This window comes from Corynebacterium lowii (genome assembly GCF_001412085.1).
Taxonomy (GTDB): domain Bacteria; phylum Actinomycetota; class Actinomycetes; order Mycobacteriales; family Mycobacteriaceae; genus Corynebacterium; species Corynebacterium lowii.
On sequence record NZ_LKEV01000002.1, the window covers coordinates 1 to 115343 of the forward strand.

Here is a 115343-nt window from a genome sequence, read left to right on the forward strand (position 1 = left end):
AAATAATCACCAGAGGGATGACCCCAATGGGAATTAAGTGTCCCATTACATAATTTTCCTCATGCCACCCAATGATAATCGCATAGATAGGAAGAACAAAAAGAACAAGGAACATAAAAACTCTATACGCAGAATAGAAGATCCTCAATATTATATTCATACCATTCACCCAAATCCCGCCAGAACCATTCCTACCCACTATCCCTTCTTGCAACTACAAAATATCACACTAAAGATCGGTAAATATAAAACAAATCAATCGACACTACCCCCTACATTCAAGCATTGCAAAGAACTATTTGCAATGTATCGTACACCTGATATGTTACTTCTCAAGAGGGCCTTAACTTGATCCAGGTCAGCGCTACCCAAAAAGCAGAGTTCATGTAAATATCCCCACTTTTTCTATAGAAATTTACTTCTAGACAACATTCTCCCCTCCTCTATATTCCACTCTCCCTTAATAAGAAAACCGGGTACTGTAGTGCGACTTTCATCATAAATAGTCTCCATGATCTCTGGCACTATAGAAAACTTTTTTCGAAGATCAACGATAATACAGTTATTCCATATATACACACGGCCAGCACATCGATCAGGACATAAGATGGCAACCTTAATAAATAAACAAGATCAGACTACCAGCTGAGCCTATTAAGGCCCTACTTCCACCACCAGGAAAACCGAATCCGAATAAAATTGCTAATCCAGACACGAACGATAGAAAAGTGAGAATAATTCCAATACGCACTTGATAAGTCCTGACTGTAAAAACATCATCAGGGATAACCCTTGCTATCAATCCACCAAACCTCCTATTCCAGTAAAGAGCAAGAATCATATAGAACCCCAGTATGCACATTAGGAAAAAACTAGTAGACATAGTAAATATATACCACTCTCCGTTTGCATAGGAGTAGATCATCGTATAGAGAACCAAGCCAGAGAAGCTACAAACAGCAAAATCTAACCAGGTAAAACTTTAATTATTATCCTTTTCAACATTATATCTTTCTAGACTGTTGAACGATTTTAGTCATGCCAAACACGGAATAGACATTGTCAGTTCCTACCTTTCTCATCCAACAAGCTACTGTTCTCTAAAATCTTAATAATCTCTTTCCGGCCAACAGTTCCATAAATTGCCGGATCAATATTTATATAAGTTTGCTTACGGGAAAAGCTACGCGAACCCTGGAAATCAACCTTCTCAATATTCCATTCTCCGCGAACGGTAATGTACCGGATAAAAATAGATCGACGCCGCTCGGTAAACGTAGCAGTTCCCGGAATTAAACTACTCCTGCCCCTGCCCGTTGCCTGCAAGAAATTCTTTTCAATGACAATGCCAGTGACGCCAAGATTACCGCCCCAGAGAAGCAACCAGGTAATACAAGCAAGAAAAATACAGTCCATAATAGAATACCAGACGAGCCCACCAATCTCATCTTCGATAAATAATCCATACAATGTCGAAATATCACTTAGCACTAAAAGATACAACGCGGCAACAAAATACCGCACGAAATAGCTTTTTGCCTCGAATCTCTCTCCAGGTTTAAAATCAATAATCCGTCCATTAATCCATCCCAATACTCTAGGAAAAGCTAATGAGGCTAAGGATACTAGAATAATAGAAAACCCCACAGGCATCAACCCTAAGAGGTAAATAGGGTCATCAAGTATAGCGCTGGCATATATAACGGCAGCCGTAATGGCAATGCATAATAGTATTATCACAACATAATCAATAACAACATCTTTGCTATTATTTTTACGATACGCAGCCACAGGCTCACTCCAAAGGATCATTCCCCATTAGGATAAACTAATAAAAAGCTACCCTACTCCCCCAGAAACACCCACGCACCATTTTCGCCCAATTAATTTCACAGTCCGAGCCCCACGCCCCAATACCACCTACACCACCCCCACCTTCCACAAAAAGAGGCAGCGCCCACCCCAGGCGCTGCCTTTTCCCCTTCCGCCTTTATCGGCGGCCCCCTTACTTCTCCCCCGTCACCTCCGCCACCACGGCGTCGAGAGCCACCTCACGCTGGCTATGCTCGGCAAGGTTCTTCACCGCCACGGTTCCGGCCTCTAATTCCTGGTCACCCAGTACCAAAGCAATGCGCGCACCGGCGCGGTCGGCCCCCTTCATCGCGCCTTTGAGTCCGCGGTCCCCATAGGCCATATCGGCGGGCACCCCGGCGGCGCGCAGGTCGTTGATGAGCCGCGCCATCACGCGCTTGGCCTCACCTCCCAGGGCCACGCCATACACCTCCACGCGCGGTGCACTCAGGTCGATGCCCTCGGCTTCCAAGGCCAGCACGGTGCGGTCCACGCCCAAACCGTAGCCGATGCCGGAGAGGTCTTGGCCGCCGAGCTGGGCCAGGAGGCCGTCGTAACGCCCTCCGCCGCCGATGCCGGATTGCGCGCCGAGGCCGTCGTGCACGAACTCAAAGCAGGTCTTGGTGTAGTAGTCCAGGCCGCGCACCAGGCGCGGGTTTATCTGGTACTGCACGCCCATGTCGTCGAGCAGCCCGGTCACGGTCTCAAAGTGCTCGCGGCTCTCGGCGGAAAGGTGGTCGAGCATCAGCGGGGCCTCGGCTACCATCTCGCGCACCTCGGGGCGCTTGTCGTCGAGCACGCGCAGGGGGTTGATCTCCGCGCGGCGGCGGGTTTCCTCGTCGAGAGGCAGGTTGAAGAGGAAGTTTTGCAGCTTCTCGCGGTATTGCGGGCGACAGGTGCTATCGCCCAGGCTGGTCAATTCCAGGCGGAAGCCGCTGAGCCCCAGGGCGCGGTAGCTGCGATCGGCTAGGGCGATCACCTCGGCGTCGAGGTCCGGGTCATCCACGCCGATGGCCTCCACGCCCACCTGCTGCAATTGGCGGTAGCGCCCGGCTTGGGGGCGCTCGTAGCGGAAGAAAGGACCGGAGTAGTAGAGCTTGGCCGGCAGTTGTCCGCGATCAAGGTGGTGTTCGATCACCGCGCGCATCACGCCCGCGGTGCCCTCGGGGCGCAGGCTTACCGAGCGGCCACCGCGATCCTCAAAGGTGTACATCTCTTTGGTCACCACGTCGGTGGATTCGCCTACACCACGGGCAAAAAGTTCCGTCTCCTCAAAGACGGGCAGTTCAATGTGCTCAAAGCCGGCGTTGCGGGCCTGCTGTACAAAGGTATCGCGCACCCGCACGAATCCCGCCGAGGCCGGGGGCACATAATCGGGAACTCCCTTGGGCGCTTTATGGGCCTGATACTTCTTCTTTTCGCTCACCCCCCATACTTTAGCCTCCGGCCGCGCGCAGAAAGGGGTTGGTGGCCTTCTCCTGTTCCACGGTGGTTTCCGGGCCGTGCCCCGGCAGCACCCGCAGCCCTGCATCCAGGCTCGCCACTGGCCCGCGCAGCGTGGCCAGCATCGCCTCGGGGTCGGAGCCGGGCAGGTCGGTGCGCCCTATTCCGCCGCGAAAGAGCACGTCACCGCTCCAACACACCTCCTGGCCCACCAGCAGCACGCTGCCGGGCGAATGCCCCGGTGCAGGCAGCACTCGGTAATCCTCTCCGGCAATGCGCACCTTATCTTCTAGCTTTTCGACGTCCCGTGCGCGCACCATCGACGGGACGTCGAAAAGCTCCCGCAGCAGCGGCCCGCCGTCGAGCATGTGTTCATCGGCGGGGTGGATATGCACCGGCACGCCGAAGTCTCGCGAGAGTTCCCCGGCGTCGCGGATGTGGTCGATGTGGCCGTGGGTGAGCACGATGGAACTCACCGTGAGCCCTGCCTTTTCTATCTCTTGGCGCACCAGCGGCGCGGCTCCCATGCCGGGGTCGATGATGGTGGCCTCGGTGGTGCCCAAGGCCACATAGCAGTTTGTGCCCAGCGGGCCGCAGGTGAGCGTGAGGATCTTCATGCCCCAACGCTACAATATGACCGTTAACCCCGTACCGCCGATTAATGAAGCTGAGGTAACTCACCGGGATGAATAACGAACAGCGAGGCCAGGAGGCCCTTCAAGAACTCGATCGCGCCCTGCGCGGCCGCGATCGCGCCGAGAAAACCAAGCCACTGCTCGTGGTGTTTATGGCTGCGGCCGCCATTCTCATCCTCGTGGGCGGCATCGTTTATGCCGCCACCCGCGATGGTGCCGATACCGTCGCTGAGGATAGCAATGAGCTGCCCACCCCCGAGGTACTCGCCATGTCCCGCGAAACCCCGCTGGATAACACCGTCACCTGCGAATACCCCGATAATGGCGAGGCCGCCAAGGCCGTGAGCAAGCCGCAGACCAAGGACGTGCCCGCCACCGGCACCACCACCGTGACGCTCAACACCAACCAGGGCGCCATCGGCATGGAGCTGGACCGCTCCGTCTCCCCCTGCACCGTCAATGCCATTGCGCACCTGGCCAAGGAAAAGTTCTATGACGATACGGTCTGCCACCGCATGACCGGCGGCGGTGCCCTCAACGTGCTCCAGTGCGGCGATCCCTCCGGCAACGGCTCCGGTGGTCCCGGCTTCACCCTGCCCGATGAGTACCCCACCGATTCTCCCGAGGGGGAGGATACCCAGGTGATCTACCCGCGTGGCTCCATCGCAATGGGTAATACGGGTACCCCCAACACCGGCGGTTCCCAGTTCTTCCTGAACTACCAGGATTCCACCCTTGCTCCCACGTACACCTACTTCGGTCAGATCAATGAGCAGGGCCTAGAGACCCTGGATAAGATCGCGGAGAAGGGCATCGAGGGCGGCGCTCTCGACGGCGCCCCAGCCGAGGAAGTGCGGATTCAAACCGCCACCGTCTCCTAAATAAATAAAAATAACCGCCCTGGGGATTCAGGGCGGTTATTTTTATGCCTAATTAGTCACCCGATAAACGTCAAAGACGCCCTCTGTATTGCGCAGGGTGGTCACCAATGCCCCTAGTTGCTTGGTATCTGAAACGGCAAAGGTAAAGCGAATGGTGGCGATGTGATCGTCCGAGGCGTGCGAGTTCATGGCCACCACGGAGAGCTTTTGCTCCGTAATAGAGCGGGTGAGGTCCATCAACAGGCCTTCGCGGTCCAGGGCCTCCACCTGAAGGGTGGCGCTAAATACCGAACCCTTCTGCTCCCCCGCCCAGGCCACCGTGATGAGCCTTTGGGTTTCCGCCCGCAGCTTCTCCGCATTGGTGCAATCGGTGCGGTGCACCGATACCCCGCCGCCGCGGGTGACAAAACCAAAGATCTCATCGCCGGGCACCGGCTGGCAGCACTTGGCCAACTTTGCCATCACGTCCGGGCTGCCCTCCACCAGGATTCCCGAGTTATCCGCCGTGGTGGTGGCCTTGGAATTGATGATCTCGGTAAACGGGGTGCGGCTGACCAGCTCGTCCTCGGCGGCCTCCTGATCCCCAAAGACCGCCATGAGGCGGTGGGCCACCTGCTGCGCCGAGATATTTCCCGCGCCAATCGCGGTATAAAGGGCGTCCACGTCTGGGTAGTGCAGCTCCGCGGCCACCGTTTTCATCGACTGCGCGGTAAAGAGCCGGTGCAGAGGCAGCCCCCCGCGCTGTACCTCGGCGGCCAGGGCATCGCGCCCGGCCTCTAGGTGCTCCTCGCGGCGCTCCTTGCTAAACCACTGGCGGATCTTGGCCTTGGCCCGGCCAGAGACCACAAAGTCCTGCCAATCCCGCGAGGGTCCGGCATTTTCATCCTTGGAGGTAAAAATCTCCACGCGATCGCCGGAATTGAGTTTGGTTTCCAGCGCCACCAACTTGCCATTGATCTTGGCTCCGATGCAGCGGTGCCCCACCTCCGTGTGCACGGCATAGGCGAAGTCAATGGGAGTGGAATCCACCGGCAGATTCACCACATCGCCCTTGGGGGTAAAGGCAAAGATCTGCTTGGCGGTGAGGTCATAGCGCAGCGAGTCCAAGAACTCGTTGGGGTCCGCCGCCTCCTTCTGCCAATCCAGCAATTGACGCATCCAGGCCATCTGATCCACCTCGGCCTGGTCGCCCTTGTGGGAGCCCTTGGTCTCCTTATAGCGCCAGTGCGCAGCAATACCGAACTCCGCGTTGTAGTGCATCTCATGGGTGCGCACCTGTACTTCCAGGGGGCGCCCGGAGTTCGTCATCACCGTGGTGTGCAGGGATTGATACACCCCAAAGCGCGGGGCGGAAATATAATCCTTAAACCGCCCCGGCATGGCGGAAAAGAGCGCGTGTACCACGCCGATGGAGGCGTAACAGTTATGCACGTTATCCACCAGCACGCGCACCCCCACCAGATCGAAGATCTCATCAAAGCTATGGCCGCGCACGATCATCTTCTGGTAAATGGACCAGTAATGCTTTGGCCGCCCCATGACCTCGGCCTCGATGTTATTCTCCCGCAGCGCGCTCTCTAGCTGCTCCTTGATCTCCGCCAGGGCGCGGTCGCGCTGCGGGGCGCGGTCCGCCACCAGGCGCACGATCTCGTCGTACTTCTTGGGGTACAAAATGGCGAAGGAAAGATCTTCCAGCTCCCACTTCACGCTCGCCATTCCCAGGCGGTGCGCCAAGGGGGCGATCACGTCGAGGGTTTGCCGGGCCTTCTTGGCCTGCTTCTCCGGGGGCAAAAAGCGCATGGTGCGCATGTTGTGCAGGCGGTCGGCCACCTTAATCACCAACACGCGGGGGTCCTGGGCCATCGCCACGATCATCTTGCGGATGGTCTCGGCCTCCGCCGCAGCGCCCAGGGCCACCTTATCCAGTTTGGTCACCCCATCTACCAGGCGGGCAACCTCCTCACCGAAGTCTCCGGTGAGATCCTCCAGGCTGTATTCGGTATCCTCCACCGTATCGTGGAGCAGGGCCGCCACCAGCGTGGTGGTATCCATGCCAATCTCCGCGGCGATGGTGGCCACGGCCAGCGGGTGCGTGATGTACGGCTCCCCGGATTTCCGATACACCCCCTCGTGCAGGCGCTCCGCCGTGGCATAGGCGCGATCTAGCAATTCCCCATCGGCTTTGGGGTGGAATTGCCGGTGGATACTCAGCAGCGGGTCCAGCACCGGATTGACCTTGGTGCGGTTACCAGTGAGGCTGCGTGCCAGACGCGCGGACATACCGCGCACTCCCACCGTGGTACGGGGTTTATCGGGGCGATCCTGGGTCATAAAAGCCGCCTTATTCGCTAGGGATGGACAACAACGAGGGGGCTTGTACCCAGCTTCTCCCGGCCGCCGAGGCCGGGCACCTCTAATACCACGGCGTGCCCGACGACCTCGGCACCCGAGCGACGCAGGAGGGAACCCGCCGCCACGAGGGTGCCTCCGGTGGCCAGGACGTCGTCGATAAGCACGATCTTGCGCCCGGCAAGGTCCATTCCCTCGGCGGGAATCTCCAGGCAAGCCGTGCCGTATTCCAAGGAATACTCCTCGCGGATCACTGGAGGGGGCAGCTTTCCTTTCTTTCGGATCGCCACCACGCCCAGGCCCAGCTCATAGGCCACGGCCGAGCCCAGCAGAAAGCCACGCGCGTCCAGGCCTCCGATGAGTTCCGCGCCGCAATCTCGGGCAGCCTGGGCCAGGGCCTTGATGATCTCCCTAAACGCCTCCGCATCGGCCAACGCCGGGGTGAGGTCTTGGAAGATCACTCCGAGCTCGGGAAAATCCTTGACGTAGCGGATGGTGCGCTCTAGCGCCGCCGTGGCCTGCGGAAATTGCGTTGTTCCCACCGTGTTTTATTCCTCGTTTATCTGCCAGCGATCCAGGTTCCAGCCAATGCCGGTGAGTCCTGTGTACACGTTCACATTATCCACCGCGGGATCGACCGCAAAAGTGCGGGGCTGCGCCGCCAGCGGAATGGCCGGAATCTCCTCCCACAATTGCCGCTCCGCATTGCGCAGGGCCGGTATTTCCGTGTTTTCCAATTCCATTTCCCCGTACTCCGCCACCGGGTCCACGGCGCGTAGCACCGCATCCATCTTCTCCGTTCCCGGTGCCGCCGTGCCCACCAAGGAATCCATGTCTCCGCCCTCGGCGGAAACGTCCACCACCGTGATTCCTGCGGGCTCGCAGGATCGTCGAATGGCCTCCACCATGTCCGCCTTGCGCTGATCCGGCCCCATGTATCCGATGCGCACCGTGCTACCGCGCAAAGCCTCCGCGATAGTCACGTCCACGCCCAGGTGGGGATCGGCAATATCGGCCAACTGATTGCGCAGCGGGTCGGTGGCTCCCACCATGTACGTGGCCGTGGGAGGAACCTCCACCCCGCTGGCCGCAGAAGAAGCCTGCGCCACGGCAGCCTGGTCCACGCAGGCCGCAAATTGCCCGCGTGCCTCCTGGGAAGCAAAAACCCCATCATCACCCAGCGCCAGCGTATCCGTGAGCGCCCCCGGCTGGGAATACACGTCGTAGGGGTGATTCTGCTCCTGCTCCTCCACCCACTGCTTATTGCCATTGCTCACATCCGCTACCCGAATGTGTGCGCTCTCGTTGATCTTCTGGGCGTCGGCAGTGCTCGGCCACACCGTGAGATGTTCAATGCCCGCGGCATCGCCGTAATAGGACTCGTTGCGCGCCAGCACCACCTCGCCCTGCTCGCCCACCTTCTCGATGCGGTACGGGCCCGCCGATACCTGAAGCTCGGAATCAAAGGAATCCAGGTTATAGCCCTCGTGCCATACCCGCGCCAGGTCTACCAGGGCCGGGCGATCGTTATTCACCAGGGCATTGGTGAGCTGCTGCTGAGACATGCCCGCCTTGCGCGCGATGGAGTGAGCGGGCAGCACCTCGCCGGGGCCAAAGAGATTGCGCCAGCGCCCACCCATATTCTTCTCAAAGACCACCGTGAAGGTCTTAGCCCCTGGGGTACATTCCAGGTTTTGCACCTGCTTCATCAACGGAAGGTGCGAGCCAAAGAGCCCGGACATCTGCCCGGCCTTGTAGGTGAGCAGAAAGTCCGTGCAGGTAATTTCCACGCCATCAGAGAACTTCGCCTCCTCAGAAATCGTGTACACCACCTGGCGATTCTCCCCCGGAAGCACCTGGGCGGTGGCCAGATCCGTATTCGGGATCATCTGCCCCGCGGGTCCCGGCGTGTACACCCCCGGATAGACCCTGCCCGATAGCACCTGGGCGTTCGTTGAGGCCCCCAGGGTGCTGCCCGCATTCGAGGTGGCCAGCGGGGAGGAGACCAAATACGCCGGATAATCCGTGGTAGCGGCCTGCGGGGCGGCATCCTGAGTCTCCGCGCCGCAGGCAGCGATCGTCCAGGTCATCATCGCCGCCGCGATACCACCTAGTATCTGAGTCGCCGCTCGCTTGGATGTACGCATCTCTCCGTCCTCCGCTTCCTCCGACGATCTTTTTCTTGACTCCCCGCGCGCTTTCCCAGCCCTAACCCTGCGCTACAGGGCGGAGCTCATCGCCGGACAGGATGCGCCGGCCGCTCAGAGAAAGCGACCGGCGCGGTAATCATCTCAAGGGGAGATTATAGTAGGGCCCCTCCGCAAAACAGAGTTAGACCTGCGGGCGCCAGGTTACTCCCCCGCTATCCCCTTCACCGGAGGGATTCGGGGAGCGCACCGTGCGGGTACCGTGTTCCTCGCGCTGATCGCTTTCCGACGCCCCTGCGACCCCCGACGCCCCCGCAGCAGAAGCGGCCGAAGCACCCGGAACCCCGGCCTTGCCAGCCCGGTAGGCCGCCACCTCCTCGTTATGGCGGCGCACCTCCTTGGTGCGGTTAGCGATACTCACCAGGATCGGGGTGGCCAGGAAAATCGAGGAGAATACGCCCTCGATCACGCCGATGAGCTGAATAAGCGCAAGATCCTTCAGATCACCCACGCCCAGCATGCCCACGGCCACCACCAGGAGGGCCACGATGGGCAGGGCGGAGATCACGGAGGTGGAGATGGAACGCATCACCGTCTGGTTCACCGCTGCGTTGGCGGCCTCACCATAGGTTTGGGTGCGCGATCCCATGATTCCGGCGGTATTCTCCCGCACCTTATCGAACACAATCACCGTGTCATAGATGGAGAAGGAAAGCACGGTGAGCAAACCGATGATCGCAGCCGGGGAAACCTCAAATCCAAAGAGCGCGTAGATTCCGGCGATCACCACGGCGTCGATCAGCAGGGCGATCATGGCCGCCGCAGCCATCTCTCGCTTAAGCCGCACGGCGATATAGAAGAAGGCCAGCACCAGGAATACGATCATGGACATCACCATGCGCTTGGTGATGGTAGAACCCCAGGATTCCGAGACGGTGGAATCCCCCACCGCATCCGGGGTGGCCTTACCGGCGGCGTCCTTGGGCTGGTAGGCCTCAAAGAGAGCCATGCGGGCCTGCTGAATCTGGTCCTCGCTCAGACGCTCGGAGTTGATCTCTAGCGTGGCGGTCGAACCGGAACCCACCACCTGCGTGAGCTCCGGGGTTACTCCCGTGGATTCTTCAAAGGTCTGCGCCACCTCCTCAGAGTTGAGTTCCGCTGCGGGCATGCTCATCTTGGTGCCGCCCTCGAAGTCAATGCTCATGTCGAAGCCGCGCACGCCCACCGCCGCGATGCTCAGCACCACCAGGGCGGCCGTAATCCAGTACCACAGGCGGGAACGACTGATGAAGTCAATGCCGCCCTCGCCGGTGTAGAGGCGATCAAAAAAGTTCATCTTGGGGCTCGTAGCTTGGTTGGCAGTCTCAGTGGTGCTCATCGTTTCTCCTCCTCAGAAACCGCCGAGGCAGCAGCGCGACGCCCCTGCGCCAGGGCAAAAACCTTGCCCATGCCGTTAACGGCGGGCTTGGACCAGAACGGCTTGCGGGCGGCTAGTTGCATCAGCGGGGCGGTGATAAGGAAGGTCACCACCAGGTCGAACACCGTGGTCATACCCAGAGTAAAGGCAAAGCCCTTGACCTCGCCCACGGCGAGGAAGTAAATAACCACCGAGCCGATGAGCGTGACCATGTTACCGGTAATCACCGTGCGCTTAGCGCGGTCCCAGCCGCGGTGCGTGGCCGAACGGAAGGTATGCCCCTCACGCACCTCATCCTTAATCCTCTCGTAGATCACCACGAAGGAGTCCGCCGTGGCACCCAGGCCGATAATGAGGCCCGCGATGCCGGAGAGGTCCAGGGAGTAATCCACCCAGCGACCCAGCAGCACCAGGGAACCGTACACGATGATGCCCGAGCACAGAAGGGTGAACAGGGAAATGAGGCCGTACAGGCGGTAATACGCGAACACGAAGATCACGATGGCCGCCATGCCCACCGCACCCGCGATGAGGCCGGCCTTGAGGGAGGCCTCACCCAGGGAGGCCGGAATCGTCTCCGTGGTGCCGCCCGATTCGCCGTTTTCTCCGGCGAAGGAGAGCGGCAGGGCGCCGTAGCGCAGGTTATTGGCCAGCGTCTGGGCCTCTTCCTGGGTGAAGTTACCCGTGATGGAGGTGGCGCTGCCCACGGGGGTGGCTTCCTGGATATTCGGTGCGGAGATCACCTGGGAATCCAGGGTAATAGCCACTTGTTGTCCCGTGTACTGATCCGTGAGCTTGGCCCAGGTTTCCGAGCCACCGCCGGTGGCAAAGGCAAAGCTGATCTGCATTTGCCCCTGTTGGGAGTCATAGCCACCAAAGATTTGCTTGCTCGTATCAATCTGCGCACCGGAAAGGCGCGTGCCGTCCTCGCCCGCCTGGCCTTCGAGCACCGGGGCGGGATCGAGCAGCATCACGCCATTGGCTCCGGGCACGCCGGTTTGCATGCTGGGATCGCAGGTCACCAGGGGCTTAGCGGGGTCATCGGTGCCCTGAAGAGGGTCGATGGAACCATCGCAGGTGAGCAGGGTGCTGGCGGCCAATTGCGCCGTGGGGTCCTCAGACTGACGATCGGAGCGCAGCACCTCCGTGAGTTCCTGGCGGCGCTCGGTGGCCTCGATGGAGTTCTCGGGCTCCGGCAGCGCCGTGGCCGTGATCTCCGGGGCCGTCAGCTTCTCCTGTCCCTCGCCCACGGTGGTGTTGATATTCTCCACCATCGTCTCTATCGCGGAGGTGGCATCTTCCTTGCTGATAACGCCATACTCCACCCAGCGGTTAGCCATCTCCCCCACGGTCTTGGGGTAGGACGCAAGATCGGGGGCGCCTCCCTGTGCCACGGGGCGGAAGAGCAGCTTGGAGGTCTGCCCCAGGGCGCGCGCCTGGGCGGTGTCCTCTCCGGGCACGGTGATAACCAGGGTGTTGCCGTCGGTGATAACGGAGGCACCGCTCACGCCCATGCCGTTCACGCGGTTTTCCATGATCGTGCGAGCCTGCGCCAATTGCTCCTGCGTGGGGTCATCGCCCTGGGGCACCAGGGTCACCCGAGTACCACCCTGCAAATCAATCCCCAGCTTGGGAGTGGCGTGGCGATCACCGCTAAAGAAGATCAAGGCGTACACGATCATCACGAGGAGGAGGAATCCCCCCATCGCTTTCTGCGGCCACGTGCGGCTCGCCTTTTTTGAAGCCCGTGCTCTGGGTGCTGACACTACGTATTCTCCTCATTGGCTCGCGCCCTATGAATCCAAACCAACATGGTACGTTATAGGCGGGCCACCGAGCACGCGGGCTACTGGTTTTCCGGGTGCTCCCGCTGCTCTAGCTTTGCGACGTCCTCCCCTGCCGCCGCGGGCTGCTCGGCATTGAGGTTGCGCACCACCGCCAAGAGTTCCCAGGTGGTGACCATTCCGGGGGCTATTTCTAGCTCCACCTGATCCCCCTGTACCGCCACCACAGTACCGTGCACGCCGGAGGCGGTGACCACCCTATCCCCCGTTGCCAAAGATTTCTGCGTGGCCAAGATCTCTTGCTGGCGCCCGCGCTGCTTGCGCACCAGGAGGATCTGCGGGATGAGAAACACCAAAAGTAAGCCAAGGATAAAGAGCATTTCCATGCTCTTCACTATAACTAACCCCCGATGGTGCCCTCCGGGGGTTCCAGACCCAAGTGCCGCCACGCCCGCGCCGTCGCCACGCGCCCCCGGCCCGTGCGGGCGATCAAACCCGCGCGCACCAGATAGGGCTCGCACACCTCTTCCACCGTGGCGGATTCCTCCCCCACCGCAATGGCCAGGGTATTAACCCCCACTGGGCCACCGCCGTGGCCGCGCACCAGGGCACCAAGCACCGCCCGATCGAGGCGATCAAGGCCGAGCTCATCCACATCAAAGATCTCCAAGGCCCCCTGCGCTGCCGCCAGGTTCACGTGGCCATCGGAGCTCACTTCTGCGAAATCCCGCACGCGGCGCAACAACCTATTGGCAATGCGCGGCGTGCCCCGAGAGCGCGAGGCAATCTCCGTGGCTGCCTCGGCATCCACCGGAACGTCTAGAATCTGGGCGGCACGGGTGACCACCTTGGTCAGATCCTCCACATCGTAGAACTCCATCTGCGCGGTAAAGCCAAAGCGATCCCGCAGCGGGCCGGTGAGCATTCCCGAGCGCGTGGTGGCTCCCACCAGAGTAAAGGGGGGTAGGTCCAGAGGAATCGAGGTGGCCCCCGGCCCCTTGCCCACGATCACGTCAATGCGGAAATCCTCCATCGCCATGTACAGCATTTCCTCCGCAGGCCGGGCAATGCGGTGAATCTCGTCGATGAAGAGCACGTCACCCTCCATGAGATTGGAAAGCATGGCCGCGAGGTCCCCCGCGCGCTCCAAGGCCGGGCCGGAGGTCATGCGCAAGGAGGTGCCCAACTCCTGAGCCACGATCATCGCCATCGTGGTTTTACCCAGGCCGGGCGGCCCGGAGAGCAGCACATGATCGGGCACCACGCCGCGATTCTTTGCCCCTTGCAGCACCAGGGAGAGCTGATCGCGCACCTTTTGCTGGCCGATGAACTCCCCCAGGGACTTCGGGCGCAGGTTCTTCTCAATATCCTGTTCACCCGCATTCAACCGGGGGCTCACCTCCTGCGAGGGGCCTGGGGATTGCACCTTGAACTCGGTGCGCTCAATATCGGACATTTAGCCTTTCCTCCCCAATCCGGCCAGGGCCGCGCGCAGAGCCTGCGCCGTATCCAGATCCGGCTGCTCGGCCAGTACCTGTTCCACGGCGGATTGCGCCTGCTTCTCGGGAAAACCCAGCCCCATGAGCGCCTCTACCACCTGCGGGTGCGCGGTGGTGGGGGCGTCGATAGCCGTACTTGATTCCACCACAGGAGCCTCACCTGCAAAGTGACTCACCTTATCCTTGAGTTCCAGCACCATGCGCTCGGCCATGCGCTTACCCACGCCGGGAATCCGCTGCAATTGCTTGGTATCCCCTGCCGTAATGGCTTGGGAAAGCTCCACGGGATTCAGCACGGATTCCGCGGCCAGGGCCAGCCGCGGCCCCAAACCGGATACGCCTTGGAGCACTCCGAACATCTCCTTGCTGGCGGCGTCGGCAAAGCCATAGAGCACCATCGAATCATCCTTGACCGACAAGGTGGTCATCACCGTGGCCTCCTCGCCCCGGCGCAGCAGCCCCAGGGTGGCCGGGGTGGCGTGGAAGAAATACCCCACCCCCGCGCATTCGATCACGGCCCCACCGAGTTCCACACTCAGCACGGTGCCTCGCAAAGAAGCAATCAACGTTATCCTCCTTGATATATGCGGGTGCGCTCTAGTAGGGGTGCTCGCCAGCAGTGGCACACCGCGAGCGCCAGGGCATCGGCGGCGTCGGCGGGCTTGGGGGGCTCGCTGAGCCCCAGGATTCGGGTAATCATAATGGTCATCTGGCGCTTATCGGCACGTCCGTTGCCGGATATTGCCTTTTTTACCTCGCTGGGGGTGTACATGTGCACCGGGATATTGCGCTCGGCGGCGGCGAGCACGAGCACCCCCACCGCATGCGCGGTGTGCATGACCGTGGAGACGTTACCGCGCTCAAACAAGCGCTCGATGGCCACCACGTCCGGGTGGTATTCATCCATCCATTCCGTCACGGCGTGAGAAAGGCGCAGTAGGCGCTCGGAGAGTTCCGCCCCCGTGGGAGTGCGCACCACCCCCACGGCAACGGGGAGCACGGCGCGCCCGCGGCCGGCCTGCACCAGGGAGAGGCCGCAACGGGTCAATCCGGGATCAATCCCCATCACCCGCAATCCCTCTAAGTTCACGCCGCTCCTTTCCTTCGCACAGTAGCCCTTCGGCCCTTCATTTTTAGCACATAATTACGAAAATCCCGGTTCCGCCGGATTACTCCGACCGAACCGGGCTGCACCGGGCTGAGCCTGACTATGCCGCAGCTGCGCCGTTTAGGCTTCCAGCGCCGCCAATACCTCGGGGGAAAGGCTCATATTCGTGTACACGTTCTGCACATCATCGGATTCCTCCAAGGCGTCCACCAGGCGGAAGATCTTTTTGGCGTCATCCGCTTCCAGCGGCACCTCCAGATCGGCGCGGAAATCCTGTTCCGCGTCCTCCACCTCAATATCGGCCTCTTCCAGGGCCTTCTTTACCGCCGTGGCGTCCTCGGGGGCACTGACCACCTCAAAGAGATCGCCCACGGTATTGACCTCCTCGGCACCCGCATCGAGCACCGCCATGAGCACGTCGTCCTCGCTGAGTTCTCCCTTGACCACCTGAACCACGCCCTTGCGGTTGAACATGTAGGAGACCGCGCCGGAATCAGCCATGTTGCCGCCGTTCTTGGTCATGGCAGTGCGCACCTCGGTGGCCGCGCGGTTGCGGTTATCCGTGAGACATTCAATGAGGATGGCTACGCCGTTGGGGCCATAGCCCTCGTACATGATGGTCTGCCAATCGGCGCCACCGGCCTCTTCGCCGGAACCGCGCTTGCGGGCGCGCTCAATGTTGTCATTGGGCACGGAGGCCTTCTTGGCCTTCTTAATCATGTCATCCAACGTGGGATTGGCCGCCGGATCGCCACCGCCCGTGCGGGCCGCTACCTCAATATTCTTGATGAGCTTGGCAAACTCCTTGCCGCGCTTAGCATCATTAGCGGCCTTCTTGTGCTTGGTGGTTGCCCATTTAGAGTGTCCTGACATCTCGTGGGTCCTTTCTCGCCGCAGTACCGCGGGCCTACCACTCGCCTGGAAAGCAGGCGAGGAGGCATCACGGCAGAGATAACGGCATCTCCGGGTATGGTTTTCCAGCTCGCCCAATTATACGCAGCCGCAGCACCTCCGGCGCGCCCCACCCCGCATTAGGGTTTCTTGAGCGTGCGGGTAAGGCCCTCTTGAGCCACGGAGGCCACCAGACGCCCCTCCTGGGTATAAATGCGCCCCGTACACAGCGCACGCCCCTCGCTGGCACTGGGGGAAATCTGATCGTAGAGCAACCACTGATCCACCCGCACCGGCTCGTGGAACCACAGCGCGTGATCCAGGCTCGCCATTTGCACCGGGTGATCGCGGTGCGGGGCCATCGCCCCATACAGAAGGGTCATATCCGACATATACGCCAGCGCGGCGGCGTGCAGAGCCGGATCGTCCGGCAATCTCCTACTGGCGCGGAACCATAGGCGCTGGTGCCCATAGCCCTGCTCCCCGTGGTTTTCCACCATGCGGAAATTCCAGTCATCCCAATCGTCAAAGGCCAAAAGATCGCTTTGGGGAGGCAGATATTCGCGCCCGGTGCTCAATCCCTCCGGGGAGGGCACCTCCGGCATGGAGACGCTGTGCTGCGGGCCGGGATCACCGGGACGTCGAAAGTTCACGTTCCCCACGAACAGGGTGCGTTCCCCCTGCGCGGCGCGCACGGCAAGGTTGCTATAACTACGCCCCCGACGCACCGGGATGACCTCCACCGTCATCCCCTCGGCGGCATCGCCACCCGATACGAAGTATCCGTGCAGGGAATCCACCACCTTATCCTCACCCAGCGCTGCAATAGCAGCGGCGAGACTTTGCCCCACGACCTGCCCGCCAAAGGTGCGCTTTTGCTGCGTTCCCGAGGCAATACCCTTCCAGGTATTAGCGCCGTGGGGGGCAAGGTCAAGGATCTTTTCCACGCTCTCCATATGGTGCTCCTCACATCTTTTACTTCAGCTGCTTCACACCGTAGCGCTTTTATCACCGCCACGAGAGCATTTCGGAGACATTGCGGGCTGCTTTATTGTGCTTATCGACGCCGCTATGCCTCTGGTGCATGGGGAAGTTCAAAGTACACCGGTAGCGGTGCGGTTCCCCCCAGCCTCAGCGCCCGCACGACGGGGCGAGTACGCAGGGCACGAGTATCCGTTACCGCGTCATTATAAAAACGCCAGGCCAAGCCCACCCGCGCCGAGGCATCCACCACCTGTGGGGGCAACGAACGCGAGGGTGATGAGGCGACCTTAGCCAAGGATTCTTCTAAGCGCGCCTCTAATAAAGCGCGGCGATCCAGCGAATACATGGAGTAATCCACGCTCAGAAGCTCCCGGGCTGGCGCGGCGGCCTCCGGTATCAGGGCCTCCACCAAGCTAGCGCGGCGATCCAGGCTGGCCTGCAAGTTCTGCAAAGCGGAATCCGTGCGGATATGCAGCCGATTAAGCCGCTGGGCCGTGAAATAAGCCCAGGCCACAGCCATCGTGAGCACCACGGCCAGTACTATCCACCACCCCATCAGCGCACCTCCACCACGCTTCCATCCGCCACCGTTTCATACACGGCGAAAACATCGTCAGCCACCGTGGACCAGTCATAGCGATGAGCGCGCTTCAATCCCGCGTTTACCAATCCCGCGCGCCGCTCAGAATCGCGCAATAAGAGCTCTAACTTTTCCCGCAGATCCTCGGCCGAACCATTCTTAAACAGCACGCCAGCGGGATTATCGCCCTCTGCGTCGCACACCGCAGAAAAGGCCTCCAAATCACTCGCCACCACGGCGCACCCTGCCGCCATTGCCTCTACCAAAACAATGCCAAAACTTTCTCCCCCGGTGTTAGGAGCCACATAAATATCCGCGCGCCCCAAAATCTCCGCCTTTTCTGCATCGCTCACGCGGCCCACAAAATCCACTCCCGGCACCGTGCGCGGTTTTCCGCCCCCGATCACCGTGACCTTGACCGGCTGAGATAAGCCGTGGAGAGCGTGCAGCAAAATATCTAGCCCCTTACGGGGTTCATCAATGCGGCCCAAAAAGACAATCTCTGGCACTGTGCCCGGCGTGCGATCATCCTTCCGGGCCTGGTGATACACCTTCGTATCCACGCCATTGGGAATAAGCACAGGGTCTCCCCCCAATTGCTCCACCTGCCAGCGCCGAGCCATTTCCGATACCGCAATACCGCCGCGTATCTTTTCCAAATACGGGCGCAATACCGGCAGCGCACACTTTAATAACCGCGATCCCGAGGCCGAGGCGTGGTACGTGGCCACCAACGGGCCGGAGGCACACATCATCGCGGCCATAGAATAACTGGGCGAATTAGGCTCATGGATATGCAGCACATCGAAGTTGCCCCGCTGTACAAAGGCACGCACGTTGCGGAATACCTGCGGCCCAAAAGCCAGGCGGGCCACCGAGCCGTTATAGGGAATGGGAATGGAGCCGCCGCCGCGCATCACATACTCCGGCAGTTCCGCCTCCTGAGTCGCAGGCCCCAACACCGCCACGTGATGACCACGCTTTCTCAGTATCCGCGCGAGATCCAGGATATGTGCTTGCACACCACCCGGTTCGTCAAAGGAGTAAGGGCATACGATGCCAATTCGCATGTGCTTAGGTTTTCCCCTCTGCTCGGCGCTGCTTACGCAAAAGAACATCGCGGGGCCACAGTGGTTGCAGCATATGCCAATCCTGCGGGTGCGCGCTGATATTGCGCTCGAAGATCGACGCCACCTCTTGCACGGTGGGCTGCACCTCCCCCACCGTCACCTCTTCTGAGATGGAAAAACCCCATTCGGTTTTCCCCTCAAACCAGCAATGCACCACATGCAGGGCCGCCCCCGTTTGGCGGCATAGTTCCACCGCGCCCACCGGCATGGACGTGGTTTCTCCAAAAAACTCTACTTCCACGCCCTTGCTCTTAATGTCTCTTTCCCCCAGCAGGCACACCACCTTGCCATTATTCAGAGCCTCCTTGAGGTGCGGGAAGGGCGGAGTATCACCGGACAGCGCAAAAATATCGAACCCCAGCTCAGAGCGATAATCCACAAAGGCATCAAAAAGGGCCTCCGGGCGCAGCCTTTCGGCCACTGTCACCACCGAGCCAAAAATATCCGTGCAATATACCCCGGCCATATCCCAGTTGCCCGAATGGGGCAATACCAAAACGGCTCCCTTGCCCTTGTTCATCGAGGAGACCAGGTATTCCTCCCCCTCCACGACGCTACGCAGATGGGGGACCAGGGCGGGATCGGCCACCTGCGAGGGAAGCCTAAAGGCCTCCATCCAATAACGGGCATAAGAGTGCATGGAGGCCCGCACGAGGTCCTTGGTAACGTTCTCCTGCCCCACCACGCGGGCTAAGTTACGGCGCAGCTGCTCCATGCCCCGGCCGTTATCGCACGCAATATCCGCACCGCGTTCAAAAAGCCACCGCGCCCATTTTTCGGGGAGGTAGCGCACCACGCGCCACCCCGCGAGATAGCCCACCGTGCCGAGATCCATGTGCCGCCCTTTCTTCGGGTTAGTTCTGCGCGGTTATTTTTGAGTGTCCTGTGCGCTCGCTTCCTGCGAGCCCGCCGGCGGAGCGGAAAGCTGACCCGCCAGCGGAGAACGAGAGGCCATGTACAGGCGTTGGACCACGGTAAATATCGAGCCCACCGCCAGAATCCACACGGCCACATCCACGGCATAAGGAACTCCCATGCCGTGCAGGCCAATGCCCACCAAGCCAATGATAAGCCGCTCCGGGCGTTCGATGAGCCCGCCCACCATCGTGAAACCGCTGGCCTCTCCCCTGGCCTTCACATAGGAGATCACCTGGGAGCACACCAGCACCACCAAGGACGCCGCCACCAAGGGCTGCGAGGCCTCGTAGGAATACACTAGCCACCAGGTGATAGCGGAGAAAAGGGCGCCGTCGGTGATCCGGTCACAGGTGGCGTCGAGAGTGGCACCGTACTTGGTGCCCCCGCCGCGCAGGCGTGCCATCGTGCCATCGATCATGTCCGTGGCGGCGAAGAAACCCGAAAGCACCGCCGCCCACACCAAGTGGCCGCTGGGGATCAGGATGACGGCCACGGCGATGGTGAGCACCGTCCCCGCCACCGTGATCGCATTGGGGGAAAGCCCCACTTTGAGCAGAGCGGAGGCCACCGGCTCAACGACGACCGCCGCCGGGCGCCTGCCATAAACGCTAAGCATGAGCATCCTCCTCCGCGATCTGTGCCCACCCTTCGGCCAGAAGCGCGCGGGTATCTCGCAACGTCTGCGGAAGAACCTTGGTTCCGGCCAGGACGGTCATAAAGTTCGCGTCTCCCGACCACCGCGGCACCACGTGCATGTGGAGGTGATCGCGCACAGAGCCACCCGAGCCCTGCCCCAAGTTGAACCCCACGTTCACGCCCTGCGGGCGCGCAACCCGCTTGAGGGTACGCACCGCTCGCTGCGCAAAGGCCATGAGTTCCGCGCTCTCCTCGCCGTTAAGCTCTTCAAGCTCGGCTACCTTGCGATAGGGAACCACCAGCATATGGCCCGTGTTATAGGGAAAGAGATTGAGCAGGCAATACACGCTCTGGCCCCGGGCCACGATGAGGGATTCCTCATCGCTGCGCCGGGGGGCCTCCACGAAGGGGTCCTCTAGGGGCGAGGCCACATAGTTCATGCGGTAGGGAGCCCACAGCCTTTGCAGGGCATCGGGCTCTCCCGCCCCGCTATCCTGCCAAGTTTCCGTAGCGGAGGTGTCCGCAGCGGCGTTATCCGTGGCAGCGTTGCCAGTGGCGGCGTCGTCGGTAGCGGTGGTTTCCGTAGCGGTATTTCCCTTAGCGGCGCTGTGCAAGGCGGGCCTCATTTGGCTGTTCGTTGATCCGATCGCTCACCCAGGAGGCAATGAGGTTCACGGCCTCGTCCACGGGTACGCCATTGATCTGGGAACCGTCCAGGAAGCGGAAGCTCACCGCTCCGGCCTCCACGTCGCGCCCACCGGCCAGCAGCATGAAGGGAATCTTGCCGGTGGTGTGGTTGCGGATCTTCTTTTGCATGCGATCATCGGAGGAATCCACCTCGGCGCGGATACCCCTGGCGCGCAGGGCCTGCACCACGGTGTTGAGGTGGGGTACGAACTCATCGGCCACCGGAATACCCATCACCTGACGGGGAGCCAGCCAGGCCGGGAAGGCACCGGCGTAGTGCTCTAGCAGCACACCAAAGAATCGCTCAATGGAGCCAAAGAGCGCGCGGTGAATCATAATCGGGCGCTTCTTGCTCCCATCCGGGGCGGTGTATTCCAGCTCAAAGCGCTCCGGCAGGTTGAAGTCCAGCTGCACGGTGGACATCTGCCAGGTGCGTCCGATGGCGTCGCGCGCCTGCACGGAGATCTTCGGGCCGTAGAAGGCCGCACCGGCGGGGTCCGGCACCAGTTCCAGGCCGGACTTGGTGGCCACGTCCTGCAAAATCGTGGTGGCGCGCTCCCATACCTCATCATCGCCCACGTACTTATTCGGGTCCTTGGTGGAGAGTTCCAGGTAGAAATCGTCCAGGCCGTAATCGCGCAGCAGGGAGATGATGAACTCCAATACATCGGTGAGTTCCTGCTCCAATTGGTCCTCGGTGCAGTAGATGTGCGCATCGTCCTGGGTAAAACCACGGGCGCGGGTGAGGCCATGCACCACACCGGACTTTTCGTAGCGATACACCGTGCCAAACTCAAAGAGCCGCAGGGGCAGTTCGCGGTAGGAGCGCCCACGGGAATCAAAGATGAGGTTGTGCATAGGGCAGTTCATGGGCTTGACGTAGTAGTCCTGCCCCGGCTTGATTTCCTTGCCCTCAGCGTCATGCTCGGCGTCGAGCTGCATGGGCGGGAACATACCATCGGCGTACCAGTCCAGGTGCCCGGACTTCTTGAACAAATCGCCCTTGGTCACGTGCGGGGTGTTCACAAAGGAATAACCCGCGGCCAGGTGGCGCTGGCGGGAGTGCTCCTCCATCGCAAAGCGCACGATGCCGCCGTCCGGGTGGAATACCGGGAAGCCGGAGCCAATCTCATCGGGGAAGCTGAACAGGTCCAGCTCGGAGCCCAGGCGGCGGTGGTCGCGTTTTTCCGCCTCCTCCAGCATGGTGAGGTATTCCTCCAGGGCCTCCTTGGACTCCCAGGCCGTGCCGTAGATGCGCTGCAAACCGGCGTTGGCTTGGTCGCCACGCCAGTAGGCGGCGGAGGTGCGCATGAGGGCAAAGGCCGGGATGTACTTGGTGGTGGGAATGTGCGGGCCGCGGCAGAGGTCAAACCACTCCACTTCCCCGCTGCGGGGGTTCACGTTGTCGTAGGCCGTGAGTTCCCCGGCGCCGATCTCGGCGGCCTCATCGGAATCGGGGTCCACGTTGCCCTTGTCCTCGATGAGTTCCAGCTTGTAGGGCTCGTGGGCCAGGGCCTCGCGGGCCTCTTCCTGGGATTCCCACACGCGGCGCTCAAAGCGCTGGCCGGACTTAATGATCTTCTTCATCCGCTTTTCCAGCGTGCGCAGGTCCTCCGGGGTGAAGGGCTCGGCGGCGTCGAAGTCATAGTAAAAGCCGTTCTCAATGGCCGGACCGATGCCAAGCTTGGTGCCGGGGAACTCTATCTGCACGGCCTGGGCCAGCACGTGGGCTGCGGAGTGGCGGATCACGGAGCGTCCCTCCGGGGAGGCAGCGGGCACGAGCAGGAACTCGGTATCCACCTCCGGGGCGTGGGAGAGATCCCGGAGGTTGCCCTCGGGATCCTGAGCGCACACAATCGCCTCCGGGCCCTTGGTGGGAAGTTCCAGTTCCCTCATCGCCTTGCCCACCGGGGTACCAGCGGGAACCAGCAGGGCCTGCTTATTGGCGGGGTGTTCAGCGGGGTTCACCATATTGTTGCGCTCCTCCTTGCGCTCATGCGGGAGACGGCATACCGGGCCGCCCCCGCTACTGTCATGCCTCCGCCCAGGCTTTCCCGCTCGGTGTTTGCTTTTCGACGCCGCGCCCAACGGAGCACCGGCGCAGCGCAATCAGGTAGCAGAGAAGCCAGGACAGTAACCGCTGAACAGCTTACCCCGAGCGGGGTCAGGCGAGCAGTTCGGCTCCCCAAAAATCTCCCCGGCCTGCATCTGTTCCCGGCGGAATAAAGTACACAGCCGAGCCAATATGCGTGATCCACTGGTTGAGGCGATCGGCCTCATCCAAGCGCTGCTGAATCGGCGTGAATTGCACCATCGGGTTCTTCTGGAAGCAAATAAATATCTGCCCGGAATTGGAGCGATCTTCCGCGCCCGGTTCCGGGGCGATGTCCCAGTTATAGGGGCGGCGCAGAATCTTTTGCTCCGGATGATCCGCCGGGGCCGTAGCGCGCGCCATGTGACTATTCGGGTCAATGGCGGGGAGGCCATAGCCATCGCGGGCCTCAAAGTCTGCGGGCGTGTGTTCCTCTCCCCCGGATAGCGGGGCCCCGCTATCAAGAGTGCGGCCCACCACCACCTCGCGCGAGGAGCGGTCTAATTTCTCCCACTCGTCCATGTGCATCTGGATGCGCCGCACCACCATCGCGGTTCCGCCACGCTGCCACGGTTCCCCCTCGTCAATCCACACCTGATCGGCTAATTCTTCCTCACCGCGTGGGTTGATCGTGCCGTCTTTTTGCCCAAAGAGGTTGCGCTTGGTCTCACCGCGGTTGTTCCCCTGGCCCGCCGAGGGCCCATTGGCGGAAACGAACCCCTGCTGCAACCAGGCCACGTCCGCATAATCGGAACCGGAGCGCACCATATTGCGCATCGCGTGAGCCACGGTGAAGGGATCATCGCCGCAGATTTGCAGCACCAGATCGCTCTGCCCCCAGCGCTCATCCAGGCGATCCTGCGAGAAGGACGGAAGAGGGGCCAGCCACTCGGGGCGTCGATAAGCAATGCCCGCAAGATCAAAGAACCTCGGACCAAAGCCACAGGTGATGGTCAGATTTGCCGGGCGGGAGGTCAGTTCCGGTTCCAGGCTGCCGCGCGGGGTGCGCCCGGCACACAGCTCGCGGGCGTCCTCCGTCCACAGCCGGAGCAGCCGCTTCAACGCCTGCTTATCTGTTCCCTCCTGCACAGAGAAAGCCACCAGGTTAAGGTGCGCCTGCTCCGGGGTGGCAATCCCCGCCTGGTGCGGACCATCAAAATCCACCGTGCTGGTGGCGGGGTCTACTATCGACGCCCCGGCTTCCTCAGCCCCCTGCGCGCAGCCCGCCAAGGCGAAACCGCCCGCAGAAAGGGACAGGCCGGAGAGGAATCCCCTGCGACTCAGCGAGGTCATCTGGCCTCATCCTTCCTAGTGGTGGTGCTCTCCGTGGCCTTGCTCGCCCTGGTCTCCTTGATCCAGGTCACCGTAGTTCTCATCGCCGGCGCCGATGGTGCGAACCGGAATCGGATCGAGCTCCACCGAAGAGCCATCCGATAGTTCGAGGGTCACGGTAATCTCATCCCCGGCGGCCACGGGATTGGCATAGCCCATCACCATCATGTGATCCCCACCGGGCTTGAGCTCGTGAGAGCCGTGCGCCGGGATGGTATAGCCACCCGATTTCTCCCGCATCACCCCATCTACCACCTCATGCAGCTGATACTGGGCCTCGCCCAGGGAGGTGGTAAAGGACTCCACCGTGACATCCTCATCGGTGTCATTGACCAGCGTTCCAAAGATACTGGTCATATCGTTATCCTCCCCCTTGGCACGCACCACGGCGTCGTCAAGGCGCAGGGAGGCTTTCGACGCCTCTGCAGAGGTCGTTGCCGCCGCGCTCGACGCCCCGGAGTCGCCCTCGTCATTCGAGCAGGCGGCCAACGTCAATCCCAGGGCCAGGGTCACAATGCCAGCACCGATTTTCACGCTTTTCATGTTCTTTACTCCTTAGTAAAACGACGCTGCCGCGCTATAGCCAGCACCACAACCGCCGCTAGGACCAGTACCCCCGCGCCGCCGATGATCCATGCCAGCGGCCCGGAGAGGGACGGTTCCTCATCCTGGTTTTGTTCCTCGGCGGAGGCGGTTTCCTTTGCCTCCCCGGCCACGCTAAAGGTGGTCTTTCCCCTGGTAGCGTGACCATCCGAGGAGGTGATCTGGAAGCCCACCGTGTAATCGCCGGCACCGGGGTGAACGTCCTCGGGCACCGCAATGCTTACCTCCTGACCGTCCAGCTCCGGTTCCTGAGAAAAAAGAACCTCGTTGGTGGCGGAATCGCTCACGGCCACGGTATTAAAGGTGTCCTTGGGGATACCGGAGAAGGTCAGCACGATCTCCCGTGGAAACTCCTCCACGGTGCCACCATCCTCCGGGGTGGCGGCAATCACGCTATCGTGAGCGCTCACGGCGCTGGGGGCCATCGCCCCGAGTGCGAGCATCACCGCAACGGAAGCGCCTATGCGGGTGCGAACGATCTTTGCCACCAAGATTCACCTCGATTAATTCCAGATTGATACGGATGAGAACAGGATACTCGGGCCGATTTTCCAGCACGGAATCCTATGAGAGGAGTCGCGGTGGGGCGCAGAATAGTTCCGGTGCTGCTCGTCACTCATATTGCCGGGGCGTTAAACATGCGAAAAACCGCAAGATAGCTTTTACTATCCTGCGGTTCTTGATTGGTGGTCCCAGCTGGGATCGAACCAGCGACCTTTCCGGTGTGAACGGAACGCTCTTCCACTGAGCCATGGGACCGTAGCTTGCCGTGTGGCTTGCGAGAAATAAGTTAACACGCGGCGGCTTTCCTCTCCTAATTCGCTGGTCAAGATGGCTATTGCGGCTTGAAGGTGCACAGCACAGAGGTAAACGCACACTCGTGTAGTTACAAGCACGGAACCTTCCCCGCGCCAAGGCATTGGCCCGTGACGCCGGTCAATGGGGCACGGAACAGGCGATTTGTTTTCCGCGCCCCACTCAGGCTAGAGTTTGTCAACGCACAACGACGGCACAATAAAGCCATCGAAAGTGCAGTGCGGATGTAGCGCAGTTGGTAGCGCATCACCTTGCCAAGGTGAGGGTCGCGAGTTCGAGTCTCGTCATCCGCTCCGGGTAAATCCCCTGTTTCGCGCGTTTAGCTCAGCGGGAGAGCGCTTCCCTGACACGGAAGAGGTCACTGGTTCGATCCCAGTATCGCGCACAGAGGAGAAATCCTCGATGCGGATGTAGCGCAGTTGGTAGCGCATCACCTTGCCAAGGTGAGGGTCGCGAGTTCGAGTCTCGTCATCCGCTCCAGTACGTCATGTACTATGAGGCGGTTACGCCACGGTGGAATGGCCGAGTGGTGAGGCAACGGTCTGCAAAACCGTGCACACGGGTTCGATTCCCGTTTCCACCTCCATTGTTTCGCGCGTTTAGCTCAGCGGGAGAGCGCTTCCCTGACACGGAAGAGGTCACTGGTTCGATCCCAGTATCGCGCACAGAGGAGAAATCCTCGATGCGGATGTAGCGCAGTTGGTAGCGCATCACCTTGCCAAGGTGAGGGTCGCGAGTTCGAGTCTCGTCATCCGCTCTCTTTTAAGGCCGCACCCGTGAAAATACCGGGTGTGGCTTTCTCGTTTTCCCACCCTTCACCGTAGTAGCCTGTGCCCCATGACTGGCCTCAACCATCTGCTCGGCACCGATCAGGATGACGAACTTACAGTCCGCGGAATCATGGTTTCCACGCTCACCGGTTCCGCAACGATCAAGCATCGCTCCCAAGACCTCGGCAATGACACGGACCATGCACTGCTCATGGCCGTGCGGGATTGGGCCGACGTGGTTCTCGTGGGCGCAGGAACAGTACGCGCGGAGGATTACGGAGGGGTACAGCCCACCCCATCGCGCCCCCGCCCCGCCCCCATCGCCGTGCTCTCACGCGGCCTCGATTTCGATTTCCACGCGCAATTCTTCCATAACTTCACCACCCCACCGATCTTCCTCACCCCTCGCACCACCCTTGAATCCCCCGCCCTCGCCCCCCAGCGCCAGCTCATTGAGGAGATAGGAGGCCGTATCCTCCCCTGCGATTCCCCCGCCGAGGCCGTCTCCGTTCTGCGCGCCCAGGGTTTTAACAAGATCGCCTGTGAGGGCGGCCCCAGCGTCCTAGGAGCCCTCATCGAGGCCGACCTCATCGACGTCATGCACCTCACCTTTTCCCCCATCCTGAGCTCACGGGTGGAACTCCCCCTGGTGCCATTGGCGCAAGAAAAAGAAGAAGCCGCCGTGGTATCCCACCTCAGCCTGGAACACACCGCAGTGGACGAGGATTCTACGCTGTTCCTGCGCTATCGGCGTATAAGGTAATGAGGGTGCCTGTAGCCCTACGATCCCTGCAACACCGCCTGGACAACACCTTCGTAGCCCAGCGCCCCATCTCCGCTGCGCCCCCGCGGCTACCGGGTGGTCCGAGGTGGCTCAGCGCCACGTTGTGGCTCTTTGCGCTCTTTTCCTGGCTTCGGCTGCTGATCTTCGACGCCCCCGCGCACAAGGGCACCGATGATTTCTCCACCGTTTTCCAAGCCCTGCGCCGCTTTCTCGACGGTTCGGTGGTGTACAACGAGTCCTATCAGCACGTGGACCCGCACTACCTCTACAATCCCGGCGCCACGCTGCTGCTCAGCCCCTTCGCCTTTGGCAATGCTGCCGACGCCGCCCGCACCTGGTTCATGGTGGCCAATGCCGTAGCGATCATCGTCGCTCTCCTGTGGCTGGCCCGCCTGTTTCATATCCCATCCGGCCATTGGTTCACCCCCTTGGCGCTCATGCTGGCCAGTCTCACCGAGGCCGCCCGCAGCACCGTCTTGTTCAATAACATCAACGGTATTCTCCTGCTGCTCCTGGTGGCCTTCATCTCTTTGACGCTGCGCGATCGCCAGGTTGCCGCGGGCATCATGCTGGGGCTCGGGATCGTCGTTAAGCCCTTGTTTGCCCCGCTCCTTGTTCTCGCCTTGGTGAAGTTCCAGTGGCGCACCATCGCCAGCGCCCTCGCCGTAGTCTTGGCCCTCAACGCCGTGGCCTGGCCACTGATGAATCAGCCGGAAAGATATTTCACGGTGGTTACCCCCTATCTGGGCGAGGTTCGCGATTATGCCAACTCTTCCCTACCGGGCCTGGCGATGTATTTTGGCATGCCCACGGCTCTGTACACCGCGCTCTTTTGCGTGGTGGCCGCCTGCGTGGCCCTAAGCGCCGTGGTGTTGCTGCGCTGGCGTCATACTGACCCGCTGCTGTGGTTGGTCACCTCTTCTTCCCTGATATTCACGGGGGTATTCCTTCTTTCTTCCCTGGGGCAGAAGTACTATTCCCTGCTGCTCCTACCCCTGCTTTTCACCGTCACCCAGGCCCGCAGCGTGCTCCACCACTGGCTGCCGTGGGTGGGAATATATCTCTTCCTCGGCCCCCAGGGTTTTCCCTCCGATTCCTGGTATACGCAGTACATACTCGTTATCCTCACCGCTCCCGTGGGCTGGGCGATTCTTCTGCTAAGCGCCACGGGTACCATCCTGGGCTGGTGGCGCAGTGAGTCCACACCGCCACCACAACCACCTCAGCAAGCACCACGACGAGCGCGCCACGGCGCCCCACAACGCAATAATCTCCCCGCTCGCCGCGTTACTCAACACAGAAGGACCCCACGAAGGAGGCATAACCATGACTGATTTCAAACTCATCACCGATGCCCAATGGCGCGAACGCCTCAGCGCAGAGGAATATCGCGTGCTGCGCCAGGCCGGTACGGAGGCCCCGCACGTGGGCGAATACACGGATACCACCACCGAGGGCGTGTATTCCTGTAAGGCCTGTGGCACTGAACTATTCCGTTCCACGGAGAAGTTCGAGTCCCACTGCGGCTGGCCTTCCTTCTTTTCCCCCAAGGACACCGATACCGTCATCGAGCGCGATGATTACTCCCTGGGCATGAAGAGGACCGAGGTGCTTTGCGCCTCCTGCGGCTCGCACCTCGGCCATGTTTTTGCCGGTGAGGGTTATAACACCCCCACCGATCTGCGTTACTGCATCAACTCCATCAGCCTTTCCCTAGAGGAAAAGCCGGTGGAATAGTAGGCCCCGCTCAACCTCGCTCTACGCCAGGCCATCGAGCAGTTCTGCGGCATTATCCACGCGCCGCCCGCTGTAGAAGGGCACTTCCTCGCGCACGTGCAGGCGGGCCTCGGTGTAGCGCATCTTGTGCATGAGATCCACGATGCGATCCATGCTCCCGGCCTCAAAGGCCAGCATCCACTCGTAGTCTCCCAGGGCAAAGGCGGTGGTGGTATTGGCGCGCACATCCTTGAAGCTGGCGGCGGCGCGCCCGTGCTCGGCCAGGATTCGGCGGCGGTCGGCGGGGTCGAGAATGTACCAGTCGTAGGAGCGCACGAAGGGGTACACCGTCATCCAGCGCTCCGCTTCCTCCCCCATGATGAAGGAGGGCAGGTGAGACTTGTTGAACTCCGAGGGGCGGTGAAGGCCATTGCCGCACCAGACCAGCTCGGAAACCTGACCCAGGGTGGTCTCACGGCGGAAGGTGTTGAGGGCTGCTTGCAGGTCGGAGAACTCCTCGGCGTGCCACCAGATCACAAAGTCCGCCTCGGCCTTGAAGCCGGAAGCCAGGTAGACGCCGCGGACGGTGACCTTCCCGGCGTCGGCAAGCTCATCGAGGAAGCGCTGCACCTGCGCGGCGGCCTCGGTGCGCTCGCTGCCCAGGGCGCCGGGGGCGGTGCTAAAGACCGCCCACTGGGTGTAGCGCTGTAGTTTGTTGAGTTTTTCCAGGTCAAGTTCAGCCATGATCTGGCGACCTTCCTTCCACTATGAGACTCATAGGAACGTACTACCCCATCATAAGTTGTAGATACCGCCGATGCTTCCACCCGCCCCTCGGCGCGCCTTCACAGGAAGTAGCGCCGCAGTGTCTACCTTGGTGGGCGTGATACGTTCCGATTCCTCAACGACGCCCCAGCCGCTCCCCCAGCGGGCACCGCAGGATTCCCAAGCATGGCCCGCCGCCTTCTCAGCCGCGGTGGAATCCATGCACGCGGCCCGGCTGCGTCCTGAGTTATCCCTGGGCACCATTCGCCCGCCGCAACGCCTGGCCCCCTATAGCCACGCCATCGGCCTGGAAGTACACCACGGTGAGGTGGATCTGGTGCCCCAGGACACCGAAGGCGATGCCTTTGGCCGCCTCATCCTGCTCCACGACCCCAAGGCGGAGGACGCCTGGGAAGGGGCCATGCGCCTGGTGGCCTATATCCAGGCCGACATGGACGATGAGGTAGCCGCCGACCCCCTCCTGCCCGAGGTGGCATGGCAGTGGCTCACCGAGGGCTTAGAATCCCAGGGCGCGGAACTGAGCAACCTGGGTGGCACCGTGACCTCCACCTCCTCCGTACGCTATGGAGAAATCGGTGGCCCGCCGCGCGCATACCAACTAGAACTGCGCGCCTCCTGGACGGCTAAGTCGGAACAGCTATCCCCCCACGTTCAGGCTTTTGCCGAGGTACTAGCACACGTGGCGGGACTTCCCCCCGAGGGCGTGACGGAGCTTTCGCGCCCGCGCTCATGAACCCTATTCCCCTGCTCACCCCACGCGAGGGAATACCGGAACTCGCCCGCAGCGGCGAGGACTTCCGCCGCGCCGCCCACCTGTTGAGCCAGGGGCGTGGCCCCTTTGCCATCGACACCGAACGCGCCTCTGCCTACCGCTACGACGACCGCGTATTTCTTCTCCAGGTGCGCCGCCGGGGTGCGGGCACCTTTCTCTTTGCCCCCGAGGGGCACCGCGCGGAACTCAGCGCGGCCCTGCGCCCGGTGCTGGGCGCAAAACCCTGGGTGCTCCACGCCGCCCCCTTCCGATCTGCCCAGCCTCTATGAACTGGGATTGCGGCCCAGCCGCCTCTTCGATACAGAACTCGCGGCGCGCCTGGCCGGATACGAGCGGGTCAACCTCGCCGCCATGACGGAAGAACTCTGCGGATACAGCCTCGCCAAGGGCCACGGTGCCGAGGACTGGTCCACCACACCCCTGCCCCAGGAATGGCTGGCCTACGCAGCTCTAGACGTGGAACTCCTCCTTGAGCTCGCAGAAGCATTGGCAGAAATCCTCGATCAACAGGGCAAACTGACCTGGCTAGAGCAGGATTGCGCCGCACTCATCGCGGATACCACCCCGCCGCGCCACCACTGGACCGCGCTCAAAGGCCTGGGCCGCCTGCGTTCCGGGGAACAGCGCGCCCGCGCCCGCAGCCTCTGGCAGGCACGCGATGACCTAGCCAAGCGTATCGACGTCGCCCCCGGCACCCTTCTCTCCGATAAGGTACTGCTCGCCATCGCCGCCGAACCTCCGGCGCGGCCCGGGCACCTGTGGACGATACCTGGTTATTCCCGCCGCTTCGACGAGCACAGCCGCACCTGGTTTGAGGCTGTCAAGCAGGCCCGCGCGCTCGATCCCGCCGAGGACACGGCACCGGCCCCCTCCCCGGTACCGCCTCATTCCCGCTGGCCCCACCTGGCCCCGCGCGCGGCCGCCCTCCTCAGCGAGGCCAAGGAGGCATACCGCCTCTGTGCCGAGAACCTGGGAACCCCCGCCGAAAATATCTTGCGGCCCAAGATCATGCGCGCGGCCATCTGGGAGTTCGCGGAGGAAGAAAACATCCACGATTCCGCCGACCTACGCGCCTTTCTCTCCCGCCGCGGGGCCCGGCCCTGGCAGGTAGAAATCAGCGCCGCCGTGCTCGGGCCACTGCTATGGGGCTTTCCCCGAGTCTAGGATTCCTCGGGGTAAAGAGCGCCGAGCCAGCCCTCAATGCTGGCCGTCATGGAGGGAGCATCGAGGCCCACCTCGCTCAGCAACTCACCCCGGGAGGCATGGGCCGGGAATACATCGGGGAAGGCCAGGTGACGCACCGGGGTATCCACCTCGGCGGCAGCCAAGACCTCGCTGATCTGGGCACCGATTCCGCCGCGCACCACGCCATCCTCGATGGTAACCACCAGGTCATGATCGGCCGCCAACGCAATGAGCGATCCCGGAATGGGAGATACCCAGCGGGGATCAACTACCGTGACTCCCACCCCGGCCTCCGCGAGGTTCTGTGCGGTCGTCAGGGCCTCCCCGGCCAGGGCACCGATGCTCACGATGAGCACATCCACCGCGTCCTCCGGGCCGTCGCTGTAGCGCAGCACCTCCACGCCGTCATCAAGCTGCCCCACGGCCGGTATCGGCTCCGGCACCTCCCCCTTGGGGAAGCGCACCACCGTGGGGCCCTCCTCCACGGCCACGGCCTCGCGGAAAAGCTCGGCCAGGCGCTGCCCATCGCGGGGGGCGGCAATCGCCAAGCCTGGAACCAGGGAGGCAATCGCCAAATCCCACACGCCGTTGTGGCTGGGGCCGTCCGAGCCGGTGACCCCGGAACGATCGAGTACCAAGGTGACCGGCTGCTTAAGCAGGGCCACATCCATGAGGAGTTGGTCGAAGGCTCGGTTGAGGAAGGTGGAATACAGCGCCACCACTGGGCGCAGACCTCCCAGGGCCAGGCCCGCCGCCGAGGTCAGCGCGTGCTGCTCCGCGATACCGACGTCAAAGAAGCGCTCCGGGTATTTTTCACCGAAGGGGGCCAAACCCGTGGGACCCGCCATCGCGGCGGTAATCGCCACCACGTCCTCGCGCTGCGCGCCCAGGCGCAGCATCTCCTTGGAAAAAATGGAGGTCCAGCTGGGGCCCTTAGCCGCACCCACCGCCCGGCCGGTCTGCGGATCAATCACCCCGGTGGAGTGCATGAGATCGGCTGATTCCGTGGCGGCGGGGCCATAGCCCCGGCCCTTTTCCGTGACCACATGCACGATAATCGGCTCATCATAGTCCCTGGCGTATTCCAGGGCGGTATCTAGCGCTTTGAGGTTATGCCCATTAACCGGCCCCACGTACTTCATGCCCAGCTCGGGGAACATCTCGGTGGGAATGACCGAGGATTTCACTCCCTCCTTGAAAGCGTGCAGGGCGGCAAAGGCGTGTTCTCCCACCCAGCCCAGAGATTTGAGGGTGCTCTTGCCCTGTTCCATCACTCGGTCATAGGTGCGCATCATGCGCAATTCCGCGAGGTTTGCGGCAAAACCACCGATGGTGGGCGAATAACTGCGGCCATTGTCATTGACCACAATGACCACCTTGCGGCTCTTATCCGCCGCGATATTATTCAGCGCCTCCCAGCACATGCCCCCCGTCATCGCGCCATCGCCCACCACGGCCACCACGCTGCGATCTCCCTCCCCACGCAATTGGAAGGCCTTGGAAAGGCCATCGGCATAGGAAAGGGCCGCAGAGGCGTGGGAGGATTCCGTCCAGTCGTGCTCGCTTTCTCCGCGATCGGTATAGCCGGAGAGCCCGTCCTTCTTGCGCAGGGTATCAAAGCGATCACTGCGCCCGGTGAGGATCTTGTGCACGTAGGACTGATGAGAGGTGTCAAAGATCATGGGATCACGTGGGGAATCAAACACCCTGTGCAGGGCCACTGTGAGTTCCACCACCCCCAAATTGGGGCCAAGGTGACCGCCGGTGGCGGAAACCTTGGCCACCAGGAAATCCCGTATCTCCTGGCATAACCGCTCCAATTGCTCAGCATCCAGCGCCTTTAGGTCTGCGGGCGACGATATTGCACGGAGAATCTCCATCAGTCTGCTCGGCTCCTTCTGCCTCACACAGGCGATTAGCGTTTGCTCTACTTTACCCCCGGCGCTCCCCTGGAATAAGTAGGGCCATCACTTCACTGTGGTGCGTACCGGGGAAGGCGTTAATCAGCTCCATCTTCGCCACGCCATACCCATTTTCCCCCCACGCACGCAGATCGCGGGCAAAGGTGGCGGGATCGCAACCGATGTGCACCACCGCTCGCGGGCCCGCCTGAGCAATCCCATGCACGACGTCGGCCCCCGCACCGGTGCGCGGGGGATCGAGTACCACGGCCTGCGGAGCGGGCAGGGTACCCAGGCAACGCTCCACGCGGGAGCCGCGCACCACCACGTCATAGGGCTCTAAGCAGGGCTGCGGCGTATCCGTAGCCGCGTGCGAGGCATCCACGGAATAGATCTTGGCCCGCTCTCCCAGGGCCGTTGCCAGCGGAGGCACAAAGAGTCCCACACCGCCGTAGAGATCCCAGCCCACCTGGGGCTTATCGCCTTCTCTGTTTCCCAACGCCTCGCTCAGCCAGCGTTCGATGCGCTCGCTATAGGCCTCCGGGGCGCGGCGGTGTGCCTGCCAAAAGGCCGTCACCGGAAAGGTGAAGGTATGCCCCGCCACCGTGTGACTCACCTCGGAGGGCCCCTCCAAGGCCTTATCAATGCGCTCCGTGCGACGCCCCCGCGAGGCCTTGCGCGTTTCTACCACGTGGCGCTGCCCATCATCGCCCATCACAGCCACGACCTCCGCGCCGGGGCGGAACGTGCGGGAATCAGAGCCCACGATTCCCTCCAGCAGGCCTTCTACCGGCTGCGAGCAGGCCACCTCGCTCACGATCTCGTGGGAGCCTAAGCGACGCACCCCCGCGCGGCCCTGGGCGTCCACCCCCAGGCGGGTACGGGTGCGCCACTGGGAATCGGGTTCCAGGGCCGTCACGGTGAGGTTATCCACCGTGAGTCCGCCGATGCGCGCGAGCTGATCGCGCAGCACCTCTTCTTTGAGTTGAAGCTCCGCCTGCGGGGTCAACGCCGCATAATCGCAGCAGCCAGCCCCGTGCCGGGCGGCCTCGCAGCGCCAGGGTCCGCGCATGTCCGAGGGCTCGATAATCTTTTCCACCTGGCCGCGCAGGAAACTGCGCTTGGCCTTGGTTACGCGGACCTCCGCGGTATCGCCGGGAAAAGCCCCGGCCACAAAGATCACGCGGCCATCGACCGTGCCGATCCCTTCCCCGCCGTGGGCCATGCGCTCAATGCGCACGCGCACCGTCGTGCCCAATTCCACTGCGCCTAAGTCCCCGCCGGTTTCAGTGTTCGTCATCGAAGCTCTCTTTCTCGGTTTCCCCTACCGCTGCCTTCTCTACCGCCTCAACGGCCGCGTCCGCGCGGCGCACCATGAAAATAGTAAATACCGTGACCACTCCCGTGAGCGGCCAGCCCATGAGGATGCGCACCACGGCCAAGATCGTGGTGGAGGAATCATCGTAGAGGTACTTCTGCACGAAGAAGCGCGCGAAGAACACTATTGCCCAGCCCAACGTGGCCCAGGCATAGGCGCGACGAGCAGAGCCGACGGTACGCCAGGCCATTTCCTCGCCGTTGAGGCCCTTCCAAATCACGCCCACCAAGGGCCATCTCAGCGCAATGGAGATCAACGCCGCCGCGCCAAAAACGAGGGAAACCCAAATGCCGTAGAGGAAGTACCCTTTGGCGTCGCCCACTTTCCAGGCGATCACGGCGCAGATAGCCACGCCGAGCACCCCGGAGAAAGCCGGTTGCAGAGATTCCTTGCGCAGCAAGCGCCATACGAAAATCAATATGGCGGTGCCAAAGGCCGCGATCAGCGCCGGAGTAAGCCCCCAGAGCGTATTGACCGGGACGAGCACCAACACCGGGAGGGTGGAGGAGACGAGGCCGGTAAACCCACCCATCTGCTCTAGCAAGGTGGGTTCTGCGGTCTCTACGTGTTTATTTTCTTCCACGGAGGTCTTAGGCCTTCTGCTGGTCTTGCTGCTGTTGCTCGCGCTGTTGCATGGCCTGGTTCACCTGATCCACCAGTTGCTTGGGCAGCGCCACCGGGAGGGAATTGCCCGCCAAGATAGGCTGCTCACCGCGGTACACGAAGGTACGGGCGGCCAGTTCGCGCCCCAGTTTTGCCAGGTCATCGGCCATATCCACGGGGCCAGCGAGGGTGAAGCGCAGCATCCAACGCGGACCATCCACACCAATAAGGCGAATCACACCGGCAGAGCCGCGGGTGACTACCTCGCGACCCCAGGGACCATCCTCCACCTCGGGATCAAGGCCATCGCCTCGCATTTGATCCACGATCTCCGTCACGGCCTGACGCCACTGACTGCCAGAACGCGGCGCGGCAAAGGCCACCGGGGTGATGCGTCCGTAGCGCGTCACCACGTGCAGCATGCGAGGACCCTGCTCCCCCATCTCCACCTGCACCTGAGACTCGGTGGGCAAGGGCAGCTTCAAAGAACCGAGGTTAAGAATACCGCCAGCAAAATCGGAGAAGTCAAAGTCCTCAATGTCCACGGAATCACCGTCAAAGGGGCCAGTCTCCCCATTGATGGCGTCATGGGTGGGAGCGGTATATCCCCCGGTCTCTCCCGCGTTGGGCACCTGTTCCACCTCGGGGCTCACCTGAGCCGCTGGGGAGCCCTGAGTCTCCGCGCTGCTCACGGCCTCCGCAGCGCCCACCTGCTCTTCTTCTTTAGCCTTGTCCTTCTTGCCAAATGGCCACAGAGCCATGCGGAAATCACGTCCTTTTTGGTTTTCTTCGGAAAGATTGCTTTTTACTTCAACGCCCTAGGATAGCGCCAAGAAAGCAGCGCGCACCTTAGCCAAGGCCGGTAGAACCGTATCCACCGGTACCTCGATCCGTCTCATCGAGATCTTCGACCTCGCAGAAATCCGGAAGTTCCACCCGCTGCACCACGAGCTGAGCTATGCGGGTGCCGCGCTCGATGTGAATGGGCTCCCGCGGATCGAGGTTAATCAAGCACACCTTAATCTCTCCGCGATAAGCGGCGTCGATCGTGCCGGGGGTATTGACAATGCTGAGTCCCTGGCGAGCCGCTAGGCCGGAACGCGGATGCACCAGCCCCACGGTGCCCGGTGGCAGGGCAATAGCGATGCCGGTACCCACCAGTGCCCTTTCTCCGGGGGCGAGATCAAGGGTGTGCGCGGCATAGAGATCCGCCCCGGCGTCAGTGGAAAAGGCTCGCTTAGGCAGGGGAATATCGGGGTCAAGGCGCTTGACCTTAATGGCGTCGATCGGATTCATGCGCTCCACCCTACGACCCTGACGAGTCCGCCACATAAACAAGCGTATTTCCTCACGTGAAGTCGCGGCCACCGGTGTCGTAGGATTGATAGCCGTGATTGATTCCGCTTCTCCCGCGCGCACTGTTCTTTATCGGGAACGCCAATGGGTACCCGCATACTGGTGGATTCTCGCGTTCGGCTTAGTGGCCCTTCTCACCGCCCAGATCGCCCACAATCGCTCTACCGTGTGGCTGATCGCCCCGGCTATTGTCTTTTCCCTCTTAGCCGTGTGGTTACTCACCTGGCTTTCTTCTACCGTCATCCAGGTGGAACGCGATGAACACGGCGTTCGGTGGTTGCTGGCGGGAGGCGCGATTCTGCCGGATAACGTCGTGGATCGCAGCCTGGCGGTGCCCGCCACCGCCAAGCGCAATGCGATGGGGCTCCAACTTGATCCCGCGGCCTTTGTGGTTTCTCACGGATGGGTACCGGAGATGGTGATGATCGTGCTGGACGATCCCGAGGACCCCACTCCGTATTGGCTCATCGGCTCTAAGAATCCCGAGGCCCTTCTTGCGGCCTTCCTCCCCGAAAAACAGGGTTCTGAGAAACACAGCGAAGAACGGGGCTAAACCTCCTCACCACTTTCACCCAGAGTTTTCTGCGCAACATTGATATTCTGCGCGATATGGGCCTCGCAGCATATCTCTCTCCCCTTCTCGGAACTCTTCTTCTCAGCGCCATCATTCATGTCATGATCGCTTCTATTCAGAGCGGAGACTTCCCCCGGCAATCCGTCCTTGGGCTGCGGACTAAGGCCACGTTGAGCTCCGATCAGGCGTGGATTACCGGGCATCGCGCCGCCTTGCCCATGCTCAAAACAGTAGCGTGGGCGGGCTATATTGGCGCGGCCTTATTGGTTATTCTCTTTGTGTTCTTCCCCCAACCGCGCCCTTACTCCCTCATTACGGGGCCGGTGATCCTGCTCATCTGCCAGGCAATAGCGCTGGTCTATGCGGCGCGGCAGGCAAATCGCGCCGCCCGCAGTGCAAATTAAAACCGGCGCTCCACAACTTATCCGCGAACTATCCGCAAGGCCGGTGCCACAGCCTCTTTGGGGCCTTTAACTGCACTAAGCGCAGTCCTGGCAAATCACCGAGCCGTCATCCTCCACGTGAGAGATGCGGTTTTTGCGCTGCACCAGGAAGCAAATGGAGCACGTGAACTCATCGGATTGCCGCGGAACTACGGTGACGTTGAGTTCTTCGCCGCTGAGGTCCATCGTGGGCGGTTCAAAGGAATCGACAATCTCCCCGTCCTCATCCATCGAGGAGTTTTCCGCCTCGGCGGCCTTGATTCCCTCTAGGGAATCCGTTTCGAGCTCGTCCTCGGCCCTACGGCGCGGGGCATCATAATCGGTAGCCATGCGGTTCACCTCTGGCGTCGTCGTTGTACCACGCCGCTCCCTCCTGCTCCCGTAGGCCTGAGCGAGCTGGCATTGTGTTCTTGGACGCGCATATTAAACCACTCTCACGGCCCTGTCATATCCCCTGGACAAAAGCAATTTTTGCCACCCAAGACTCTGCCCAAGGCAGAGCCCTTGCTACGCGCCTAATTGTGGGCCCGCCCCGGCGGCGTCGAGAAGCTCCGCCAATGGCTCCGCGATCCCCGGTGCCGCCACCAGGACCCGGTGAAACTCTCCGCCCGGCACGGAAAGCGCCGGGGTATGCACCACGGCACCAGCTTCCTGGGCGATGAGTGCGCCGGCGGCGTAATCCCAGCAGTGAATCCCGTGCTCGTAGAAGGCATCCACACGTCCCTCTGCCACCGCGCAGAGGTCAAGGGCCGCCGAACCCTGGCGGCGAATATCGCGCACCTCGGGCAGTATCTTCGTGAGTGCTGTGGCCTGCTGCTTGCGGCGGGCCGCCTGATAGGAAAACCCGGTGGCCACGAGTGCCTGAGCGAGGTTTTCCTCGCGCGAGGCTCGCATATCCTGCACCGCGCCGCCGCGGACCACCTGCGCCCCGTATCCGCGCGCGGCCCGGTACACCGAACCGCCAGCGCCCTCAGTACCCCCAGCCGCATTAATCACGGCCCCGGCGATCACGTGGCCGTCTACCGCCGCAGCCAGCGAGACCGCATAGTTCGGTATCCCGTAGAGGAAGTTCACCGTGCCATCAATGGGGTCAATGATCCACGAGACCCCCGTGGTGGAGCGTTCCTCAGTGCCTTCCTCCGCGATGATCCCATCGCCGGGACGCTGCCGCGTGATCGCCTCCACCAGCAATTCTTCCGCCATCGTGTCCACCACGGTCACGGGATCGACGGAGGAGCTTTTCGTGAGGGTATACGGGCGCAGGTCTCCGAGTTCCCGGCGGCGTCGCTCGATGGCATAAGCTGCCTCACGCACCCAATTTTCAGCGAGATCGCGCAGCATTATCGGTTGGTGGTGATCCATCATGCCCCCTATTGTGCCGATTTTTGTACACTCTGAGGCTATGAGCAGCATCGGATTTGGCATTGATGTAGGCGGATCTGGCGTCAAGGGAGCCCGCGTGGATCTTGAAAGCGGAGAGTTCGCCTCCGAGCGCATCAAGATCCTCACTCCCCAACCCGCCACACCGGAAGCCGTCGCGGAGGTCGTCGCGCAGATCGTGGAGCAGGCGCAGTGGGAAGGCCCGGTGGGCATCACCGTTCCCGGCATCGTGCGAGATCAGGTGGTGGAAAGCGCCGCCAATATTGATTCTTCCTGGATCGGCACCAATGCCCAGGAACTATTCTCGCGCCACCTCGACGGCCGCGAAGTCACCGTGCTCAACGACGCCGACGCTGCCGGCCTCGCTGAGATCACCTACGGTATTCCCGAAGCCTCCCGCGGCCCCGTCATCTTTCTCACCCTGGGCACGGGCATCGGTTCCGCCATTCTTATCGACGGCCACCTGTACCCCAACAGTGAGCTCGGCCACCTGGAAGTCGATGGGAAGGAAGCGGAACGCCGCGCCTCCTCCGCCGTCAAGGAGCGCAAGGATCTGAGCTATAAGCAATGGGCTCAGCGCGTGGATAAGGTGCTGCATACTTACGAAGAACTTTTCTCCCCCTCCCTATTTATCGTGGGCGGAGGCATTTCCCGAAAGTCGGAGAAGTGGATTCCGCTGCTCACCTGCCGCACAAAGGTGGTTCCGGCTCGCCTGCTCAATACAGCGGGTATTGTGGGTGCCGCTATGATCTCGCAACAAGATTCTGCCTCTTAGCAGATTGCCTGCTACACTGGGCGTTCGTTTATTGTGGCCTGTTTCCTAGAGGTCACGCACCCTAAACGATTATCGCGCCCGGAATCTTTCCGGGCCGCTGTTGGTTGTAAACGGGTATCATCCTTGGATGTTTGAGGAAGCATAAGCAAGTCGAAAGGGCGTACGTGGTAGCCACCACTACTTCAGAAAACTCCGGTGCGGAGGATAACGGGACCCAGCGTTCCGCGACTACCGCCACCGTGAAAAAGACTGCGAAGAAAACCGCACGGAAGGCTGCTCGCAAGGCCGCCCCACGCAAGGCTGCCGTGGCAACCACGGATACCGCAGCGACCTCTGCCACTCCGCCAGATTCTTCCGGTGCCGAGGAAACCGCTCCTGCAAAGAAGGCCACCAAGAAAACGGCGAAGAAGGCCGCCAAAAAGACGGCCCGCAAGGCTACTAAAACCACCAAGGCCACCAAGACCGCGGCGAAAAAGACGACGCGCAAGACGGCGGCTAAGAAGAGCACTTCCCGTGCAAAGACCAAGAAAGATGAAGCCCCCGCTCCCGTGGAGGAGGATGAGACCCTCACCGAGGAAGAACTCTCCCCCCAGGACGAGGATCAGGACTTTGATCCCACCCTCGATGAGGGCGACGAGGACTTCGTTGACGCGGACGTAGAGGATCAAGAGGACTCCACCGAGGACGAGGAAAACGAAGAGGACGAGGGTTCCTCCGTCTGGGACGAGGACGAATCCGCCGCCCTGCGCCAGGCCCGCAAGGACGCGGAACTCACCGCTTCTGCCGACTCCGTGCGCGCCTACCTCAAACAGATCGGCAAGGTCGCCCTGCTCAATGCGGAGCAAGAGGTCTCCCTGGCCAAGCGGATCGAGGCAGGCCTGTATGCCACCTATCGCATGGAGCAGATGGATGAGGCCTTTGCCGCCGGGGATAAAGACGCCAAGCTCACCCCGGCCGTCAAGCGCGACCTGCGCGCCATTGCCCGCGATGGCCGCAAGGCCAAGAACCACCTGCTAGAGGCCAACCTGCGCCTGGTGGTCTCCCTGGCTAAGCGCTACACCGGGCGCGGCATGGCCTTCCTTGATCTCATCCAGGAGGGCAACCTCGGACTTATCCGCGCGGTGGAGAAGTTCGATTACACCAAGGGATACAAGTTCTCCACATATGCAACCTGGTGGATTCGCCAGGCGATCACCCGCGCTATGGCCGATCAGGCCCGCACCATCCGTATCCCGGTACACATGGTGGAGGTCATTAACAAGCTCGGCCGCATCCAGCGCGAGCTCCTGCAAGACCTGGGCCGCGAGCCCACCCCGCAGGAGCTGGCAAAGGAAATGGACATCACCGAGGAAAAGGTGCTGGAAATCCAGCAGTACGCCCGCGAGCCCATTTCCCTGGATCAGACCATCGGTGATGAGGGCGATAGCCAGCTGGGTGACTTCATCGAGGATTCCGAGGCCGTGGTGGCCGTGGATGCCGTCTCCTTCACGCTGCTCCAGGATCAGCTTCAGGACGTGCTGCATACCCTCTCCGACCGCGAGGCCGGGGTGGTTAAGCTCCGTTTTGGCCTCACCGATGGTATGCCGCGCACTTTAGACGAGATCGGCCAGGTCTACGGAGTCACGCGAGAGCGTATTCGCCAGATCGAATCCAAGACCATGTCCAAGCTACGCCACCCCTCGCGCTCGCAGGTCTTGCGCGACTATCTGGATTAATCAGTACGCCTGAATATCTACCAGGCGTACTGATATAGGAAGGTGGCCCGTTTCCCATGTGGGAGACGGGCCACCTTCTTTATTTCTTAAGAGAAGAACGGAACCGAGATATTATCCGCGATGCACTGTTCCTGCTCCGCGGAACCCTCCGGGTAGGTATTCACGCAGGCCTGAATCTCATCGGCGCTCTGCGCCACCCCGACCACAAAAACAAGGCTGATGAGGAAGGAGATCACGGAAAGCACCAGCCCCACCACGGACATGCCCATGCGGCGCCCCTCCGTGGGGTTCTTCTTGGCCTTAACCACCGCGATGATGCCCACCACGATGCCCACCAGACCCACGATGATGGGCAGCACGAGGGTAAGCAGCAAGGCCGCGGAGGCAATGCCAATGCCGAGCGCCCACGGGGCCACCTTATTGCGCTCCTGGGCGTCCACCGTCCAGGCTTCCTCTGGGTTAACGGGCGCCTGTGGTGTCGGCTCCGCGAAGGCGGCGGACTGATCCACCTCCATCGGTACGGCTACCAAGGGAGGATCGTGTTCCTCCGTCTGCTTGTTCTCATAGGGGTTCTGAGAACCACTCATCGTGCCATCCTTTCCACAGACGCTCGCATTTTTATGGAAGCCACCTTAACACTTTAAGGTCTCTACGACAGGATTAGTTTTTCTGCGGCGCCCATTGCTTTTGCAGGCCCTGCTTGCCGTAGCTCAACCGTCGATGCAGTTTCTCTAGCGGCCCCGATACGCCGAATCGCTCTAACAGAACCGCCAGCGCCACGGTTACGGCCCAGACTCCCACAGCGATCAGCGATTTACCGGTAGCACCCATGCCCTCCGCGATATTGAGGGTAAAGGGCAGGATCACCACGAAAAAGACCACGGATTGCGCCACGTAGCCGGACATCGACCTCTTCCCCAGCGCCACCAGGGAATAGATCGCCGGGTTCATGGAACCCTCGCGGTCCCAGCGCCGCTGAGCGGGCTGTACCGCGAGGGCGATGGCCGCCACCAATCCTGGGCCGGTGATAAAGCCCGCTGCCTGGTTGAGGGCGTATAGCGGCGTGGTCCAGGAGGCAGGCAGTACCCCTATCTCGGCCAAACCCCACGGCAGGCCCACGAGGAGGATGAAGGCAAAGGCGATAGCCGCCCAGATTTTTAGGCCCCGGCGATGCGCGGGAACCTCGTGCAGCATAAGGGTGCGCGCCATGAGGAGGCCCACGATCATGGGAGGGAGCAAGGCGCTGTACATGAGCGGGGCGGCCAGCGTGGCGCCAAAGACCATAGAAAGCCCATTGAGCACGTATTCTCCGTAGGAGGAAGCCAGCACAAAGGGCTCGCCACGGAATAGCCCCATACCAAAGTTCAGTGCCGCCGCTACTGCCCAGATCACCCCGGCTATCCACATGAGGGTTTTATTACTCAGCCCAATGAACAGGGTCAGAACCAAGCCACACAGACCATAGCCGAGCATAATATCCCCGAAGAAAAGAAATGTCATGTGGATCAAGCCAAAGAGGTACAGCCACGCATATCTCTTAGCCAAAACGGCCTGGGCCTTTCCACGGGGATAACCGCGCCGCAAAAGGCTCAGGGAGATCATTCCCACGCCAAAGCCCAGCAGGGTAGAAAACATGGGCAGGCCGCGCACGTGAACGAACATCGTGCCCAGCACCACCGTGATCTTATCGGCCACGGAGCCGTCCCTGATTCCGCCTAGCCCCGCGGCAGCCATCGCCTCCCCCGCCGGTGCCCAGGCCATCACCACATTCGCCAGGGCAATGGAAAGCAGCATGAGGCCCCTGGCTACGTCGGGGGCCAGAAAGCGCTTTTTCACCGCGTGGTTATTATTCCGTTCCTCCGGGGGTGCCATTCATGCCTTTCTTTAAGAGATGTGCTTTAAAAAGCCGTGGAAGTTTCCCCTCAATATAACTTCCCCACCCCGGCCATGCCACCGCAAAAAGCACTACCACTTGCGCAAATAGGCAATGCGATCGCGCAATTGCTCCGCCGAACACATGGCTGTGGGCGGTCCCCCGCATACCCGGCGCGCCTCGTTATGGATGGAGCCGTGGGGCCTGCCGGTGCGCGCGGCGGTGATGGAGACAATCGCGTTGAGTTCCTTGCGCAGGGTGGGCAGCTCCTCGCTAGCCACCCTGTCGCGGGCGGCCTTGGCCCCCTCGGAGGCCTGGGCCTTGGCCTGGCGTTCCTTTTCGCGTTCGGCCTCGGCGCTGCGGGCGTCGAGCTGTTCTTTTTCTCGCTTGCGCAGCAGGGCGCGCATTTGCTCGGCGTCGAGCAGGCCTGGCAGGCCCAGGTAATCGGCTTCCTCGGCGGAACCGCTCAGCGCCCCAGTGCCGTAGGTGGAGCCATCGTAGATGAGGGAATCGAGTTCGGCCTCCGCGCCCAGGGATTGATAGCTGCGGTCTAGTTCCGGCTCGTTCTTTTCCTTATTGGCCTCGGCCAGCAGGTCATCGTCGAGCCCATCAGAGGGGCGATCGGGCTTGCCCAGCACGTGATCGCGCGACTTTTCCAGCTTGGAGGCCAGGTCGAGGAGCACGGGCACGGAGGGCAGGAATACCGAGGCGGTCTCCCCTGGGATGCGCGAGCGCACGAAGCGCCCAATCGCCTGGGCAAAAAAGAGCGGTGTGGAGGCGGAGGTGGCGTACACCCCCACCGCCAGGCGGGGCACGTCTACGCCCTCGGAGACCATGCGCACCGCCACCATCCATTCATCGGTGGAGGCGGAAAACTCCGCGATGCGCTCGGAGGCCCCGGCCTCATCGGAGAGCACCACCGTGACCGGGGTGGAGGAAATCTTGGCGAGGATCGCCGCGTAGGCGCGGGCGGTCTTGGTATCGGAGGCGATCACCAGCCCTCCCGCATCCGGCATGTTCTGGCGCAATTGGGTCAGGCGGGTGTGCGCGGCGGAAAGCACGGCGGGTATCCACTCGCCGCGCGGATCGAGGGCGGTGCGCCAGGCGCGGGCCGTCTGCTCGGCGTTGAGGGGTTCACCCAGGCGGGCAGCGTATTCCTCGCCCGCGCTGTCGCGCCAGCGAGCCTCGCCAGAGTAAGCCAAAAAGACCACGGGGCGCACCACGCCGTCGGCCAGGGCGTCGGAGTAGCCGTAGGTGTGATCGGCCTGGCTCACCAGGTGCCCCTCGCCGTCCTCGATGTAACGCACAAAGGGGATAGCGGAGTCATCGGAGCGGAAGGGCGTTCCAGTCAGCGCCAGGCGGTGTTCGGCATCGGCGTAGGCCTGGCGGATACCGTCGCCCCAGCTCTTGGCGTCGCCACCGTGGTGAATCTCGTCGAGGATCACCAGGCTGCGCCGCGCGGTGGATACCGAATAGTGCTTGAAGGGGTGCAGGGCCACCTGGGCATAGGTGACCACGATGCCGTCATGGGAGGCGTTGACGGCATCGGTATTGCGGAAGTTCGGGTCCAGCGAGATTCCCACCCGCGCGGCAGCCTGGGCCCACTGCACCTTGAGGTGTTCGGTGGGTACCACCACGATGATGCGGTCTACGGTGCGGTTATCGAGGAGTTCGGTGGCTACCCTCAGCGCAAAGGTGGTCTTGCCCGCGCCGGGGGTGGCCACCGCAAGGAAGTCCTTGGGTTTGCGCACCAGGTAGGCGGTCAGTGCCTTACGCTGCCACTCGCGCAGTTGCCCTTTTACGCGGCCCGTCACTTTTTGCGCAGGCCCTTATATACGCGCTCGCAGTCGGGGCACACCGGGGAGCCCGGCTTGGCTTGTTTGGTCACGGGGAAGGTTTCTCCGCAGAGTGCCACCACCATGTTTCCGCTCACGGCGGATTCCACGATCTGGTTCTTCTTTACGTAGTGGAAGAACTTAGGGGTGTCGTTATCGGTGGTGGTTTCTTCCCTGATCTCGGGGCGATCAATCGTCGTCGTGCTCGTACTCACCCCACCCATCATGCCCCACACCTACGGGCGGAAGCCACATGTGGGTCTACCCTGGGTGCATGGCTTCTCAAGGTGATGCTTCCGATAGCGCCCCCGAGCCCGCCGAGACTATCGACGCCCCCGTCGAAAACGTCCCGGCGCGCCGTCGCGGGTTTTCGGCGCCCCGGCTGCGGCGGCGTCGAGTAGCTCTCATCACCGATGCCCAGCGCACTCCCGAGCAGAATCTGCGCCACCGCGAGCGCCTGTACGGGGTGGTGCAGGGCGTGCGCTTGCCGCTGTTGGGCCTGGCCATGCTGACGCTGGTGGCCTGGGATAACTGGATTATCGCGGGTGCGTTATTCTGCGTATCTATTCCCCTGCCGTGGATTGCGGTGGTGCTTGCCAATGGGCGCGGTGAGCCGCGCGATCCGCGCTCTCCCAAGGTGTATAAGCCCGCATTGGCGCGCGAGCAGGCCATCGCGCAGCTTCAGGCCGCTGAGCGAACCCCCGAGTTGCCCCCGCACGAACGCCCTACCCCAAAGGATGAATAATTTATGCCTCTTTCCGCTCTGGCGGGTGTTGCCCGTGAGCTTTCTGTTTTCCTTCAGGACGTCGATTGCACCGTCGAGGGCGTGCGCGCACACTTAGGCGAATCCGCCTATGCCGCCCTGTATCGGGGTGAGCCGGCGGCCGTGCGCCGCGCCGTGCCCGATGATTCCCCTCTTTCCCTCGCTATCCGTCTCTTCCTGCTGCGCGATGAGGTTCCTGTGGCTCAATGCCGCGCGGTGCTGGGGGAATCGCTGTGCCAGGGTCTCGTGGAGGCTCAGGCCCTTGAGGTACGTGCGGAACTCGCTCGCATGCTTATCGACGTCCGCCCGCACGTGCTATCAGGCCAGAACCACTGGGTCTTTTCCGATGCCGATGCCTCGGTAACCCAGCACGTCCCCGGCCCGGATCACGTTCTGGGTGTGGGGGCCGCCAGCATCTCTCTGCTGCACTCGGTGCCCACCTCTCCGGTGGAGAGCCTGCTCGATCTCGGGGCTGGCTCCGGGATTCAGGCTTTGGGCCAGTGGGATTGCGCCCGCCGCCTCACCTTGACCGACGTGCATCCCCGGGCCCTGGATTTTGCCCGCGCCACGCTGGCGGGGGCGGCGGCCACCTCTGCGCGTCCGGAGGCTCAGCGCTCCGAGGCCCAGAACCCCGAGGTGGAGGTGTTGGAGGGCTCCTGGTTCGAGCCGGTGGCCGGGCGCCGCTTTGACCGCATCGTGAGTAACCCGCCCTTCGTGGTGGGTCCTCCCTCCGTGGGCCACGTCTACCGGGATTCCGGCCTGGCGCTTGACGGCGCCTCTCGCCTATTGCTCTCCCAGGTGCACGAGTATTTGAATCCGGGTGGCACCGCGCACCTGGTGGCGGCCTGGGTGCATCGGGAGGGGGAATCCTGGCAGTCCCGCGTGGCCTCCTGGCTGCCCGCCCAGGGGGTGCGCGCGTGGGTCTTGCAGCGCGACGTGGCCGATCCCGCTCTCTACGTGGGCACCTGGCTGCGTGATGAGTCCCTTGATCCCCGCTCCCCCGAGGCCGCCCGCCGCAGCGAGGAGTGGTTGGATTTCTTTGAGCGCGAGGGCGTTACCGGGGTGGGCTTTGGTTTTGTGGCCTTAGAGCGCCTTGAGGAGGGCCAGCCCAGCGAGGTCGTGGCCGAGGAGATTCACCAGGAGTTCAGCGATCCCTTGGGCCCCGAGGTGGAGGAGTATTTTCTGCGCACGGGCTGGCTGCGCCAGGTGCGCGGTTCCGGGGAGATTCTTTCCTGCCGCTTTAAGCTGCGCCCCAGCGTGGCCCGCGAGCGCGTGGAGGTGGCCGATGCCGCCACGGGGATGGGTTTTCGCCCCGCCACGCAGCGCCTGGTGCGCATGGATGGGCCGCGTTTTAGCCACGAGGTCGATGAGCACATCGCGGCCATCGTCTCCGGGCTGCACCCGGAGGGGTTGTGCCTGGGTGAGGTCATGCAGCTCTACTGCGCCGCGCGCGATATTGATGCCGAGGCGGTAGCGCCCGAGGTCAGCGCGGCGGTGGTCGATTTGGTGCGCCACGGGCTGCTCCTGCCCGCCGACGTGCTGGCGGATACTTCGCACGGCGAGCCCGAGCACGGCGACGTCGAGGAGGCGCGATGAAGGCGGTTCTCAGCCGGGTGAGCCGGGCGAGCGTGACCGTAGCCGGGGCCGTCGTGGGTGCCATTGAGGGGCCGGGAGTGCTGGCCCTGGTCGGTGTGCACCGCTTGGATAGCGATGATGACGTGGCCACGATGGTGCGCAAAATCGCGGAGTTGCGGCTCCTCGACGGCGAGGTAAGCGCTCAGGATAGCGGAGCGCCGGTGTTGGTGGTGAGCCAATTTACCTTGCAGGGGCGCACCGCCAAGGGGCGGCGTCCCTCGTGGAGCGAGGCGGCGTCGGCCGCCCAAGCTGAGCCGCTTATCGACGCCGTGATAGCCGGGTTGCGCGAGCGCGGACTCGCGGTGGAGCAGGGGCGGTTCGGGGCCGATATGCAGGTGGAATCGGTCAACGATGGCCCCTTTACCCTCCTCGTGGATACCCGCGGGAACTAATCCGATCACCTGTGCGTTATACCGGACAGCATCGGTGAGAACGAGGAGGCTTTTATGACACAGGCGTCGGTAACCGAGTTTAGCTCTCAGGAACAGGATCGCGGCAGCCGCCGAAATCAGACCAACGATAATCCCTCAGCCGACCTTGTTCGCGTTTATCTCAACGGCATTGGTAAAACCGCTTTGCTCACCGCCGAGGATGAGGTGGAGTTAGCCCAGCAGATCGAGGTGGGCTTGTATGCCGAGCATCTTCTCGCTCACTCCGAGGAACCCCTGACCCGCGCCAAGAAGCGCGACCTCAAGGTCTTGGCCCGCGAGGGTAAGAAGGCCCGCAGCCACCTGCTAGAGGCCAACCTGCGCTTGGTGGTCTCCCTGGCTAAGCGCTACACCGGACGCGGCATGCCCCTGCTGGACCTCATTCAGGAGGGCAACCTCGGGCTTATCCGCGCGATGGAGAAGTTCGATTACGCCAAGGGTTTTAAGTTCTCCACGTATGCAACCTGGTGGATTCGCCAGGCCATTACCCGCGGCATGGCCGATCAATCCCGCACCATCCGCCTGCCCGTCCACCTCGTAGAGCAGGTCAATAAGCTCTCCCGGATTAAGCGCGAGCTCTATCAACACCTGGGCCGCGAGGCCACCAACGAGGAACTGGCCGAGGAATCCGGCATTGACGAGTCCAAGATTGAAATGCTGCTGCGCCAGTCCCGCGACCCGGTGAGCCTGGATATGCCCGTGGGCGCCGATGAGGAGGCCCCGCTGGGCGACTTCATCGAGGACGCCGAGGCCGCCGACGCCGAGAGCGCCGTGGTGGCTTCCCTGCGCCACTCCGATATTCGCTCCGTGCTCTCCACCCTGGAGGATCGGGAGCAGGACGTCATTCGCCTGCGTTACGGCCTTGACGACGGCGTGCCGCGCACCCTCGATCAGATCGGGCGCCGCTTTGGGCTTTCCCGCGAACGGGTGCGCCAGATTGAGCGCGAGGTAATGAGCAAATTGCGCGACGGGGAACGCGCCGACCGCCTCCGCGATTACGCCCAGTAATTGCCCTCCCCACCCGCTCCTGCCCACCATATAGCGGCGAGGGGCGGGTTTTGCGGGTATTGTGATGGACATTCCTTAGCGCGAAAGAACACAACAAAGAGGTAACAGTGAAGGATCTCGTCGATACCACCGAGATGTATCTGCGCACCATCTACGAGCTGGAAGAGGAAGGCATCGTTCCCCTACGTGCTCGCATTGTGGAGCGCTTAGAGCAATCCGGCCCCACGGTGAGTCAGACCGTGGCTCGCATGGAGCGCGATGGACTCTTGCACGTGCGCTCGGATCGCAGCCTGCAACTCACCGAGGAGGGCCTCGCCCGGGCCACCGCCGTGATGCGCAAGCATCGCCTAGCCGAGCGTTTGCTTACCGACGTTCTCCACCTCAATCTCGATCAGGTGCACGACGAGGCCTGCCGTTGGGAGCACGTGATGAGCGACGAGGTGGAGCGCCGCGTGATCGACGTGCTTGACGACGCCTCCTACTCCCCCTTTGGCAATCCCATTCCGGGCTTGAAGGAACTGGGCATTGATAGGGAGTCCGCCCGTGAGCGCGGGGTGCGCCCCGTGGAACTTCCCGAGGGTGAGGATATTCCCGCCCTGCTCCTCCAGGTCAATGAGATCGTGCAGATGGAGCCGCGCCACCTACGCGCCCTGGCCGATGCCGGCATTGAGATGGGTTCCGAGGTCGTGGTGCGCAATGAAAACGGCCTGGTGACCCTGAGCAAGGGCGACAAGACCATCGAGCTTGCCGACGATCTCGGCCACGCCGTGCGCGTGGAACCGGTGGAGGGCTAAAGCACCATGAAACTCTTGGTGACCGGCGGGGCCGGCTACGTGGGCAGCGTGTGTTCCCAGGTTCTTATCGAGGCGGGCCACGAGGTCACCATCGTGGATAACTTCTCCACGGGCAACCGTGACGCCATAGCCCAGGGGGCGCGCCTGGTGGAGGGCTCGGTCTCCGAGGTGATCGACGAGGTGCTTGCCGAGGGCGGCTTCGAGGGGGTGCTGCACTTTGCGGCCCGCTCCCTGGTGGGTGAGTCGATGGAAAAGCCCGATGAATACTGGCGCGATAACATGGGTACCTCGCTTGACCTTCTTGAGGCCATGCGCCGCCACGGCGTGAATAACCTAGTCTTTTCCTCCACCGCCGCCACCTACGGCGAGCCGGAGACGGTACCAATTACCGAGGACTTCCCCACCCGCCCCACCAATACCTACGGGGCCACCAAACTCTCCATTGATTACGCAATCTCCTCCTATGCCTCTGCCTACGGCATCGGGGCTACCAGCCTGCGCTACTTCAACGTGGCTGGGGCCTATGGGCGCATGGGAGAGCACCGCGAGGTGGAAACCCATCTCATTCCCCTGATTCTCCAGGTGGCGCTGGGCCAGCGCGATAAGATCCTCATTTTTGGCGATGACTGGCCCACCAAGGACGGCACTGCGGTGCGCGATTACATCCACATCCTCGATCTGGCTCAGGCCCACCTGCTGGCCCTAGAGAGTAATACCCCTGGTGAACACCGCATTTATAACCTCGGCTCCGGGGAGGGTAACTCGGTGCTAGAGGTAATCCAGGCCTGCCGGGACATCACCGGGCACCCCATTCCCGCGGAACTGGCCCCGCGCCGCGCGGGCGACCCCGCCGTGCTCATCGCCTCCTCGGAGCGCATTATCCGCGACCTTGGGTGGAATCCCACCCACACCGATATTCGCACCATCGTTTCCGATGCCTGGGAGTACACCCGAGTACCCCATTAAACGCATTACATTGTGATTTGTGGCATAATTCCTGCATGGTAGTCACAAATCGCAACCGAGCCCTTCAGGGAACCCTCGGGTTATCCCTGGCTATGGGCATCGGCAGGTTCTTCTATACCCCCATGCTGCCGCTGATGATCGCGGCCCTGGGCTGGTATTCGGGTCAGTCCGCCTGGATCGCCACCGCCAATTACCTCGGTTACTTACTCGGCTGCATACTCATGGCTCGCGGGATGATTCCCCTGCGCGCCCCATATTTCCGAGCAACGCTGATGGCCTCCACCCTCTGTCTGGCCGCCATCGCCTTGACCCCGCACCTGGGGTGGCAGCTCCTCATCCGATTCCTTTCCGGGGTTTTCTCCGCCCTCATCTTTGTGTTCATCACCCAGGCTTTGCCCCGGGTGGTGCGCCAACCCACGCACATCGGGCTCGTCTACGGCGGGGTGGGCTGCGGCATCGTGCTCTCCGGGCTCGTGGTATCCATCCTCGGCTCGGTACTTGGTTGGCGCGAACTCTGGTTGTGTGCCGCCGTACTCAGTGCCCTGTTGAGCCTCGTCGTGTGGACCTGGCCCGTGGAAAAGGGGCAGGCGGATTCCCCCACCTCAGTGGCTCAACCTGCCTCCGTGTCAGGGCGGCCCGCCTTGCTCAAGGTGGGATACTTCTTTGAGGGCTTCGGCTATATCATCATCGGCACCTATCTGGTGGTGCTGGCGGAGCCGGTATTCGGTGCTACGGCGGCCGCACTCACCTGGATCATCGTGGGTCTTGCCGCCGCCCCCTCCCCTATGTTGTGGTCTCAGGTGGCGCAGCGCTGGGGTCGTAAGGCGGCGTTGCGCGCCTGTTATGGGCTTCAGATTCTCGGAGCCATCACGGCGGTGTTTGGCTCTTCTACCATCCTGCTCATCGTCGCGGCCCTGCTCTTTGGCTCCACCTTCATGGGCGTGGTCATGCTCAGTATCGCCACCGGCACGCAAGCCGGTATTCCCCACGCCTCGGCCACGTTGACCACCTGGTATAGCGTGGGACAAGTCCTAGGCCCCGCCCTCGTGGCCGTTGCTTTGGGAGATTCCATCGCCACGGCCTTCGTGGTGGCCACCGTGGCACTGGTTCTCGGTTTCCTCTTTACCCTCGCCTCACGGCTATAACCTCTCTTGGAATAGGGCTCATCCCATGATCGCTTCTCCGAACCTCACCCGGCGCGCCGTGCTCTGCGCCGCCGGGCTGATTCTCCTCGGCTCGGCCGGGATACAAACCTCCTCTGCTATCTCTGCGGGTCTCTTTTCCTCCTACGGCACCTTTGGCACCAGCGCCCTGCGCATGATTATCGCCGCCCTGGTGCTTCTACTCCTCGTGCGCCCTTCTCTTCGCGGGCGGGAGCGCTCGGAGTGGATGGGCATTGTGGTCTATGGCGTGGCGATGGCTCTGATGAATCTCTGCCTGTATAACGCGATTGATCGGCTCCCCCTCGGGGTGGCGGTGACCTTGGATTTCCTCGGCCCCTGTGCGGTGGCGCTCATGGCTTCTCGCCGTCTCAAAGAGGGGCTGTGTGCCGGGGTTTCCCTGCTGGGCGTGGCCCTTATTTCCGCTGGCCCCTGGGGGTATTTTGATCTCATCGGCTATGCGGCGGGGTTGGGTGCGGCTTTCTTCTTTGGGTTGTACACCGTCTTTGCCGCCAAGGTAGGCAAGGCCGGAAGTGGCCTGGACGGATTAGCGCTCTCGGTCACCGTGGCCGCGCTCATCACCTTGCCCCTGGCTCTTCCTCACCTGGGGCAGGTCAGCGTTTCCGGTTGAGGGCTGCTGGCGGCCTCGGCGGTTATTGGGGTGGTTATTCCTTATTCGGTGGATACCATCGCAGGCGGCCTTACCTCCGCTCGCGTGATCGGCACGCTCTTTGCCATTGACCCGGCGATGGGTTCCCTGGTGGGGTGGCTGCTGTTGGGAGAGACCATCAGTGCCGTAGCCCTGGTGGGTATTATCCTCGTCGCCTGCTCGGGAGCCTTGCTGGTGTGGCTCTCGGAGGCTCCCAAAGAGGCACCCGAGGAGACACCGAATCAATCTGCTCACACATCACCCGCCTAGCCGTACACATCGAGAATGGCCCTCGATCCACTCCGCACCGTTTCTAGTACTCCCTCGAAGCCGCAATGGTTGAACAACTGGCGCATGAGGTACGTCAGGCGGTGCTCCGGCATCTCCTCTTCTGCCGCGTGAAGGGCAAAGTGCACCCGCCAGCCCCTTCCACTGCACATGGCGGCCACGCTGTAGAGGCACAGCGCATTGGCGCGTATCTCGCCCCGGGTTTTCCTTGCGATGGCATAGAGCATGGTCAGGGCCGGGTCGGGGTGCTGGAAGATGAGATTGATGAGGGCATCGCGCAGCAAGCAATGCCCGAGGAGCAGGGCGAGGTGTTCTAGGGCCTGTCGGTCCTTGGGTCCGCGTTCTAGGAGGTCGCGAGCTTCTTCCATGATCTCGGTGAGAATCTGCGGGTTCTTTGACGCCGCAGCGGCCAGGCTCTGAGCCTCTGCGGGCTGAGGGTATATCGCTTCTTCTTCGTCGCCCTCCCGCGAGAAATACGCGGCGGCGTCCCCACGGCTGGCCTCGGGTAATTCCCCGTGGGCGATGAGGGTTTCCATCGCTGGCGCGTTGATAAGGGAATCAATGGTGCCGCGTTGCCATCGCGGCGGGGAATCGGGGGAATAGACCAGCTCGTATTTCCCTGCGCTAACGATCTCCTCGGTGCGCCAACAACCGAGCATGCGTGCCCCACCCTCGTGGCTCCACCGCGCGATCTGTTGGGCCATGCTTTTCTCTTCCGCCTCCACCCTGCCGACCTCGCGCGGAGCAATGAGAAAGACCACCAAGGCGTCGATATGCAAGCCAGAAAGGTGCATGCAGGCCTCCTTGAGTGTGCTCGGCGGGGAGTTCATGGGAACGCGGAGCACGGGGCCAAGGAGTAAGTATGTGCACCGGCGGTATTGAGGCCTAGGAGAATGATGGATTCTGTGGGATAAAAGCCCAAGATCGCCGGGATATTGGAGAGCAGATAGCCGGGAGCGGTGGAGCGGAAAGAACGTGTCATGCCCGTAAGTGTTCACGGCCTTATCCAAGAGCCCAAGGGGTCGATCGAGCGGCTGTGGATACTTGTGGGTTATCCACAATGCCCGTGGCTCCCCGCCCCCTTGCGGCGTGCCTTGTGCTTCTTGCTGCCGTGGCCGTCGCCTGCACATCGTCCCTGCCCGTCTCTTCTGCTGAAAACGCGGCGGGCCGCTACACTAGGCGAACACTTCGGTGTTCAAGGCCGGGCCTACCGGGGTCGAGCCGAGATCACGCCGGGATAGCACCAAGATCGCTCACAGTAATCTCCCAGTGTAAGAAGGAATTTTTATCGAGCGATCGGGAATTATCACGGTGGCTTCTCCGTTGCACCGGGTAGATCGACAAAGGAGGACTATCATGCCGGAAGAATCACGCCGCATGTACAAGCTGGAATACCCGTCGCCGGAGGTTTCCGCGGACGGAAACACCGGCCCTACCCTTATCGTCGCCCTGCAAGGCTACGCGGACGCAGGCCAGGCCGTGAGCGCGAGCGCCGATCACCTCATGGCAGCGCTGGAAAACCGCCTCGTGGCTTCCTTTAATACCGATGAACTCATTGATTACCGCTCGCGCCGCCCCACGGTGACGATGGAAAACAATGAGGTCACCAAGATAGAAAAGCTCGCCCTGGCAATGCGCGTGCTGCGCGATATTCAAGGCCAGCACTTCTTGCTGCTCAGCGGCCCGGAACCGGATCTGCGCTGGGATGCCTTTACGCACGCCGTGGCGGATTTGGCCCGCAAATACAACGTCAGCCGCGTGGTGAGCTTGTATTCCGCGCCCATGACAGTGCCGCACACCCGCCCGTTGGTAATCTCTGCCCACGGCACGAGCCCGGAACTCATGCAGGACCTCTTCCGCTTCGATGGTTCCGTGGTGCTGCCGGGTTCTGCGGCCCTGCAACTGGAATCTGTACTCGGTGAGCAGCGCACGCCGGTAGCGGGTTTTACCGCCCACGTTCCGCATTACGTGGCCTCCTCCCCCTACCCGGAGGCCACCTTGAAGCTGCTGCGCTCCGTAGCGCACAACGCTCACCTCGATCTTCCCCTGCAAACCCTAGAGCGGGATTGGGAGCGCGTGGCTCAGCAGTTGAGCGAGCAGATGGAAGACTCCGCCGAGATTCAACACGTGGTGGGCGCCCTGGAGCAGCAGTATGACGAAGAGGTGGAGCGTTACCGCACCCGCCACCCCAAGGCCGTGCTCCCCGGCGAGGAGGACGTGCCCAGCGGGGAAGAAATTGGCGAGGAGTTCGAGCGCTTCCTAGCCAACCTCGACGAGGAGGAATAGGCGGGAGCTTATCGACGCCCCCGCGCTGAGGTCTCAGGCAAAGAAGGTCTACTAGGGTGGGGTGGGTGAACCTCTCCCAGATGCTCCCCGACCTCAGCGAAGTACCGGAATCGCTCTTTGACGAGTCCATCTTTGATTCCTTCCTCGCCTGGACCCGCGAGCGCGGAATCACCCTGTACCCGGCCCAGGAGGAGGCCTCACTGGGCATACTCGCGGGCGATAACGTCATTTTGGCCACGCCCACGGGCTCGGGAAAATCAATGGTGGCCATCGCCGCGCACTTTATCGCTATGGCGCGGGGGCAGCGCAGTTTCTACACCGCCCCCATTAAGGCCCTGGTGAGCGAGAAGTTCTTTGCCCTCTGCGATATTTTCGGCCCCGATAATGTGGGCATGATGACGGGCGACGCCACCGTCAACGGCAATGCCCCCATCATCTGCGCCACGGCGGAGATCGTGGCGAACGTTGCGCTGCGCGACGGCGCCAAGGCCCGCATAGACCAGGTGGTGATGGACGAGTTTCACTACTACTCCGACCCCGAGCGCGGTTGGGCCTGGCAGGTGCCGATCCTCGAACTCCCCCAGGCGCAGTTCTTGCTGATGTCCGCCACCCTCGGCAATACCGAGGCGCTGCAAAACGATCTCACCTCCCGCACCGGGCGCACCACCTCACTGGTGGCTGGGGCCACCAGGCCGGTGCCCCTGGACTTCTCCTACGTGTACACCCCGGTGCATGAGACCATCGAGGAGCTACTCGACGCCGGGAAGTCCCCCATCTACGTAGTGCACTTCACCCAGCGCGAGGCCACCGAACGCGCCCAGGCGCTCACCTCCCTCAACATGGTCGATGCCGCGGGCAAGGAGGCCATTGCCGCAGAAATCGGGGCCTTCCGCTTTAGCACCGTCTTTGGCAAGCAACTCTCCCGCCTGCTGCGCAAGGGCATCGGCGTACACCACGCCGGGATGTTGCCCAAGTACCGCCGCCTGGTGGAAAGGCTCGCCCAAAAGGGTCTGCTCAAAGTGATCTGCGGCACGGATACCCTGGGGGTGGGAATCAACGTGCCCATCCGCACGGTGCTCATGACGGGCCTGGCTAAGTTCGACGGCACCCGGCAGCGCATTATGAAATCGCGCGAGTTCCACCAGATCGCCGGACGCGCCGGACGCGCCGGCTTTGATACCGAGGGCACCGTGGTGGTGGAGGCCCCCGAGCACGAGATTGAGAACTGGCGGCTGCGCGAGCGCGCCGGAAGCGACCCCAAGAAACTCAAGAAACTGCGTAAAAAGCATGCCCGCGAGGGCGAGGTGAGTTGGAGCGAGCGCACCTTTGAGAAATTAACGCAGGCCGAGCCGGAGCAGATGACCTCTCAATTCAAGGTATCTAACTCTATGGTGATTAACCTCGTCTCCCGGCCAGGCAATACCTATGAGCACTTTGAGCACCTTTTGCGCGGTAATCACGATCCTCGGGCCAAGCAGAATAAGGATATTCTCACCGCCGTGGAATTGGGGCGCGGGTTGTTGCGCGCAGAGATCGTCGAAAAGCATGGGAAGGGCTACCGACTCACCCGGGAAATGCAGCGGGACTTTGCCCTCAATCAACCCCTCTCCCCCTTTGCTTTAGCCGCGCTCTCCCTCTTAGACCCGGAATCGGAAACCTATACCCTCGATGCGATTAGTACCTTCGAGGCCATTTTGGACGATCCCCGCCCCATCCTCATCGCCCAACAAAAAGCCGCGCGCGGGGAACGCATTGCCGAGCTCAAGGCCGAGGGCGTGGACTATACCGAGCGCATGACCATCGTGGAGGAAGTCACCTGGCCCATGCCGCTGGCGGAAGAACTCGACGATGCCTTTGAGACCTTTGCTGAGGGCGCGCCCTGGGCCCGAGAGTTTAGGCTCAGCCCTAAATCCGTGCTCCGCGATATGATCGAGCACGCCATGACCTTCTCCGATCTGGTGGCCACGTATTCCCTGGCCCGCTCGGAGGGGGTGGTGCTGCGCTACCTCACCGATGCCTGGCGTACCTTGCAGCACTCCGTGCCCGCGGAATATCGCACGGAGGAATTGGAGGATATTCTGGTGTGGCTTGGGGAATTGATCCGCCAGGTGGATTCCTCCCTCGTCGATGAATGGGCGCAAATGGCCGACCCGGATGCGCCCGTTTCCCAAGAATTAGTGGATCAGGAATTAGCCTTTGGCGTGGAGGACCCCACGGCACTCACCGCTAATAGGCGGGCATTTACCATTATGGTGCGCAATGCCATGTTCCGCCTGGTGGAGCTCTTTGCCTGGGAGAAGGAGGAGCGCCTAGAAGAATTGACGGATTACCTTGATAATGCCCCCGACTTCCCCGCTGCGATGGACGAATACTTCGATCAGTATTCCGAACTCGATACCGGGCCGAGTGCCCGCGGGCCCGAGTATTTCCGCCTGGATACTGGCACCGATGCCAAGGCCCGGCAGTGGAAAGTACGCCAGATTTTCAAGGACCCGGTAGACGATCATTCCTTTGCCTACGAAGCCGTGGTGGACCTCGACGCCTCCGACGAAGCGGGCGAGGTGCGCTTTGCCTCCCTGCGCATTGATTCCCACTAGGGGCCTTTCTGCGCGCAGAAACCCCAGCGCAGTTATCAATGGCTCCCCGTATATCTCATAGGTTATGGTAATGAGCATGCACAATAAGGAGTATCGGCCGACTCTTGCCCAGTTGCGGACCTTTGTGACCATCGCGGAGAACAAACACTTTGGTACCGCAGCGGCAAAGCTTAATATCTCGCAGCCCTCGCTCTCCCAGGCCCTATCCGCGCTAGAAAACGGCATCGGCATGCAGCTCATTGAGCGCTCCACTCGCAAGGTCATCGTTACCCCCGTGGGTGAACGACTCCTGCCCTACGCCAAGGCCGCCCTCGATGCCACCGATATTTTCGTGGCCCACTCCCGCGGCTCCTATGGCCAACTCATCGGCCCTCTTTCCCTCGGCGTGATCCCCACCATCGCCCCCTATTTGCTGCCCACCCTGCTCCCCCGCTTGCAGCAAGAATATCCCGAATTAGAACCCCGCATCGTAGAAGATCGCACCACTAATCTGCTGCACATGCTGCGCGAGGGGCGTATCGACGCCGCCCTGCTCGCCCTGCCCACCGAGGCCCCCGGGGTGGTGGATATTCCGCTCTACCAGGAGGAGTTCGTGGTCGTCGTGCCGGACTCGCACCCGCTGGCCGGGCGCGATGATCTTAGCCTCCAAGCCCTCGATGATCTACAACTTCTGTTGCTCAACGACGGCCACTGCCTCCACGACCAGATCGTTGATCTTTGCCGCAAGGCCGATCTCAACCCCAGCCAGGCGGCGGGTTCCATTACCCGCGCCTCCTCGCTGACCACCATCGTGCAACTCGTGGCCGGTGGTTTGGGCAGCACCCTCATTCCCATCAGCGCCGTAGAAGCGGAATGCCAGCGCCCCGGTCTGAGCACCGCCTCCTTCGCCCCCGGAGTAAGCGCGGAGAGGCACGTGGGGCTGGCATACCGAGCCTCCAGCTCCCGGAGCGCGGAGTTTACCAAGCTCGGGAGCACCATCACCCGCGCCTACCGCGCGGCCGTGCCCCTGCGCCAGGAATCTGCGGTGTACTAATTACGAGGCGGCGGGGAGTTCTCCACCGCTGGCCTGGCGGTATATATGCGCCATGCTCAGGTACATAGCGGGAGCCAGAATCAAAGCGCCCAGGCCGAGAGTGATGAAAGCGCCGATAGCCACCACCAGGCCTCCCAGCGTGGCGAACAGCAGAACCTGAAGATAATTGCGCTTTCCGGCTTTAAAGCCCTGGGAAATAGATTCGCCTATCCCATTGCCGTCTGCGGCGTACCAAGACCAAAAGCTAAAGAAGGGATTTATGAGCATCACGGCCAAAAAGAGCAATACCGCCACACTGATAATCACCGCCATAGGCGGGTTTGTAGCTATGAAGATTGTGGCCGCAAGGAGTGCGACAACCACAGCGATAACCAAGTACACAAGCCCCTGAATGATAGAGACCGCCAGCACCTTCAAATAGGCAACATCGCGGAAGAAGTCACCCAGCGATACTCGATCTTTGCTCACCTGTACAAGCGCACCCGTGAGAAGGAAAGGCGTAATGAGGAGCTGTATGAGACCGAGAACCCAATCCGTCCACGAGGTCTCCATCGTGGACGGAGCGGAGGGATCAGAAAAATCCATGGCGGCAAACACACCGGCTACGGAAAAACCGATCGTCAGTAGCCCCAGCACCAGGGTTCCAATGATCCAGATGGGCCAATTGCGGAATACCGCCTTAAACGCCCAGCCGATAGCCAGGGGTACATCAGCCTTGCCCGTGCCTCGCGTGGTCACGCTTTCTTGCGCCCAGTCCGGGGTGCCCTGCGGATACTGAGGGTAGCCCTCAAACCCTGAAGAGTCCTCCGGGTGCGGCGTGGAAGGATAAGTCATGGATCTCCCTTTCTGCCTTCATCGCGTATTGAGTCACAGGCCATGCTACCTATATATCCTCAGCCGTGTATTTCCCCCACCTAAGCAGCAGGCAGCGGGCCACCATAAGCCTGGCGAGAAATATGGGCATTAGCCAGCAAAAATACAGCGGGGAAAACCAAGAATCCCAGACCCAAAGTGAAGATGCACAGCAGCCCCACCGCTATCGGAGCCAGCAAGCCGTATAGTAAGAGCGCCCAGTAATTTCGCTTGCCGGCCTCATATCCTTTGCGCACAGCAGATCGAAAAGTCTCCCCCTCCGCAGCGAACCACGCCCAAAGATAAACCAAGGGGGTAACAAAAATGGTCGCAATACCACCCACGAACAAGGTCACAAAGCCCATCATTGTCAGTATCACCTGAGCGTCACCACCGGCGACATTTCCCAAAAGTTCCAGCGGCTGCACCACAATAAGATACAAGGAAAGCGCAAGATTCACTGCCAGTGCAGCAAAAAACACATTGCCATAGTTGAGGTTAATGAAAAAGTATTTCCATTTCCCTCTTTGATGATCTACTTACCCAAGGGCACCCGCATAAACGAAGGGAGTGAGCAAAATGATAACCAGGACACCAACAGCGTTACTCAGAATATCAAGAGCTCCTCTGGGAGATCGTAGTAATTACCCGGCCCCATCACCGCCATAATCACTGCCGCCGCAAAGATTCCCACGACGAAAAATCCCAGCAGCGAACCCAAAATCCATACGCGCTTATTCCGAAAGACTGTTTTAAAAGCCCAGCCCAAGGCCTCAATCACATCCACTTTCCCAGGAACTCTGATCTGCTCCTGCCCATAACTGGGGTAGTCCGGATACGCTCCAGTGGAATAATCCATAACGTTTCCTCCCTACAACAGGTGATACAATCCGCAGCCCATACTACCCAGCATTGGCCCACCAGCCCGGATACCCTAAAATCGGCTCCTAGCATGAATAAAGATCACATCGCCGCCCGCCTCCCCCACGTCCCCATCGCCCAGGAGCGCGCTTTGCGACGCCGCTTCCGCACCGCCTCCACGCCGCAGGACTGGGAGGCCCTGCAACGCGACGTCGATAAGGCCTGTGCAGTCGTAGAGCGCCGGGCTGCGGGAATCCCCGAGATCACCTTCCCCGAAGAGCTCCCCGTGAGCGCGCGCCACGATGATATTGCCGAGGCGATTCGAGATAATCAGGTGGTGGTGATCGCCGGTGAGACGGGTTCCGGCAAGACCACGCAGATTCCCAAGATTTGCCTGGAATTAGGCTTTGGCCGCCGCGGCCTCATCGGCCATACCCAACCGCGCCGCCTGGCGGCCCGCACGGTGGCCGAGCGTATAGCCCAGGAGTTGGGCCAGGATATTGGGGAATCGGTGGGTTATGCCATTCGCTTTGATGATCGCGTGAGCCCGCATACCGCCGTCAAACTCATGACGGACGGTATTTTGCTCGCGGAAATGCAGCGTGATCGCTTTTTTAATGCCTATGACGTCATTATTATTGACGAGGCCCATGAGCGTTCCCTCAATATTGATTTTCTGCTGGGCTATCTGAAAAGGCTGCTACCCAAGCGCCCCGACCTCAAGGTTATTATCACCTCGGCCACCATCGACCCCGAGCGCTTTGCCCAGCACTTTGCCGATGCCCACGGCAATCCCGCCCCCATCGTGGAGGTATCGGGGCGCACCTATCCCGTGGAGATACGCTACCGCCCCGATGATGAGGACCCTGATGCCCTCGTCCACGCCATCGAAGAACTCATGGCGGAGGGGCCTGGCGATATTTTGTGCTTCTTTTCCAGCGAGCGCGATATTAGAGATGCGATGGAGGTTCTAGAGGCAAAGAAATGGCGTAATACCCACGTTCTTCCCCTCTTTGGCCGCCTTTCTAATCAGGAACAGCACCGGGTATTTTCCCCTCATTCGGGGCGCCGGATTGTGCTTTCCACCAATATCGCGGAAACCTCGCTCACGGTGCCCGGTATTCACTATGTGGTGGATACCGGCACCGCACGCATCTCGCGCTATTCCACCCGCACCAAGGTGCAGCGCCTCCCCATCGAACCTATCTCCCAAGCCAGCGCCAATCAGCGCTCGGGCCGTTGCGGGCGCGTGGCCGAGGGCATAGCTATTCGCCTGTATTCGGAAGAGGATTTTGCCTCCCGCCCCGAGTTCACCGACCCGGAGATTCTGCGCACCAACCTCGCTAGCGTGATTTTGCAGATGGCTTCCCTCAAGCTGGGCGATATTGCGCAATTTCCCTTTGTTCAACCTCCGGAGGCCCGCCACATCCGCGATGGCCTGAATCTTTTACATGAGCTGGGAGCCATCTCTCAGCGCCACCACGAGGGGCTACCCAAACTCACCCGCATTGGGCGCGACCTCGCCCGTATTCCCGTGGACCCGCGCCTGGCCCGCATGCTGGTAGAGGCGCATCGCCTGGGCTGCCTGTACGAGGTCATCGTGATCGTAGCCGCCCTGACCACCCAGGATATTCGAGAGCGTCCCCTCGATCACCAGGCGCAGGCGGACCAAGCCCACGCGCGCTTCCGCAATAAACGCAGCGACTTCCTCAGTTATCTTCAGCTCTGGGATTATCTAGAGGAAAAGCGCAAGGAACTCAGCGGCAATGCCCTGCGCAGGCTTATGAAGGCGGAGTTTTTGCACTATATGCGCTCCCGAGAGTGGCGCGACCTAGTGCGGCAATTGCGCGAAGTATCGCAGCAATTGGGCTGGAATATCCCCGACCCCACCGGCAATGCCGAGGCCATTCATTGCAGTTTGCTGGCCGGTTTGCTCATGAATATCGGCCAGAGAGACGGTGACTCTAAGGAGTTCCACGGCACCCGCAATACCCGCTTTATGGTTTTCCCCGGCTCCGCGCTGGCAAAAAAGCCCCCGGAGTTTGTGATGGCCGCGGAATTGGTGGAGACCTCGCGGTTATGGGCGCGCGACGTCGCCGCTATCGACCCCGCCTGGGTGGAACGCCTAGCCGGTGACCTGCTCAAACGCCAATACTCCGATCCCGCCTGGTACCGCTCCAAGGCGGCCGCGATGGTGCAGGAAAAGGCCACCCTTTACGGAGTCAGCATTTATGCCGACCGCACGGTGCCCTATCACCGCGTGGATCCGGAAGGCGCCCGCGCCCTGTTTATCCGGCACGCCCTCATCGAAGGGGATTGGGCCACCCGCCACCACTTCTTCCACGAGAACACCGCCAAACTCGCCCGCGCCGCCGAGGTGGAGGAGAAGGCTCGCCGCCGTGGGCTGGTGGTTGATGAGGAAACCCTCTTTGAGTTCTATGACCAGCGCCTACCGCGCACCATTACCACCGGAGCGCACTTTGATTCCTGGTGGAAGAAAAAGCGACGCGAGGACCCCACCGCTCTGGATTTCTCTCCCGAGGCTCTGCTCCATGATTCCGCTCAAGAGATTACCGAAGATCTCTTTCCCGATCGCTGGGGAAAGTTCCGCTTGGAATATACTTTTGAGCCCGGTTCACAGCACGACGGCGTGCGCGTGCTCATTCCCGTGCCCATGCTGGCCAGCGTCGATCCCACGCCTTTCCAATGGCTCGTCCCTGGCATGCGCGAGGAACTCATCACGGAATTAATCCGCGGTCTGCCCAAGGGGCTGCGCCGCAGCGTGGTTCCCGCCCCGGATTTTGCCCACAACGTTCTTCCTCTCCTCGATGCAGGACAGGATTTACGCCAATCCCTCGCCGAAGGGCTGCGGCGGCTGGGCGGCACCGGTATCGACGCCACCGATTTCTCTCTTGCCTCTCTCCCGCCGCATCTGCGCATGACCTTTGCCGCGATTAATAAGAAGGGCAAGATCGTGGATTCCGATAAGGACGTCCATGCGTTGCGCCAGCGTCAGGCCGCACAGATTCGCTCGTCGATGGATCGGCTCGGGAGCTATACGGAGACCACGACGGCCGAGCAGTGGACGGCACAGACTTTGGGTGCTATTCCCGAGACCGTGGCCACCAAAGTCGATGGTCACCAGGTCACCGCCTACCCCGCATTAAGTCTGCGCGAGGGCAGGGTGAGCGTGGTGGTTTTTCCCACCAAGGCCGCAGCCGAACAGTCCATGCTCACCAGCACGCTGACGCTGCTCATGCGCAGCATCAAGGTCAATGCCAAGCAGATGGTCAAGGGGCTGCCCCTTCAACAGCGCGTGGCTATCGAGCATTATCCGCACGGTGGCGATGAAGGCCTAGTGGAGGAGGCTCGCGTGGCCGCTATCCGTGATTTACTCATGGCCGCTGGTGGTCCCGTGCGCGACCCAGAGAAGTTTGAGCAACTACGCAAGGCCATTGAGCCCAAGGTAGCCGGAGAAGCCCGCCGCGCAGTGGTCACCATCGCTCCCGGTCTCGTTTCCTATGAGCGAATTAAGGAGGAACTGACGCACTGGGAGGGGCCCGCCATTGATGACATGAATCGGGAGCTAGAGTTTCTTCTTCCGCCCAAGGCCCTCATCGTGCATGGTATTCAGAGGCTCAAACACCTTCCTCGTTATCTCCAAGCCATGAACCTGCGCTTGGAGGAAATGCCCCGCGATCCCGATAAGGATGCTGACCGGCAGGATGAGGTCGATGCCGTGCGCACTCACTTGGATAAAGCCCTGGCGAAGAAGCCAAAGGGTGCTGAGAAAAGCGCACAGGTCAAAGAGATTCAATGGATGATTGAGGAGTTTCGCGTGAGCCTCTTTGCCCAGCGCTTAGGCACAGCGTATCCGGTGTCTCGCAAGAGGATCACCCGGGCCATTGACAAGCTCTGACAAACTCTAGCTCCCGCGGTTAGCCACGCTGGGCGCCTTCCCTGGCGCGGCGGCGCATGAGGCGAATCTCCTTTTCAAAGTCCTCCGCGCAATCGAAGGACTTATATACGGAGGCGAAGCGCAGATAGGCCACCTCATCGAGTTCCCGTAGCGGTTCCAGGATCGCCAGGCCAATATCGTTGGCATTGATTTGGGAGCTTCCGTGACTACGCACCGTCTCTTCCACCTGCTGTGCCAGGCGTTTGAGCGCGTCATCGGAAACATCTCGTCCTTGGCACGCTCGGCGTACACCAACGATCACCTTGTCACGACTAAAAGGCTCCGTTACGCCATTGCGCTTGACCACCAGGAGGATGGCCTTTTCCACGGTGGTAAAGCGCCCCGCACAATTGCTGCACTCTCGGCGGCGTCGGATAGCGGCTCCCGCATCCACCACGCGGGAATCAATGACGCGCGAGTGGGTGTGATGACAAAAAGGGCAGTACACGGAAAGCACATCCTCCTGAGCTGGAAACGGGCGTAGTAAATGTGATCCATTCTATTTCCTCATCGCGGCTGCCCCAGCATCGCTGTGCTACTTGGGTCGGTCTGGGTAGCCACCGTCGAAGGTTCCTGGCCGTCATCCGCTAGGAATACCCCTCCCAAGACAATGCTTAAGCCAAAAGCGCCACCCACGAGGTAGGTGGTGAGGCGATCGCTAAAGCTGCGTCGCGTGGGTGTTCCCGCCCCTTTTTCCCGCTGTGGAGAAGAGTGTTCTCCCCCAAGAAAAGGGTGCTCTATCGAACGGGTGAGTGTTCGAACATGGGAGACAGAAAGCGATTCCACCGGCTCCCAAATGGCAGCGGGAGGAGCCGCCTCAAAGGAAGCAGAACGGGAGTTATCCAGGGGAGAAAGAGAGAGTGTCATGGGATTCCTTTCATCGGTGCCGCCAGCATAAAGCGGCGGTGGGACATATCGAATACTTAGGAACATGACCCTAGATCAAGTGTTCGATAGAAGCGTTCGACCCCTGTTATACCACCCTCCTCCTCCACCGTCTAGCCCACGGGAAAAATTTTCGAACACCAGTCCCAAATACCCTGCCCGGTTGTGTAGAGTGAAGTGCATTGGAACCGCACAGCGAAGGAGTTTTTCATGCCACGCTCGTCCAACCGCACGGGAAGCAACGCCGATACCCCCGACCTCTCCGCGCTTTCTCCGCGGCAGCGGCGCATCTTGGAGGTCATCCGCGATGCCGTTGTACTGCGCGGCTACCCGCCGAGCATTCGAGAAATCGGTGATGCCGCAGGACTACAGTCCACCTCCTCCGTGGCTTACCAGCTAAAAGAGCTGGAGAAAAAGGGCTTTCTCCGGCGCGATCCCAATAAGCCGCGCGCTGTGGACGTGCGTCACCTGCCCGGTGATAGCCCCGCGCCGCGTTCCTCCGCCCCCAAGGCCACACAGCCCCCCGCCGATACCCCGCCGCAGGCCGCCGCCACCTCCTACGTGCCCATCGTGGGCAGCATAGCGGCAGGTTCCCCCATTCTTGCCGAGGAAAATGTGGATGATTATTTTCCTCTTCCCAGCGAGGTGGTGGGCGACGGGGATCTCTACATGCTCAAGGTCTCCGGGGAATCCATGCGCGACGCGGGAATCCTGCACGGTGATTGGATCGTGGTGCGTTCCCAGCCCGTAGCGGAGGAAGGAGAGTTCGTAGCCGCTCTCATTGAGGGGGAGGCCACGGTTAAGGAGTTTCACCGAGACTCCACGGGAGTATGGCTACTTCCCCACAACGAGGCCTTTGACCCCATCGACGGCACCCATGCGCACATCATGGGCAAAGTGGTATCGGTGATGCGAAAACTGTAGGAAAATCACCCCCATAAGAGGGGAATCTGCGCATATCCCCCTCCCCTTTCCCACTTTCTGACCTCCCCTTTCAATCCGAGCCCACACTAGCTCAACTAAAACCACAAAAGAATGTGTGCTTTTTATGGAAAGATGGAGGCTGAACAGAGTTCCGTATCCCGGATATGTCCGATTGGAAAGGAAATACCGTCATGTACGCAGAGGAACGCCGGCGTCAGATCGCCGCACAAACTGCCGTGGAAGGCAGGGTGAACGTGACGGACCTTTCCCGCAAGTTCAACGTCACGGCAGAAACCATCCGCCGTGACCTCGCGGTTTTGGATCGAGATGGCATCGTGCACCGCGTACATGGAGGGGCCGTCGCCACCCAGTCATTCCAAACCACCGAGCTTTCCCTTGATGCCCGTTTGCGTTCCGCCCCCACGGCTAAATCTGCCATCGCCCGCGCGGCACTCAACTTCCTCCCGGATACCCCCGGCGGCAGCCTCTTCCTCGATGCCGGCACCACCGTCACCGCCCTCGCAGACCTCATCGCCGATGCCCCCCAGGCGCACCAGTGGCCCATCGTCACCAATAGCCTGCCCATCGCACTGACGATGGCCAATAAGGGCCTCAGTGAGATTCAACTACTCGGCGGATCGGTGCGTGCGATCACCCAAGCGGTAGTGGGCGATACCGCGCTGCGCACCCTCGCCCTCATGCGCGCCGATGTGGCCTTCATCGGCACCAATGCACTCACCCTCGATCACGGCCTTTCCACCGCAGATGCCCAGGAGGCCGCTATCAAATCCGCGATGGTCACCAATGCCCGCCGCGTGGTAGTGCTGTGCGATTCCAGCAAAATCGGCAACGACTACCTAGTGAGTTTCGCCGCCATTGGCGATATTGACGTGGTGATTACCGATGCCAATGCCCCCGAATCCTATGTGCAGAGCCTTCGGGATCGAGATGTGCAGGTGGTTCTCGCCTCCTAGCGCCCCCACCCACGCCAAACCCCACCTGCACACGTCCCGCGCTGAGGCCAGAATTATACGGCCAGCACCGCAGGCACGGCATCGCGGGCTTCGGAGGCACCCTCGGAGGCCAGGGCGGCGTCGGCAGCAGACTGACACTGCTCCAAAGTGACCTCCGCGAGCTGCGCACCCACCCCGGCCACGGCGGTGGACGCAGCGGAAAGGGAGTTCACGCCCAGCCCGGTGAGCACGCAGGCAAGCAGCGGATCGGCGGCGGCCTCGCCACATACGCCCACGGCGGTGTTGGTATCGCGGCCCACCACGCAGGTGTGCTGAATAAGGCGGAGCACGGCGGGCTGCCAGGGATCGGTGAGGTAAGCCAGCTGGGAGGAAAGGCGATCGGCGGCCATCGTGTACTGGGTGAGATCGTTGGTACCGATGGACACGAAATCCAGGTGCGGCATGATCTTATCGGCCATGAGCGCCGCCGCCGGAACCTCAATCATCGCGCCCGGAGTCAGGCCGCGCTCCTTACACAGGGAGGCAAACCACTCGGCCTCACGCGCGGTGGAAACCATCGGGGCCATCACCCACGTGGGAGCCTGGTCGCCACGCCCCTGCGCGGCCTGCGCAATCGCATCGAGCTGGCGGGTGAGCAGGGCCTCGTTATCGCGGGCGATGCGCAGGCCGCGCACGCCCAGGGCAGGGTTTTCTTCCTCGCTCATGTTGGCGTAGGCAATGGGCTTATCGGAGCCGGCATCCAGGGTGCGCACCACCACCTTGGACTCGGGGAAGGCCGCAAAGACCTTGCCATACAGCGCCGCCTGCTCCTCCACCGAGGGCTCCTCGGTAGCGGAGAGGAAGCTCATCTCCGTGCGATAAAGGCCAATGCCCTCGGCCTGGGTTTCCGAGGCAATGCGCGCCGCGTTCGCGTCCTGCACATTGGCCAAAAGCTGCACCCGGTGATCGTCCTTAGTGCGGGCCGGGCCGGTCCACTGGGCAATCTTGGCGGCGCGCTCCTGAGATTCTTTGACCATGCGGGCGGACTCCACCGGATCGGCACCGCTGCGCACGGTGCCCAGGGAGCCGTCGATAAGCACTTTTGCCCCGCCTGGAACTCGCGGATGGACGAACCTGCGGCGACGATGCAGGGCAGGTTCAGCTGGCGGGCGATAATCGCCGTGTGGCTGGTGGGGCCGCCTAATTCGGTGACCAAGCCGCGGTAGTGGTCGATGTCGAGCGCGGCGGTATCGGCCGGGGAAAGATCATCAGCAAAGAGCACCGCCTCGCCGTCGATGGCGGGCAGACCCGGTTCTTCCTCACCCCGCAGCTGCGCAATCACGCGATCGCGGATGTCCTTCAAATCCGTGGTGCGCTCGGCCATGACCCCGCCTGCGGCGTTAAACATAGCCACGAACTTGGCCGTGGCCTCTACCACGGCATAGGGAGCGTCCGTGCCCGATCGGATATTCTTACGCACCGCCTTGCGCCATCCGCGGTCACGCACCATGCCCGCCGTGGCGGCCAGCACCTCGGCGGCGGGGCCTTCGGCGTTTTCGGCGCGCCGATCAAGGCGCTCGGCTACCGTATCCGCGGCGCTCACGAACCGCTCATATTCACCATCGCGGTCCTCCTCCGCAATGGTGTGGCCGCTGGTGGGAAGTTCGGGGCGCGGGCGAACCCAAACAACGTCCGCATAGGCGATGCCCGCGACCACACCGGTCCCCTTGGCGATGAGGTGGTCAGAAGCGTTATTTCCAGAACCTTCGGTCATGCGCCCCACTCTAGCCGGGAAAACGCGCACCATGCCACAGCAACGTGCCCGAACACTCGCATATCCCACCCAAACAAACATCTGATCTCTTGACTTTCCCCCATCGAAAGAAAGAATTAAGACATAATCAAACATCAATAGTGACGTTCGTCTCTACCTGTCGAGCCTGTCCCCGTACTGTCCCCCATCTATCCCCAAGGAATCTCCGTGATCCTCACCTTCACCCCTAACCCCAGCGTAGACACCACATTGACGCTCTCCGAACCCCTCGCCCCCGGCTCCGTGCATAGACTCACGGACATTACTCGGGTGGCCGGCGGAAAGGGAGTCAACGTCGCTCACGCCGCACACCTCGCCGGGCACCCCACCCTGGCGCTCTTCCCAGCCTCCTCCCGCGATCCTTTCGTGGAACTAGCCACCCAGGCCGCCATCCCCTTCCAGGCCATCGAGATGGATGAACGAGTGCGTACCAACACCACCGTTACTCAACCCGACGGCACCACCACCAAGCTCAACGGTCCCGGCCCCCAGATCAGCGAGGAGCTCCGCGAGGAACTCACCCGCGAACTCGTAGCCGCCGCCCAGCGCGAGGGCGCGCAGTGGATCTCGCTCTCCGGTTCCCTGCCCCCCGGTGTGCCGGTGGGGTGGTACGGGGACCTCGTGGCAACCCTGCGCACAGCGGTTCCGCACGCGCGCATCGCCGTGGATACCTCCGACGCCGCCATGATCGCCCTGGGTGAGAGCTTCCAGCACTCCACCCCTCACCTCATCAAGCCCAATGGGCTGGAACTGGGGCAACTGGTGGGCACCGATGGCGAGCAACTAGAGGCCCAGGCCGAGCAGGGTAACTTCGGCCCCACCGTAGAGGCCGCGCGCACCATCGTGACCCAAGGGGTCGAATCCGTGCTGGTGACCCTCGGTGGAGCCGGGGCCATTCTGGTTACCGGCGAGGGAGCCTGGAAGGCCACGCCGCCGCCGATCTCCGTGGTCTCTACCGTGGGCGCCGGGGATAGTTCCCTAGCCGGGTACATGCTTGCCGACGCCGAGGGCACTACCCCCGCCGAGTGCCTGCGCCGCGCCGTGGCCTACGGCAGCGCAGCCGCCAGCCTCCCGGGCACTACCCTGCCGCGCCCGGATCAGGTCAATATCGCAGACACTCACGTCACGGCGATCGAGCCCACCGCCGAATCTCTCTAGCCTACAAATACATATCTGCTAAGGATTTTCCTATGACATCCCCGATCATTACCACCGACCTCGTTGGTCTGGACGTCGATTATGGCGGTGATCCCGCCGCCGTCATCGAACACCTCGCCGCCCTCGTCGCCGCCACCGGCCGGGCTACCGACGCCACCGTGCTCGCCGCCGATGCCCCGCGCCAGGGAGGAAAAGGCCGGCACCGGTGTACCCGGTGGCGTGGCCATTCCCCACTGCCGCTCCGAGGCCGTCACCGAACCCACCTTGGCCTTTGCCCGCCTGAGCCGCCCCGTGGACTTCTCCGGCCCCGATGGGGAGGCCTCCCTGGTCTTTCTCATCGCCGCCCCCGCAGGCGGTGGCAAGGAACACCTCAAGATTCTCTCCAAACTCGCCCGCGCCCTGGTACGCAAGGACTTCCTGGAAGGACTGCGCGGGGCCGCCACCGCCGAGGAGATCGTGGAACTCGTCCTCGGAGTGGTCAATGCCGCACCGAAGAAGAAGGCTGAGGCTGTAGCTTCAGCCCCGGCGGCGGAAGAAAACACCTCCGGCCCCACCCGCGTGGTCGCCATCACCGCCTGTCCCACCGGCATCGCGCACACCTACATGGCTGCCGACGCCCTCACCCAAACCGCCGAGGGCCGCTCCGACGTCGAACTCACCGTGGAACCTCAAGGTTCCTCAGCCGTTACTCCCCTCCCCGCCACCACCATTGAGGCCGCCGACGCCGTTATCTTTGCCACCGACGTGGGCGTGAAAGATCGGGAGCGCTTTGCGGGCAAGCCCGTGATCGAATCCGGGGTCAAGCGCGCCATCAACGAGCCCGGTGTGATGATTGACGAGGCCATCGCCGCCGCGAAAAACCCCAACGCCCGCCGCGTAGCCGGTGGTTCCTCTGCCGCCTCCGAGGCCACTGGCCCCGAGGAGGGCAAGGGGCTGGGTTGGGGCAAGCGCATCCAGCAAGCCGTGATGACCGGCGTTTCCTACATGGTGCCCTTCGTGGCCGCCGGTGGGTTGCTGCTGGCCCTGGGCTTCATGCTCGGCGGCGAGCAGGTGGGCAACTACTGGCAGATACTCGCCACGCAGTTCTCCCTGAACAACCTGCCCGATCAGGTCATGCTCATTGGCGGTCAGCTGGTGGACTTTGAGCGTTCCGGCCTTTCCCTCTACCTCGCCGCCGTGCTCTTTGCCACGGGCAAGCTCGCTATGGACTTCGTGGTAGCCGCCCTTTCGGGCTATATCGCCTACGCCCTGGCTAATCGCCCCGGTATCGCCCCCGGTTTTGTGGGCGGCGCTATCTCCGTGTTCCTGGGTGCGGGCTTCATCGGCGGCCTCGTCACAGGTATTCTCGCCGGTCTCTTTGCCATGTGGGTGGGTTCCTGGAAGGTACCCCGTTGGGTGGCCTCGCTCATGCCCGTGGTGATTATCCCGCTGCTGACCTCGATGGTCGTGGGGCTGACCATGTTCCTGGTGCTCGGCCGTCCGCTGGAGGCCATCATGACGGGCCTGCAAGACTGGCTCAACTCCATGTCCGGCTCCTCCGCCGTGCTCCTGGGCATCATCCTCGGCCTGATGATGTGCTTTGACCTCGGCGGCCCCGTGAACAAGGCGGCCTACCTCTTTGCCACGGCGGGGCTTTCCACCGGCGATGATTCCTCCATGAAGATCATGGCCGCCGTGATGGCGGCGGGAATGGTTCCACCCATCGCGCTTTCCCTGGCCACCTTCCTGCGCCCGAGCCTGTTCACCCCGGCCGAGGAGGAAAATGGCAAGTCCTCCTGGCTCTTGGGCCTCTCCTTCGTCTCCGAGGGCGCCATCCCCTTCGCCGCCGCCGATCCGCTGCGCGTGATCCCCTCGATGATGGCCGGTGGCGCGGTCACCGGAGCGCTGAGCATGTCCCTGGGCGTGACCGCTAATGCCCCTCACGGAGGTATCTTCGTGCTCCCCGCGATCTCTCCGGCCCTGGGGTGGCTCCTCGCCCTCGTGGCGGGCGTGGTGGTATCCACCCTCGCGGTGGTTCTTATCAAGATGGCGTGGCCCAATAAAGCGGTGGAACAGGCCGCGAACCTGGCACCGCAGACCGCGCACGCCTAAAATGTATTAACGAGCATTTCTTACTCTCACCGTGCCACCGAGCGCGGAAGAAAGGACAATCATGGCCTCTAAGACCGTCACCGTTGGTTCTGCCGTGGGGCTGCACGCCCGTCCCGCCTCCATCATCGCGGACGCCGCCGGAGAATACGATGAGGACATCTTCCTCACCCTGGTAGGCAGCGATGAGGATGACGAGACCGATGCGGCTTCCTCTCTGATGATTATGGCCCTGGGCGCCGAGAAGGGCGATCAGGTCACCGTCACCTCCGAGAACGCCGACGCCGTGGAGAAGATCGCCGCTCTCATCGAAAAGGATCTGGATTCCGAGTAAGAATCCCCCTTGCTAAGCAGGTACCGCCGGTACCTGCTTTTTTATTGGCCGCCGACGCCGCGCTGACTAACGCTGCCCCTGGCTCTGAGACTCTGGCTGGGGCTCTGGTTTCAGCGCGAGGCCAATTGTTTACCCTCCCCCAGGTGGGTATAAAGCCAACGCAACACGGGATAACACACGATGATTCCGGCGCTGCCCCAAGCAATGCCCTCTAGCTCCACGGAGCCAACGGAAAGGGTGAGGTTACCGATACCGGCCACCAGGGCCACGGCAACGGCGGTGAGATTTACCGGATCGTGGAAACTCACCTGGTTATCCAGCCAAATGCGCACCCCCAGCATGCCAATGAGACCGTAGAGCACCAAGGTCGCCCCGCCCAATACCCCGGTGGGAATGCTGAAAATCAACGCCCCGAACTTAGGGATGAAGGCCAAGACCACGGCGGTGACAGCCGCCACCCAATAAGCGGCGGTGGAATAGACCCGCGTGGCAGCCATCACGCCCACGTTCTCCGCATACGTGGTAGTGCCCGAACCGCCGAACCCTCCGGCAAGGGTGGTGGCGAGGCCGTCGGCAAGCAAAGCCTCCCCGGCGAGATCGTCGAGATCGCGCCCGGTCATGGCTGATACCGCCTTGACGTGGCCCACGTTCTCCGCAATGAGCACGATCACCACCGGCAGCGCGAGCAGTACCGCCGAAAGGCGGAACTCCGGACTGTGGAACTGCGGTATCCCCACCCAGGCCGCCTGGGAGATGGCCTCGCGGGCCTCGGCTGCGACATTGCCCGTCATAGCCGCAAAGACCCAGCCCACCAGCACGCCCGCGAGGATACCCAGGCGGGAGAACATGCCGCGCCCAGCCACCGTAAAGACCATGATGCTGAACAGGGTTACGGCGGCCACAAGAGGCTGGGAGGCAAAGTTATCCGCCGCCGTGGGAGCGAGATTAAGCCCGATGAGTGCCACGATGGCCCCGGTCACGGCGGGCGGCATCACGGCGTCGATAATGCCCCTGCCCGCCGCCTTGACGGCCACGCCCACCGCCACCAAGACGAGGCCTGCGGCCATGACCCCGCCGAGCTGCACCGCAATCCCCTCGCCCTGGGTGGCGGTCAGCGGTGCGATGAAGGCAAAGGAACTACCCAGGTAGCTCGGCAGACGGTTGCGGGTGAGCAGCAGGAATAACATGGTGCCCAGCCCGGAGAAGAGCAGCGTGGTATTCACCGGAAAACCCGTGATCGTGGGCACCAAGAGCGTGGCGCCGAACATCGCTATCACGTGCTGCATACCGATGCCGATGGTGCGCGGCCAGCTCAGGCGTTCCTCCGGGGCCACCACCGCTCCGGGGGCGATCTTCTTACCGTCGCCGTGGACGGCCCACTTCATCATGGCCGTTCCTCGGCGGTCTCGTGCGGCCCCACAGCCACCTCAAACTCACGCAATTCCTCGGCCAATTGCCGGGGCAGGCGCACGTCAAGACGGGTGCCGGAATCGGTGTATTCCTCGCCCAAAATGGTGCCGAACTCATGCACGCGGGAAACCACATCTCCCCTGGTAAAGGGCACCTCCAAGAGCACGTGGCTATCGAGGGTGTTGAGGAAGAGTTCGATGCGCGATTCCAGCTCCCCGATGCCCTCCCCCGTGGCGGCGGAGACGAATACCACGTCCTCGATCACGTGGCGCAATTCCGCCAGAGCCAGAGAATCGGCAATATCCACCTTGTTCACCACGATCACCTCCGGGGGTGCCGGGGTGCCGGTTTCTTTCACGATGTCCGCAATCACGTGATTGACGGCCTGAATCTGCTTGAGCGGGAAGGGATCGGAACCGTCCACCACGTGCAGCATGAGGTCGGCGTCAAGCACCTCCTCCAGGGTGGACTTGAAGGCCTCCACCAACTGCGTGGGCAGGTGACGCACGAAGCCCACGGTATCGGTGAAGATGATGGAGCGGCCATCGGCCAACTGCGCCTTGCGGGTGGTGGGGTCCAGGGTGGCAAAAAGCGCGTCCTCCACCAACACGCCCGCGCCGGTCAGGGCGTTGATTAGCGAGGACTTCCCGGCGTTGGTGTACCCGGCAATGGCAATCTTGGGGGTGAGCGAGGCGCTGCGCCGCGAGCGCTTGATCTCGCGGGAGGTTTTCATCGCGGCCAGTTCCTTGCGCAGGCGGGCCATATCGGCACGCAGGCGGCGGCGATCGGCCTCGATCTTGGTCTCACCGGGGCCGCGCAGACCCACGCCGCCATTGGACCCGGCGCGCCCGCCCGCCTGGCGTGAGAGGTTGCCGCCCCAACCGCGCACGCGGGTAATGAGGTATTCCATCTGGGCCAGGGATACCTGCGCCTTGCCCTCCTTAGACTTGGCATGCTGGGCAAAGATGTCCAAGATCAGCATGGTGCGGTCAATGACCTTGGTGTTCAGGGCATTTTCCAGGGCCACCAACTGGCCGGGGTTGAGTTCACCATCGCAGATCACGGTGTCCGCGCCGGTGGCGGCCACAATATCGCGCAGTTCCTCCACCTTGCCAGAACCCACATAAGTGCCGGAATCGGGCTTATCGCGGCGTTGGTAAAGCATTTCTACGACCTCGGCGCCCGCGGTTTCGGCCAGGGCCGCCAGCTCGTTCATGGTGGCCTCTACCTCGGCCAGGGTGCCCTGCGTCCACACCCCCACCAGGATCACGCGCTCCAGGCGCAGTTTGCGGTACTCCACCTCGTAACCATCGGCCTGTTCCTCGGCGTGAATGGTGGTCTGGCGGTTTACTCGGCGCAGGGAGTTGCGCTCGGAGAGATCCAGGTCGCCCACGGTGGGCTCATCCCCGCTTATCGACGCCCCGCCATCGGCACCGGAGCCGGCAAAGGCCTGTGCCAGGAGGTCATCGTGGGAATCGGTGGAATCCATTGGGTTTTTCATCGCCCCTTATTCTCGCACGTGACCACCCATTGACTCACATTTGCCTTGGGGGACTAGAGTTTGAGCCATGAGCACGGATCTTGCAAGCATCGGCCTGGGTTTTTCCACGTGGCAGGAGGCCGTGGAGGCCGCCATCGCCTCCAACTCCTTGACGGTGACCGGGGAGGTGCGCGGGGGCCAACTCATCCAGTTCTCGGATCGCTCCGGCGCCCAAATCAATATCTTGGCGGTGGAGCCCTTTGCCACCTTCGCGGGCTTTGATTCCGTCACTCAAACCTACGCCCACGTGGACATGCTCAGCGATGTCGTAGCCCTGTGCGAGATCGTCGATCCCCTGGGCAATTCCCTATCCACCGTCACCTGCAATCTCGCCCAGGGTCCGCTCTTGGCCGAGGACGGCCAGCAGCAGTTCCAGCCCCTCGCCGTGACCGCGCTGAGCATTGATACAGCGGTTTATCCCTCGGCGGTTGAGTATGAAAACGCCACCGGGGAGGTGCTCGGCATGATGATCTCCGAGGGCGCGCAGCACGTGGCCGCGGGAACGGGAGCCACCGCCCCGGATGCCTCCGCGCAGTTCTCCGCCCGCGTACTAGAGGCCGAGTACCGCACCGCCGGGCTGACCGGCCAGCGCTTCATCCACGCCACCGTGGATGGCCCCTTCCCCTTTGACCTCTGCCTTCCCGACGCCCCCGAACTCCCCCAGCGCGATCAGGTAATCGCAGGGAAAGTCATGCTCGTGGCCTCCATCAAGGGGCCGGTGGGTGGCGGCTGCTGCGGTGGAGGCGGCGGTTCCTGCGGCTGCGGGGGCCACTAACTCACAGGCTGGTGTGCCCCACCGCCACGATCTCGGAGGGGCCGGTGAGCGTGGCGTGGTCCTCCTTGATGCGCACGGTCACCTCGCCGCCGGGAATCCGCACGGTGACCTCCCCGGAAGTCTGGGCGGCGTCGGCAAGCGCGGCCGTGGCCGCCGCCACGGTACCGGTGCCGCAGGAAAGAGTTTCGCCCACCCCGCGTTCCCACACGCGCATATTCACCGCGCCGTCTACCAGGGGGGTAAGCACCTCCACGTTGACGCCCTCGGGGAAGAACTCCGTATCCCACTCCGGTTGGCTCAACGGCCATTGGCGCAATCCCTGCGCGTCCAGGCCCGGAATCACCGCCGCCAGGTGCGGGTTGCCCACGTTAATGCCCAGGCCCGCGAACTTCTGCTGGCCCATCTGCGCGGTGGAAAGTCCCTCCACCTGCACCGGACCCATGTTCACCGATACCGTGGCGTGCGTCTGCGTAGCCTCGTGTACCTCTACCTCGCGCTGTCCGGCGCGAGTATCCACGATAAAGCGCGAGGATTCCACCAGGCCCCGGGAATAGAGCCAGTGGGCAAAAACCCGCACGCCATTGCCGCACATCTCGGCAATGGAGCCATCGGCGTTGCGATAATCCATGAACCACAGGCCCTCGCGGCGCACCACGCGCAAGATGCCATCGGCCCCTAAGCCCTTGTGACGATCGCTCAAGCGCGCCACCCGCTCGGGGCTGAGCTCGATGGCCCCCTCCTCGTCGGGGATAATGATGAAATCATTACCCGTTCCGTGGCCCTTGGCATAAAACAAACCTTCTTGAGTATTCACCCCAACCACTCTAGCGCTTGGGCAAAGGTATCCCCGGAGGCCTCGATCCAGTGGATGCGCGGATCGCGGCGGAACCAGGCCCGCTGACGGCGCACATAGCGCCGCGTGCCCATCGTGGTGCGTTCCCGGGCTTCCTCCCAGCTCATCTCCCCGGCCAGGGCGTCGAGTACCTGGGCATAGCCGATGGCGCGCCCCGCCGTGGAGTCGCGGCGCAGCCCCTTCTCCTCCACCAGGGCCTTCACCTCTTCTATCAGGCCGGAATCAAACATCGCCTGGGTGCGCGCGGCGATGCGTGGGTTGAGCCACTCGGCCTCGGTGCGCAGCCCGATAATGCGGGTATTCCAGCGCGGCGGGGCTCCGATCGGCGGCTGGCTGGCCTGATAGGGCTTCCCGGTGAGTTCGATGACCTCTAGGGCACGCACGGTGCGGCGGGGGTCTTGGTCCTCGATAATCTCGGCGGCCTGGGGGTCTATCTGCGCCAACTCCGCGTGTAGGGCCTCTACCCCGATCTCCTCTAAACGCTCCTGCCAGCGTTGGCGAGTGGCGGGATCGGTGGGGGGAAACTGCCAATCATCGAGCAGGGACTGCGCATAGAGCATGGAGCCGCCCACCAAGATAGGGGTTTTACCGCGAGCGCGAATATCCTCCACGTCTGCCACCGCAGCGCTTTGATACCGCGCCACCGAAGCCGCCTCCGTAACCTCCCAGACGTCGAGTTGATGGTGCGGTATCCCCTCGCGCTCCGCCACGCTGAGCTTGGCCGTGCCAATATCCATGCCCCGGTAGAGCTGCATGGAATCCACGTTGACCACCTCACCGCCCAGGTGATGCGCCAGCGACAGGCCCAGGGCGGACTTCCCCGAGGCCGTGGGACCCACCACCGCAATGGGCGTCGGTGCGCTCATAGTTCCCACTCCGCTACGTAGCGCCCCACCCCGGCGGTGGCATCGGCATCGACCAAGCACGCGCGCTGGGGGCTCAGAGCCGCTAACTCGCACCACAGTTCCGGCTCGATGACGCCCGCGGCTTTCAAGGCCTCACTATCCATGCCCCCATGTTCTGTTGCTTGGCGACGCCCCGCCAGCAGATCGCGGCACCACTGATCGGCGTGCGTCGCGGCGTCGATAAGCGAAAGCGGGGCGCGGGGGGTTAAACCCGCGGAACCATCCACCGCCACCACCGTGAGTACCCCCTCTTCGGGGGTACCCACGCGTTCCCTTACCTGTGTGATCTCTGCACGAGAATTGAGCACATAGCGCATCACCAACTCCGGTAAATAGTGCCCGCCACCAACCTGAATCCCCGGGGCACCCCAGGCGCGAAAGCTCCCCTCATGGGCGGTGAACCAGCGATCATCGCGGCTTCCTACCAGGTGAATGGGAAGATCCGGGTACTTATCCGCGCTCCGACGCACCAGGGCGCGCAGCCGCCACGCCGCCTCATCGCGGGGAGCCAGCTCTGCGACGAGAGCTGGGCTTCCGGGCATCACCAATACTTTCGCTGTCACGTGAGATAGATTAACGGGTTCCTCATGACTCGCAGGGGTCGGGCCTGTACATTTGATAGTTGCGATGCGTGATGGTCGCGCTCAGCGCGGCGCAAGAACTCGAACAAAGGACGTGCTTTCCGTTATGACTAATCAGCCCGCCCCCAGCCCGGCACAGCTAGCTAAGAAGAAGCCTGCCCCCGGCCTGCGGCCCGCAGCCCAGGCCCCTGCCGCGCAACCTGCGCCCAATAATCCCGCGCAATGGGGCCGAGTGGAAGCCGATGGCACCGCATGGGTGCGCACCGGCGATGGCGAACGGTGCATAGGTCAGTACAAGGCCGGCTCCCCCGAGGAGGGACTGGCCCACTTTGGTGCCCGCTATGACGATCTCTCCACCGAGGTCTCCCTGCTGGAATCACGCCTGCGCCTTCACCCCGAGGACGCCAGCGCCATCCGCTCACAGGCCCAGGAGATTCGCAGCCAGCTCGACACTGCCAAGGTCATTGGCAACCTCGACGCCCTGGATACCCGCCTCGCGGGCATCATTACCAACTCCGATACCGCGCAGGCACAGGTGGCCCAGGAAAAGCAACGCCGCCGCGCAGAAGGCATCGCCGCCAAGGAAAAGCTCGCCGCCGAGGCCGAGGAGATCGCCGCCAACTCTACCGAGTGGAAAGCCGCCGGCGATCGTATTCACGCGATTCTTGAAGAATGGAAAACCATCCAGGGCGTAGACCGCAAGACGGACGATAAGCTCTGGAAGCGCTACTCTCGCGCCCGCGATTCCTTCAACCGCCGCCGTGGCTCCCACTTTGCCGACCTCGATCGCGCCCGCGCCCAGGCTAAGCGCTCCAAGGAAGAACTGGTGGAGCGCGCCCGCGCTCTCCAGGACTCTACCGACTGGGCCGAGACCGCCCGCGCCTTCCGCGATTTGATGAAGGAATGGAAAACCATCGGGCGCGCACCCCGCGAAACCGACGATGCCCTCTGGGAGCAGTTCCGCAGCGCCCAGGATCACTTCTTTGACGCTCGCACCGCAGCCAATAACGCCCGCGACCGCGAATACGCCGATAACGCCGCCGCTAAGGACGCACTATTAGAGGAGTACCGCTCCCAGATCAATCCCGAGGAAAACCTCGAAGCCGCCCGCGATAAACTCGCGGAGCTGCAAGAAAAGTGGGAGCAGATCGGCTATGTGCCCCGCGGCCAGGTGCGCGAGTACGAGGACAAGATCGCCGCCGTGGAACGCTCCGTGAAGGAGGCCGCCGATAACAAGTGGCGCCGCACCGACCCCGCGGCCCAGGCTCGGGCGGCTCAGTTCCAGGCCAAGGTGGATGACTTCACCGCGCAGGCCGAACAGGCCGCCGCCAAGGGAGATGAAAAGCGCGCCGAACAACTGCGCGCCCAGGCCGCGCAGTGGGCCGAGTGGGCCAACGCTGCGGCACAGGCCGTGGAGAATCGCTAAGTCAAGAAAAATCCCTTGTGTGGCCCGTAGTTCTGAGCCCGCACAAGGGATTTTCTCTAGCTTTTTATTCCGCCTTTTTATTCCGGGCCGCACGCTGCGCGGCGCGGGCACGGCGGTCGTCGAGAAGCAAGGGATTATCCTCTTCCCCACGGCGCTGTTGCTTGATGAGCGCCGCGCGCTGCACATAGCCCACCTCATCGAAATCCTCCGTGCGGGCGCGCTGCTGAGCAATTTTTTCCTGCTCCGGGGAACGGCTCAGCGCGATCATGGAGTACACCACCACGGCAGCGATCACCGAGGCGATGGCCAGATACATTCCCGGCCCCGCACTCGTGGCGGCCTCTGCCCCCGGACGAGTCTGGCGGAGCCACAACGCCAGCAGAGCCTCCACCAGGGCCACGGTGCTAAACATCCACGCGATGAGGGCAAAGGCCGTGCGGCGCAGGGTAAGGGTGAGCGCGGTGAATACTCCCACGCCTAAGAAGGCGCAGGTGCTAAAGACGTACTCGGTGACCTTCACCCCGGCCGCCGAGGCGGCATCGCTATGCACCAGCACCTCAAAACCGCTCACCCCCGTGACCTGTGGCAAAAAGAGAGAAACCACGTAGAAGATAAAGACACCCAGCAGCACATAACCGGGGGTACCCAGCCATAGCTTTGCAGCCGCCTTGCGTTCCAACGCGGCCAATTCTGCCGCCGAGTGCTGCTTTTGTTCTTCCGCCATGTTTTCCTGCCTCGGTGCTTCCTGCCTCGATGAATAAAGCGTTGATCGGCCCGCTTTGGGGCCGTGTTATGCCGACGTTAGGCCCACGCTATGCCAGTACTAAGCCCGAGGACGCAGACCCGGCATGCCCAAGCCCACTCCCACCGGAGCCGTGGTGGGGGTGCGTCCCATCTCGGCCATATCTCCGGCTCGGGTGCGGCGGTGCTGCGCCACCCCGGAATCCGCGATCAAAAAGAACGGGGTGGAATCCGTGATGGTCACGTGTACCACGTCACCGGGGCGAATAGACTCCGCGGCCCCGGTGGGATCGAAGTGCACCAGGCGACCATCGCGGGCGCGCCCGGACATGCGCTGCGTGCGGTGGTTCTTGCGTCCCGCCTGATCCTGCACGATGAGTTCCACCTGGGTGCCCACCAAAGCGGCATTATCCTCGGCGCTGATGCGCTCTTGGAGGGCGATCAGGCGCTCGTAGCGCTCCTGCACAACCTCCTTGGGCACCTGCTTTCCCATCTCGGCCGCCGGTGTTCCGGGGCGCGGGGAATACTGGAAGGTAAAGGCGGAACTAAAGCGGGCCTTTTCCACCACATCCAGCGTGGCCTGAAAATCCTCCTCCGTCTCACCGGGGAAACCCACGATGATGTCCGTGGTGATCGCCGCGTGCGGAATCTTAGTGCGCACCTCCTCAAGAATCCCCAGGAACTTCTTGGTGCGATAAGAACGGCGCATGGCCTTCAATACGGCATCAGAACCGGATTGCAGCGGCATGTGCAGTTGCGGGCACACATTGGGGGTTTCCGCCATAGCGTCGATCACATCGGAGGTGAACTCCGCCGGGTGCGGGCTGGTGAAACGCACACGCTCTAGCCCCTCGATGGAGCCACAGGCGCGCAGCAGCTTGGAGAAGGCCGAGCGATCTCGCTCTAGCTCGGGATCAGCAAAGTGCACGCCATAGGCATTGACGTTCTGACCCAGAAGTGTCACCTCCGTCACGCCCTGATCGACGAGCGCCTGCACCTCCGCCAGGATGTCACCGGGGCGGCGATCGGCCTCCTTGCCACGCAGCGAGGGAACGATACAGAAAGTACAGGTGTTATTGCAGCCCACGGAGATAGATACCCACCCCGCATAGGCGGATTCGCGCTTGGCCGGGAGCACCGAGGGGAACTCCTCTAGCGCCTCCACGATCTCCACCTCGGCGCGGTCATTATGCTGCGCGCGATCCAGCAAGGCCGGAAGGGATCCGATGTTGTGGGTACCAAAAACCACGTCCACCCAGGGAGCCTTGTCCACCACGGTGGAGCGGTCTTTTTGAGCCAAGCAACCCCCCACGGCAATCTGCATGCCTGGGTGCTGGTCTTTCACTCTTTTGAGCTGGCCCAGGGAGCCGTACAAGCGGTTATCCGCGTTTTCGCGCACCGCGCAGGTATTAAACACCACCAAATCCGCCTGGGTATCCGTGGCGGCGGGCACATACCCGGCTTCCTCCAAAAGACCGGAGAGGCGCTCGGAATCGTGCACGTTCATCTGGCACCCGAAGGTCTTGACCTCATAGGTGCGGGGGTGGGTTTCTTGCTGCATCACGGTGCCACATTCTAGTGCGGAGGGCCGGTGAGAACCCAAACCCGGTTTATCCGGCACCGTTATCCCCCAAGCACCTGATAGCGCTCGTCAAGCGCCTCGCGGGCCAGGGCCAGGGACATGCCCTCGGAAAAACCACGCCGCGCCAATACCCCCACCACGCGGCGTAAATCCTTTTGACGCTCCTCGTAACTTTCCGGCACGGCCTTAATGCTCCGGGCCTTCTTTTCCGCAAAGGCACGAGCGGTGGCGCGCTCATCCTCATGGCTGATCTGTTCCAAAGCCTCGCGGCGATCCTGCTCCGCCACTCCTTTTTCTTGGAGTTCGCGTGCTAAAACCCGCGTGGACTTCCCTCTTCTCCGGGAACGTTGCCGCACCCACTCCTGAGCAAAGGCGGCATCATCGAGCAGCCCGGCCCCTTGGAGATCATCGAGAACCTCGGTCACCAAGGCCGGATCATATTCGGCCTTGAGCAAACGTTGCTGAAGTTCCTGGCGGGACCGCGCCCGGTGGTCTAACAACCCCAGGGCACGCTCGCGCACCTTGGCCTTTGCTTTCTCAGCCTCCGCATCGAAGAATCCCTGCGGTTGATAGTTGGCAATAGCTGCGCGCAGGCGCTCAAGGGTTTCTTCCTGGTTAGCCATTAATCCTCATCGTCAAAGTCCACGTTGGGCACCACGTCCACCGGATCATCACTGAGTTCATCGCCGTCCTGGGCCTCCTGGTTGGCGTACTTACCCACTCCCAGTTTGGCTAGGATTTTCTGCTCGATCTCATCGGCCAGGGCGGTGTTCTCCTTCAAGCTCAGGCGCACCTTCTCCTTGCCCTGGCCCAACTGATCTCCCTCATAGGTAAACCAGGAGCCGGACTTTTTAATGATTCCGTTATCCACGCCCATATCAATAAGGGAGGATTCCCGGGAGATGCCCTCGCCATAGATAATGTCGAACTCAGCGATCTTGAAGGGCGGGGACATCTTGTTCTTCACGATCTTGATTTTGGTGCGGTTACCCACGGCATCTTGGCCATCCTTGAGCGTCTGGATACGGCGCACATCGCAGCGCACGGAGGCATAGAACTTCAGGGCCTTACCGCCCGTGGTGGTCTCGGGGGAACCAAACATCACGCCGATCTTCTCGCGGAGCTGGTTAATAAAGATGGCGGTGGTACCGGAGTTATACAGCGCGCCCGTCATCTTACGCAGCGCCTGGCTCATCAGGCGCGCTTGCAGGCCCACGTGACTATCGCCCATCTCTCCCTCAATTTCGGCCTTGGGGGTTAGGGCCGCCACGGAGTCCACCACGATGATGTCAATGGCGCCGGAGCGCACCAGCATATCCGCGATTTCCAGGGCCTGCTCGCCGGTATCGGGCTGGGAAACCAGCAACGCATCGGTATCCACCCCCAGTTTGCGGGCGTAATCGGGGTCAAGGGCGTGCTCGGCGTCGATAAAGGCGGCAATGCCCCCTTCCTTCTGAGCCGAAGCAATAGCGTGGAGAGCCACGGTGGTCTTACCCGAGGACTCTGGGCCATAAATCTCCACGATGCGCCCGCGCGGGAAGCCACCGATGCCCAGGGCCACGTCGATGGCGGTATTTCCCGAGGAAATGGCGCGCACCGGAGGGCGCTTATCCTCGCCCAGGCGCATCACCGCGCCCTTGCCGAAGTCCTTTTCAATCATCGCCAGGGCGGCGTCGAGAGCCTTTTGACGGTCCTCGGCACCTCCTTTGGCGGAAGCGTTGCCAGTGGTCTTTTTCTTTGCAGCCATGTTCTTCCCTTAATGAGTTATTGTGTTCCTGTTTTAGACCCCAGCGAGGCCCTTCCGGTTCCCCGTGCTGCGGTTAGCACCCACCCTAAACCGGCGGCGTGACACTTTCGAACATACACGCACGCATGTTCGAATGGCAATCGTTCGATACTCCCCCAACACCCCCGGATACCTCAATTAAACACCGTTCAAGGTAGATTCTCTAGCATGAATCCAGCTCTACGCTCTCTCACAGATCTCTCCCTGTCCGCCGTTTTTGCCGCGCTCATCATAGTCTTGGCCTTCGTCTCCATCCCCGTGGGCAGCGCGGGTGTACCCATCGTTTTGCAAAACGCCGCTTTCATTCTCGCCGGGCTCGTTCTCGGCCCGCGCCGCGGCCTCATCACCGTTGCCATCTTCTTCGCCCTGGGTATCGTCCTGCCCGTTCTCGCCGGTGGCCGCAGTATCCCCCAGGCCCTCTCCGGCCCCACGGTGGGATATATCATCGGCTATATCGTCTCCACCGCGCTTGCCGGATTCCTCGCTTATTATCTGCGCGGTAATCGCTACCTCGTTTTCAGCATCGCGGCCATCGTGGCGCTCTTTTCCCAATACCTCTGCGGAACCATCGGACTCATCGTGCGCGCGGATATGAGCCTCGGCGCCGCCATCGCGGCCCAGGGTTCCTTCGTGCTTATCGACGCCCTCAAGATCCTCGTCGCCGTCGCCGCTGCGGTAGCGATCCACGCGGCGCTTCCGCAACTACTTCGCCCCGGTACCTCCCATGCCTGAGATCGTTTTTGAGGGCGTCACCGTTGATTATGGCGCGGGAGCCATTCTGCGCAATATCAACGCCACCCTCACCGAGCATCGCATTGGGATCATCGGGGCTAATGGTTCGGGAAAGTCCACCCTGGCCCGCACCATCAACGGCCTTGCCACCCCGAGCGAGGGCCGCGTATTGGTGGATGGCCACGACGTGCAGCAACAAGGCAAGCGAGTGCGCGAACTGGTGGGCTTTATCTTCTCCGATGCCGATAACCAGATCATCATGCCCAATGTGCGCGATGATGTGGCCTTTTCCCTGCGTAAGCGCAAGGAACTGAGCAAAAAAGAGCGCGCGGCCCGCGCCGAGGAAGCCCTCGCCAGCATGGGACTCGGCGGGCATGAGGAAAAGTCCCCCCACGTGCTCTCCGGCGGGCAGAAGCAACTCCTCGCGTTAACCTCCGTACTCATCGGCCAGCCGCGCATCGTCGTGGCCGATGAGCCCACCACGCTGCTCGATCTGCGCAACCGACGCCGTATTCAACAGCGCTTTGCCGCCTTGGAACAGCAACTCATCGTGGTCACCCATGACCTCGACCTCCTGCGTGACTTTGACCGCGTGCTGTGCATTGATGGCGGGCGAATCGTCGATGATGGCGAACCCGCCCCCGTGATTGAGGCCTATATTTCCCGCATTGAGGCCGAGCGATGAAAACACCGCGGGCAGCAGGCGCAACCGGAGCCTTCCCCCTGGGAACCTACGTTCCTGGGCGCTCCCCCCTGCACCGGGCCAGCGTGGGCCTCAAGCTCTTTCTCGTGCTGGGGTACGTGCTCGTGGGGGCCATCGCGGTATCCTCCCCGTTCGCCGCCATCCTCTACACGCTGCCCTGCGTTCTGGGCTACGCACTGGCGCGTATTCCCCTTGGCATTGCCTGGGCGCAGTTCTGGCCCCCGCTACCGATTCTGCTCTTCCTGGGTGCTTTTCAGTGGTGGCAAAACGGCCTGGCGCACGCGGCCACCGTGGTTATTACCCTGATGGCCTCCATCATGGCAGCCTGTTTGCTCACCCTCACCACCACAATCGCGGAACTCATGGAGGGCTTAGAGCGCGCCTTCTCCCCCTTGGAGCGCTGGGGGTTCCCCGCCGAGCGTTTTTCTTTGGCGCTCTCCCTCACCCTGCGCATGATTCCGGTGCAAATGAGCACCGTGAGCGAGGTTCTTGAGGCGCGTAAGGCTCGCGGAGCCTCGTGGAGCGCGCGGGCCTTCCTCACCCCCGTGCTCATTCGTTCCTTACGCCGTGCCCAACTCATCGCGGAGGCCCTGTGGGCGCGCGGAGCAGGCGATGATAGGGGTGCTAGCGGGGGCGTCGATAAGCAGGCTTAGGCCTCGCCGCGCAGTTCCCGCATGCGCTGAGCCACCGCATCGTCTACCGGGGAGGACGCGGGAGCACCGGAGTTCAACTCCTTCGCCTGGGAGGACTGGCCGCCATTCATTTCCTGGCGAATCTGCTCCAGGCGGGAGTGCCCCGCCATCTGGATACCGGCCTGCTGCACCTCGGCCATGCGGGCCTCCACGGAGTTTTCCGCCAGCTCCGCCTGCCCCAGGGCGTTGGCATAACGGCGCTCGATCTTATCGCGCACCTGATCCAGGTTGGGCGTGGAACCGGAAGTGAGGGCGTTCATGGATTTCACCGATTCCGCCACCTTCTCCTGCATCTTGGCCTGCTCCAGCTGGCTGAGCAGCTTGGAGCGCTCGGCCACCTGTTGCTGGAGCTTCGCGGAGTTGCGCTCCACGGCGGCCTTGGCCTGCTGTGCCTGCTTAATGGCCTGGTCGTGGAGCTGCTTGGTATCCTCCACGGACTGCTCCGCAGTAACTAACTGAGCGGCAAAGGCCTCCGCGGCGTTTTCGTATTCCACGGCCTTCTTCTCATCGCCCTGAGCGCGGGCTTGATCGGCAAGTTGAAGAGCCTGCTTGGTATTGCTCTGGAGCTTCTCGATCTCCTCCAAGCGGCGGTTCAACTGCATCTCTAACTGACGCTGATTACCAATCACCGCTGCGGCCTGGCGAGAGAGCTCCTGGTGCTGCTTCTGAGCCTCCTCCATCGCCTGCTGGATCTGCACCTTGGGATCGGCGTTCTCCTCAATCTTGTTATCAAAGAGCGCCATGAGGTACTTCCATGCCTTGCTAAACGGGTTTGCCATCGTAAGTTCCTCCTTATGAGTAGTCAGTGTGCATGGTACCGCGTTTATGCGCCCGTGCCCCAGCGTGCCCGTGTCCCAGTGCGCCCGTGCCCCAGTGCGCACTGCTGCTGAGAAACACCGGGAACAAAACACTCACGCAGAGAGTTAAACAATGTGATGAGTACACACACCGCTCTTTTGGATACTCGCCCCATCTCCGGGCGCCGCACCCCGCCGCGCCCGGAACCGCTCCTGCGTGAGGCCCTGGGCGAGGCGCTGCGCGCCTTCCGCGCCGAACAGCGCATCACGCTGCGCGAACTCGCAGAGACCGCACGCGTTTCCCCCGGATACATCTCCGAACTGGAACGCGGGCGCAAAGAGGTCTCCTCCGAGCTGCTGGCCTCCGTGTGCCACGCCCTAGGCGTGAGCGTGGCCGACGTCCTCATTGAGGCCGCTGGCTCGATGGCGCTGAGCGACGTCGCGGAGGAACTGGCCACAGGGAACCTCACCGAGAGCGCCCCGACCGAGGCCTAGCCCCCTCGGTTTCGCCCTCTTTTTGCCGCGCGGGGCAACCCAGCCAAGCCGCCTCCCTGAGCGGCTATCTCTGTGCGAGGTCTAACAGCCCCGCCAACGCCCGGCGCACCGATTTCTCGCGTATCTCCGCGCGATCGCCGGAAAGATGCAGGCATCGAGCCTTCCATAAACCCGGCCCCCAATACCCCAGCCACACTTCCCCCACGGAGTGACCGTCCTGGGAATCGGGGCCCGCCACTCCCGTCAGCGATACCGCCCAGGTCGCACCCAGACGCAGCGCGGTTCCCCGAGCCATGTGCAGCGCCGTGGCCTCAGCCACCGGGCCGTGTTCTTCAAGAATCTCTGGCGACACACCGGCAAGCGCAGATTTCAACTCCGTGGCATACACCACCAGGCCGCCGCGCAATACCGCCGAGGCCCCCGGTATCTCCGCGAGGGTGGCACTGGTCAAACCGGCAGTGAGCGATTCGCAAAAGGCCACCGTCTCGCCCCGTCGCGTTAAGCACTCCACGACGTCGCGGGCCACCGCGTTATCCTGCATCGGCCCGCTTCATCGCGCCGAGCGGTCTGCGGATGCCGAGGGCTCTGCGGGCGGTTCCAGCGTTGCAGGCTGGCGCTGAGCATCGAGAATATACTGCACGCCGGTGACCACGGTGACCGCCACGGCGGCCCCCATCACCAGGTGCGTGGGCCACGTCATCCACTCCGGCAACGGGCAGAGATACAAGGCCACGCCCAGGGATTGCAGAACGGTCTTGATCTTTCCGCCTCGGCTCGCGGGAACCACCTTCCCCCGGCGCAGGAGCACCATGCGCCAGAGGGTAATTCCCAGCTCCCGCACCACGATCACCACGGTGATCCATACGGGCATGGCCCCGGTGATATTCAGGCACACCAGGGCACTAATCATCAGGGCCTTATCAGCGATGGGATCGGCAATCTTGCCGAAGTCCGTAACCAACCCCCTGGAACGGGCAATATCGCCATCGAGTTTGTCCGTGAGCATCAACGCGGCAAAAACGCCGAAAGCCGCCCACATCCAGCCGGTATGAGTATTATCCGCGCGCAACACCAGCCAAACGAAAACAGGGACGAAAACGATGCGCAGGCAGGTCAAAAAGTTAGGCAGATTCCAGTTAGAAGGAGCCTGCGCGGGGGACCCGCCGCTCGCCGTCGATGCACTCACGCCCATCACTGTACTCCCTAGCTATCGGCAGGTGCCCCCGCAGCCGCATCCTTCTTGTTCTTCCACAGGGAAGCGATCACCGTGATGGTCAGCACGCCCACGATCACCAGCAGGGAGGTCTCCGTGCTGATCTCCGGGACGCCGTGCACGGACTCGCCGCCATTGATAAAGGGCAGGTTATTTTCATGCAGAGCATGGAATACCAGCTTCACGCCGATGAAGGCCAGAATGATCGAAAGGCCATAGGAGAGGTAGCCCAGGCGATCCAGTAGGCCATCGAGCAGGAAGTAGAGCTGGCGCAGGCCCAGCAGGGAGAAGGCGTTGGTAGTGAATACCAGGTAGGCCTCCTGGGTCACGCCGTAGATGGCCGGAATGGAATCGAGGGCGAACATCACATCGACCATGCCGATGGCCACCAGGGCCACCATGAGCGGAGTGAAGTGGCGCTTGCCGTCCTTCTTGATCGTGAGGTGATCGGACTCGTAGGTCTCCGTCACCGGCACCACCTTGCGCACCAGGCGAATCACCAGCATGTCCTGGGGGTCCTTCTCCGGGAGATCGCGGACCTCGGCAATAATCATGCGCGCCGCGGTTACCAGCAGGAAGATACCGAAGAGATAGAACACGTCCGACCACGCATTGATGATCGAAGCACCCAGCAAGATGAATACCAGGCGGAATATCAAGGCCAGGGCGATACCGATGAGCAGCACCTTTTGCTGGTACTTCCGAGGAATCTGGAAGGCACCCATGATGAGGGCGAACACAAAGAGGTTATCCACGGAAAGGGCCTTCTCCGTGACGTAACCCGTGAGGTATTCCATGCCGTGCTGGTGATCCCACACCACATAGACGAAGCCGCCAAAGAGCAGTGCGATACCCACGTAGATCAAGGACCACCAGGCGGATTCCTTGATGGTGGGCTCGTGCGGGGTGCGCACGTGGGAATAAAAATCAAAGATAAAGAGTCCGAGGATCACCAATCCGGTGACCGCCCAGATCCAGAAGGGAACAGTCATGCTGCCTAAACCTCCGGTTCGATGGAAAAGATAACCGGAGGTCTCCCCCACTCGCTTGGAAGCCGAGCCAGCATGACCGGGGGCAGCACGTTGAGCGCGCTACCAGCCGTGTTGACGATCAATGCCGTGGGCGGGGTACTCCCCTCCAATGAGGAAACATACTAGCACTAGAAGGCCCCACCCGTGGGGTTGTAGGTGGCCTCCACGCTGCGCGGTTCGCCCATCGCGGCGTCGGACGCTCCCGAGCCTGCCTCGGCGGGCTCAACCCCCTCTTCCTTGGGGGCCTCGGCGGGGTCGGCGCCCTTAATCATCCAGATAATCGTATCCAGTTCCTCGGGCTTGACCAGCACCTCGCGGGCCTTCGAGCCCTCGGAGGGCCCCACCACACCGCGAGATTCCATGAGGTCCATGAGGCGGCCGGCCTTGGCAAAGCCGATGCGCAGTTTGCGCTGGAGCATGGAGGTGGAACCCAGCTGGGAGGTCACCACCAGTTCCACGGCTTCGAGCAGGTCGTCCATGTCCTTGCCGATGTCCTCGTCGATCTCCTTCTTCTCCGCGGCCTTCTCCTCGGTCACGCCCTCGGTGTAGTCCGGCTCGGCCTGAGACTTCGCGGCCTCCACCACGCGCTGAATCTCCTCGTCGGTCACAAAGGAGCCCTGCAAGCGCTGCGGCTTGCCCGCTCCCTGGGGGATGAAGAGGGCGTCGCCCATGCCGATGAGCTTTTCCGCCCCACCCTGATCCAGAATCACGCGGGAGTCGGTAAGCGAGGAAGTGGCAAAGGCCAGGCGGGAAGGCACGTTGGTCTTGATAAGGCCGGTCACCACGTCCACGGAGGGGCGCTGGGTGGCCAGCACCAGGTGGATACCCGCCGCGCGGGCCTTCTGGGTGATGCGCACGATGGATTCCTCAATCTCCTTCGGTGCCGTCATCATCAAGTCCGCCAGCTCGTCCACCACGCACACGATGAAGGGGTAGGGGCGGTATTCGCGCTGCGAGCCCGCCGGGGCCTGAATCTCCCCGGAGCGCACCTTGCGGTTGAAGTCCTTGATGTGGCGCACCCGCGCGGCCTTCATGTCCATGTAGCGCTGTTCCATCTCCTCCACCAGCCATTGCAGGGCCGCCGAGGCCTTCTTCGGCTGGGTGATGATGGGGGTAATGAGGTGCGGAATCCCCTCGTAGGGGGTGAGTTCCACCATCTTCGGGTCCACCAGAATCAGCCGCACCTCCTCCGGGGTGGCGCGGGTGAGCAGGGAAACGAGCATGGAGTTCACAAAGGCGGACTTACCCGAGCCGGTGGAACCGGCCACCAGCAGGTGCGGCATCTTCTGCACGGAGGCAGAGATGAAATCACCCTCAATGTCCTTGCCCAGGCCGATGAGCATGGGGTCGCGGTTTTCCACCGTGGCCGGGGCGTTGAGCACATCGGCCAGGCGCACCATCTCGCGGTCCGTATTCGGTACCTCGATACCCACGGCGGACTTGCCAGGGATAGGCGTGAGCAGGCGCACGTTATCGGTGGCCACGGCGTAGGCGAGATTGGATTGCAGATTGGTGATCTTGGAGACCTTCACGCCCGGCCCCAGTTCCACCTCGTAGCGCGTCACCGTGGGACCGCGCGAAAAGCCAGTCACGGCGGCATTAACCTTGAACTCCTCGAATACCGCCGTGATCGCCTCAATCATGCGATCATTGGCCTCGGAGTGCTGGCGGGGCGGTTCCCCGGCCACCAACAGGCTCGTGGAGGGCAGGCGATAATCGCTTTCCGACGCCCCAGTGGCCGCCGGGAGCACGGAAAACTCCTGCTCCTCCTCGGTCTCCTCTGGTTCGGGTTCCGTTACCGGCTCTGGTTCCGGCGCGGGAGCCGGTGCCTCCATCGACGAGCGCGCGATGATCGCCTGGCGGATGGATTCCCGGCTAGCGCTCACGGCGTCGCGACGCGGAGGCTCGCTAGGTGCCTCCTCCTCTTCCAAAGCGGGAAACTCATCGGTATCTTCCACCGAGGGGGCCACGGGTGCGGCGGGCGGGGCCTTCTTTTTGCTCTTGGCAGGCTTAGCGGGCTTGGGGCGCGCGGCGGCAAAAAGACCATCTTCTGCCGGTTCTGCGTCCTCAAAGTCCTCAAAGTCTGCGGGAGGCTCGGGCACGTAATCATCGTCGTAACCACGCGGCGCGGGGCGCTTCGCCCGAGTTCTGCGCGATGCTTCCTCAGCGCGGCGTCGCTGGGTTTGACGCCCCTGCGCTCGGCGCTCTAACTCTTCCTCCACGTGGGCGTAGGCGTCCTCAGAATCCTCTTCTTCCCGATCCGCATTGGCGGAGCTGCGGATCAATTCCACCACGTAGTCGTACCCCTCGCGCACAGTAATACCCGTGACCTTGAGCGCCCCGTAGAAAATCACCAGGGTCAAAATCGGTATCGCCAGGTAGCGGCTAAAACCCATCGCCAAGATACCGCCGGTATAGGCCCCCACCAGGCCGCCCGCGGCATCCCTACCGGCGGCACTTTCCGGGTCACCGGCCAAGAGATGAATGAGCCCCAGCATCGCCACCACGATGAGCGCCGTGCCACCCGATACCCGCAGCAAAACCTCGCGGGGCTGCCGCGCCCCCATCATCAAGGCCACCGCTAGCGCCACCAAAGCCACGGGCAGCACAAAGGCCCCGGCTCCAATGACAGTGTGCACACACTTGGCGATGAACTCCCCGATGGGACCCGCCACGTCGAACCACACCGAGGCCCCCAGCACCACGGCCACGCCAATGAGGCTGAGTCCAATGCCATCGGAATGTTCCCGTATCCCCTCCATCAGGGAGGAATCGGGTTGCTCCTCTACTTCCTCCGGTGCGGGTGCCGGAGCGGCCTTCTTTTTTGTTCTGCTGCTACTGCTCATATCCTCCGTTTTCTGCTCATCGTCCTCACGGCCGCCACCCATTCCGCCGCCGAGGCGTCGGCTCAGCCTTCCCACTCCCCCAGCCGCCGCGCCGAAGAGGGAGCCGATTCCGCTGCCCACAGCCCCCAGGGCGCTACCGGTGCGCTCCTGGGAGGTCTCCGCCGCGCGGAAGGCAGCCGTGGCGGGCACGGCACCGCCTTCGCGGTGAATCACCGTGGTGCGTTCCTCTGAGCGGCGCGTACCACCGGGCCGCGTGCCGGAACGGCGCGACCTCGGGGTGGAAGAACTCGTGGCAGACATGCGCACCAGAATAGTTCCTTCCCACCCCACTATTCACATGCGCCACACCAGAGGGGCCGGAAAACTTTACCGTACCCTAAAGTCAGCCCTACAGGCTTGACCTAATGGGCTCTTCCCCCTCAATCTCCACCTCCACCGCCGAGCGACCAAAGCACCAGAGCATGACCTCCCCCGGCTCGCCTTTGACCCGCAGCACGGCGTCGCCACACTTGACCACCCCGCGCCGATCCGCCGCCACGATGGGACGCATTCCTCTGCCTTCGAGGATCACGGGGCGGGAGTTACCGCGCAGAAGCAAGGGGGCCATGCGAGAGCATTGGCCCCATAGCAACTCATTGACTCGCGCGGAGAAATCACGGGGTTCCACCACTCCCCCACCCCGGCGCACGTCCTCGTGGTGCACAAAGTGCTCGGCGGTATTGCGCAGGGCGTAGCTAAGCCTCCCGATGGTGCCCGGCCCGGCTCCCCATTCCCGCACCACCGCCTCGTAGGGGCGGGCTTTCTGAGCGCGGGTGAGGTTATCCAAGTGGCCCGATAAAGCAGGCACCATAATACCCGCGAGGGCATCGGGGCGGCGTTCCCGCAGCCAGAGGTGCACCGCCATATCCTGCGTCAGCCAGCCCTCACACAGGGTGAGAGCCTGCGGCCCGAGGTCGAGGAGGAGATCGCGGAGCTTCGCACGCTCGGTGGCAACAAAAGACATGCGCCCCAGCATATCCCGCTGGGGCGCATGAGGGGGCAAGATCTTTTTAGAGGGAATCTTCCCCAGGCTCGCCGGCGTCCACGGAATCGGAACTCATGGGGATCACCGTGGGCATAATCATCGGCTCACGACGCCACTTCTGCTCCACAAAGCGGGAGACCTTGCGGCGCAACTGCTGCACCATGCGGTAGGGATCATTCTCCCCCTCTGCGGCGAGGTCGTTCATGGTGGTTTCCGCCAACTCACGCACCTGCGGGATGATCGAGCGATCGTCCTCGGCAAAGCCCTTGGTCTCCACCTTGGGAGCCTCCAGCAGGCGGCCGGTGCGGTTATCAATCACGGCGGTGATGCTCACCACGCCGCCCTCACCCAGGGAGGCGCGATCGGCCAGGACGTCGGAATCCACCTCGCCCATCGTCACGCCGTCCACGTAGAGGTGGCCCACCGGAATCTGGCCCACCACGCGGGCGTGACCATTTACCAGGTCCACCACCACGCCGTTCTGGGCCAGCACCGTGTGGTCCTCGCGCACGCCGGTGGCAATCGCCAGTTCCTTGTTGGCGCGCAGGTGGCGCCATTCGCCGTGCACCGGCATGGCATTGCGCGGGCGGGCGGCGTTCCAGAGGAAGAGCAACTCGCCTGCGTAACCGTGCCCAGAGGTGTGCACCTTGGCGTCGCGGCCGGTCACCACGGTGGCGCCGATCTGAGCAAGCATGTTGATAACCCCGAACACCGCCTCCTCGTTGCCCGGAACCAGGGAGGAGGAAAGGATGATGAGGTCACCATCGCGCACGGTGATCTGGCGGTGCTCGCGGCGGGCCATGCGCGAGAGCGCGGCCATCGGCTCGCCCTGGGTGCCGGTGGTAATCAGCAGCACCTTGTGCGGAGCCATCTTGGCAGCATCGTCCATCGAGACGATGGTGCCGCGCGGAGCCTTGAGGTAACCAAGTTTCTCGGCAATCTCCATGTTGCGGATCATGGAGCGGCCGTTGAAAGCCACCTTGCGGCCCGCGGCCACGGCGGCATCCACGGCGGCTTGAACGCGGTACACATTCGAGGCGAAGGAGGCCAGAATCACGCGCTGCTTGGCCTCGCCCACCAGGCGCTTGAGCGCGGGGGCGATCTCCGCCTCCGAGCCCGATACGCCGGGGGTGGTGGCGTTGGTGGAATCGCAGAGCATAAGGTCCACGCCCTCGTCGCCAAAGCGGGACAAAGCAGGAAGGTCGGTGGGGCGGCCATCGGTGGGGGTCTGGTCCACCTTGATGTCGCCAGTGTGGATCACCAGGCCCGCGCCCGTCTTGATCGCAATGCCCAGGCAGTCCGGCACGGAGTGGTTCACGTGCCAGAAGCGCAGGTTGAAGGGGCCGCGATTCTCATTGGAATCCTCATTGATCTCAATGAGCTTGGGGCGCTGACGGTGCTCCTTACACTTGGCGGCAATGAGCGCCACCGTGAAGCGGGAGGCCAGAATCGGAATATCCGGGCGCAGCTTGAGCAGCCACGGAATAGCGCCAATGTGGTCCTCGTGCCCGTGGGTAATCACCAGGGCGTCCACGCGGTCCAGGTGCTTTTCAATGGGGCCGAAGTCCGGGAGAATCAGGTCCACGCCCGGCTCATTGGAGCTGGGGAAGAGCACGCCGCAGTCCACGATGAGCAGGCGGTTATTATACTCAAAGACCGTCATATTACGGCCGATCTCGGAAATACCACCCAGCGCGTAGATGCGCAGGCCGTTCTTGGGGGCCTTGGGCGGGGCCGGGAGGCGCTTGGTGAGGTCCGCGCCCTGCATGGACTTCACCACGTTGCGGCGGCCACCGTTGTTGCCGCCGCCATTGTGATTGCCGTTGCCACCGTTGTTGCCTCGGCCACCGCGACGCCCCCGGCCGCCTCGGCGGTTGTTGCCGTTGCCGCCGTTACCGTTTCCACCATTGCCACCACGGGAGCGGTTCGAGGAGGAATCGCCCTTGGGGCCGTTATTGTTGTTTCCGGCGTTGTTCTCCGCGCCCTCGGTTTTGTTCTCTACCTTCTCGGGTGCTTGGAATACGGGGGCCTCCTCCGGGGGACCCGCTTTACGAGTTACTTTGCGGGAACGGTTGCGGGATTCGCTCATATTTATAGAACTCCAGCTTTCTGCATGTCATGGCGGAGTTCCTCCACCTGCTCGGGGGTGGGAGCCACCACCGGCAGGCGGGGGTCGCCCACCTCGATGCCCTGCAAGCGCAGGGCAGCCTTTGCGAGGCTGACACCGCCCAGACGAGCCTGGGCGCGTATCAGCGGATTGAGTGCGGCGTTGATTTCTCTAGCTCGAACGAGGTCGCCTTCCTCGAAACTGGTGTGCAGCAAGCGGAGTTGCGGGGCAGCCACGTGCCCGATCACGGAGACAAAGCCACTGGCTCCCAAGGAAAGCCACGGGAGGTTCAGGGGATCATCCCCGGAGTACCAGGCCAGGCCGGTCTCCGCGATGAGCGGGGCGGCCGCCGCCATATCGCCCTTGGCATCCTTTACTGCCTTAATGGTGGGCAGTTCCGCCAGCCTCCGAATGGTATCCGGGGCCAGCGGGGTCGCGGTGCGGCCAGGAATGTCATACAGGCAGATCGGCAGGTCCGTCGCCGCAGCAACGGCCTCAATATGCCGGTACACCCCCTCCTGGCTGGGCTTGGAGTAATAGGGCGTGACCACGAGCAGGGAATCAGCTCCCGCCTCGGCCGAAGCCTTGGCGAGGCTTATCGACGCCCGCGTGTCATAGGTTCCCGCGCCCGCGATAATGCGCGCGCGATCTCCCACCTCCTGCTTGACTGCACTGAGCAGGGGCAGCTTTTCTTCCACGGTCACCGTGGGGGATTCCCCCGTGGTGCCGCCGAGAACGAGAGAGTCGCATCCACTGTCCACCAAATGGGAGGCCAGCCGGCGACCAGCTTCAACGTCCAGGTCCCCATCCTTGGTCAGGGGGGTGACCATCGCAACGCTGACTGTGCCGAAGTGCTCGACTCCCGCCTTCGCTGTTAAACCTGTGCTCATGCCCTTAAACACTACAGTCTTAGCGAAAAAATAAAAGCAGCGCCCCGCGCATTAATCCATTCCGTAGGCGCTTTCCACCCCCGGCTCCCCGCCGGATACCTCCTCCAAATCCACAAAGAGCGCCGGTGCCACGGGCCGCAAGATGCGCAGCAGTTCCACCGTTAAGGCTCGCGATTCGGAATCGGCGTGCTCGGCCCCAAAGCCCACCATCACCTGCCGCCATGCCCGCATGGAGGCGGTGACCACCAACGAGGTAGCCACCGCCGCCGGAGCCACGGCCTGGGCCGCCTGGCGAGCCTGCCAGGCCTCCCACACGGCATTGCGCTCCTCGCCCTTCTGGGCGTCGAGAGCCTCCACGAATTGCTCGTAGGCAAAGCGGGCATCGTCCATGCTGCGCAAGAAGAGATCGCGCAGTGACTCGTCCTGCGCGATCATCGGGGGAATCACCACCTCTAATTCCTGCTCCTGCATGGCCGGGGTGGCGCGGGTGACGGTCATGTCTCCCCTGCCCGCCAATACCTCCGCGCAGCGACGCGATAGCCCCGTGATGTACACCGTGGCGGTGGCATGCGCCAGAAGGTCCCACCGGGCTACCTCTTGGAGGTGGCGCAGATAGGCCGCCGTGCCCTTAGTGCGCGGGCGTGGGTGCTCTAGACTGCCGGATTCCACGCGCCCGGCGAACTCCACCACGGCCTCTGCCGCCGTGGCCTGCTGCTCGGGAACCCAGGGCCCCTCGGGGGTGGTCATGGTCGGTTGGCTGAGCAGGTGTACCCGCAGGCGGGCCTGGCGCGTCATTTACAGCCCCAGGTAGGAATCCAGGCCCACCACCAGGCCGGGGTGCTGGGCCACCTTGCGCACGCCCACCACCACGCCGGGCACGAAGGAGGTGCGATCGTAAGAATCCTGGCGGATCGTGAGCGTTTGGCCCTGGGTGCCAAAGATGATCTCCTCGTGTGCGTTCATGCCCTGCATGCGCACGGCGTGCACCGGGATACCGTCCACGGTGGCACCGCGAGAGCCGTCGAGGGCCTGCTCGGTGGCGTCGGGAGCCGGGGCAAGGCCCGCTTCTCGACGCGCCCGCGCGATCCCCTGGGCGGTATGTACCGCCGTGCCAGAGGGGGCGTCCAGCTTATTCGGGTGGTGGTACTCCACCACCTCGGCGGACTCAAAGAAGGCCGCCGCCTGGCGGGCAAAGGCCATCGCCAGCACGGCAGAGATGGCAAAGTTCGGCGCGATGAGCACGCCCACCTCGGGGTTTTCCTCGCACCAGGCGCGCACCTGGGCCAGGCGCTCCTCGTCGAAGCCGGTGGTGCCCACCACGCAGTGAATACCATTCTTGATGCAGAACTCTAGGTTCCCCATCACCTGAGACGGAACAGTGAAGTCCACGATGACGTCCACGGCGGCGTCGATAAGCTGCTGCTTATCGTCCCCGTGGTCGAGGGCGGCCGCCAGTTCCAGGCCCTCCTCCTGCTCGATTCCAGCCACGATCGTGGAGCCCACGCGGCCCTTTGCGCCCAGTACGCCTACCTTGATGGTCATTGCTTTCTCCTTTTCTGTTTCTTCCACGCTAGCGCAGGCGCTCGGCGCGAACCTCGCTGGGATATTCCTCGGGGGTTATCAGTAGAGCGGCCGCGGTATTGCCTCCGCGATCTCCACCACTACTCGGCCCCGATACAGCTTCTTGATGAGGGGATAGCGCCCTTCCCTCCCCGCCATGATGCCCGCGATATTTCTCAGCACAAGACTCCCTCGCAGCGCGGTTTCTTCCTCTACTTCCTGCAAGTGCTCTGAAGAGGTGAGCGCACGGCCTGGCATCGCCTCAATACCACTGCGGAAAAGTCGTGTGGCTTCCTCACGATGCTCCTTTTCCGCGAGGACATAGAAAGTAAGCAGCCACTGCCCCGGTTCAATTTTTTCCGGCGCGAGAGGGTCAGATTCTTCCTCCTCCGGTACACCTGGTTCCACTGGCGCCTCCGCCAGGGCCTCCGGCAACGGCAGCATATTTCCTCCCCGCGCAAGATACCCAGGAAAAGCCGTGGGTTCATCGTGGTCCTCGAAAAAGAGTTTCTCTGAAACCTCCTCTGCCTCGGGATTCACCCGCAGCAAAGTACAAATGCTGTAGACCTCCATCTCCATCGGATCACCCAGGTATGTCTCAAAACCCGCCTGAGCGCGTAAGTCCCAAAGATGGTACTCATCAAAAGATGTTTCTGGTGTGGAGACAAAAAGAACCTCGCCATGCTCCGGGGGAATCATGGCGAGGCGTTCAAGAAAAAGCCGGTGCGCCGCAGGAAGATCCTGAGGGCGGGCAATAAAGACAGTCGTAATCTGTTCCGTGTGCCAGTTTTCCTTCACACGGAACAGATTAAGCCTTAATCCTCCACCGGCACCAAGGAGAGCTTGCCGCGGTTATCAATGTCCGCGATCTCCACTTCCACCTTGTCGCCCACGTTAATCACGTCCTCCACCTTGTCGATGCGCTTATTGCCACCCAGGTTGGAGATGTGAATGAGGCCGTCGCGGCCCGGAGCAATGGAGACGAAGGCACCGAAGGCCACCGTCTTAACCACGGTTCCCAGGAAGCACTCCCCCACCTTGGGTAGCTGGGGGTTGGCGATGCTGTTGATCTTCTCCACGGCGGCGTCGGCGGCCTCCCCGCTGGTGGCGGAGACGTACACGGTGCCGTCCTCCTCAATGGAGACCTCCGCGCCGGTTTCCTCGGTGATCGCGTTAATGGTCTTGCCCTTGGGGCCGATCAGCTCACCGATCTTGTTCACCGGCACGGTGACCGTGACGATCTTGGGGGCCAGGCCGCTCATCTCGTCGGGGGCGTCGATGACCTCCATCATCGTGTCCAGGATGGTCAGGCGCGCCTCGCGGGCCTGGTCCAGGGCGGAGGCCAGCACGGAGGAGGGAATACCGTCGAGCTTGGTATCCAATTGCAGGGCCGTGATGAACTCCCCGGTACCGGCCACCTTGAAGTCCATGTCGCCAAAGGCGTCCTCGGCGCCCAGAATGTCAGTGAGGGCCACGTACTGAGTCTTGCCCTCGACCTCGCCGGAGACCAGGCCCATCGCAATGCCCGCCACCGGGGCCTTGAGCGGCACACCGGCGTTATACAGGGAGAGCACGGAGGCGCACACCGAGCCCATCGAGGTGGAGCCGTTGGAGCCCAGAGCCTCGGAAACCTGGCGAATGGTGTAGGGGAACTCCTCGCGGGAGGGGATCACCGGCACCACGGCGCGCTCGGCCAGGGCGCCGTGGCCGATCTCGCGGCGCTTGGGCGAGCCCACGCGGCCGGTCTCACCCGTGGAGTAGGGCGGGAAGTTGTAGTGGTGAATGTAGCGCTTGGACTTGGTGGGCGTGAGCGAGTCGATCTGCTGCTCCATCTTGAGCATATCCAGGGTGGTCACGCCCAGAATCTGCGTCTCGCCGCGCTCGAAGAGGGAGGAACCGTGGGCGCGCGGCACCAGGTCCACCTCCACACCGAGGTCACGAATATCGGTGAGCCCGCGGCCGTCGATGCGGAAGCCGTCGCTGAGAATCATCTCGCGCACGATTTCCTTCATCACAGCGCTATAGGCCGCGCGAATCTGCTTGGCGGCCTCTTCTTCTGCGGCCTCGTCCTCGGCAAAGCGATCGAGCAACTGCTCTTCTACCTCGGCACCAAAGGCATCCGTGGCCTCGTCGCGCTCCTGCTTGGCGGCAATCGTCATGAGCTTGCGCAGCTTCTTGGCGGCCTTCTTCTCCACCGCGGCGTGGATCTCCTCGGTGTAGGAGGGGAAGAGCGGGAACTCGCGCTCTTCCTTCGCGGCGCGCTCGGCCAGGCCCTCCTGGGCGCGGCACAGGGTGGCCAGGAAGGGCTTGGCGGCCTCCAGGCCCTCGGCCACCACGGACTCGGTGGGAGCCGGAGCGCCCTCGGAGATGCGCTCCACCACGGACTCGCCCGCGCCGGCCTCCACCATCATGATCGCCACATCTTCCACCGTGCGGCGGCCCTGGCGGCGCTTGACGATGCGCCCGGCCACCACCAGCTCAAAGAGGGCGTCCTCGTGCTGCTGCGCCGTGGGGAAGGCCACCCACTGCCCCTTGGGGTGGGCCTCATCAGCGATGAGCGCCATGCGCACGCCCGCCACCGCGCCGGAAACCGGCAGGCCGGAAAGCTGCGTGGCCGCCGAGGCACCGTTGATGGCCACCACATCGTAGAAGTCCTCGGGGTCCTGGGACATCACGGTAATGACGATCTGCACCTCGTTGCGCAGCCCCTTGATGAAGGTGGGGCGCAGCGGGCGGTCGATGAGGCGGCAAGCCAAGATGGCATCGGTGCTGGGGCGGCCCTCGCGGCGGAAGAAGGAACCGGGGATACGCCCGGCGGCATACATGCGCTCTTCTACGTCCACGGTGAGCGGGAAGAAGTCAAGGCCCTCGCGCGGCTTGCTCGACGCCGTGGTGGTGGCCAGCAGCATCGTATCCTCGTCCAGGTACGTGGTCACCGAACCATCGGCCTGGCGGGCCAACTGGCCCGTTTCAAAGCGCACCTCGCGGGTGCCAAAATCACCATTATCAATGGTGGCTACGGCCTCGGTGATGCCGTATTCCTCATCAAAATTGAACTCTAGGTTCTTTTCGATGTTCTTGAACGGATTATTATTCTCGTTCTTCCTGCCGGGATTGGACTTCCTAGGCAAAGGGGTGTCCTCCTATGAAAAGGTTAAAGCAGCGCGGCGATCGTCGGTGTCGCCTCAATTCCTCGTATCTGCTCTCAACAGCGCCCACCCTAACACGCAGCTAAGCAGCCGCGCACCCCCTACTACTCCCCGCACTCCCCCGCTTATCGACGCCCCGCCACCCCAACAATGCACAACCCCGCCACCCCAGCGCTCAGGAAGCGCATATCAGGGGTGGCGGGGTGGTATGGCCGCGAAGGAATTAGCGGCGCAGGCCCAGGCGGGAGATGAGATCGCGGTAGCGATCCACGTTGGTCTCCGCCAGGTAGTTCAGCAGGCCGCGGCGGCGACCCACCATGAGCAGCAGACCACGACGGGAGTGGTGATCGTGCTTGTGGCTCTTCAGGTGCTCGGTGAGGTTGGAGATGCGCTCGGTCAGCAGCGCCACCTGTGCCTCGGGGGAACCGGTATCGGTCTCGTGGAGGCCGTACTCGGCCAGGATTTCCTTCTTCTTCTCAGCGCCCAGGGACATTGAGATCATCACCTCTTGGTTATTTCAGTCCACACGAAAGATCAACGCAGGCAACTACTGTGGACCGCAGTTGCCAAGCCGCCGTATAGATTAGCAGGTTATTAGGCCTCCTGGGAAACCCTGCCCCAGGCGTCCGGGTACAGGCGCGCCTTGATCGCCAGGAACCACACCAGGCCGAGGATAAATACCCCACCTAGCAACAGGAAGATCACCGAGTAGCTGGCCGCCGCCCCCTCGCTGGCCCCGGTAAACGTCACGCCCTGGAAGGCCATGCCGCTCATCAGGCTGCCCACGATGGCCACACCGATGGAGGGGGAAACATTCATGGCGAGGTCATTAATGCCCACCGCTCGGCCCGATTCGGAGACGTCCACGGTGCCCACCACCGTATCCACCACGGGGGAATACATCATGGCCAGCCCGGCAAAGAAGAACACCGCGCTCAGGCCCACCGCCCAGATTCCGGCCTCCAAGGTGAACGCCGCCATGAAGCAGCCCACCACCATGAGTCCGGCGGCCAGCACGATGCCGGGGCCGCGCCCAATCCAGCCGACGATCTTGCCGGAGAGCATACCCATCGTGGCGCCGATGAGGCTGGCCCAGATGAGCACGAAGGACATGGAGGCCGCGCTATAGCCGTAGAGTTGCGCACCCACCGCGTTAAAGAGCGGGTTCATCGCGTATTGCCCCAGGTAGAACACCAGAATGAGGGAGAGCGCCATGAGATAGGAGCGGTTGCTAAAGAAGGCGGGAGTCACAAAAGCGTGGGGTACCCGAGAGATATAGACCCAGAAACCCACGGCCAGCACCGCGAAACCGAGCAACCACCACCAGGAGTTCATGGTGAAGAACATCACCAGGCTGCCCACGGTGAGTCCGGCGAGGAAGAAGCCCGCGACGTCGATACGCCTAGCCTTGCCGCTGACGTCAGGGAGGTTCTTGTACAGGGAGGGCACGAAGATGAGCGAGAGCAGCGGAATGACAAAGAGCCACACCCAACTAATCTTGGTGAGCTGCCCGGCCGCCACCACGCCCAGGGCCGTGGAGAACTGATAGGCGGCGGTGAAGATGCCAAAGTACACCACCTTCTTCGGCCCCGGCACGTACTTGGTGGCCACCACCAGGTACACCGAACCCGCCACCTGGCAGCCCGCCGTTTGAATGGCGCGGGCGATCACGACCAGACAGATCGAAGCCCCGGAGAAGAAGCCCAGCACCGAGCCCACCACGATGAGGGCGACGCCCACCATCATCAGGCGGCGCAGGGAAACGAAGTCTCCGAGCGAGCCGTAAATGACGCTCACGATGCCCAGCACCACGCCGGGAATAGCGGTAATTAGCGCGGCTTGTTCGGGGGCTCCAAGGTCCTCGCCAATATCGGCAAAGACGAAGTTGAAGGCTTGGAGGCACAAAATGCCAAAGATGAAGATGAATACCAGGCCCGGCATCGCCTTCATGGCGCCGCGTTGTACCTGGGGATCAAGGGTGGCGTTCACTGCAACACCGAGCCGATGCGCGCCATGAACTCCTTGAGGAAGCGGGGCACGTCCACGGCCACCGCGGCGCGCGAGGTGCGCTCGGACTCGTTGAGCCGCTGCTCATCTCCGATAGTGCGCCCACGGGTGGGGCCTTCCAGATCCACCTTGAGGTTGATCGGCAGCAAGGTCACGAGCGAGGGGTCTACCGCCACCGCCACGGCCAGGGGGTCGTGAAGGCCACAGCCGCCCAGGTAGGGGGCGGTGGTCTCGTAGGCCTTAATGTAGTAATCCGTGATGTCAGCCAGGGCGCGGCCAGCCTCTGTGCCCAGGTCGCGCCACTGCTGGGTTTCGGCGTAGGTGAGCAGAGTTTGCAGGGTCACGTCCAGGCCGATCATGGTGACGTCCGCCCCAGAGCGGAAGAGGGCGTCGGCAGCCTCCGGGTCCTGGCTGATATTGGCCTCCGTCCAGGCATTCACGTTGCCGGGCACGGTGAGCGCGCCTCCCATAATCACGATGTGGGCGTTAGCGGCAAAGGTGGGGTCCTTGGCGATGGCGGCGGCGAGATTGGTCATAGGGCCGGTAGCCACGATCACCAGATCATCGCCGTGCTCGCGCACGGAGTCGATGAGGAAGTCCACAGCACCGCGCTCCTCTACCCGGCGCGCCGAGGCCGGGATTTCTACTTCACCGATGCCGTTCTTGCCGTGGATAAAGGCGGAGATGTCCAGAACCTCAAAGCTCTCCTTGGTCTGGGCGTGCGGCTGCCCCAGGAACACCGGTACCTCGGAGTGACCCAGCAGGTCGAGCAGGGCGAGGTCGTTGGCCGCTCCCTGCTCAATGAGCACGTTGCCATAAGTACAGGTCACGCCGATGAGTTCCAGCTCCGGGGAACCCAGCGCGTAGGCCAGCGCCAGGGCGTCATCGACGCCGGTATCCAGGTCCAGAATGATTTTGCGGGTCACGGGGTGTTACTCCTTACTTGTGTGCACATGAAGGTCACCCCATACTTTATCCCCCGAGAATCTCCTGGGCACGACGCACATCGTCGGCCATTGCCTCTAAAAGCTCCTCGATCCCGTGGAACTTCACCATCGGGCGCAGGTGGGCCACGAACTCCACGGTAACGGTGTGCCCGTAGAGGTCGGCCTCCTGACCGATCACGAAGGATTCCACGCTGCGCGGCTCATCGCCAAAGGTGGGATTGGTGCCCACCGAGATAGCGGCGGGATAGCGGCGCTCGGCCACCATATTCCCCTCGATCGGGCCAGAGTCCACCACGGTGAGCCACCCGGCGTACACGCCATCGCCGGGCAGGGCCATAGATTCCGGAAAGTACTGATTGGCCGTGGGGTACCCCAGTTCCTTGCCGCCGCGCCCGGCCCCGTGCACCACCTTTCCGGTCACGCGGAAGGCCCTCCCGAGTGCCCACCTGGCCCCCTCGACGTTGCCTTCGGTGAGGTATTGGCGCACCAGGGAGGAACACAGGCGCTTCCCACCATCGTGATAGAGCCCCACGATGATCGGATCAATGCCGTACTTATCGCACAGCTCCCGCAGGGTGTCCGCGGTGCCCGCAGCGTCCTTACCGAAGGTGAAGTTCTCCCCCACCAGCACCGCGCTGGCCTTGAGGGTATCCACCAGCAGCGAGGAAAAGTAGTGCTCCGGGCTCAGCCCCGCCAGCTCGCAGGTGAAGTTCACCACGAGCACGGCGTCCACGCCTATCTCTCCAGCCAGGCGCAGCCTTTCCTCCAAGGAGGTCAGGCGCGCCGGTGCTTTATCGGGCAGGAAGATCGACACCGGGTGCGGATCAAAGGTCACCATCACGCAGGGTGCTTGGCGACGCCGCGCCTCCGCCACCGCCCGAGAAAGTAGGTGTTGGTGCCCCCTGTGCACGCCGTCGAATACTCCAATGGTGACCACCGATCCCGAAAGGTCGGAGGGAACCGCTGCAAGCCCGTGCCAAATGTTCACGCACCCAGACTACGGCATACACTACGGTGCATGACTGATCCCCTCGCGCGCGCTGGCCTCGTGGTCGTCGATAAGCCCCAAGGTTTGAGTTCTCACGACGTCGTATCCCGGCTACGCAGGGCCTTTGGCACGAAGAAGGTGGGCCACGCTGGAACCCTCGATCCGATGGCCACGGGGGTTTTGGTGGCCGGAATTGAGCGCGGCACCAAGTTTTTAGCCCACATGACCGCCGCCACCAAGGCCTACCGCGCCACCATTCGCCTAGGCCAATCCAGCACCACCGACGACGCCGAGGGCGAGCTCTACACCCACGCCTCCTCTGAACAGGCGGCGTCGATCAGCGACGCCGCCGTGACCGCCGCCATGAGCGCGCTCACCGGGGAGATTATGCAGCGGCCCTCCACCTTTTCCGCCATCAAGATCAACGGCCAGCGCGCCTATGCCAGGGCACGCGCCGGTGAGGAGGTGGAGATTCCCGCGCGTCCGGTGACGGTTTCGCGCTTTGAGCTCCTCGCGCGCCGGGGCGGTGACCTGGACGTGGAGGTGCGGTGTTCCTCGGGTACCTATATCCGCGCCCTGGCCCGCGATCTGGGGGCGGCCCTGGGCGTGGGCGGGCACCTCACCGCCCTGCGCCGCACGGAGGTAGGCCCCTTCTTGCTCAGCGACGCGCTCACCCTGGAGAAACTGGCCGATAACCCTCGGTTGAGCCTCACTCTGGACGAGGCCCTGACCCGCTGCTACCCCATCGTGAACGTCACCGCCCCCGAGGCCGAGGCCCTAGCCAAAGGTCAATGGCTAGAACCGCGCGGTCTCACGGGGGTGTATGCCGCCGTGGACCCGGAGGGGAGCAGCATTGCGCTCATCAAGGAAAAGGGCAAGCGGCTCTCCACCGTTTTCGTGGCCCGCCCCTCTACTCTCTAGAACGCGGGGCTCTAGCGCACCGTTATCGCCGCGTAGCAGTATCCGCCTGCCACCTTCCAGCGCCCGCGAAAGAAGGGCACCGGGGCCGGGCGCGCCAGGATCAGGGCCTCAAAGGTGCCGCCGGGGTGCAACACGATCTCCGCCTCCTCGAAGCCCAACCACCGCTGCGTGAGTGGGAACCACGCCTTGTAGGTGGCCTCCTTGGTGCAAAAGAGCAGCCTATCGGCCCATTCCGCGCCTCCTTGCCGCCACGCGGCCACCGCCTGCTTCTCCCTGGGCAAAGCGATGGAATCAAGCACCCCCGCGGGCAGGGGCTCGGCGGGCTCAATATCCAGCCCCACCGCCGTGGCCGCGCTGCGCGGTGCCACCACCGCGGCGCGCAGCCCCTCGGTGTGGCTGAGCGAGCCGCTAAAGCCCTCCGGCCACAGCGGCATGCCCTTCTCCCCGCGCAGAATGGGAACCTCGGCGGGCACACCCAGTTCTTCCAGGGCGCGGTGCGCACACCAGCGGGCATCGCCAAACTCTGCCTTGCGCTTATCCACCGCGCGCGCCACCAACTGCTGCTCCACGGCCGGTAACCCCCGGTATTTTTCTAGCGACGCCCCCTCAACCCGCAGCGTGCGCCACCGCATTGTAGGGGGGAAAAGCGATTCCATCATGCGGCACCTCCCAGCACCGGATAAGGCCACGGGGTCCGTGGGCGTTCCCGCCACTCCCTCGGATAGCCCAGGGAAACCTCCACGTGTGGCACGCCGTGGACGGTAGTAACCCCCGGCATGTGGAGGTGCCCGTACACCACAGCGCGGGCGCGGTAGCGCTGCGCCCACAGGCGGGTATGCACGCTGCCACACCACAGGGATAGCTCCGGTAGCGCCATGCGTTCTACCGGCTCGCGTACCAGGGGCCAATGATTCACCAAGACCGTGGGCCTGCCGCCGAGGTTGCCCAGGCGGCCCGCGCTATAGCGAAGCCGCTCCCGGCACCAAGCCGCCACGTCCACGAAGGGCTCTAAGGCCAGGGCGTCGATAAGCATGATTCCCTTCTCCCGTGCCCTCTCCACGGTGATTCCGGGCGGGGCCAGCGTGTAGTCGTAGAGGGTGAAAAGCGGCGCCACCGCCGTGCCGAGGAATACCGGATAGGGGTCCTCCGGGGTGTGTATTCCCCCTCGGCGGCAGCGGCGCACCAACTCCGCGTAGCGGGCGCGGCCCCGAAAGGGGTCCTGGGTGCTGCTGAGCAATTCGTGATTCCCCGGTGCCCAGATCACCTCGGCAAAGCGCTTTTTAAGAAGCACCAGGGTATCCATCACGAGGTCGATATTCTCCGCCACGTCCCCGGCCACGATGAGCCAATCACCGGGGTTGCGGGGGTGCAGGCGATCAATGTACTCCCGATTCGCGGGCACCGCGGCGTGGAGATCGGATACCGCCCACAGCGTAGGGGCATCGCTCACGTGCGCGCCCACCTCATCGAGCGGAAGCGCCACACCACGGCCACCAGGCGCAACCCGATGAAGGCCACCAGGCCACACCACACACCCATCAGGCCACCGTCGAAGATATAGGCCAGCCACACGCCGGGCAGGAAACCGCAGAGAGTGGCAATAACGGTGGCGTTGCGTAGGAAGGCGGCGTCGGCGGCGCCGAGCAGCACGCCGTCGAGGGCAAAGACCACCCCGCCCATCACCACCATGAGCACCATGAGCCACCAGGGGCCGCGCAGGGCTTCTAGCACCTGTTCATCGCTGCTGAAGATGCGCGGAATCACGGTGGAACCTGCGGCAAAGCAGGCCGCCAGAAGCGCGGCAAAGATCGTGGAGTACTTGGTAATAGCCATTCCCACCGCCCGGGCCTGAGCGGCCGTGCCACGCCCCAGGGCCGCGCCAGTGAGGGTTTGGGCCGCAATCGCCAGGGAATCCAGCACCAGGGCCAGGAAGTTCCACAACTGCAACATGATCTGGTGAGCCGCCAGCGCCGCCACCCCAAAGCGCCCCGCCACCGCAGCCGCGGAGAGGAAGGCCACCTGGAAGGAGGCCGAACGCACGATGAGATCGCGCCCCAGCACCAACTGCTCGCGGATCACTACCCATCGAGGACGCCAGGAACCCTTATGTTCCCGTATCAGAGCACCGAGGAACAGCAGCGCCACAATGCTCACCCCCACCAGGTTGGCCACGGCGGAACCCACCAGGCCCATGCGCGATACCAGCAGCGGCACCAAGATCGCCCCCGGAATCACCCCGGCCAGCGTGAAATACAGCGGGCGGCGGGTATCCTGCACCCCGCGCAGCCAGCCATTGCCCGCCATAATCATCAAGGTCAGCGGAATGCTTATCGACGCCACGCGCATCCACCGGGCTGCCTCGTGGGCCACCTGGGGATCGCCACTGAGCCACTGCGCCAGGGTGGGGGCTCCACCGAACACCGCCAAGGCCAGTACTAAGCCCACGCCCAGGGCTACCCAGGTGGCCTGCACCCCCTCCGCCACCGCGAGTGCCCTTTTGCCCTGCCCATAGAGCCGGGAGGAACGCGCCGTGGTGCCATAAGAAAGGAAGGTCAGTTGGGTGGTCACCTGGGATTGAATGGTGGCCCCCACCGCCAGGGCCGCCTGCTCCATCCCGCCCAGGCGCCCCACCACGGCGGTATCGAGCAGAAGATAGAGCGGCGTGGCCGCCAGCACCCCGAGGGCTGGCAGCGCGAGAGCAAAAATCTCCCGCACGCTCACCTGCGGGGTTTCTTTGTTCTCTTGCTTCATGCCCTGTCTCCGAATCCGCGCAACACCTCAATCAACTCATCAATGGCCTCTTGATAAGACCCCACCGCCGTATAGCCCGCGGAGGGACGGTGCCCGCCGCCGCCCAGGGCCACCGCAATTTGAGAGACGTCCAAGGTCTCACTGCGCAGGGAAACCGCCCAGCTATTCGCAGAGGTGGCCTTGAATACCACGCCTAAATCGCAGCCTTGGATGGAGTGCACAAAGTCCACCAAAGATTCCACCGCCGAGGCAGAATGACCCACCACATCGCGGTGCTTGGCCACCAGGAGCGCCAAGGAAAGACCATCAATGTTGAGCACGTCAATCCCTGCGAGCACTCGACCCACCATTTTGAGATCGTGGGCGGAAACCTGATCCAAGAGATCTGCCGCCACCTGGCGGGCGTCCACGCCCCTACTCATCAGATCCGCCGCGATGGTGTGCATGCGGGTGCCACCCCAGCGGAAACTTCCCGTATCCGTGACCAAACCGGCATAAAGGCAATGCGCCAGGGGGCGATCTATCTCCACGCCCATGAGATGAAAAAGATCGTAAAGGATCACGGTGGTGGCCTCCGCCTCCACCGCTATGTGGTTCAACGCCCCAAAGCCCTCATTGGAGGCGTGGTGATCGAGCACAATGAGCTTATCCACATTCCGCTCTATCTCCCCGCTCAACAGGCCCGTGCGATCAAGAGAGCCGCAGTCCACGGCCACGTACAAATCAGCCGGGGGCAAGCGATCGCCGCGCTGCACCTCCTGGGCACCGGGAATCGTGTACAGGTTCTCGGCAAAGCGCTGTTCTTGACCGATCATTCCCTCGGCCTCGATGCCCCGCTGGTGCAGGGCCGCGACCAGAGCAGTCACCGAACCAATCGCATCAGCATCCGGGCGCAGGTGGCCAACCACCACTACTTTCTTGGCGGTTTTCAGCCACGCGGCTACCTGCTCTAGATCGCCCACAGCCTCTTAGCGCCCTTCTACTTCATCCGTCTTATACGGGTGAGCGTCCCCCGCCGGAGTGGCGTTGGCCTTCAGACGCGCCAACTCCTCATCGCGGGCCTTGGCTCGGGCCAGCACCTCCTCCATGTGGGCGGAGGCCTCCGGCACCGTATCCAGCGAGAAGCTGAGCGTGGGAGTAAAACGTACACCCAGCTCATTGCCCACGATCTTGCGCAATTGCCCCTTGATTCGCTCTAGGGTCTCGGCGGCGGCCTCCACATCGGGCTCGGCCCCGATCTCCTCGGCGCGCACGGTGTAATACACGGTGGCGTCGTGCAGATCGCCGGTGAGGCGGGCGTCGGTAATCGTGATGAGTTCCACGCGGGGAGCCTTAATCTGGCGTTCCAGCGCGGTGGCCACGATGGTTTGAATGCGCTTTGCCATTCTTCCGGCACGTGCCTGATCGGCCATGTGTATCCCCTTTCAACGATATATTCACGGTAATTCCAGGGCATTGTACCCCGGCGGCAGGACGAGCATAGGAGAAGGCCCACCGCGGGCCAGTTCAACACTGAACTCACGGTGGGCCTTCTGGTGAGATGACGCTTGCGGGCCGCTTATGCCTCGCGCGGCACCTCCACCATCTCGTAGACCTGGATCTGATCGCCCACCACGATGTCCGGGTACGAGAGCACCATACCGCACTCGTAACCAGCGGATACCTCGGTGGCATCATCCTTACCACGACGCAGGGAGTCAATGGTGGCGTTCTCGGTAACCACATTGCCATCGCGCACCAGGCGCACCTTGGCGTTGCGGCGTACCTTGCCGGACTCCACCATACAACCGGCGATGAGACCCACGGCAGATGCCTTGAAGATCTGACGGATCTCCGCGGTACCCACCTCGCGCTCCTCGTAGATCGGCTTGAGCATGCCCTTGAGCGCGCTCTCCACCTCGTCGATGGCCTGGTAAATAACCGTGTAGTAACGGATATCCACGCCCTCGGCGTTGGCCTCCTCGGTGGCCTTGCCCTCGGAGCGCACGTTGAACGCAATGATGATGGCGTCCGATGCCGCCGCCAGCGTGACGTTCGTCTGCGTCACCGCGCCCACGCCGCGGTCGATGATGTTGAGCTGAACCTCATCATCCACCTCGATCTTGAGCAGGGCATCCTCCAGGGCTTCCACCGAACCGGCGTTATCGCCCTTGAGAATGAGGTTGAGGGTGGAGTGCTCCTTGAGCACCTCATCCAGATCCTCCAGGGAGACGCGCTTGCGCTTGCGAGCCGCCTCCGCGCTGCGGCGACGGGCGTCGCGCTGGTTGGCGATCTGGCGGGCCACGCGGTCATCCTCCACCACGAGCAGGTTATCGCCCGCGCCGGGAACACCGTTGAGGCCCTGCACCTGCACCGGACGCGAGGGACCGGCCTCTTCGACGTCCTCGCCGTACTCGTCCACCATGCGGCGCACGCGACCATAGGTATCACCCACCACGATGGAATCGCCCACACGCAGGGTACCGCGCTGCACGATCACCGTGGAGACGGGGCCACGCCCACGATCGAGGTGCGCCTCGATCGAGATACCCTGGGCATCCATATCCGGGTTCGCACGCAGATCGAGGGCGGCGTCGGCAGTAAGCACCACGGCCTCTAGCAGAGAATCAATGTTCTGCCCCTGCTTAGCGGAGATGTCCACGAACATGGTGTCGCCACCATATTCCTCGGGCACCAGGCCGTACTCGGTGAGCTGGCCGCGAATCTTCTCCGGCTGAGCGCCTTCCTTATCAATCTTGTTCACCGCCACCACGATCGGCACGTCGGCCGCCTTGGCGTGGTTGATGGCTTCCACCGTCTGAGGCATCACGCCGTCATCGGCAGCCACCACCAAGATGGCGATGTCCGTGGACTTTGCACCACGGGCACGCATGGCGGTAAAGGCCTCGTGACCAGGGGTATCGAGGAAGGTGATCGTGCGTTCGCCGTCCTCGACCTCCACGTTCACCTGGTAGGCACCAATGCCCTGCGTGATACCACCGGCCTCGCGGCCGCCCACGTTGGCGTTACGGATGGTATCGAGCAGGCGGGTCTTACCGTGATCCACGTGACCCATGACCGTGACCACTGGGGGACGCTGAGCGAGTTCTTCCTCGCCGCCCTCGTCCTCACCGAACTGGAGATCAAAGGATTCCAGCAGCTCGCGGTCCTCGTCCTCGGGGGAGACGACCTCAACGGTGTAGTTCATCTCCTCGCCCAGCAGCTTCAACGTCTCCTCGGAAACGGAAGCCGTGGCCGTGACCATCTCGCCCAGATTGAACAGGGCCTGCACCAGCGAGGAGGCATCGGTACCGATCTTCTCCGCGAAGTCGGAAAGCGAGGCGCCGCGACGCAGGCGCAGCTTCTGTCCGCCGCCATCGGGCAGTTGCACGCCGCCAATGACGTTCGGGGCCTTCATTGCCTCGAACTCATTGCGCTTCTGCCGCTTGGACTTGCGCCCCCTACGCGGAGCGCCACCCGGACGCCCGAAGGCACCCGCCGTGCCACCACGACGCCCACCGCGGCCGCCGCGGAATCCTCCGCCACCGGTCGGGCCACCGCCACGGTTATTGCCACCACGCCCACCGCGGCCGCTATTGGCCGAGGTAGCAGGCATCTGGCCCGGGTTCGGGTGCGCCGGCATCATCGCGGGCGTGGGGCCCTTGCCGGAGCCGCTGCCGCCCGGACGCGGAGCACCACCGGAGCGCTTGGACTGCTGACCAGGGCGCGGAGACTGCTGGCCGGGGCGCGGGCCCCCGCCACGGTTGCCGCCGCTGCCGCCCGGACGCGGAGCGGGGCGATCCCCACCACCGGTGGAGAAGGGGTTATTTGCCACGCGCGGGGCGCGGCCACCCGGCTTCGGGCCGGGCTTAGGCATGGAGCGCGGAGTGGGACGATCGCCACCCTGCTTCGCGCGCTGCTGGCCCGGCTTCGGCGCCTGACCTTGGGCATTTTGCGTACTGCTCTGGCCGGGCTTGGGGGCGGCGGGCTTCTTTGCCGCAGCAGGCCCCGGCTTCGGACCAGGCTTAGCAGCCTGCTTTTGTCCCGCCGGTGCCGTTTGCGCAGCCTGCGCCGTCGGAGCCTGGAAGGCCGGTCCCTGAGCACTGTGAGTGCTGTTTTGGCCGGGCTTGGGGGCGGCAGGTTTCTTTGCCGCAGCAGGCCCCGGCTTCGGACCAGGCTTAGCAGCCTGCTTTTGTCCCGCCGGTGCCGTTTGCTGGCTGTTTTGGCCGGGCTTGGGGGCCGCGGGCTTCTTTGCCGCAGCAGGCCCCGGCTTCGGACCAGGCTTAGCAGCACCCTTCTCCTCGGGTGCCGCACCAGTGGCAGCCTCATAATGCGCGCGCATCTTCTTTACCACCGGGGGTTCGATGGTGGAAGAGGCAGTCTTAACGAACTCGCCTTGCTCCTTGAGCGTGGCGAGCAGCTCCTTGCTGGTGATACCGAGTTGCTTGGCTAGCTCGTGTACACGTAGCTTTCCGGGCACTTCTCTCCTTAGCTGTTGTGCTAGGAAGCGAGAAGCACCCGCGATATGTGGGGTACTTCCCGGTTCCTAGACCTGATTCTTGACGTTCATCGCTGATGCTTCATCGTGTGCTCATCAGTGTTCGGTCTTCTTTCTCATCTGTCCGTTCCGTCCCTAAAACCTCGGAAGCCGCCAGGGCTTCCAGGTAGATATGAACTTCACTCGTGTCCGCATCCACGGGCACCTTCAGCGCGCGCGGGATCGCGCGGCGCTTTTCCGCAAGCTCTAACGCCCCAAGATCCGGGGTGATCCAGGCTCCTCGACCAGGCAATTGACGCTGAGGATCGGGAATGATCCTCTTTATATCCTGGGGATCGACCACCATGCGCAGCAAAACGGAATCGGGGTGGCGCTGCCGGGTGGCAACGCAGGTGCGGATTGGCGTCTTTTGCAACAATCCAGCCCCTTTCCCTTGCTCTTCCTTCTTTTTCGGTGCACAAACCGGACCCTGCGGTTATCAGGGCCGCAGTACAGTGTACGCCACCACCGGCGGAAAACCGTAACCATGATGGAGGGGTGTGTGTTCAATTCCCGAGAGCCAGTACTCCCTAGCTACATAACCTACCCAGCGCCCGCCCCTCACCATCCTGCGCGACGCCAGTACGACACGGGGCCCTGTTCTGGTTCTACAACTCCATAACCCAGTTCTCTCAACTTCTCCACAGCAACGGCGGGATTATCTCGCACCGCAGCCCTAAGTTGAATATCCATCCATTCGTTACGACTTCGACTAATCACATTTTCCCAACCCGTCTTTCCCTCAAAGCCACATTCACCAAGAAGGAAAAAGAGGAAGTCCTCCAGCGAGGGCCGGAACCGATGCCCACCCACGGGAAAGTGTATCCCCTCAATCTTTCCTTGGCGCGCTTCCTTATTCTGTTTAGGTTTATTCCTCATCAACGCTGGACTAAGCCAGGTCCCTGCTCCGTGGAAATGGATATGAGCCACTGGATGAGCAATGCTCTTATCCCTGTCATATTCAAATCGCACTATAGGCGCCGAACCCACCCGCAGAGCATATTGCGAGCTATGCACTGCAAGATAGTCCCCATCCCTATTCGGACACGTCTCAATCGAGATATAGCACGAGTAGAGATCAGAGGGCCTAGACGAGTACATATGCCGTCCCGCGCTAGCTTGAAAACTTAAAGGGATAGAGACCTTAAACTCCGCTCTATCATTTTCCCTATAAATCAGCGTAACCGGCACCGCACCGAACAGAGGTAAGCATTTTCCCAACGTGTCCCATACGGAACGGAAGAAAACCTGCGCACCCCCATGCAGCCTATCAGGCATTTAATTACCTCTCCCCCAAAAGAAATTCAATCCCC

At 62.4% G+C, this 115343-nt stretch carries 110 protein-coding genes, 7 tRNA genes and 2 pseudogenes (1 of these 119 running past the window's edge); 42 read left to right on the forward strand and 77 right to left on the reverse strand.

Translation table 11 applies throughout. The features are described from left to right. Positions 1-1062 precede the first annotated feature (1062 nt). The 3 genes from Clow_RS11670 to Clow_RS03325 form a co-directional block, all read right to left on the reverse strand. Entirely contained in the window at positions 1063-1812 is a 750-nt protein-coding gene (locus Clow_RS11670; protein WP_156334598.1) for a hypothetical protein, read from the reverse strand. A 193-nt stretch (positions 1813-2005) separates the two neighbouring features. Then, on the reverse strand, positions 2006-3277 hold the full coding sequence (gene hisS, locus Clow_RS03320) for a histidine--tRNA ligase (protein ID WP_055176356.1): 1272 nt from the start codon (positions 3275-3277) through the stop codon (positions 2006-2008). A gap of 10 nt (positions 3278-3287) precedes the next feature. Then, positions 3288-3911, reverse strand: a complete 624-nt coding sequence (locus Clow_RS03325; RefSeq protein WP_055176359.1) for an MBL fold metallo-hydrolase — start codon at positions 3909-3911, stop codon at positions 3288-3290. A 68-nt stretch (positions 3912-3979) separates the two neighbouring features. On the opposite strand from Clow_RS03325, the gene Clow_RS03330 reads away from it, so the two are divergent. After that, complete coding sequence (locus Clow_RS03330; protein WP_055176362.1) at positions 3980-4810, forward strand: peptidylprolyl isomerase; 831 nt, start codon at positions 3980-3982, stop codon at positions 4808-4810. Positions 4811-4858: 48 nt separating this feature from the next. On the opposite strand, the gene Clow_RS03335 is transcribed toward Clow_RS03330, so the two are convergent. From Clow_RS03335 to Clow_RS03435, 21 genes are all read right to left on the reverse strand, one after another. Then, positions 4859-7141 carry a RelA/SpoT family protein gene (locus Clow_RS03335; RefSeq protein ID WP_055176368.1) on the reverse strand — a complete coding sequence of 761 codons (2283 nt, stop codon included), beginning with the start codon at positions 7139-7141 and terminating at the stop codon, positions 4859-4861. A gap of 17 nt (positions 7142-7158) precedes the next feature. After that, positions 7159-7701 (reverse strand): adenine phosphoribosyltransferase, encoded by a 543-nt coding sequence (locus Clow_RS03340; protein WP_055176372.1) that lies wholly within the window; start codon positions 7699-7701, stop codon positions 7159-7161. Positions 7702-7707: 6 nt separating this feature from the next. Beyond that, positions 7708-9306, reverse strand: a complete 1599-nt coding sequence (locus Clow_RS03345) for an ABC transporter substrate-binding protein (protein ID WP_055176376.1) — start codon at positions 9304-9306, stop codon at positions 7708-7710. 184 nt (positions 9307-9490) lie between these two features. Further along, positions 9491-10684 carry a protein translocase subunit SecF gene (gene secF, locus Clow_RS03350; protein WP_055176379.1) on the reverse strand — a complete coding sequence of 398 codons (1194 nt, stop codon included), beginning with the start codon at positions 10682-10684 and terminating at the stop codon, positions 9491-9493. Beyond that, positions 10681-12429, reverse strand: a complete 1749-nt coding sequence (gene secD / locus Clow_RS03355) for a protein translocase subunit SecD (protein WP_055176382.1) — start codon at positions 12427-12429, stop codon at positions 10681-10683. The genes secF and secD overlap by 4 nt, the downstream gene beginning before the upstream one ends. 140 nt (positions 12430-12569) lie before the next feature. Then, a complete protein-coding gene (yajC, locus tag Clow_RS03360) occupies positions 12570-12893 on the reverse strand; it encodes a preprotein translocase subunit YajC (RefSeq protein ID WP_055176385.1) in 324 nt (107 codons plus the stop codon). 14 nt (positions 12894-12907) lie between these two features. After that, a complete protein-coding gene (gene ruvB / locus Clow_RS03365) occupies positions 12908-13963 on the reverse strand; it encodes a Holliday junction branch migration DNA helicase RuvB (protein ID WP_055176388.1) in 1056 nt (351 codons plus the stop codon). After that, on the reverse strand, positions 13964-14572 hold the full coding sequence (gene ruvA / locus Clow_RS03370; RefSeq protein WP_055176391.1) for a Holliday junction branch migration protein RuvA: 609 nt from the start codon (positions 14570-14572) through the stop codon (positions 13964-13966). Between the two features lie 2 nt (positions 14573-14574). After that, positions 14575-15096 carry a crossover junction endodeoxyribonuclease RuvC gene (gene ruvC / locus Clow_RS03375; RefSeq protein WP_055176393.1) on the reverse strand — a complete coding sequence of 174 codons (522 nt, stop codon included), beginning with the start codon at positions 15094-15096 and terminating at the stop codon, positions 14575-14577. Between the two features lie 138 nt (positions 15097-15234). Then, positions 15235-15987: a YebC/PmpR family DNA-binding transcriptional regulator gene (locus tag Clow_RS03380; protein WP_055176396.1), complete on the reverse strand. Its 753-nt coding sequence runs from the start codon at positions 15985-15987 to the stop codon at positions 15235-15237. A 158-nt stretch (positions 15988-16145) separates the two neighbouring features. Then, positions 16146-16961, reverse strand: a complete 816-nt coding sequence (locus Clow_RS03385; RefSeq protein ID WP_055176399.1) for an acyl-CoA thioesterase — start codon at positions 16959-16961, stop codon at positions 16146-16148. 113 nt (positions 16962-17074) lie between these two features. Beyond that, on the reverse strand, positions 17075-17545 hold the full coding sequence (locus Clow_RS03390) for a hypothetical protein (protein ID WP_055176404.1): 471 nt from the start codon (positions 17543-17545) through the stop codon (positions 17075-17077). Then, on the reverse strand, positions 17545-18639 hold the full coding sequence (locus Clow_RS03395) for a glycosyltransferase family 4 protein (protein ID WP_055176407.1): 1095 nt from the start codon (positions 18637-18639) through the stop codon (positions 17545-17547). Before Clow_RS03395 ends, Clow_RS03390 begins: the two co-directional genes overlap by 1 nt. A gap of 4 nt (positions 18640-18643) precedes the next feature. Then, positions 18644-19534, reverse strand: coding sequence for a phosphatidylinositol mannoside acyltransferase (locus Clow_RS03400; protein ID WP_055176410.1), 891 nt, complete (start codon positions 19532-19534; stop codon positions 18644-18646). Between the two features lie 33 nt (positions 19535-19567). Then, a complete protein-coding gene (gene pgsA, locus Clow_RS03405; RefSeq protein ID WP_055176413.1) occupies positions 19568-20233 on the reverse strand; it encodes a phosphatidylinositol phosphate synthase in 666 nt (221 codons plus the stop codon). Continuing rightward, the gene (locus Clow_RS03410; protein ID WP_082418511.1) at positions 20226-20879 is read right to left on the reverse strand and encodes an HIT family protein; all 654 of its coding nucleotides are present in this window, start codon (positions 20877-20879) and stop codon (positions 20226-20228) included. Before Clow_RS03410 ends, pgsA (Clow_RS03405) begins: the two co-directional genes overlap by 8 nt. Next, the gene (gene thrS, locus Clow_RS03415) at positions 20851-22911 is read right to left on the reverse strand and encodes a threonine--tRNA ligase (protein WP_055176417.1); all 2061 of its coding nucleotides are present in this window, start codon (positions 22909-22911) and stop codon (positions 20851-20853) included. The genes Clow_RS03410 and thrS overlap by 29 nt, the downstream gene beginning before the upstream one ends. 193 nt (positions 22912-23104) lie before the next feature. After that, positions 23105-24325, reverse strand: coding sequence for a Dyp-type peroxidase (locus tag Clow_RS03420; protein WP_055176419.1), 1221 nt, complete (start codon positions 24323-24325; stop codon positions 23105-23107). Positions 24326-24340: 15 nt separating this feature from the next. Next, entirely contained in the window at positions 24341-24907 is a 567-nt protein-coding gene (locus tag Clow_RS03425; protein WP_055176422.1) for a copper chaperone PCu(A)C, read from the reverse strand. 5 nt (positions 24908-24912) lie between these two features. After that, a complete protein-coding gene (locus Clow_RS03430) occupies positions 24913-25455 on the reverse strand; it encodes a copper resistance CopC family protein (protein WP_245625688.1) in 543 nt (180 codons plus the stop codon). A 196-nt stretch (positions 25456-25651) separates the two neighbouring features. Further along, positions 25652-25726 (reverse strand) — tRNA-Val (locus Clow_RS03435). 277 nt (positions 25727-26003) lie between these two features. On the opposite strand from Clow_RS03435, the gene Clow_RS03440 reads away from it, so the two are divergent. The 9 genes from Clow_RS03440 (at position 26004) to msrB (ending at position 29074) form a co-directional block, all read left to right on the forward strand. Next, positions 26004-26076 (forward strand) — tRNA-Gly (locus tag Clow_RS03440). Between the two features lie 20 nt (positions 26077-26096). Beyond that, positions 26097-26168, forward strand: a tRNA-Val gene (locus tag Clow_RS03445). 19 nt (positions 26169-26187) lie between these two features. Continuing rightward, positions 26188-26263: transfer RNA gene (locus Clow_RS03450), tRNA-Gly, on the forward strand. A 32-nt stretch (positions 26264-26295) separates the two neighbouring features. After that, positions 26296-26369, forward strand: a tRNA-Cys gene (locus Clow_RS03455). 7 nt (positions 26370-26376) lie between these two features. Next, positions 26377-26448 (forward strand) — tRNA-Val (locus Clow_RS03460). 19 nt (positions 26449-26467) lie between these two features. Then, positions 26468-26540: transfer RNA gene (locus Clow_RS03465), tRNA-Gly, on the forward strand. 80 nt (positions 26541-26620) lie between these two features. After that, a complete protein-coding gene (locus Clow_RS03470) occupies positions 26621-27316 on the forward strand; it encodes a pyrimidine reductase family protein (protein ID WP_055176424.1) in 696 nt (231 codons plus the stop codon). 5 nt (positions 27317-27321) lie between these two features. Continuing rightward, positions 27322-28671, forward strand: a complete 1350-nt coding sequence (locus Clow_RS03475; protein WP_211256923.1) for a glycosyltransferase family 87 protein — start codon at positions 27322-27324, stop codon at positions 28669-28671. Continuing rightward, positions 28664-29074, forward strand: coding sequence for a peptide-methionine (R)-S-oxide reductase MsrB (gene msrB / locus Clow_RS03480; protein ID WP_055176427.1), 411 nt, complete (start codon positions 28664-28666; stop codon positions 29072-29074). Before Clow_RS03475 ends, msrB begins: the two co-directional genes overlap by 8 nt. Before the next feature lie 21 nt (positions 29075-29095). Here msrB and hemQ read toward each other — a convergent pair whose 3' ends face one another. Continuing rightward, entirely contained in the window at positions 29096-29797 is a 702-nt protein-coding gene (hemQ, locus tag Clow_RS03485) for a hydrogen peroxide-dependent heme synthase (protein ID WP_055176430.1), read from the reverse strand. A 121-nt stretch (positions 29798-29918) separates the two neighbouring features. Between hemQ and Clow_RS03490 the strand changes: the two genes are divergently transcribed. The 3 genes from Clow_RS03490 to Clow_RS03495 are packed head-to-tail and all read left to right on the forward strand — an operon-like array spanning position 29919 to position 31775. Further along, positions 29919-30572 (forward strand): DUF3000 domain-containing protein, encoded by a 654-nt coding sequence (locus Clow_RS03490; RefSeq protein WP_245625689.1) that lies wholly within the window; start codon positions 29919-29921, stop codon positions 30570-30572. Next, positions 30569-30880 carry a 3'-5' exonuclease family protein gene (locus Clow_RS12030; RefSeq protein WP_245625690.1) on the forward strand — a complete coding sequence of 104 codons (312 nt, stop codon included), beginning with the start codon at positions 30569-30571 and terminating at the stop codon, positions 30878-30880. The genes Clow_RS03490 and Clow_RS12030 overlap by 4 nt, the downstream gene beginning before the upstream one ends. A 7-nt stretch (positions 30881-30887) precedes the next feature. Further along, a complete protein-coding gene (locus Clow_RS03495) occupies positions 30888-31775 on the forward strand; it encodes an HRDC domain-containing protein (RefSeq protein ID WP_245625691.1) in 888 nt (295 codons plus the stop codon). On the opposite strand, the gene dxs is transcribed toward Clow_RS03495, so the two are convergent. The 5 genes from dxs to dut all read right to left on the reverse strand — a co-directional run bounded on the left by dxs (position 31772) and on the right by dut (position 36974). Then, on the reverse strand, positions 31772-33676 hold the full coding sequence (gene dxs, locus Clow_RS03500) for a 1-deoxy-D-xylulose-5-phosphate synthase (protein WP_055176433.1): 1905 nt from the start codon (positions 33674-33676) through the stop codon (positions 31772-31774). The two genes, Clow_RS03495 and dxs, sit on opposite strands and share 4 nt — an antisense overlap. Positions 33677-33728: 52 nt before the next feature. Beyond that, complete coding sequence (locus Clow_RS03505; protein WP_055176436.1) at positions 33729-34997, reverse strand: class I SAM-dependent RNA methyltransferase; 1269 nt, start codon at positions 34995-34997, stop codon at positions 33729-33731. Continuing rightward, positions 34984-35607, reverse strand: a complete 624-nt coding sequence (locus Clow_RS03510; RefSeq protein WP_211256935.1) for a DUF3159 domain-containing protein — start codon at positions 35605-35607, stop codon at positions 34984-34986. Before Clow_RS03510 ends, Clow_RS03505 begins: the two co-directional genes overlap by 14 nt. Positions 35608-35665: 58 nt before the next feature. After that, positions 35666-36439 carry a DUF3710 domain-containing protein gene (locus Clow_RS03515; protein WP_055176442.1) on the reverse strand — a complete coding sequence of 258 codons (774 nt, stop codon included), beginning with the start codon at positions 36437-36439 and terminating at the stop codon, positions 35666-35668. An 88-nt stretch (positions 36440-36527) separates the two neighbouring features. Beyond that, positions 36528-36974: a dUTP diphosphatase gene (gene dut / locus Clow_RS03520; protein ID WP_156334600.1), complete on the reverse strand. Its 447-nt coding sequence runs from the start codon at positions 36972-36974 to the stop codon at positions 36528-36530. Positions 36975-37068: 94 nt separating this feature from the next. On the opposite strand from dut, the gene Clow_RS03525 reads away from it, so the two are divergent. Together Clow_RS03525 and Clow_RS03530 are read left to right on the forward strand one after the other, a co-directional pair. Further along, positions 37069-37587 (forward strand): DUF3093 domain-containing protein, encoded by a 519-nt coding sequence (locus tag Clow_RS03525; protein ID WP_055176449.1) that lies wholly within the window; start codon positions 37069-37071, stop codon positions 37585-37587. A 122-nt stretch (positions 37588-37709) separates the two neighbouring features. Beyond that, the gene (locus Clow_RS03530; RefSeq protein ID WP_169786564.1) at positions 37710-38012 is read left to right on the forward strand and encodes an SdpI family protein; all 303 of its coding nucleotides are present in this window, start codon (positions 37710-37712) and stop codon (positions 38010-38012) included. Between the two features lie 75 nt (positions 38013-38087). On the opposite strand, the gene Clow_RS03535 is transcribed toward Clow_RS03530, so the two are convergent. Together Clow_RS03535 and Clow_RS03540 are read right to left on the reverse strand one after the other, a co-directional pair. Continuing rightward, on the reverse strand, positions 38088-38381 hold the full coding sequence (locus Clow_RS03535) for a DUF4193 domain-containing protein (protein ID WP_055177491.1): 294 nt from the start codon (positions 38379-38381) through the stop codon (positions 38088-38090). A 177-nt stretch (positions 38382-38558) separates the two neighbouring features. Further along, a complete protein-coding gene (locus tag Clow_RS03540) occupies positions 38559-39416 on the reverse strand; it encodes an inositol monophosphatase family protein (protein ID WP_169786565.1) in 858 nt (285 codons plus the stop codon). A 37-nt stretch (positions 39417-39453) separates the two neighbouring features. Between Clow_RS03540 and ppgK the strand changes: the two genes are divergently transcribed. Then, entirely contained in the window at positions 39454-40206 is a 753-nt protein-coding gene (gene ppgK, locus Clow_RS03545; protein WP_055177494.1) for a polyphosphate--glucose phosphotransferase, read from the forward strand. A 164-nt stretch (positions 40207-40370) separates the two neighbouring features. Further along, positions 40371-41921 (forward strand): RNA polymerase sigma factor, encoded by a 1551-nt coding sequence (locus tag Clow_RS03550; protein WP_055176458.1) that lies wholly within the window; start codon positions 40371-40373, stop codon positions 41919-41921. 86 nt (positions 41922-42007) lie between these two features. Here the strand turns inward: Clow_RS03550 and Clow_RS03555 are convergent, their stop codons facing one another. From Clow_RS03555 to Clow_RS03570, 4 genes are all read right to left on the reverse strand, one after another. After that, positions 42008-42508: a DUF4190 domain-containing protein gene (locus tag Clow_RS03555; protein ID WP_055176461.1), complete on the reverse strand. Its 501-nt coding sequence runs from the start codon at positions 42506-42508 to the stop codon at positions 42008-42010. A 73-nt stretch (positions 42509-42581) separates the two neighbouring features. Then, positions 42582-43757, reverse strand: a complete 1176-nt coding sequence (locus tag Clow_RS03560) for a DUF418 domain-containing protein (protein WP_245625692.1) — start codon at positions 43755-43757, stop codon at positions 42582-42584. A gap of 129 nt (positions 43758-43886) precedes the next feature. Then, positions 43887-45608, reverse strand: coding sequence for a DEAD/DEAH box helicase (locus Clow_RS03565; RefSeq protein ID WP_055176468.1), 1722 nt, complete (start codon positions 45606-45608; stop codon positions 43887-43889). Continuing rightward, positions 45605-45844: a DUF3039 domain-containing protein gene (locus Clow_RS03570; RefSeq protein WP_082418545.1), complete on the reverse strand. Its 240-nt coding sequence runs from the start codon at positions 45842-45844 to the stop codon at positions 45605-45607. Before Clow_RS03570 ends, Clow_RS03565 begins: the two co-directional genes overlap by 4 nt. A 59-nt stretch (positions 45845-45903) precedes the next feature. Between Clow_RS03570 and Clow_RS03575 the strand changes: the two genes are divergently transcribed. From Clow_RS03575 to Clow_RS11955, 9 genes are all read left to right on the forward strand, one after another. Beyond that, the gene (locus tag Clow_RS03575; protein WP_156334602.1) at positions 45904-46374 is read left to right on the forward strand and encodes a DUF3099 domain-containing protein; all 471 of its coding nucleotides are present in this window, start codon (positions 45904-45906) and stop codon (positions 46372-46374) included. Between the two features lie 3 nt (positions 46375-46377). Further along, positions 46378-47988 carry a DUF7782 domain-containing protein gene (locus tag Clow_RS03580; protein WP_055176473.1) on the forward strand — a complete coding sequence of 537 codons (1611 nt, stop codon included), beginning with the start codon at positions 46378-46380 and terminating at the stop codon, positions 47986-47988. Then, entirely contained in the window at positions 47985-48419 is a 435-nt protein-coding gene (gene dtd, locus Clow_RS03585; protein ID WP_055176476.1) for a D-aminoacyl-tRNA deacylase, read from the forward strand. Before Clow_RS03580 ends, dtd begins: the two co-directional genes overlap by 4 nt. Positions 48420-48473: 54 nt before the next feature. Further along, a complete protein-coding gene (locus Clow_RS03590) occupies positions 48474-49463 on the forward strand; it encodes a sigma-70 family RNA polymerase sigma factor (RefSeq protein ID WP_055176479.1) in 990 nt (329 codons plus the stop codon). Between the two features lie 107 nt (positions 49464-49570). Continuing rightward, positions 49571-50257, forward strand: a complete 687-nt coding sequence (locus Clow_RS03595; RefSeq protein WP_055176484.1) for a metal-dependent transcriptional regulator — start codon at positions 49571-49573, stop codon at positions 50255-50257. A gap of 6 nt (positions 50258-50263) precedes the next feature. Then, the gene (gene galE, locus Clow_RS03600) at positions 50264-51223 is read left to right on the forward strand and encodes a UDP-glucose 4-epimerase GalE (RefSeq protein WP_055176487.1); all 960 of its coding nucleotides are present in this window, start codon (positions 50264-50266) and stop codon (positions 51221-51223) included. A gap of 35 nt (positions 51224-51258) precedes the next feature. Beyond that, positions 51259-52368, forward strand: a complete 1110-nt coding sequence (locus tag Clow_RS03605) for a YbfB/YjiJ family MFS transporter (RefSeq protein ID WP_055176490.1) — start codon at positions 51259-51261, stop codon at positions 52366-52368. Between the two features lie 25 nt (positions 52369-52393). Next, positions 52394-53014, forward strand: coding sequence for an EamA family transporter (locus tag Clow_RS03610; RefSeq protein WP_211256924.1), 621 nt, complete (start codon positions 52394-52396; stop codon positions 53012-53014). 48 nt (positions 53015-53062) lie between these two features. Next, positions 53063-53302, forward strand: coding sequence for a DMT family transporter (locus Clow_RS11955; protein WP_211256925.1), 240 nt, complete (start codon positions 53063-53065; stop codon positions 53300-53302). Here the strand turns inward: Clow_RS11955 and Clow_RS03615 are convergent. Both Clow_RS03615 and Clow_RS12130 read right to left on the reverse strand, forming a co-directional pair. After that, on the reverse strand, positions 53299-54150 hold the full coding sequence (locus Clow_RS03615; protein ID WP_281175659.1) for a DUF4192 domain-containing protein: 852 nt from the start codon (positions 54148-54150) through the stop codon (positions 53299-53301). The genes Clow_RS11955 and Clow_RS03615 overlap by 4 nt on opposite strands. Continuing rightward, the gene (locus Clow_RS12130; protein WP_156334606.1) at positions 54147-54302 is read right to left on the reverse strand and encodes a DUF4192 family protein; all 156 of its coding nucleotides are present in this window, start codon (positions 54300-54302) and stop codon (positions 54147-54149) included. Before Clow_RS12130 ends, Clow_RS03615 begins: the two co-directional genes overlap by 4 nt. Positions 54303-54676: 374 nt before the next feature. Here Clow_RS12130 and Clow_RS03620 point away from each other — a divergent pair, with 374 nt between their 5' ends. The 3 genes from Clow_RS03620 to Clow_RS03630 all read left to right on the forward strand — a co-directional run bounded on the left by Clow_RS03620 (position 54677) and on the right by Clow_RS03630 (position 59236). Next, positions 54677-55606, forward strand: coding sequence for a PAC2 family protein (locus tag Clow_RS03620; RefSeq protein ID WP_055176496.1), 930 nt, complete (start codon positions 54677-54679; stop codon positions 55604-55606). Positions 55607-55671: 65 nt separating this feature from the next. Continuing rightward, the gene (locus Clow_RS03625; protein WP_055177509.1) at positions 55672-58203 is read left to right on the forward strand and encodes a DEAD/DEAH box helicase; all 2532 of its coding nucleotides are present in this window, start codon (positions 55672-55674) and stop codon (positions 58201-58203) included. Between the two features lie 76 nt (positions 58204-58279). Beyond that, positions 58280-59236 carry a hydrogen peroxide-inducible genes activator gene (locus Clow_RS03630; RefSeq protein ID WP_055176498.1) on the forward strand — a complete coding sequence of 319 codons (957 nt, stop codon included), beginning with the start codon at positions 58280-58282 and terminating at the stop codon, positions 59234-59236. Here Clow_RS03630 and Clow_RS03635 read toward each other — a convergent pair whose 3' ends face one another. The 3 genes from Clow_RS03635 to Clow_RS03645 form a co-directional block, all read right to left on the reverse strand. Continuing rightward, positions 59237-60070 (reverse strand): hypothetical protein, encoded by an 834-nt coding sequence (locus Clow_RS03635; protein WP_055176504.1) that lies wholly within the window; start codon positions 60068-60070, stop codon positions 59237-59239. A gap of 80 nt (positions 60071-60150) precedes the next feature. Next, entirely contained in the window at positions 60151-60570 is a 420-nt protein-coding gene (locus Clow_RS03640) for a hypothetical protein (protein WP_055176507.1), read from the reverse strand. A gap of 125 nt (positions 60571-60695) precedes the next feature. Beyond that, on the reverse strand, positions 60696-60947 hold the full coding sequence (locus Clow_RS03645; protein ID WP_055176510.1) for a hypothetical protein: 252 nt from the start codon (positions 60945-60947) through the stop codon (positions 60696-60698). Positions 60948-61040: 93 nt separating this feature from the next. Here Clow_RS03645 and hrpA point away from each other — a divergent pair, with 93 nt between their 5' ends. After that, on the forward strand, positions 61041-64868 hold the full coding sequence (hrpA, locus tag Clow_RS03650) for an ATP-dependent RNA helicase HrpA (protein ID WP_055176513.1): 3828 nt from the start codon (positions 61041-61043) through the stop codon (positions 64866-64868). Between the two features lie 19 nt (positions 64869-64887). On the opposite strand, the gene nrdR is transcribed toward hrpA, so the two are convergent. Both nrdR and Clow_RS11680 read right to left on the reverse strand, forming a co-directional pair. After that, entirely contained in the window at positions 64888-65355 is a 468-nt protein-coding gene (gene nrdR, locus Clow_RS03655) for a transcriptional regulator NrdR (RefSeq protein ID WP_055177512.1), read from the reverse strand. Positions 65356-65414: 59 nt separating this feature from the next. Next, positions 65415-65774, reverse strand: coding sequence for a hypothetical protein (locus Clow_RS11680; RefSeq protein WP_156334608.1), 360 nt, complete (start codon positions 65772-65774; stop codon positions 65415-65417). A 228-nt stretch (positions 65775-66002) separates the two neighbouring features. Here Clow_RS11680 and lexA point away from each other — a divergent pair, with 228 nt between their 5' ends. Both lexA and Clow_RS03665 read left to right on the forward strand, forming a co-directional pair. After that, a complete protein-coding gene (gene lexA / locus Clow_RS03660) occupies positions 66003-66716 on the forward strand; it encodes a transcriptional repressor LexA (protein WP_055176516.1) in 714 nt (237 codons plus the stop codon). Between the two features lie 191 nt (positions 66717-66907). Next, positions 66908-67690: a DeoR/GlpR family DNA-binding transcription regulator gene (locus Clow_RS03665; RefSeq protein WP_055176519.1), complete on the forward strand. Its 783-nt coding sequence runs from the start codon at positions 66908-66910 to the stop codon at positions 67688-67690. A 53-nt stretch (positions 67691-67743) separates the two neighbouring features. Here the strand turns inward: Clow_RS03665 and ptsP are convergent. Then, positions 67744-69443 (reverse strand): annotated as a pseudogene (gene ptsP / locus Clow_RS03670) (phosphoenolpyruvate--protein phosphotransferase). Between the two features lie 207 nt (positions 69444-69650). Between ptsP and Clow_RS03675 the strand changes: the two are divergent. The 3 genes and pseudogenes from Clow_RS03675 to Clow_RS03685 all read left to right on the forward strand — a co-directional run bounded on the left by Clow_RS03675 (position 69651) and on the right by Clow_RS03685 (position 73062). Continuing rightward, positions 69651-70640 (forward strand): 1-phosphofructokinase family hexose kinase, encoded by a 990-nt coding sequence (locus Clow_RS03675; protein ID WP_055176521.1) that lies wholly within the window; start codon positions 69651-69653, stop codon positions 70638-70640. A gap of 32 nt (positions 70641-70672) precedes the next feature. Continuing rightward, positions 70673-72731, forward strand: a pseudogene (locus Clow_RS03680) (PTS fructose transporter subunit IIABC). A gap of 61 nt (positions 72732-72792) precedes the next feature. Next, the gene (locus Clow_RS03685; RefSeq protein WP_055176524.1) at positions 72793-73062 is read left to right on the forward strand and encodes an HPr family phosphocarrier protein; all 270 of its coding nucleotides are present in this window, start codon (positions 72793-72795) and stop codon (positions 73060-73062) included. Between the two features lie 110 nt (positions 73063-73172). On the opposite strand, the gene Clow_RS03690 is transcribed toward Clow_RS03685, so the two are convergent. Together Clow_RS03690 and hflX are read right to left on the reverse strand one after the other, a co-directional pair. Then, positions 73173-74447 carry a uracil-xanthine permease family protein gene (locus Clow_RS03690; RefSeq protein ID WP_156334675.1) on the reverse strand — a complete coding sequence of 425 codons (1275 nt, stop codon included), beginning with the start codon at positions 74445-74447 and terminating at the stop codon, positions 73173-73175. Further along, a complete protein-coding gene (gene hflX, locus Clow_RS03695; RefSeq protein WP_055176530.1) occupies positions 74447-75961 on the reverse strand; it encodes a GTPase HflX in 1515 nt (504 codons plus the stop codon). Before hflX ends, Clow_RS03690 begins: the two co-directional genes overlap by 1 nt. Before the next feature lie 79 nt (positions 75962-76040). Here hflX and Clow_RS03700 point away from each other — a divergent pair, with 79 nt between their 5' ends. Next, positions 76041-76787, forward strand: a complete 747-nt coding sequence (locus Clow_RS03700; RefSeq protein ID WP_055176533.1) for a hypothetical protein — start codon at positions 76041-76043, stop codon at positions 76785-76787. A gap of 1 nt (position 76788) precedes the next feature. On the opposite strand, the gene dapF is transcribed toward Clow_RS03700, so the two are convergent. The 3 genes from dapF to Clow_RS03715 are packed head-to-tail and all read right to left on the reverse strand — an operon-like array spanning position 76789 to position 79087. Beyond that, positions 76789-77583, reverse strand: coding sequence for a diaminopimelate epimerase (gene dapF / locus Clow_RS03705; RefSeq protein ID WP_055177516.1), 795 nt, complete (start codon positions 77581-77583; stop codon positions 76789-76791). Between the two features lie 14 nt (positions 77584-77597). Continuing rightward, the gene (gene miaA / locus Clow_RS03710; RefSeq protein WP_055176536.1) at positions 77598-78506 is read right to left on the reverse strand and encodes a tRNA (adenosine(37)-N6)-dimethylallyltransferase MiaA; all 909 of its coding nucleotides are present in this window, start codon (positions 78504-78506) and stop codon (positions 77598-77600) included. Continuing rightward, positions 78503-79087, reverse strand: coding sequence for a hypothetical protein (locus tag Clow_RS03715; RefSeq protein WP_055176540.1), 585 nt, complete (start codon positions 79085-79087; stop codon positions 78503-78505). The genes miaA and Clow_RS03715 overlap by 4 nt, the downstream gene beginning before the upstream one ends. Positions 79088-79232: 145 nt before the next feature. On the opposite strand from Clow_RS03715, the gene Clow_RS03720 reads away from it, so the two are divergent. Further along, a complete protein-coding gene (locus tag Clow_RS03720) occupies positions 79233-80552 on the forward strand; it encodes a DUF349 domain-containing protein (protein ID WP_055176543.1) in 1320 nt (439 codons plus the stop codon). Between the two features lie 64 nt (positions 80553-80616). Here the strand turns inward: Clow_RS03720 and Clow_RS03725 are convergent, their stop codons facing one another. The 4 genes from Clow_RS03725 to recA all read right to left on the reverse strand — a co-directional run bounded on the left by Clow_RS03725 (position 80617) and on the right by recA (position 84622). Then, positions 80617-81276, reverse strand: a complete 660-nt coding sequence (locus Clow_RS03725; RefSeq protein ID WP_055176546.1) for an Rv2732c family membrane protein — start codon at positions 81274-81276, stop codon at positions 80617-80619. 99 nt (positions 81277-81375) lie between these two features. Next, positions 81376-82854, reverse strand: a complete 1479-nt coding sequence (miaB, locus tag Clow_RS03730) for a tRNA (N6-isopentenyl adenosine(37)-C2)-methylthiotransferase MiaB (RefSeq protein ID WP_055177518.1) — start codon at positions 82852-82854, stop codon at positions 81376-81378. A 62-nt stretch (positions 82855-82916) separates the two neighbouring features. Next, the gene (recX, locus tag Clow_RS03735) at positions 82917-83498 is read right to left on the reverse strand and encodes a recombination regulator RecX (protein ID WP_055176549.1); all 582 of its coding nucleotides are present in this window, start codon (positions 83496-83498) and stop codon (positions 82917-82919) included. Further along, positions 83498-84622, reverse strand: a complete 1125-nt coding sequence (gene recA, locus Clow_RS03740; protein ID WP_055176551.1) for a recombinase RecA — start codon at positions 84620-84622, stop codon at positions 83498-83500. Before recA ends, recX begins: the two co-directional genes overlap by 1 nt. A gap of 207 nt (positions 84623-84829) precedes the next feature. Here recA and Clow_RS03745 point away from each other — a divergent pair, with 207 nt between their 5' ends. From Clow_RS03745 to Clow_RS03755, 3 genes are read left to right on the forward strand one after another with little or no spacing between them, the layout of a single operon-like run. Continuing rightward, the gene (locus Clow_RS03745) at positions 84830-85393 is read left to right on the forward strand and encodes a biotin transporter BioY (RefSeq protein ID WP_055176554.1); all 564 of its coding nucleotides are present in this window, start codon (positions 84830-84832) and stop codon (positions 85391-85393) included. After that, on the forward strand, positions 85386-86078 hold the full coding sequence (locus Clow_RS03750) for an energy-coupling factor ABC transporter ATP-binding protein (RefSeq protein ID WP_055176557.1): 693 nt from the start codon (positions 85386-85388) through the stop codon (positions 86076-86078). Before Clow_RS03745 ends, Clow_RS03750 begins: the two co-directional genes overlap by 8 nt. Continuing rightward, entirely contained in the window at positions 86075-86749 is a 675-nt protein-coding gene (locus tag Clow_RS03755; protein ID WP_055176560.1) for an energy-coupling factor transporter transmembrane component T family protein, read from the forward strand. The genes Clow_RS03750 and Clow_RS03755 overlap by 4 nt, the downstream gene beginning before the upstream one ends. On the opposite strand, the gene Clow_RS03760 is transcribed toward Clow_RS03755, so the two are convergent. Continuing rightward, positions 86746-87567, reverse strand: coding sequence for a PspA/IM30 family protein (locus tag Clow_RS03760; RefSeq protein ID WP_055176565.1), 822 nt, complete (start codon positions 87565-87567; stop codon positions 86746-86748). The two genes, Clow_RS03755 and Clow_RS03760, sit on opposite strands and share 4 nt — an antisense overlap. 156 nt (positions 87568-87723) lie before the next feature. On the opposite strand from Clow_RS03760, the gene Clow_RS03765 reads away from it, so the two are divergent. Then, positions 87724-88080 carry a helix-turn-helix domain-containing protein gene (locus tag Clow_RS03765; protein ID WP_055176568.1) on the forward strand — a complete coding sequence of 119 codons (357 nt, stop codon included), beginning with the start codon at positions 87724-87726 and terminating at the stop codon, positions 88078-88080. Between the two features lie 64 nt (positions 88081-88144). Here the strand turns inward: Clow_RS03765 and Clow_RS03770 are convergent, their stop codons facing one another. The 15 genes from Clow_RS03770 to Clow_RS03840 form a co-directional block, all read right to left on the reverse strand. Further along, positions 88145-88621 carry a CinA family protein gene (locus Clow_RS03770; protein ID WP_055176572.1) on the reverse strand — a complete coding sequence of 159 codons (477 nt, stop codon included), beginning with the start codon at positions 88619-88621 and terminating at the stop codon, positions 88145-88147. Between the two features lie 9 nt (positions 88622-88630). After that, the gene (gene pgsA, locus Clow_RS03775) at positions 88631-89272 is read right to left on the reverse strand and encodes a CDP-diacylglycerol--glycerol-3-phosphate 3-phosphatidyltransferase (protein WP_055176576.1); all 642 of its coding nucleotides are present in this window, start codon (positions 89270-89272) and stop codon (positions 88631-88633) included. An 11-nt stretch (positions 89273-89283) separates the two neighbouring features. After that, the gene (locus tag Clow_RS03780; protein WP_055176579.1) at positions 89284-90285 is read right to left on the reverse strand and encodes a TerC family protein; all 1002 of its coding nucleotides are present in this window, start codon (positions 90283-90285) and stop codon (positions 89284-89286) included. A 167-nt stretch (positions 90286-90452) separates the two neighbouring features. After that, the gene (locus Clow_RS03785; protein ID WP_082418514.1) at positions 90453-93470 is read right to left on the reverse strand and encodes a DNA translocase FtsK; all 3018 of its coding nucleotides are present in this window, start codon (positions 93468-93470) and stop codon (positions 90453-90455) included. Positions 93471-93558: 88 nt separating this feature from the next. Next, complete coding sequence (locus Clow_RS03790; protein WP_245625694.1) at positions 93559-94173, reverse strand: TIGR03085 family metal-binding protein; 615 nt, start codon at positions 94171-94173, stop codon at positions 93559-93561. A 46-nt stretch (positions 94174-94219) separates the two neighbouring features. After that, the gene (locus tag Clow_RS03795; RefSeq protein ID WP_055176585.1) at positions 94220-96283 is read right to left on the reverse strand and encodes a ribonuclease J; all 2064 of its coding nucleotides are present in this window, start codon (positions 96281-96283) and stop codon (positions 94220-94222) included. Between the two features lie 2 nt (positions 96284-96285). Continuing rightward, positions 96286-97191 (reverse strand): 4-hydroxy-tetrahydrodipicolinate synthase, encoded by a 906-nt coding sequence (dapA, locus tag Clow_RS03800; RefSeq protein ID WP_055177524.1) that lies wholly within the window; start codon positions 97189-97191, stop codon positions 96286-96288. A 51-nt stretch (positions 97192-97242) separates the two neighbouring features. Continuing rightward, positions 97243-97986, reverse strand: coding sequence for an FAD-dependent thymidylate synthase (locus Clow_RS03805; protein WP_055176588.1), 744 nt, complete (start codon positions 97984-97986; stop codon positions 97243-97245). Next, positions 97987-98733, reverse strand: a complete 747-nt coding sequence (gene dapB / locus Clow_RS03810) for a 4-hydroxy-tetrahydrodipicolinate reductase (protein ID WP_055176592.1) — start codon at positions 98731-98733, stop codon at positions 97987-97989. 78 nt (positions 98734-98811) lie between these two features. Further along, positions 98812-99549, reverse strand: coding sequence for a hypothetical protein (locus Clow_RS03815; protein ID WP_055176595.1), 738 nt, complete (start codon positions 99547-99549; stop codon positions 98812-98814). 17 nt (positions 99550-99566) lie between these two features. Then, a complete protein-coding gene (locus tag Clow_RS03820; protein ID WP_055177526.1) occupies positions 99567-101825 on the reverse strand; it encodes a polyribonucleotide nucleotidyltransferase in 2259 nt (752 codons plus the stop codon). Between the two features lie 298 nt (positions 101826-102123). Beyond that, positions 102124-102393 carry a 30S ribosomal protein S15 gene (rpsO, locus tag Clow_RS03825; RefSeq protein WP_055176598.1) on the reverse strand — a complete coding sequence of 90 codons (270 nt, stop codon included), beginning with the start codon at positions 102391-102393 and terminating at the stop codon, positions 102124-102126. A gap of 101 nt (positions 102394-102494) precedes the next feature. Then, complete coding sequence (locus Clow_RS03830) at positions 102495-103889, reverse strand: MFS transporter (RefSeq protein ID WP_055176601.1); 1395 nt, start codon at positions 103887-103889, stop codon at positions 102495-102497. Then, positions 103886-104833 (reverse strand): nucleoside hydrolase, encoded by a 948-nt coding sequence (locus Clow_RS03835; RefSeq protein WP_055176602.1) that lies wholly within the window; start codon positions 104831-104833, stop codon positions 103886-103888. Before Clow_RS03835 ends, Clow_RS03830 begins: the two co-directional genes overlap by 4 nt. A gap of 46 nt (positions 104834-104879) precedes the next feature. Beyond that, entirely contained in the window at positions 104880-105842 is a 963-nt protein-coding gene (locus Clow_RS03840; RefSeq protein ID WP_055176605.1) for a bifunctional riboflavin kinase/FAD synthetase, read from the reverse strand. Positions 105843-105872: 30 nt separating this feature from the next. On the opposite strand from Clow_RS03840, the gene truB reads away from it, so the two are divergent. Further along, positions 105873-106763: a tRNA pseudouridine(55) synthase TruB gene (gene truB, locus Clow_RS03845; protein ID WP_055176608.1), complete on the forward strand. Its 891-nt coding sequence runs from the start codon at positions 105873-105875 to the stop codon at positions 106761-106763. An 11-nt stretch (positions 106764-106774) separates the two neighbouring features. Here truB and Clow_RS03850 read toward each other — a convergent pair whose 3' ends face one another. The 8 genes from Clow_RS03850 to Clow_RS03885 all read right to left on the reverse strand — a co-directional run. Continuing rightward, on the reverse strand, positions 106775-107422 hold the full coding sequence (locus Clow_RS03850; protein ID WP_055176610.1) for a 4'-phosphopantetheinyl transferase family protein: 648 nt from the start codon (positions 107420-107422) through the stop codon (positions 106775-106777). Next, the gene (locus Clow_RS03855; protein ID WP_245625695.1) at positions 107419-108213 is read right to left on the reverse strand and encodes a metallophosphoesterase family protein; all 795 of its coding nucleotides are present in this window, start codon (positions 108211-108213) and stop codon (positions 107419-107421) included. Before Clow_RS03855 ends, Clow_RS03850 begins: the two co-directional genes overlap by 4 nt. Next, positions 108210-109514, reverse strand: coding sequence for an MATE family efflux transporter (locus tag Clow_RS03860; RefSeq protein WP_055176613.1), 1305 nt, complete (start codon positions 109512-109514; stop codon positions 108210-108212). The genes Clow_RS03855 and Clow_RS03860 overlap by 4 nt, the downstream gene beginning before the upstream one ends. Next, the gene (locus tag Clow_RS03865; RefSeq protein ID WP_055176616.1) at positions 109511-110476 is read right to left on the reverse strand and encodes a DHH family phosphoesterase; all 966 of its coding nucleotides are present in this window, start codon (positions 110474-110476) and stop codon (positions 109511-109513) included. Before Clow_RS03865 ends, Clow_RS03860 begins: the two co-directional genes overlap by 4 nt. A 6-nt stretch (positions 110477-110482) precedes the next feature. Further along, positions 110483-110926, reverse strand: a complete 444-nt coding sequence (rbfA, locus tag Clow_RS03870; protein WP_055176618.1) for a 30S ribosome-binding factor RbfA — start codon at positions 110924-110926, stop codon at positions 110483-110485. 146 nt (positions 110927-111072) lie between these two features. After that, positions 111073-113973: a translation initiation factor IF-2 gene (infB, locus tag Clow_RS03875; protein WP_055176623.1), complete on the reverse strand. Its 2901-nt coding sequence runs from the start codon at positions 113971-113973 to the stop codon at positions 111073-111075. 100 nt (positions 113974-114073) lie between these two features. Continuing rightward, positions 114074-114409: a YlxR family protein gene (locus Clow_RS03880; RefSeq protein WP_055176626.1), complete on the reverse strand. Its 336-nt coding sequence runs from the start codon at positions 114407-114409 to the stop codon at positions 114074-114076. 903 nt (positions 114410-115312) lie between these two features. Beyond that, a protein-coding gene (locus Clow_RS03885) for a hypothetical protein (protein ID WP_055176629.1) crosses the window boundary here: on the reverse strand, positions 115313-115343 show its final stretch. The gene runs 191 nt beyond the window's last position; only the last 31 of its 222 coding nucleotides appear in the window; the start codon falls outside the window, past its right edge — the gene reads right to left on this strand; it ends in the stop codon at positions 115313-115315.

Bases quoted from the DNA above. Each gene is read 5' to 3' on its own strand.
- dxs (WP_055176433.1), bottom strand. From the start codon at position 33,676: ATGGAGATTCTCCGTGCAATATCGTCGCCCGCAGACCTAAAGGCGCTG.
- lexA (WP_055176516.1), top strand. From the start codon at position 66,003: ATGCCACGCTCGTCCAACCGCACGGGAAGCAACGCCGATACCCCCGAC.
- hflX (WP_055176530.1), bottom strand. From the start codon at position 75,961: ATGGATTCCACCGATTCCCACGATGACCTCCTGGCACAGGCCTTTGCC.
- Clow_RS03635 (WP_055176504.1), bottom strand. From the start codon at position 60,070: ATGACTTATCCTTCCACGCCGCACCCGGAGGACTCTTCAGGGTTTGAG.
- Clow_RS03345 (WP_055176376.1), bottom strand. From the start codon at position 9,306: ATGCGTACATCCAAGCGAGCGGCGACTCAGATACTAGGTGGTATCGCG.
- secF (WP_055176379.1), bottom strand. From the start codon at position 10,684: ATGAGCACCACTGAGACTGCCAACCAAGCTACGAGCCCCAAGATGAAC.
- Clow_RS03425 (WP_055176422.1), bottom strand. From the start codon at position 24,907: ATGAAAAGCGTGAAAATCGGTGCTGGCATTGTGACCCTGGCCCTGGGA.
- Clow_RS03860 (WP_055176613.1), bottom strand. From the start codon at position 109,514: ATGAAGCAAGAGAACAAAGAAACCCCGCAGGTGAGCGTGCGGGAGATT.
- ruvB (WP_055176388.1), bottom strand. From the start codon at position 13,963: ATGTCCGATATTGAGCGCACCGAGTTCAAGGTGCAATCCCCAGGCCCC.
- Clow_RS03615 (WP_281175659.1), bottom strand. From the start codon at position 54,150: ATGAACTCCCCGCCGAGCACACTCAAGGAGGCCTGCATGCACCTTTCT.
- Clow_RS03575 (WP_156334602.1), top strand. From the start codon at position 45,904: ATGGCTTCTCAAGGTGATGCTTCCGATAGCGCCCCCGAGCCCGCCGAG.
- Clow_RS03390 (WP_055176404.1), bottom strand. From the start codon at position 17,545: ATGGGGTGGTGGATAGTACTGGCCGTGGTGCTCACGATGGCTGTGGCC.
- truB (WP_055176608.1), top strand. From the start codon at position 105,873: ATGACTGATCCCCTCGCGCGCGCTGGCCTCGTGGTCGTCGATAAGCCC.
- thrS (WP_055176417.1), bottom strand. From the start codon at position 22,911: ATGGTGAACCCCGCTGAACACCCCGCCAATAAGCAGGCCCTGCTGGTT.
- Clow_RS03420 (WP_055176419.1), bottom strand. From the start codon at position 24,325: ATGACCTCGCTGAGTCGCAGGGGATTCCTCTCCGGCCTGTCCCTTTCT.
- msrB (WP_055176427.1), top strand. From the start codon at position 28,664: ATGACTGATTTCAAACTCATCACCGATGCCCAATGGCGCGAACGCCTC.
- Clow_RS03385 (WP_055176399.1), bottom strand. From the start codon at position 16,961: ATGGAGAGCGTGGAAAAGATCCTTGACCTTGCCCCCCACGGCGCTAAT.
- Clow_RS03590 (WP_055176479.1), top strand. From the start codon at position 48,474: ATGACACAGGCGTCGGTAACCGAGTTTAGCTCTCAGGAACAGGATCGC.
- rpsO (WP_055176598.1), bottom strand. From the start codon at position 102,393: ATGTCCCTGGGCGCTGAGAAGAAGAAGGAAATCCTGGCCGAGTACGGC.
- Clow_RS03750 (WP_055176557.1), top strand. From the start codon at position 85,386: ATGCCTGAGATCGTTTTTGAGGGCGTCACCGTTGATTATGGCGCGGGA.
- Clow_RS03795 (WP_055176585.1), bottom strand. From the start codon at position 96,283: ATGAGCGAATCCCGCAACCGTTCCCGCAAAGTAACTCGTAAAGCGGGT.
- recA (WP_055176551.1), bottom strand. From the start codon at position 84,622: ATGGCTGCAAAGAAAAAGACCACTGGCAACGCTTCCGCCAAAGGAGGT.
- Clow_RS03755 (WP_055176560.1), top strand. From the start codon at position 86,075: ATGAAAACACCGCGGGCAGCAGGCGCAACCGGAGCCTTCCCCCTGGGA.
- Clow_RS03770 (WP_055176572.1), bottom strand. From the start codon at position 88,621: ATGCAGGATAACGCGGTGGCCCGCGACGTCGTGGAGTGCTTAACGCGA.
- hemQ (WP_055176430.1), bottom strand. From the start codon at position 29,797: ATGGCTGAACTTGACCTGGAAAAACTCAACAAACTACAGCGCTACACC.
- dapA (WP_055177524.1), bottom strand. From the start codon at position 97,191: ATGAGCACAGGTTTAACAGCGAAGGCGGGAGTCGAGCACTTCGGCACA.
- ppgK (WP_055177494.1), top strand. From the start codon at position 39,454: ATGAGCAGCATCGGATTTGGCATTGATGTAGGCGGATCTGGCGTCAAG.
- Clow_RS03850 (WP_055176610.1), bottom strand. From the start codon at position 107,422: ATGATGGAATCGCTTTTCCCCCCTACAATGCGGTGGCGCACGCTGCGG.
- Clow_RS03510 (WP_211256935.1), bottom strand. From the start codon at position 35,607: ATGGGTGGGTTTACCGGCCTCGTCTCCTCCACCCTCCCGGTGTTGGTG.
- Clow_RS03805 (WP_055176588.1), bottom strand. From the start codon at position 97,986: ATGACGCGCCAGGCCCGCCTGCGGGTACACCTGCTCAGCCAACCGACC.
- Clow_RS03690 (WP_156334675.1), bottom strand. From the start codon at position 74,447: ATGAAGTGGGCCGTCCACGGCGACGGTAAGAAGATCGCCCCCGGAGCG.
- Clow_RS03395 (WP_055176407.1), bottom strand. From the start codon at position 18,639: ATGCGAATTGGCATCGTATGCCCTTACTCCTTTGACGAACCGGGTGGT.
- recX (WP_055176549.1), bottom strand. From the start codon at position 83,498: ATGGCTAACCAGGAAGAAACCCTTGAGCGCCTGCGCGCAGCTATTGCC.
- Clow_RS03725 (WP_055176546.1), bottom strand. From the start codon at position 81,276: ATGGCGGAAGAACAAAAGCAGCACTCGGCGGCAGAATTGGCCGCGTTG.
- secD (WP_055176382.1), bottom strand. From the start codon at position 12,429: ATGGGGGGATTCCTCCTCCTCGTGATGATCGTGTACGCCTTGATCTTC.
- Clow_RS03790 (WP_245625694.1), bottom strand. From the start codon at position 94,173: ATGTCTTTTGTTGCCACCGAGCGTGCGAAGCTCCGCGATCTCCTCCTC.
- Clow_RS03335 (WP_055176368.1), bottom strand. From the start codon at position 7,141: ATGACCCAGGATCGCCCCGATAAACCCCGTACCACGGTGGGAGTGCGC.
- Clow_RS03610 (WP_211256924.1), top strand. From the start codon at position 52,394: ATGATCGCTTCTCCGAACCTCACCCGGCGCGCCGTGCTCTGCGCCGCC.
- Clow_RS03380 (WP_055176396.1), bottom strand. From the start codon at position 15,987: ATGTCAGGACACTCTAAATGGGCAACCACCAAGCACAAGAAGGCCGCT.
- Clow_RS03540 (WP_169786565.1), bottom strand. From the start codon at position 39,416: ATGATGGATCACCACCAACCGATAATGCTGCGCGATCTCGCTGAAAAT.
- Clow_RS03470 (WP_055176424.1), top strand. From the start codon at position 26,621: ATGACTGGCCTCAACCATCTGCTCGGCACCGATCAGGATGACGAACTT.
- Clow_RS11680 (WP_156334608.1), bottom strand. From the start codon at position 65,774: ATGACACTCTCTCTTTCTCCCCTGGATAACTCCCGTTCTGCTTCCTTT.
- Clow_RS12030 (WP_245625690.1), top strand. From the start codon at position 30,569: ATGAACCCTATTCCCCTGCTCACCCCACGCGAGGGAATACCGGAACTC.
- pgsA (WP_055176576.1), bottom strand. From the start codon at position 89,272: ATGGGCGTGAGTGCATCGACGGCGAGCGGCGGGTCCCCCGCGCAGGCT.
- Clow_RS03555 (WP_055176461.1), bottom strand. From the start codon at position 42,508: ATGAGTGGTTCTCAGAACCCCTATGAGAACAAGCAGACGGAGGAACAC.
- rbfA (WP_055176618.1), bottom strand. From the start codon at position 110,926: ATGGCCGATCAGGCACGTGCCGGAAGAATGGCAAAGCGCATTCAAACC.
- galE (WP_055176487.1), top strand. From the start codon at position 50,264: ATGAAACTCTTGGTGACCGGCGGGGCCGGCTACGTGGGCAGCGTGTGT.
- Clow_RS03410 (WP_082418511.1), bottom strand. From the start codon at position 20,879: ATGAGGCCCGCCTTGCACAGCGCCGCTAAGGGAAATACCGCTACGGAA.
- Clow_RS03745 (WP_055176554.1), top strand. From the start codon at position 84,830: ATGAATCCAGCTCTACGCTCTCTCACAGATCTCTCCCTGTCCGCCGTT.
- pgsA (WP_055176413.1), bottom strand. From the start codon at position 20,233: ATGCTTAGCGTTTATGGCAGGCGCCCGGCGGCGGTCGTCGTTGAGCCG.
- Clow_RS11670 (WP_156334598.1), bottom strand. From the start codon at position 1,812: ATGATCCTTTGGAGTGAGCCTGTGGCTGCGTATCGTAAAAATAATAGC.
- hrpA (WP_055176513.1), top strand. From the start codon at position 61,041: ATGAATAAAGATCACATCGCCGCCCGCCTCCCCCACGTCCCCATCGCC.
- Clow_RS03515 (WP_055176442.1), bottom strand. From the start codon at position 36,439: ATGGCTCTGTGGCCATTTGGCAAGAAGGACAAGGCTAAAGAAGAAGAG.
- Clow_RS03720 (WP_055176543.1), top strand. From the start codon at position 79,233: ATGACTAATCAGCCCGCCCCCAGCCCGGCACAGCTAGCTAAGAAGAAG.
- Clow_RS03760 (WP_055176565.1), bottom strand. From the start codon at position 87,567: ATGGCAAACCCGTTTAGCAAGGCATGGAAGTACCTCATGGCGCTCTTT.
- Clow_RS12130 (WP_156334606.1), bottom strand. From the start codon at position 54,302: ATGACACGTTCTTTCCGCTCCACCGCTCCCGGCTATCTGCTCTCCAAT.
- dapB (WP_055176592.1), bottom strand. From the start codon at position 98,733: ATGACCATCAAGGTAGGCGTACTGGGCGCAAAGGGCCGCGTGGGCTCC.
- Clow_RS03580 (WP_055176473.1), top strand. From the start codon at position 46,378: ATGCCTCTTTCCGCTCTGGCGGGTGTTGCCCGTGAGCTTTCTGTTTTC.
- Clow_RS03400 (WP_055176410.1), bottom strand. From the start codon at position 19,534: ATGGATCTCGGCACGGTGGGCTATCTCGCGGGGTGGCGCGTGGTGCGC.
- Clow_RS03785 (WP_082418514.1), bottom strand. From the start codon at position 93,470: ATGTCTGCCACGAGTTCTTCCACCCCGAGGTCGCGCCGTTCCGGCACG.
- Clow_RS03530 (WP_169786564.1), top strand. From the start codon at position 37,710: ATGATCGCTTCTATTCAGAGCGGAGACTTCCCCCGGCAATCCGTCCTT.
- Clow_RS03605 (WP_055176490.1), top strand. From the start codon at position 51,259: ATGGTAGTCACAAATCGCAACCGAGCCCTTCAGGGAACCCTCGGGTTA.
- yajC (WP_055176385.1), bottom strand. From the start codon at position 12,893: ATGGAAATGCTCTTTATCCTTGGCTTACTTTTGGTGTTTCTCATCCCG.
- Clow_RS03665 (WP_055176519.1), top strand. From the start codon at position 66,908: ATGTACGCAGAGGAACGCCGGCGTCAGATCGCCGCACAAACTGCCGTG.
- Clow_RS03780 (WP_055176579.1), bottom strand. From the start codon at position 90,285: ATGACTGTTCCCTTCTGGATCTGGGCGGTCACCGGATTGGTGATCCTC.
- Clow_RS03535 (WP_055177491.1), bottom strand. From the start codon at position 38,381: ATGGCTACCGATTATGATGCCCCGCGCCGTAGGGCCGAGGACGAGCTC.
- Clow_RS03700 (WP_055176533.1), top strand. From the start codon at position 76,041: ATGAGCACGGATCTTGCAAGCATCGGCCTGGGTTTTTCCACGTGGCAG.
- dtd (WP_055176476.1), top strand. From the start codon at position 47,985: ATGAAGGCGGTTCTCAGCCGGGTGAGCCGGGCGAGCGTGACCGTAGCC.
- dut (WP_156334600.1), bottom strand. From the start codon at position 36,974: ATGAATCCGATCGACGCCATTAAGGTCAAGCGCCTTGACCCCGATATT.
- Clow_RS03715 (WP_055176540.1), bottom strand. From the start codon at position 79,087: ATGCCCGGAAGCCCAGCTCTCGTCGCAGAGCTGGCTCCCCGCGATGAG.
- Clow_RS03645 (WP_055176510.1), bottom strand. From the start codon at position 60,947: ATGGATTATTCCACTGGAGCGTATCCGGACTACCCCAGTTATGGGCAG.
- Clow_RS03685 (WP_055176524.1), top strand. From the start codon at position 72,793: ATGGCCTCTAAGACCGTCACCGTTGGTTCTGCCGTGGGGCTGCACGCC.
- Clow_RS03630 (WP_055176498.1), top strand. From the start codon at position 58,280: ATGCACAATAAGGAGTATCGGCCGACTCTTGCCCAGTTGCGGACCTTT.
- Clow_RS03330 (WP_055176362.1), top strand. From the start codon at position 3,980: ATGAATAACGAACAGCGAGGCCAGGAGGCCCTTCAAGAACTCGATCGC.
- Clow_RS03620 (WP_055176496.1), top strand. From the start codon at position 54,677: ATGCCGGAAGAATCACGCCGCATGTACAAGCTGGAATACCCGTCGCCG.
- Clow_RS03765 (WP_055176568.1), top strand. From the start codon at position 87,724: ATGAGTACACACACCGCTCTTTTGGATACTCGCCCCATCTCCGGGCGC.
- Clow_RS03505 (WP_055176436.1), bottom strand. From the start codon at position 34,997: ATGACGAACACTGAAACCGGCGGGGACTTAGGCGCAGTGGAATTGGGC.
- Clow_RS03325 (WP_055176359.1), bottom strand. From the start codon at position 3,911: ATGAAGATCCTCACGCTCACCTGCGGCCCGCTGGGCACAAACTGCTAT.
- miaA (WP_055176536.1), bottom strand. From the start codon at position 78,506: ATGAGCGCACCGACGCCCATTGCGGTGGTGGGTCCCACGGCCTCGGGG.
- miaB (WP_055177518.1), bottom strand. From the start codon at position 82,854: ATGCAGCAAGAAACCCACCCCCGCACCTATGAGGTCAAGACCTTCGGG.